82 protein-coding genes and 1 tRNA gene (1 of these 83 running past the window's edge) are annotated in these 82937 nt (G+C 61.5%); 34 read left to right on the forward strand and 49 right to left on the reverse strand.

The genetic code is table 11. The features are described 5' to 3' along the window. Nucleotides 1-1420, forward strand: the 3' portion of a protein-coding gene (gene glpD, locus ACQY6C_RS00520) for a glycerol-3-phosphate dehydrogenase (RefSeq protein WP_427963532.1). The gene continues 56 nt to the left of window position 1, outside the view; 1420 of the gene's 1476 nt are visible here — the last part of the coding sequence; the start codon falls outside the window, past its left edge; the stop codon is at nt 1418-1420. Here glpD and ACQY6C_RS00525 read toward each other — a convergent pair. After that, complete coding sequence (locus tag ACQY6C_RS00525; RefSeq protein ID WP_427963534.1) at nt 1410-2090, reverse strand: site-2 protease family protein; 681 nt, start codon at nt 2088-2090, stop codon at nt 1410-1412. The two genes, glpD and ACQY6C_RS00525, sit on opposite strands and share 11 nt — an antisense overlap. Before the next feature lie 24 nt (nt 2091-2114). Then, nucleotides 2115-2693 (reverse strand): thymidine kinase, encoded by a 579-nt coding sequence (locus ACQY6C_RS00530; RefSeq protein WP_427963536.1) that lies wholly within the window; start codon nt 2691-2693, stop codon nt 2115-2117. Nucleotides 2694-2791: 98 nt separating this feature from the next. Here ACQY6C_RS00530 and ACQY6C_RS00535 point away from each other — a divergent pair, with 98 nt between their 5' ends. Beyond that, on the forward strand, nt 2792-3373 hold the full coding sequence (locus ACQY6C_RS00535; RefSeq protein ID WP_427963538.1) for a YceI family protein: 582 nt from the start codon (nt 2792-2794) through the stop codon (nt 3371-3373). A 3-nt stretch (nt 3374-3376) separates the two neighbouring features. On the opposite strand, the gene ACQY6C_RS00540 is transcribed toward ACQY6C_RS00535, so the two are convergent. The 10 genes from ACQY6C_RS00540 to pspF form a co-directional block, all read right to left on the reverse strand. Then, on the reverse strand, nt 3377-3871 hold the full coding sequence (locus ACQY6C_RS00540; RefSeq protein ID WP_427963540.1) for a GNAT family N-acetyltransferase: 495 nt from the start codon (nt 3869-3871) through the stop codon (nt 3377-3379). Continuing rightward, nucleotides 3864-4259 carry a 30S ribosome-binding factor RbfA gene (gene rbfA / locus ACQY6C_RS00545; RefSeq protein WP_427963542.1) on the reverse strand — a complete coding sequence of 132 codons (396 nt, stop codon included), beginning with the start codon at nt 4257-4259 and terminating at the stop codon, nt 3864-3866. The genes ACQY6C_RS00540 and rbfA overlap by 8 nt, the downstream gene beginning before the upstream one ends. Beyond that, the gene (locus ACQY6C_RS00550) at nt 4259-4804 is read right to left on the reverse strand and encodes a DUF1697 domain-containing protein (protein ID WP_427963544.1); all 546 of its coding nucleotides are present in this window, start codon (nt 4802-4804) and stop codon (nt 4259-4261) included. The genes rbfA and ACQY6C_RS00550 overlap by 1 nt, the downstream gene beginning before the upstream one ends. 26 nt (nt 4805-4830) lie before the next feature. After that, nucleotides 4831-7371, reverse strand: a complete 2541-nt coding sequence (gene infB / locus ACQY6C_RS00555; protein ID WP_427963545.1) for a translation initiation factor IF-2 — start codon at nt 7369-7371, stop codon at nt 4831-4833. A gap of 16 nt (nt 7372-7387) precedes the next feature. Continuing rightward, nucleotides 7388-8167 (reverse strand): DUF448 domain-containing protein, encoded by a 780-nt coding sequence (locus ACQY6C_RS00560; RefSeq protein ID WP_427963547.1) that lies wholly within the window; start codon nt 8165-8167, stop codon nt 7388-7390. After that, complete coding sequence (gene nusA, locus ACQY6C_RS00565; RefSeq protein ID WP_427963548.1) at nt 8148-9812, reverse strand: transcription termination factor NusA; 1665 nt, start codon at nt 9810-9812, stop codon at nt 8148-8150. The genes ACQY6C_RS00560 and nusA overlap by 20 nt, the downstream gene beginning before the upstream one ends. Next, a complete protein-coding gene (gene rimP / locus ACQY6C_RS00570; protein WP_427963550.1) occupies nt 9812-10372 on the reverse strand; it encodes a ribosome maturation protein RimP in 561 nt (186 codons plus the stop codon). Before rimP ends, nusA begins: the two co-directional genes overlap by 1 nt. Before the next feature lie 212 nt (nt 10373-10584). Next, the gene (locus ACQY6C_RS00575; protein WP_427963552.1) at nt 10585-11439 is read right to left on the reverse strand and encodes a hypothetical protein; all 855 of its coding nucleotides are present in this window, start codon (nt 11437-11439) and stop codon (nt 10585-10587) included. A 191-nt stretch (nt 11440-11630) separates the two neighbouring features. After that, nucleotides 11631-11936: a hypothetical protein gene (locus ACQY6C_RS00580; RefSeq protein ID WP_427963554.1), complete on the reverse strand. Its 306-nt coding sequence runs from the start codon at nt 11934-11936 to the stop codon at nt 11631-11633. Then, nucleotides 11933-12958, reverse strand: coding sequence for a phage shock protein operon transcriptional activator (gene pspF / locus ACQY6C_RS00585; RefSeq protein ID WP_427963556.1), 1026 nt, complete (start codon nt 12956-12958; stop codon nt 11933-11935). Before pspF ends, ACQY6C_RS00580 begins: the two co-directional genes overlap by 4 nt. Nucleotides 12959-13110: 152 nt before the next feature. Here pspF and ACQY6C_RS00590 point away from each other — a divergent pair, with 152 nt between their 5' ends. The 12 genes from ACQY6C_RS00590 to ACQY6C_RS00645 all read left to right on the forward strand — a co-directional run bounded on the left by ACQY6C_RS00590 (nt 13111) and on the right by ACQY6C_RS00645 (nt 17565). Next, the gene (locus tag ACQY6C_RS00590) at nt 13111-13263 is read left to right on the forward strand and encodes a hypothetical protein (protein ID WP_427963558.1); all 153 of its coding nucleotides are present in this window, start codon (nt 13111-13113) and stop codon (nt 13261-13263) included. Nucleotides 13264-13424: 161 nt separating this feature from the next. Next, complete coding sequence (pspA, locus tag ACQY6C_RS00595; protein ID WP_427963560.1) at nt 13425-14246, forward strand: phage shock protein PspA; 822 nt, start codon at nt 13425-13427, stop codon at nt 14244-14246. Between the two features lie 3 nt (nt 14247-14249). Next, the gene (gene pspB, locus ACQY6C_RS00600; protein WP_427963562.1) at nt 14250-14546 is read left to right on the forward strand and encodes an envelope stress response membrane protein PspB; all 297 of its coding nucleotides are present in this window, start codon (nt 14250-14252) and stop codon (nt 14544-14546) included. After that, nucleotides 14543-14923 (forward strand): envelope stress response membrane protein PspC, encoded by a 381-nt coding sequence (gene pspC / locus ACQY6C_RS00605; protein WP_427963564.1) that lies wholly within the window; start codon nt 14543-14545, stop codon nt 14921-14923. The genes pspB and pspC overlap by 4 nt, the downstream gene beginning before the upstream one ends. A gap of 22 nt (nt 14924-14945) precedes the next feature. Then, nucleotides 14946-15254, forward strand: a complete 309-nt coding sequence (locus tag ACQY6C_RS00610) for a hypothetical protein (RefSeq protein WP_427963566.1) — start codon at nt 14946-14948, stop codon at nt 15252-15254. Then, nucleotides 15254-15589: a hypothetical protein gene (locus tag ACQY6C_RS00615; RefSeq protein WP_427963567.1), complete on the forward strand. Its 336-nt coding sequence runs from the start codon at nt 15254-15256 to the stop codon at nt 15587-15589. The genes ACQY6C_RS00610 and ACQY6C_RS00615 overlap by 1 nt, the downstream gene beginning before the upstream one ends. Then, the gene (locus tag ACQY6C_RS00620; RefSeq protein WP_427963569.1) at nt 15589-15900 is read left to right on the forward strand and encodes a hypothetical protein; all 312 of its coding nucleotides are present in this window, start codon (nt 15589-15591) and stop codon (nt 15898-15900) included. Before ACQY6C_RS00615 ends, ACQY6C_RS00620 begins: the two co-directional genes overlap by 1 nt. Then, nucleotides 15897-16172 carry a hypothetical protein gene (locus ACQY6C_RS00625; RefSeq protein ID WP_427963571.1) on the forward strand — a complete coding sequence of 92 codons (276 nt, stop codon included), beginning with the start codon at nt 15897-15899 and terminating at the stop codon, nt 16170-16172. The genes ACQY6C_RS00620 and ACQY6C_RS00625 overlap by 4 nt, the downstream gene beginning before the upstream one ends. A gap of 66 nt (nt 16173-16238) precedes the next feature. Further along, nucleotides 16239-16472, forward strand: coding sequence for a hypothetical protein (locus tag ACQY6C_RS00630; RefSeq protein WP_427963573.1), 234 nt, complete (start codon nt 16239-16241; stop codon nt 16470-16472). After that, complete coding sequence (locus ACQY6C_RS00635; protein WP_427963574.1) at nt 16469-16645, forward strand: hypothetical protein; 177 nt, start codon at nt 16469-16471, stop codon at nt 16643-16645. The genes ACQY6C_RS00630 and ACQY6C_RS00635 overlap by 4 nt, the downstream gene beginning before the upstream one ends. Before the next feature lie 160 nt (nt 16646-16805). Further along, nucleotides 16806-17213: a SufE family protein gene (locus ACQY6C_RS00640; protein ID WP_427963576.1), complete on the forward strand. Its 408-nt coding sequence runs from the start codon at nt 16806-16808 to the stop codon at nt 17211-17213. Nucleotide 17214: 1 nt separating this feature from the next. Beyond that, nucleotides 17215-17565: a YbaN family protein gene (locus tag ACQY6C_RS00645; RefSeq protein ID WP_427963578.1), complete on the forward strand. Its 351-nt coding sequence runs from the start codon at nt 17215-17217 to the stop codon at nt 17563-17565. A gap of 1 nt (nt 17566) precedes the next feature. Here ACQY6C_RS00645 and ACQY6C_RS00650 read toward each other — a convergent pair whose 3' ends face one another. Both ACQY6C_RS00650 and ACQY6C_RS00655 read right to left on the reverse strand, forming a co-directional pair. Next, nucleotides 17567-18103 carry a sterol desaturase family protein gene (locus ACQY6C_RS00650; RefSeq protein ID WP_427963580.1) on the reverse strand — a complete coding sequence of 179 codons (537 nt, stop codon included), beginning with the start codon at nt 18101-18103 and terminating at the stop codon, nt 17567-17569. A 14-nt stretch (nt 18104-18117) separates the two neighbouring features. Next, nucleotides 18118-18519, reverse strand: a complete 402-nt coding sequence (locus tag ACQY6C_RS00655) for an acyl-CoA thioesterase (protein WP_427963582.1) — start codon at nt 18517-18519, stop codon at nt 18118-18120. Nucleotides 18520-18736: 217 nt separating this feature from the next. Here ACQY6C_RS00655 and leuC point away from each other — a divergent pair, with 217 nt between their 5' ends. From leuC to ACQY6C_RS00700, 9 genes are all read left to right on the forward strand, one after another. Beyond that, nucleotides 18737-20170 (forward strand): 3-isopropylmalate dehydratase large subunit, encoded by a 1434-nt coding sequence (gene leuC, locus ACQY6C_RS00660; protein ID WP_427963583.1) that lies wholly within the window; start codon nt 18737-18739, stop codon nt 20168-20170. Continuing rightward, a complete protein-coding gene (locus tag ACQY6C_RS00665; protein WP_427963585.1) occupies nt 20167-20568 on the forward strand; it encodes a GFA family protein in 402 nt (133 codons plus the stop codon). The genes leuC and ACQY6C_RS00665 overlap by 4 nt, the downstream gene beginning before the upstream one ends. A gap of 70 nt (nt 20569-20638) precedes the next feature. After that, the gene (locus ACQY6C_RS00670; RefSeq protein ID WP_427963587.1) at nt 20639-20791 is read left to right on the forward strand and encodes an isopropylmalate isomerase; all 153 of its coding nucleotides are present in this window, start codon (nt 20639-20641) and stop codon (nt 20789-20791) included. Then, entirely contained in the window at nt 20791-21393 is a 603-nt protein-coding gene (gene leuD, locus ACQY6C_RS00675) for a 3-isopropylmalate dehydratase small subunit (RefSeq protein WP_427963589.1), read from the forward strand. Before ACQY6C_RS00670 ends, leuD begins: the two co-directional genes overlap by 1 nt. Further along, complete coding sequence (locus tag ACQY6C_RS00680; protein ID WP_427963591.1) at nt 21390-22388, forward strand: NADPH:quinone oxidoreductase family protein; 999 nt, start codon at nt 21390-21392, stop codon at nt 22386-22388. Before leuD ends, ACQY6C_RS00680 begins: the two co-directional genes overlap by 4 nt. Before the next feature lie 92 nt (nt 22389-22480). Beyond that, the gene (locus tag ACQY6C_RS00685; protein ID WP_427963593.1) at nt 22481-22804 is read left to right on the forward strand and encodes a DUF1476 domain-containing protein; all 324 of its coding nucleotides are present in this window, start codon (nt 22481-22483) and stop codon (nt 22802-22804) included. 31 nt (nt 22805-22835) lie between these two features. After that, entirely contained in the window at nt 22836-23069 is a 234-nt protein-coding gene (locus ACQY6C_RS00690; protein ID WP_427963595.1) for a BolA/IbaG family iron-sulfur metabolism protein, read from the forward strand. A gap of 35 nt (nt 23070-23104) precedes the next feature. Beyond that, nucleotides 23105-23431, forward strand: a complete 327-nt coding sequence (grxD, locus tag ACQY6C_RS00695) for a Grx4 family monothiol glutaredoxin (RefSeq protein WP_427963597.1) — start codon at nt 23105-23107, stop codon at nt 23429-23431. Nucleotides 23432-23781: 350 nt separating this feature from the next. Then, nucleotides 23782-24564, forward strand: a complete 783-nt coding sequence (locus ACQY6C_RS00700; RefSeq protein ID WP_427963599.1) for an NUDIX hydrolase — start codon at nt 23782-23784, stop codon at nt 24562-24564. A gap of 316 nt (nt 24565-24880) precedes the next feature. On the opposite strand, the gene ACQY6C_RS00705 is transcribed toward ACQY6C_RS00700, so the two are convergent. Further along, nucleotides 24881-24957, reverse strand: a tRNA-Arg gene (locus ACQY6C_RS00705). Nucleotides 24958-25016: 59 nt separating this feature from the next. On the opposite strand from ACQY6C_RS00705, the gene ACQY6C_RS00710 reads away from it, so the two are divergent. Next, nucleotides 25017-25766, forward strand: coding sequence for a queuosine precursor transporter (locus ACQY6C_RS00710; protein WP_427963687.1), 750 nt, complete (start codon nt 25017-25019; stop codon nt 25764-25766). On the opposite strand, the gene ACQY6C_RS00715 is transcribed toward ACQY6C_RS00710, so the two are convergent. The 10 genes from ACQY6C_RS00715 to ACQY6C_RS00760 all read right to left on the reverse strand — a co-directional run bounded on the left by ACQY6C_RS00715 (nt 25763) and on the right by ACQY6C_RS00760 (nt 37304). After that, the gene (locus tag ACQY6C_RS00715; RefSeq protein ID WP_427963600.1) at nt 25763-27292 is read right to left on the reverse strand and encodes a Ppx/GppA family phosphatase; all 1530 of its coding nucleotides are present in this window, start codon (nt 27290-27292) and stop codon (nt 25763-25765) included. The genes ACQY6C_RS00710 and ACQY6C_RS00715 overlap by 4 nt on opposite strands. After that, nucleotides 27289-29448 carry an RNA degradosome polyphosphate kinase gene (locus tag ACQY6C_RS00720; protein ID WP_427963602.1) on the reverse strand — a complete coding sequence of 720 codons (2160 nt, stop codon included), beginning with the start codon at nt 29446-29448 and terminating at the stop codon, nt 27289-27291. The genes ACQY6C_RS00715 and ACQY6C_RS00720 overlap by 4 nt, the downstream gene beginning before the upstream one ends. A gap of 121 nt (nt 29449-29569) precedes the next feature. Further along, nucleotides 29570-30568, reverse strand: coding sequence for a P-type DNA transfer ATPase VirB11 (virB11, locus tag ACQY6C_RS00725; RefSeq protein ID WP_427963604.1), 999 nt, complete (start codon nt 30566-30568; stop codon nt 29570-29572). Nucleotides 30569-30581: 13 nt separating this feature from the next. Next, nucleotides 30582-31688, reverse strand: a complete 1107-nt coding sequence (locus ACQY6C_RS00730; protein ID WP_427963606.1) for a TrbI/VirB10 family protein — start codon at nt 31686-31688, stop codon at nt 30582-30584. Beyond that, nucleotides 31688-32503 carry a TrbG/VirB9 family P-type conjugative transfer protein gene (locus tag ACQY6C_RS00735; RefSeq protein WP_427963607.1) on the reverse strand — a complete coding sequence of 272 codons (816 nt, stop codon included), beginning with the start codon at nt 32501-32503 and terminating at the stop codon, nt 31688-31690. Before ACQY6C_RS00735 ends, ACQY6C_RS00730 begins: the two co-directional genes overlap by 1 nt. After that, entirely contained in the window at nt 32500-33660 is a 1161-nt protein-coding gene (locus ACQY6C_RS00740) for a type IV secretion system protein (RefSeq protein WP_427963609.1), read from the reverse strand. The genes ACQY6C_RS00735 and ACQY6C_RS00740 overlap by 4 nt, the downstream gene beginning before the upstream one ends. Beyond that, on the reverse strand, nt 33657-36080 hold the full coding sequence (locus ACQY6C_RS00745) for a VirB4 family type IV secretion/conjugal transfer ATPase (protein ID WP_427963611.1): 2424 nt from the start codon (nt 36078-36080) through the stop codon (nt 33657-33659). Before ACQY6C_RS00745 ends, ACQY6C_RS00740 begins: the two co-directional genes overlap by 4 nt. A gap of 18 nt (nt 36081-36098) precedes the next feature. After that, nucleotides 36099-36383 carry a type IV secretion system protein VirB3 gene (locus tag ACQY6C_RS00750; RefSeq protein ID WP_427963613.1) on the reverse strand — a complete coding sequence of 95 codons (285 nt, stop codon included), beginning with the start codon at nt 36381-36383 and terminating at the stop codon, nt 36099-36101. A 9-nt stretch (nt 36384-36392) separates the two neighbouring features. Next, complete coding sequence (locus tag ACQY6C_RS00755) at nt 36393-36692, reverse strand: TrbC/VirB2 family protein (RefSeq protein ID WP_427963615.1); 300 nt, start codon at nt 36690-36692, stop codon at nt 36393-36395. 3 nt (nt 36693-36695) lie between these two features. Then, a complete protein-coding gene (locus tag ACQY6C_RS00760; RefSeq protein ID WP_427963617.1) occupies nt 36696-37304 on the reverse strand; it encodes a lytic transglycosylase domain-containing protein in 609 nt (202 codons plus the stop codon). A gap of 291 nt (nt 37305-37595) precedes the next feature. On the opposite strand from ACQY6C_RS00760, the gene ACQY6C_RS00765 reads away from it, so the two are divergent. Next, entirely contained in the window at nt 37596-37832 is a 237-nt protein-coding gene (locus tag ACQY6C_RS00765) for a hypothetical protein (protein WP_427963619.1), read from the forward strand. 24 nt (nt 37833-37856) lie between these two features. On the opposite strand, the gene ACQY6C_RS00770 is transcribed toward ACQY6C_RS00765, so the two are convergent. Continuing rightward, nucleotides 37857-38645 (reverse strand): FadR/GntR family transcriptional regulator, encoded by a 789-nt coding sequence (locus tag ACQY6C_RS00770; protein WP_427963621.1) that lies wholly within the window; start codon nt 38643-38645, stop codon nt 37857-37859. Nucleotides 38646-38808: 163 nt separating this feature from the next. Here ACQY6C_RS00770 and ACQY6C_RS00775 point away from each other — a divergent pair, with 163 nt between their 5' ends. Together ACQY6C_RS00775 and ACQY6C_RS00780 are read left to right on the forward strand one after the other, a co-directional pair. Next, the gene (locus ACQY6C_RS00775) at nt 38809-42384 is read left to right on the forward strand and encodes a hydantoinase B/oxoprolinase family protein (protein WP_427963623.1); all 3576 of its coding nucleotides are present in this window, start codon (nt 38809-38811) and stop codon (nt 42382-42384) included. Nucleotides 42385-42444: 60 nt separating this feature from the next. Then, nucleotides 42445-44403, forward strand: a complete 1959-nt coding sequence (locus tag ACQY6C_RS00780; RefSeq protein ID WP_427963625.1) for a TIR domain-containing protein — start codon at nt 42445-42447, stop codon at nt 44401-44403. Between the two features lie 2 nt (nt 44404-44405). On the opposite strand, the gene ACQY6C_RS00785 is transcribed toward ACQY6C_RS00780, so the two are convergent. Genes ACQY6C_RS00785 through ACQY6C_RS00810 form a run of 6 tightly spaced genes read right to left on the reverse strand, consistent with a single transcriptional unit; the run spans nt 44406 to nt 51912 of the window. Then, complete coding sequence (locus ACQY6C_RS00785) at nt 44406-45554, reverse strand: hypothetical protein (protein WP_427963626.1); 1149 nt, start codon at nt 45552-45554, stop codon at nt 44406-44408. Continuing rightward, nucleotides 45551-46705, reverse strand: a complete 1155-nt coding sequence (locus ACQY6C_RS00790; RefSeq protein WP_427963628.1) for a hypothetical protein — start codon at nt 46703-46705, stop codon at nt 45551-45553. The genes ACQY6C_RS00785 and ACQY6C_RS00790 overlap by 4 nt, the downstream gene beginning before the upstream one ends. Further along, the gene (locus tag ACQY6C_RS00795; protein ID WP_427963630.1) at nt 46702-47769 is read right to left on the reverse strand and encodes a saccharopine dehydrogenase family protein; all 1068 of its coding nucleotides are present in this window, start codon (nt 47767-47769) and stop codon (nt 46702-46704) included. Before ACQY6C_RS00795 ends, ACQY6C_RS00790 begins: the two co-directional genes overlap by 4 nt. After that, entirely contained in the window at nt 47766-48803 is a 1038-nt protein-coding gene (locus tag ACQY6C_RS00800; RefSeq protein ID WP_427963632.1) for a polyprenyl synthetase family protein, read from the reverse strand. The genes ACQY6C_RS00795 and ACQY6C_RS00800 overlap by 4 nt, the downstream gene beginning before the upstream one ends. Before the next feature lie 21 nt (nt 48804-48824). After that, complete coding sequence (locus tag ACQY6C_RS00805; protein WP_427963634.1) at nt 48825-49799, reverse strand: hypothetical protein; 975 nt, start codon at nt 49797-49799, stop codon at nt 48825-48827. Continuing rightward, nucleotides 49786-51912 (reverse strand): FAD-dependent oxidoreductase, encoded by a 2127-nt coding sequence (locus tag ACQY6C_RS00810; protein WP_427963635.1) that lies wholly within the window; start codon nt 51910-51912, stop codon nt 49786-49788. The genes ACQY6C_RS00805 and ACQY6C_RS00810 overlap by 14 nt, the downstream gene beginning before the upstream one ends. 297 nt (nt 51913-52209) lie before the next feature. Between ACQY6C_RS00810 and ACQY6C_RS00815 the strand changes: the two genes are divergently transcribed. Continuing rightward, nucleotides 52210-54012: a hypothetical protein gene (locus tag ACQY6C_RS00815; protein WP_427963637.1), complete on the forward strand. Its 1803-nt coding sequence runs from the start codon at nt 52210-52212 to the stop codon at nt 54010-54012. 27 nt (nt 54013-54039) lie between these two features. Here ACQY6C_RS00815 and ACQY6C_RS00820 read toward each other — a convergent pair whose 3' ends face one another. The 11 genes from ACQY6C_RS00820 to ACQY6C_RS00870 form a co-directional block, all read right to left on the reverse strand. Further along, nucleotides 54040-55449, reverse strand: a complete 1410-nt coding sequence (locus tag ACQY6C_RS00820; protein WP_427963639.1) for a pyridoxal phosphate-dependent decarboxylase family protein — start codon at nt 55447-55449, stop codon at nt 54040-54042. Next, nucleotides 55446-56990 (reverse strand): pyridoxal-phosphate dependent enzyme, encoded by a 1545-nt coding sequence (locus ACQY6C_RS00825; protein ID WP_427963640.1) that lies wholly within the window; start codon nt 56988-56990, stop codon nt 55446-55448. The genes ACQY6C_RS00820 and ACQY6C_RS00825 overlap by 4 nt, the downstream gene beginning before the upstream one ends. A 110-nt stretch (nt 56991-57100) precedes the next feature. Further along, nucleotides 57101-57811, reverse strand: coding sequence for a response regulator (locus ACQY6C_RS00830; RefSeq protein ID WP_427963642.1), 711 nt, complete (start codon nt 57809-57811; stop codon nt 57101-57103). Continuing rightward, a complete protein-coding gene (locus tag ACQY6C_RS00835) occupies nt 57804-59693 on the reverse strand; it encodes an ATP-binding protein (RefSeq protein ID WP_427963644.1) in 1890 nt (629 codons plus the stop codon). The genes ACQY6C_RS00830 and ACQY6C_RS00835 overlap by 8 nt, the downstream gene beginning before the upstream one ends. Nucleotides 59694-59706: 13 nt before the next feature. Further along, the gene (locus tag ACQY6C_RS00840) at nt 59707-60753 is read right to left on the reverse strand and encodes an adenylate/guanylate cyclase domain-containing protein (protein ID WP_427963646.1); all 1047 of its coding nucleotides are present in this window, start codon (nt 60751-60753) and stop codon (nt 59707-59709) included. A gap of 6 nt (nt 60754-60759) precedes the next feature. Further along, nucleotides 60760-61122 (reverse strand): group I truncated hemoglobin, encoded by a 363-nt coding sequence (locus ACQY6C_RS00845; protein WP_427963647.1) that lies wholly within the window; start codon nt 61120-61122, stop codon nt 60760-60762. 81 nt (nt 61123-61203) lie between these two features. Beyond that, nucleotides 61204-62373 (reverse strand): NAD(P)/FAD-dependent oxidoreductase, encoded by a 1170-nt coding sequence (locus ACQY6C_RS00850; RefSeq protein WP_427963649.1) that lies wholly within the window; start codon nt 62371-62373, stop codon nt 61204-61206. A gap of 10 nt (nt 62374-62383) precedes the next feature. Further along, nucleotides 62384-63631, reverse strand: a complete 1248-nt coding sequence (locus ACQY6C_RS00855; protein ID WP_427963651.1) for a flavin-containing monooxygenase — start codon at nt 63629-63631, stop codon at nt 62384-62386. A 174-nt stretch (nt 63632-63805) separates the two neighbouring features. Further along, nucleotides 63806-64384, reverse strand: coding sequence for an OsmC family protein (locus ACQY6C_RS00860; RefSeq protein WP_427963653.1), 579 nt, complete (start codon nt 64382-64384; stop codon nt 63806-63808). Between the two features lie 171 nt (nt 64385-64555). Continuing rightward, nucleotides 64556-65899 carry an MFS transporter gene (locus tag ACQY6C_RS00865; protein ID WP_427963654.1) on the reverse strand — a complete coding sequence of 448 codons (1344 nt, stop codon included), beginning with the start codon at nt 65897-65899 and terminating at the stop codon, nt 64556-64558. A 124-nt stretch (nt 65900-66023) separates the two neighbouring features. After that, complete coding sequence (locus tag ACQY6C_RS00870; protein ID WP_427963656.1) at nt 66024-66911, reverse strand: ROK family protein; 888 nt, start codon at nt 66909-66911, stop codon at nt 66024-66026. A 232-nt stretch (nt 66912-67143) separates the two neighbouring features. Between ACQY6C_RS00870 and ACQY6C_RS00875 the strand changes: the two genes are divergently transcribed. Together ACQY6C_RS00875 and ACQY6C_RS00880 are read left to right on the forward strand one after the other, a co-directional pair. Then, nucleotides 67144-68547 (forward strand): M20/M25/M40 family metallo-hydrolase, encoded by a 1404-nt coding sequence (locus ACQY6C_RS00875; RefSeq protein ID WP_427963658.1) that lies wholly within the window; start codon nt 67144-67146, stop codon nt 68545-68547. Continuing rightward, nucleotides 68544-69821: an amidohydrolase family protein gene (locus ACQY6C_RS00880; RefSeq protein WP_427963660.1), complete on the forward strand. Its 1278-nt coding sequence runs from the start codon at nt 68544-68546 to the stop codon at nt 69819-69821. The genes ACQY6C_RS00875 and ACQY6C_RS00880 overlap by 4 nt, the downstream gene beginning before the upstream one ends. A 455-nt stretch (nt 69822-70276) precedes the next feature. Here the strand turns inward: ACQY6C_RS00880 and ACQY6C_RS00885 are convergent, their stop codons facing one another. Together ACQY6C_RS00885 and ACQY6C_RS00890 are read right to left on the reverse strand one after the other, a co-directional pair. Beyond that, nucleotides 70277-71884 carry a phytoene desaturase family protein gene (locus tag ACQY6C_RS00885; protein ID WP_427963662.1) on the reverse strand — a complete coding sequence of 536 codons (1608 nt, stop codon included), beginning with the start codon at nt 71882-71884 and terminating at the stop codon, nt 70277-70279. Then, the gene (locus ACQY6C_RS00890; protein WP_427963664.1) at nt 71881-73050 is read right to left on the reverse strand and encodes an aromatic ring-hydroxylating oxygenase subunit alpha; all 1170 of its coding nucleotides are present in this window, start codon (nt 73048-73050) and stop codon (nt 71881-71883) included. The genes ACQY6C_RS00885 and ACQY6C_RS00890 overlap by 4 nt, the downstream gene beginning before the upstream one ends. A 33-nt stretch (nt 73051-73083) precedes the next feature. On the opposite strand from ACQY6C_RS00890, the gene ACQY6C_RS00895 reads away from it, so the two are divergent. Continuing rightward, complete coding sequence (locus ACQY6C_RS00895) at nt 73084-73683, forward strand: TetR family transcriptional regulator C-terminal domain-containing protein (RefSeq protein WP_427963666.1); 600 nt, start codon at nt 73084-73086, stop codon at nt 73681-73683. On the opposite strand, the gene ACQY6C_RS00900 is transcribed toward ACQY6C_RS00895, so the two are convergent. The 3 genes from ACQY6C_RS00900 to ACQY6C_RS00910 all read right to left on the reverse strand — a co-directional run bounded on the left by ACQY6C_RS00900 (nt 73663) and on the right by ACQY6C_RS00910 (nt 79338). Further along, complete coding sequence (locus ACQY6C_RS00900) at nt 73663-74952, reverse strand: amino acid permease (protein WP_427963668.1); 1290 nt, start codon at nt 74950-74952, stop codon at nt 73663-73665. The genes ACQY6C_RS00895 and ACQY6C_RS00900 overlap by 21 nt on opposite strands. A 13-nt stretch (nt 74953-74965) precedes the next feature. Next, a complete protein-coding gene (locus tag ACQY6C_RS00905; protein ID WP_427963670.1) occupies nt 74966-77341 on the reverse strand; it encodes a TonB-dependent receptor in 2376 nt (791 codons plus the stop codon). Nucleotides 77342-77547: 206 nt separating this feature from the next. After that, complete coding sequence (locus ACQY6C_RS00910) at nt 77548-79338, reverse strand: sulfotransferase (RefSeq protein ID WP_427963672.1); 1791 nt, start codon at nt 79336-79338, stop codon at nt 77548-77550. 281 nt (nt 79339-79619) lie between these two features. Between ACQY6C_RS00910 and ACQY6C_RS00915 the strand changes: the two genes are divergently transcribed. Together ACQY6C_RS00915 and ACQY6C_RS00920 are read left to right on the forward strand one after the other, a co-directional pair. Next, complete coding sequence (locus tag ACQY6C_RS00915) at nt 79620-80252, forward strand: DUF1326 domain-containing protein (RefSeq protein ID WP_427963674.1); 633 nt, start codon at nt 79620-79622, stop codon at nt 80250-80252. Further along, complete coding sequence (locus tag ACQY6C_RS00920) at nt 80252-81070, forward strand: DUF2182 domain-containing protein (RefSeq protein WP_427963675.1); 819 nt, start codon at nt 80252-80254, stop codon at nt 81068-81070. Before ACQY6C_RS00915 ends, ACQY6C_RS00920 begins: the two co-directional genes overlap by 1 nt. 36 nt (nt 81071-81106) lie before the next feature. On the opposite strand, the gene ACQY6C_RS00925 is transcribed toward ACQY6C_RS00920, so the two are convergent. After that, nucleotides 81107-81748 carry a TetR family transcriptional regulator gene (locus ACQY6C_RS00925; RefSeq protein WP_427963677.1) on the reverse strand — a complete coding sequence of 214 codons (642 nt, stop codon included), beginning with the start codon at nt 81746-81748 and terminating at the stop codon, nt 81107-81109. Nucleotides 81749-82170: 422 nt separating this feature from the next. Between ACQY6C_RS00925 and ACQY6C_RS00930 the strand changes: the two genes are divergently transcribed. After that, nucleotides 82171-82937, forward strand: a 767-nt coding sequence (locus tag ACQY6C_RS00930; RefSeq protein ID WP_427963679.1) for a hypothetical protein, incomplete at its 3' end; no start/stop codon positions are given.

Here is an 82937-nt window from a genome sequence, read left to right on the forward strand (position 1 = left end):
TGCCCGCGACGCCGCCGGGCGCGGCGCCAGGGTGCTGCTGGTCGAGAAAGACGATCTCGCGAGCCACACTTCCAGCGCATCGACCAAGCTGATCCATGGCGGATTGCGCTATCTCGAACATTTCGAATTCCGGCTTGTGCGCGAAAGCCTGATCGAACGCGAGCGGCTGCTACGCATCGCCCCGCACATCATCTGGCCGCTGCGCTTCGTGCTGCCGCATGACGCAGGCCTGCGGCCCAAATGGATGCTGCGGCTGGGGCTGTTCCTCTATGACAATCTGGGCGGACGAAAGCTCCTGCCCGGTACGCGCACGGTGGATTTGCACGCACCGCCGCATGGGCAGATCCTCGACGACAGGCTGGTCAAAGGCTTCGAATATTCGGACTGCTGGGTGCAGGACGCGCGGCTGGTGGTGCTGAGCGCCATGGATGCGAGGGAGCGCGGTGCCGATATCCGCACGCACACCGAATGCACGGGTCTGAAACGCAGCTCCGACGGCTGGACTGCCACGCTGCGCAGCGAGACCGGCGAAGAAAACGTCAAGGCGCGTATCGTCGTCAACGCCGCCGGTCCCTGGGTCGATGGCGTTCTCGACACGGCGATCCCCGGCAAGAGCCACCGGAACCTGCGGCTGGTCAAGGGAAGCCATCTGATCTTCCCGAAACTGTACGACGGCCGCCACGCCTATATCTTCCAGAACCGCGACAACCGGATCGTCTTCGCCATCCCCTACGAACACAAGTTCACGCTGGTCGGCACCACCGACATGCTGTTCGAAGACGATCCCAATTCGGTCGAAATCTCCGATAGTGAAGCAAGCTATCTCTGCGACGCGGTGAACGAATATCTGCGCCGCGACGTGTCGCCGCAGGATGCCGTGTGGAGCTATGCCGGCGTTCGCCCGCTCTATGACGATCACTCGAAAAGCAACTCCACCGTCACGCGCGACTATGTGTTCGAACTGGACGAAGGCGGCGGCGCGCCGATCCTTTCGATCTTCGGCGGCAAGCTGACTACCTACCGCAAGCTGGCGGAACACGCGTTGGAAAAGCTGGGCGGGCTAGGCGGCGAGGCATGGACCGCCGACACCCCGCTCCCTGGCGGAGACATCGATCCGGCCCGCTTCGACAGCTTCTTTGCCGAATGCATGGCCAGCTATCCCTGGTTCGGCCCTGAAGGCGTTTTGCGGCTGGCGCGCGCATACGGAACGCGCATCGACCGGGTTCTAGGCAATGCCAGGGGACTGGAAGACCTTGGCGCGCATTTCGGCGGCGACCTCTATGAGGCGGAGTTGGAATATCTCCTGCGCGAGGAGTTCGCGCGCTCTGCCGAGGATGTCCTGTGGCGGCGAAGCAAGCTGGGCCTGCATCTCGATAAAGCGGCCCAGCGCAAGGTGACGGAGTGGTTCGCTAGCCGCTGACCGCCTCGGCCAGCGAGAGATACTGCCGCAACGCCCAATCGACTGGCGGCCCGATCGTGCTCTCGAGTACGCCCAGCCCCGGTGCGAACCACGTCAGCAACACAAGCCCCATGAACAACAGCATCCCGAAGGGGCGCAGCCTCTCGTAGAGATGGACATAGCGACGCGGCAACAGCCCCTCAACGATATGTGAACCGTCGAAAGGCGGGATTGGCAGCAGGTTGAACATGCCAAGGAAGATGTTGATCAGGATAAAGTAGAACAGCCCCTGCGTCACCAATCCCGGCCCATCGGCGCCATCCGGTGCCAAGGCTGGAGCAAGCAGCCCAAGCGCAATCGCTCCCAGGGCAGCCAGTACAAAGTTCGTTGCCGGCCCCGCCGCCGCGACCGCCATCATGCCATAGCGTGGGTTGCGCAGTCGCCGCTTTACCACCGGCACAGGCTTGGCCCAGCCGAAGATCGGTCCGCTGGCCAGCGCCAACATGCCCGGCACCAGCAGAGTGCCGACCGGATCGACATGGCGCAGCGGATTGAGGCTGAGGCGCTTCTGCTCGCGCGCAGTGGGATCGCCAAGCCAGCTGGCGACCAGGCCATGAGCAACCTCGTGAAACACGATCGCCACGATCAGCGCTGGGGCAAGTACGATTATAAGCGAAACTGTATCTGACATTGCAGATAGATAGGCCCGCCGCAGCTATCCCGCCAGAGCTTCCGAAAAATGCTTGCGGCACAGCGCGACATAGCGGTCGTTTCCGCCGATCTCGGTCTGGGCACCTTCCGAAACCGCGGCACCGCTTTCGTCCACCCGCAGATTCATCGTCGCCTTGCGCCCGCAATGGCACACCGCCTTGAGCTCGACCAGCGCATCGGCAATGCCCAGCAATGCCGATGATCCGGGAAAGAGCTCGCCCTGGAAATCGGTCCGCAGTCCATAGCAAAGCACCGGAATCCCGGCTTCATCGGCCAGTCGCGCCAATTGCCAGACCTGCTGCGTGGTGAGAAACTGGGCCTCGTCCACCAACACGCAATCCAATGGCTCGACCTTGTGAGCCGCCGTCACATCTTCCCACAAATCGGTCCCGGAGTGATAGCGGTGGGCATCCGCGCCCAGCCCGATACGGCTTTCAATCGCCTTTTCGTCGCCACGGTCATCGAGCGCTGCGGTCCACAGCATGGTATGCATCCCGCGCTCGCGATAGTTGAAATCGGCCTGCAGCAGGGTGGTCGATTTACCCGCATTCATGCTGGCGTAGTAGAAATAGAGCTTGGCCATGCAGCATCCTTGCCCAATGAGCGGATTTAGGCCAGCACGCTCGTCGATATTCCACAAATGAGTTATAGTTGGCTTTCGGGGGCACGATGGAGAGTCGCATGTTGTCTGGACGCAAGCTCCTGCTGCCGGTCCTGGCGCTGGCCTTCATGGCAGCGGCCCCGCTCAGCTATACGCTCGACGCCGATTCCAGCGACGTCACAGCCAAAGTCGCATTCTTCGGCCTTGCCAGCAAAACTGCCGGCTTCCCCAAAATGAGCGGTCGTGTCACGATAGTGCCCGACAAGCCGTCCGAAGCGCTGGTCGATGTCACCATCGACGCTACCCGCCTCACCGCACCTGATGGCGTAACGCTGAAGCGGTTGCGCGGCGAGAAGTTCTTCTGGGTCGAGAAATATCCCACTGTCCATTTTGTCGGTCACAAGCTGACCATGCGCGATGCAACCCACGGCAGCGTAGAAGGAAAGCTAACCGCGCGCGGCGTGACGCGTAAGGAAGAACTTTTTGTCGACTTTGATCGTCCGCCGACCAAAGCGCCGCAAGGCCAGGCAATTACGCTCAGCGGCGAGATGGAGATCGATCGCCGCGACTACGGCATGACCGCCTATCGGTTCATTGTGGGCAAAAAGGTGACGATCAGGCTCAAGGCGCGAATGGTACCGCAGCTCGGCGCCAGCAAATAGGGGTTACAGTTCGAGCAGCCAGTGCTCGCTCACTTCGGGCTTGCCGAACTCTTCCTGCGTTTCGGTTGATGTCACACGGAAACCCTCTGCGGCATAGATTTTGCGCGCGCTGTCGAGCACGGCGTGGGTCCACAGCACAATACGTTTGTATCCGGCTTCACGTGCAAATTCAGTGCATTGCTGTACCAATGCACCACCGATGCCCATGCCGCGTCCAGCCGGTTCAACATAGAGCAATCGCAGCCGCGCGGTATCGGGCTCGCCCTCTTCCGCAACCAGCATAACTCCGCCCAGCATCTGCCCATCATGTTCTGCGACCCAGCATTGTTCGCGGCCAGGCTTGAATTCGCGCAGAAAGCGCGCGCAGATTTCATAGATCAGCGTTTCCAGCTCTGCACCCCAGCCATTTTCTTGCGCATAGAGCAGTGCCTGGCGCGCGCCGATCATGCCGACATCGCCGGGACGGAATGTGCGCAATCGCCAACTGCGATCAGTCATCGCCCAGATCGCGCGCCACCTTGGGATCGCGCAGCAGTCGCTCGATCCGGTCCGCTTCGTCAAAGCTTTCGTCGCCGCGAAACTTGAGCTTGGGGGCGAATTTCAAGCCTAGCCGCTTGGCCACTTCGCGCTGGAGATAGGCGGTGTTCTGCCGCAGCGCCTTGACGATATCATCCTCGCCCGCGCCGAGCAGCGGCTTCACATAGGCGGTGGCATTGCGCAGATCAGGCGTCATGCGCACTTCTGTAACGGCGATATTGGCCGCGCTCACGGTCTCGTCATGCACTTCCTGCCGCGCAAGCAATTCGCTCAGGATATGGCGAACCCGCTCGCTGACCTTGAGGACGCGAACCGAATGCTGCTCGGGTGTGAATTGCTGGCGCGCCATCAGACTTCCTCATCCATTTTGGCCAGAATGCGTTTCATACTGCGCATATTGCGCGCCGTGCCCTTCATGCCAAGCCGCCGTTCAATGAAATCGCCGGTCAGCTTGCTGTTTCCTGCTCCGTCGACATAGTCGACATGCAGTGCATTTGTGCCTGCGGCGATCCGCTCATTGCCCTTGCCAGTATAGTCTAGAATCAGATTCTCTACCGCGTCTGCCTCCGGTTGACCCATAAAGAATATGGTGTGGACGAACTTCTCCTCACCATCTTCGGAAAACGGGTTCTCAGCGATAGCGGCGGCAAGTTCCGCGCGCGTCATCACAATGGCGAATGTCTCGATGTCAAAGCGATCGCGGACCACCCAGGCGAGCTTCTCGGCAAGCCCGGCGGATGGCCGCTCCTCATGGTCGAACAGCACGTTGCCGCTGGCGACGACCGTTTCGATTGCCTCGAATTCCTCGCGTTCCAACGCGTCGCGCAAATCGGCCATTGTCAGCCGATTACCACCGACGTTTATCCCGGCGAGGAGAGCGACGTAGCGGGTCATCTCACCACAACGCTCCCATCACCAGATCACAACGTCCGCTCACGCTCCTCGACTTCGAAGACTTCGAGGTTGTCGCCTGCCTTGATATCGTTGGTGTCTTCCAGCACCACACCGCATTCGAGGCCGGCGCGGACTTCGTCCACATCGTCCTTGAAGCGCCGCAGCGAAGCGATGGTGGTCGCCGAAACGATGACATCCTCGCGCGTGAGACGGGCATGGAGGCCTTTGCGGATAACCCCATCGAGCACCAAGAGGCCGGCGGCCTTGTCCTTCTTGCCCGCAGGGAAGACCTGCTTGACTTCGGCCCGGCCGACAACGTGCTCGATCCGCTCCGGACCCAGCTCGCCCGCCATTTCCTTCGCGATCTCCTCGGTCAGGTGATAGATGACGTCGTAATACATCATCCGGACCTTTTCCTTGTCGACCAGTTGGCGCGCCTTGGCATTGGGGCGCACGTTGAAGCCGATGATCGGTGCCTTCGACGCCGCGGCGAGAGTCACGTCAGTTTCAGTGATTGCACCTACACCGGCATGCAGCACGCGAACCTTGATCTCGTCATTCGAGAGATTGTGCAACGCATTGACGATCGCTTCGACCGAACCCTGCACGTCCGCCTTCACAACTACAGGCCATTCGATGACATTCGACTGGAGGTTGGTGAACATGGTGTCGAAGCTGGTCGGGGCGAGCGCGGTGCGCTGCTCGGTCGCCTTTTCCTGGCGGTACTGGGCAACTTCGCGGGCGCGCTGTTCGTTCTCGACCACGGTAAGCTGGTCGCCTGCACCCGGCACACCGCCAAGGCCAAGGACCTCGACCGGCGTGGAGGGGCCGGCTTCCTTCACCTGCTTGCCCTTGTCATCGATCAGAGCGCGCACGCGCCCGCTCTCGGTACCGACAACGAAGGTATCGCCACGCTTGAGCGTGCCGCGCGTGATCAGCACGGTCGCGACCGGACCGCGACCCTTGTCGAGTTGTGCCTCGACCACGGTGGCTTCCGCATCGCGATCAGGCCGTGCCTTGAGTTCGAGCAATTCGGCCTGAAGCAGGATCTTCTCGATCAGATCATCGAGCCCGGTGCCCTTGGTCGCGGAAACTTCCACATCCTGCACGTCGCCCGACATCTTCTCCACGATCACCTCGTGTTCAAGCAGCCGGTTGCGGATATTGTCCGGGGCGGCCTCAGGCTTGTCGCACTTGTTGATCGCGACGATCATCGGGACGCCCGCAGCCTTGGTGTGATTGATGGCTTCGATCGTCTGCGGCATGATTCCATCGTCCGCCGCAACCACCAGCACCACGATATCGGTCACATTCGCACCGCGCGCGCGCATTTCTGTGAATGCCTCGTGCCCCGGCGTATCGAGGAAGGTGATCTTGTGTCCCTTGTCCTTGCCCGATCCCTTGGTGGTAATCTGGTAGGCGCCGATATGCTGGGTGATGCCACCGGCTTCGCCCTTGGTCACATCGGTTCCGCGCAACGCGTCGAGCAGACTGGTCTTGCCGTGATCGACATGGCCCATGATCGTGACGACAGGCGGGCGCGATTCCAGCGTTTCTTCCGGATCGACATCCTCTTCGGTCGAGATGTCGACATCGCTTTCGGATACACGCTTGATATTATGACCGAATTCTTCAACCAGCAGCTCGGCCGTATCGGCGTCGATCGTCTGGTTAACGGTCACCATCATGCCCATATTGAACAGCGCCTTCACCAGGTCGGCGCCCTTTTCCGCCATGCGGTTGGCAAGCTCCTGAACCGTGATTGCTTCGGGAACGACCACGTCGCGCACCTGCTTCTCGCGCGGCTTGGACGGTCCACCCTGTGAACGGCGCTCCTTCTCACGCGCACGCTTGAGCGCGGCGAGCGAGCGTGCGCGACGGCCCTCATCCTCGTTGAGCGCACGCGAAACGGTGAGCTTGCCGGAACGCCGCTTGTCGGGGCGTTCGCCAGCTGGTGCGCCGCCGCGTCCGGGCTTTTCTTCCTTCTTCTTCTTTTCCGGCTTCTTCGGCTCAGGTCGGGCAACCGGCGTGAACTTGCGCGGAGAAGGAGTTGGGGTACCCGCTTCTTTCGCTTCCTTGGAAGCAGCGGGTTCTGGTTCCGCTTCCGCCTTGGATGCCGCCTGCGCTTCTTCCACCTTGCGCTGCTCGGCCTCTACTTCGGCCCGCTTTTCCTGAGCGCGATTTTCTTCGGCGCGCTTCTTCTCGTCCTCGGCAGCCTTTTTCGCAGCCTGATCGTCGCGCTTGCGCGCTTCTTCCGCCAGACGCAGGCGCTCTTCTTCGGCCTCGCGCTGAAGGCGTGCGACGCGTTCCTGCGGGGTCTCTGCAGGCGCAGCAGGCTTCTTCTTGGGTGCCGGCGCAGGCTTCTCCTCGACCACCGGGGGTGGAGGCGGAGGCGGAGGAGGAGCCGCAGGCTCCTCGCCCGGCTTCACGAGCTTGCGGCGGCGCTTGACCTCGACCGCAACCTTGTTGGTGCGGCCATGGCTGAAGGTCTGCTTGACCTCTCCAGCATCGACCGCACGCTTGAGGCCAAGCGGTTTACGGGCAGGTTTGTTTTCTTCGTCGCTCATTTAGCTCGCTATTCCTTCACGCATTCAATTCATCGTCCACAGGGCCCGCCAAAGGCGGAACCCCATCGCAATCACCGGGTTTGGCAACCCCCAGATAGTGCAGCAGGCGCGCCAGCGCCTTCCCGACCCGTTCGGGTGCCGCATCATCGGCTCCATGGCCCATCACGCCCAGATGGACGACATTGTCGCGGCCCAATGCCACAGACAAAGCCGCCCGGTCCAGAGGCAAGACCAAACCGCGTTCACCGCTGCCTTCCAGATCCTGGCCAACGCGCCAGGCCTGATCGAGCTTCTTGCGCCCGTCTTCGCCGCTGTCGGCAGCGTGCAGCAACAGGGCCACACGGCCCATCCTGGCCTGTTCGGCGATCCGGTCAGACCCGAGGGCAAGCTTGCCCGCGCGCATTTCCAACCCGAGCCGGTCCTTGAAGCTGCGCATCAATGCCGTTTCGATCATCTGAGGAAGATCCTCGGGGATCGAAAGTGGGGCACCCTTGAAGGCGCGCGCCAACGCGCCCCTCAAATGGCCTTTCGCAAGCGCGGTTTCAAGCTCGGCACGGGTCACGCCGATCCAGGCACCGCGGCCGGGAGCCTTGGCAGCGGGATCGGGAAGCACATCCCCTGCAGGAGAAATCGCGAGGCGCAGCAATGAATCGCGCGACCCATTCTTCCCCGTGAGGATGCAGCGACGCTCCGGCGATTTGCCGTTCGAACAGGACCTGTCGGGCTCGGAAGATGTCCGTGCCTTGGGTGCTTCAGCGATGTCTGGCGTCAGGCGCTCATTGTTCGGAGTCCGCATCGGCGGCCTCCTGGGTTTCGGGCTCGCCGGCCGGAGCTTCGGCTGCTGCCGGCTCCTCGTCCTCGAACCAATGAGCACGGGCAGCCATGATGATCTCGTTGCCCTGCTCTTCGCTAAGACCATATTCGCCCAGCACACCGCCCTTGTCTTCCTGGCGCTGCGGACGACGCATCGGCGGGCCATCCGCATTGTTGCGGCGGCGCGGTGCTTCACGCTTCTTGGCAATCAGCTCGTCGGTGGCGAGATCGGCCAGATCGTCGAGAGTCTTGATGCCCGCCTTGCCCAACGTCACCAGCATGGCTTCGCTCAGATGCGGCATTTCAGCGAGATCGTCTTCAACGCCCAGTGCACGACGCTCTTCGCGATAGGTCCCTTCCTGACGCTCAAGCGCCTCGATCGCACGCGACTGGAGCTCTTCGGCCAGTTCTTCGTCGAAGCCTTCGATGCTGGCCAGCTCGGCCAGTTCGACATAGGCGACTTCTTCCAGTTCGGCGAAGCCTTCGGCCACCAGCAACTGGCTGAGCGTCTCATCGACGTCGAGCTCTTCCTCGAACATCTTGGAGCGTTCAGCGAACTCCTTGCTGCGCTTCTCGCTCGCTTCTTCTTCGGTCATGATATCGATCTGGTGACCGGTGAGCTGGCTGGCGAGGCGCACGTTCTGCCCGCGGCGACCGATCGCCAGCGAAAGCTGGTCATCGGGCACAACAACTTCGATGCGCGTTTCGTCTTCGTCGAGAACCACGCGGCTGACGGTGGCGGGCTGCAGCGCGTTGACGACGAAGGTCGCCGTATCTTCCGACCAGGGAATGATGTCGATCTTTTCGCCCTGCAGTTCCTGCACGACGGCTTGCACACGGCTGCCCTTCATGCCGACGCAGGCGCCGACCGGATCGATCGAGCTATCGTGGCTGATGACGCCGATCTTGGCGCGGCTGCCGGGATCGCGAGCCGCGGCCTTGATCTCGATGATACCATCGTAAATCTCGGGCACTTCCTGCGCGAACAGCTTGCGCATGAAATCGGGATGCGCGCGGCTGAGGAAAATCTGCGGACCGCGATTGTTGCGCTCTACCTTGGTGATGAGCGCACGCACACGCTCGCCCACACGGGCGGCTTCGCGCGGAATTTGCTGGTCACGACGGATGACGCCTTCGGCCCGGCCGAGATTGACGATCACATGGCCGAACTCGACCGATTTGATAACGCCGGTGATGACTTCGCCCGCGCGATCCTTGAACTCTTCGAACTGGCGTTCACGTTCCGCATCGCGGACCTTCTGGAAGATCACCTGCTTGGCGCTCTGCGCGTCGATGCGGCCCAGATCGACCGGCGGCAGCGGATCAACGATGAAGTCGCCCAGCTTGGCATCGGCATCGAGTTTCTGTGCGGCCTTGAGATCGACCTGCTTGAAGTAGTCCTCGACCTCTTCAACAACCTCGACGACACGCCACAGGCGCAGATCGCCCGTGTCGGGATCGAGCTTGGCCCGAATGTCGTTTTCCGCACCATAGCGGTTGCGGGCGCTTTTCTGAATCGCCTCTTCCATCGCTTCGATGACGATCGCCTTGTCGATCATCTTTTCCGAAGCGACCGCATTGGCAATCGCTAGCAGTTCAGCCTTGTTGGCGGAAATGGCACTGGCCATCAGTCGTCTGCCTTCTCTTCTTCTACGAGTTCGTCTGCACCGCTCGCGTCGAGCGGCTGGGTGGCGGCGATAAGCTCATCGGTCAAGACAAGTTTCGCCGAATGGAACTGATTGCGGTCAAGCGCAACTTCGCCTGCCTTATTGTCTTCAATGGTCACCATGTCGCCATCGATGCCCTTGAGCAGGCCCTTGTAAGTGCGCCGCCCATCGAAGCCCTTCACCATCACGATCCGCGCTTCGTGCCCCGCCCAATTGGCGAAATCCTTCTCGCGAGTAAGCGGACGGTCAATGCCCGGCGAACTCACTTCGAGGTGATAGGCACCTTCGACCAGAACTTCGCCCTGCTCTTCGAGTTCGTCGATCTTTTCCGATACGCGGCGGCTGAGCGCGGCGCATTGATCGATGATGAGCTGACCGGTCGCAGGGTCCTCCGCCATGATCTGCAGAGCCTGGCCGCCATCACCGGCCTCGGATGGCATCATCTTCACGCGCACGAGTTCGAAACCCAGGGCATTTGCCTCGGGCTCGATCACTTCATTCAGGCGCGCGATATCCGCCATTTGCTCTCCGTTGCGTGCGGCATTGCAGAAAAGGCCTTTCGGGCCGGCCCCTCGCGGCGCCAGCATCCAAACCTTGTATCGACAATGTCGGGATGGCGGCTATGTAGGCGCACCCTCCGGCAAAAACAAGCGGCAATCGACTCTACGGATCGGTACAAAGAAAAGGGGCCCCGCTATCGGAGCCCCCGATCTTTCATCTGATCAAAAACCTGTCAGTCGAAGTGATGATCGCCGCTGTGCCGGCGCGGGGTGCCCTGCTCGCCAGCTTCTTCGATCGTCCAGGTCACATGCGTAACTACGCGATAGCTGCCCATGTCCCGCTCGAATACGAATGGCTTGCCATTGGGCAGGCTCTTGACCGGCTTGCCCCAGTCGCTCGGCGTGTTTCCAACGGACGGGAGCATGACCGGCTTGCCCTTGGGACCGCCACCACCGCCGCCGCCATTGCCACCGCCCTTGCCGCCGCCACCACCGCCGCCGCCGGTCGTGTAGATGGATTCTAGTTCGTCATAGTCGTGCTGGTCGGGATGCTCGTTCCCTTCAGGCCAGCTCGTATATTCCATGCAAGAGGTCGTACGGTCCGTCATGAAGTTCTCGTTCTGGTGAGCGAGACCATAATCGTGGCCGATTTCCTGGCAGGTCACGAGCTGCTTCCAGCTTTCCGTATTGTACTGCGGTTGGGCGAAATAGTAGTCATTCAGCTTCGTCGTGCCCGCAACGATCTCGTTCCCGTTGATCGAAATGCTCGCAATGCCGAGCCAGCCCGATGCGCCGTAATCGTCGTTGCAGACGTGAATCTGGTTTGTAATGAAATCGCAATTGCCATTGTTGCCACCCGTCAGGGGAGATTGGATCCTGCTCGACTCATTCCAGTCGGCATTGGCGATGGCGACACGAGGCCCCCAATCACCATCCGTGTTGTCGACCACAGTCTTGGCAATTTCCGTGCCATCATAGGCCCATTCATATTTGCCCCATTGATGGCGTGCGTCGGCCACTGTCGCCACCAGGGCGAATGCCGGCACAGCAACAAGCAATGCGGTGCGATAATTTGGCTTGATTTTCATAGGATTGTCCCTTCCCCGGTCGGAGTACCCAAATCCTCGAACAACAAGACTAAATGCTCATGAACATTCATTCCTGCTGAAAATGGATAATATGTGCATCTTGCGGGATAGACAGTACCGAGGTCAAGCGATCTGCCAAATGCGTCCTCCGCTGCGACAATTTCAGTCCCAAACGGCTCTAATTGCACATTTCAGGCCGAACCGCAGTTCTCGACGACATCGGTCAACGCAACCTCCAGCTTTTCCTCATAAGATTGGTCATCAGGGTTATCGATGCTTTCATCCCAGTACTTCTGATATTCCTGCTGCGCCTGCGCACAGGCTTCGGCATCGATTTCTTCCTCGGGGGGGGCTTCAGCGACAGGTTGCGTATCCGGCGCCTGGGCAACGATCCTATCCGCTTCGTCGGATGCATAGAGGTTGATCCACACGGCCAAGCCGGCGAGGAGCAACGTCACGAACAGGAACGCCGCTATGCGAAGCTGACCACCCCTCATTCGCTCAGCCCGTGTTTCTTGATGCAATGGCGCAACTGGTCATAGGTCAGCCCCAGCGCCTTGGCGGTCTGGCGCTGGTTCCAGCGATGCTTGCCCAGCGCATGTTCCACAATGTTGCGCTCATGCTCGTCCACGGCGGCGCGCAGATCATCGATCTGGTCGTAATCTGGCACCAATGTCGACGCAGCCGGAGCGGTCGAGGCCTGCTGGCCGATTTCCGGCTTGCGAAAGCTGGGAATGAATGGCTTCCACGGACTGTCGAAAGGATCAAACTGGACATGACCGATTGGCTCATTCCAATTGTCCCAACGATAGACCGCGCGCTCGACGACATTGCGGAGTTCGCGGACATTGCCCGGCCAGGCATAATCATCAAGCTGGCGCCGCACATGGTCGGCAAAACCAGGCCAGGCCTCCCAGTGCAATTCGGCGGCCATACGTCGCCCGAAATAGTCAGCCAGCACATCCACATCGCCTTCGCGCACGCGCAGCGGCGGAAGGGTGATAACCTCGAAGCACAGCCGGTCGAGCAGGTCGGCACGAAACTCGCCCCGTTCGGCCAATGCCGGAAGATCGTCATTGGTGGCTGCGACAATGCGGACGTTGACCCGGATCGGTCGCGAAGATCCGATCCGCGTCACTTCGCCATATTCGACCGCGCGCAGCAGCCTTTCCTGCGCCCCCATCGACAGCGTAGCCAGTTCGTCGAGAAATAACGTGCCTCTGTCGGCTTCCTCAAACCTTCCGGCGCGCGCTTTGGTAGCACCTGTGAAGGCTCCCGCTTCGTGGCCGAACAATTCGGCCTCGATCAGCGTCTCTGGCAGCGCCGCGCAGTTCATGATGACGAGCGGCTCATCCCAGCGGCTCGAGAGGCGATGGAGGCGCTCGGCGATCAGTTCCTTACCTGTCCCGCGCTCTCCGATCACCAGCACCGGGCGGCTCATCGGCGCGGCGCGCGATGCCCGCTCGACCGCATCGAGAAAGGCACCAGATTGGCCAATGAATTGGTTATCCCGCTCCATGCACCAATCTATAGTGAAAATTCCCAATTCTTGGCAAGGGAAACCAATCGTTCAATTGCGGAAAACTCATAATTACCTGTATTTACGTTCTTTTTCAGGTTTGGCACGCAGATTGCTAGACAATGAACGAAACGCAATGGAGGTAATAAACCATGTACAACCGCCGCTTTTTCCAGAGCAAGCTGGGACAGGCTGCAATGGCCAGCATCGCGGCGATGGCTGCATTCGTGGCGCTGTCCACGCAAATGCAAGCCACACCGGCGTTTGCCGCTGCCTCCCAGCATCACGTGGTCCAGGTCGCATGACCAAGCCGACAAAGAATACCCCCTTTGGGCCGGAGCGCTCAGTCCCCCCCCTGAAGAACTCAGGTGTGAGTAACCCCGGCGGCGCTCATTCCAGTCGCAGCGCCGATGCTCCGGCCCAAACCCCTTCAGGGTCGAAGTCGGGCGACGCAAAGCCGCGGCGCATGTCGCGCCTCGATGCCGAGATCGAGCGGCTGCGCCAGTCCCCGACGCCGACCGAAACCCGCTCCCGCGACCAGGGCCGCGATCGTGACTCTGACAATTTCTTCAATGGAGTAGCCTTCATGGGCATTTTCAGCCGTACCCGCGATATCATTGCCGCCAATTTCAACGACATGCTCGACAAGGCCGATGATCCGGCCAAGATGATCCGCATGATCATCCTCGAGATGGAGGAGACGCTGGTGGAAGTGCGGGCAAGTGCGGCGCGCACGATCGCGGACCAGAAGGAAATGCACCGCCACACAGTCAAGCTGGACAAGCTCCAGGCCGATTGGGCGGACAAGGCGCAGCTCGCGCTCAGCAAGGATCGCGAAGATCTCGCCCGTGCGGCGCTGGTCGAAAAGAAGAAGGCGGCCGACATGGCCGACCAGCTTAAGCAGGAGATCGCCGTGCTTGACGATGCTCTGCGAGCCTATGAGGAAGACATTCAGAAGCTGCAGCACCGCCTGCGCGAAGCCCGCAGCCGCCAGACGGCCATCGCCGCACGGCTCGAAAGCGCGGAGAACCGCGTCAAGCTGCGCACTCTGATGAGCACCGAACGCACCGACGAGGCGCTGGCGCGTTTCGACCAGCTCGAACGCCGGGTCGATTACGCCGAAGGCCGCGCCGAAGCGCTGAGCATTGCCGACCAGTCGGGCAAGCCGAGCCTGGCCGACGAGATCGCCGCACTCGAAGGCGCCGATGCGATCGATGACGAACTTGAACAGATGAAGAAGGCGCTGGGCAAAGATAGCGCCCCAGGCAAGAAATCACAGGAGGACTAAGCCGTGGAAGAAGGAATTATCGTTGCCATCGTGGTGATTGGGCTTCCCTGGCTGATCCTGCACTACATCACCCGTTGGAAAACCGCCGCAACCATCACCAGCGATGACGAAGTGCTGCTGGACGAACTTTACCAGCTTGCCCGCCGCCTCGACGAGCGGATGGACACAGTCGAGCGCCTGGTCGCCAGCGACAACCCCGATTTCCAGCCCAAGCGCCTGATGCACGACAGCGAAGTCGACAATCAGCAGCTCCGCGAACTCGAAAGCCTGATTGCCGAAAAGAAAGGAAGCGCACGATGAATAGCCCCCGCACCACGCTCTATCGCGACAAATACAATGCCAAGCTGATGGGTGTCTGCTCGGGCATCGCTGACTATACCGGCGTCAACGTCCTGTGGGTCCGGCTGGGGGCGATCGCGCTGACCTTGATGGGTGCAGCTCCGCTGGTCATACCCGGCTATTTCCTCGCTGGCATCCTGCTGAACAAGAAGCCCGCACATCTCTACGGCGACCCCGAAGAGACCAAATACTGGCAGCGTGTTCGCCAGAGCCCGAAGCGTACCGCGCGCGAAATCCGCGCCCGCTTCCGCGACGTCGATCGCCGGCTGGCCGATGTCGAGACCTATTACGTCTCGAGCAATCCGCGCCTGACCGCCGAAATCGAACGGCTTCGCTGAAACCAGATTGGGGGATTATCAAATGGGTGAACTGATACCTATCGTCGCAATTATCTTTGGATGCACCATTCCAATGGTTGCGATCTGGGCAAAGCACAAAGAAAAAGTCGCGCAGATGCAGGTCAGTGTGACTGCTGCAACTACTGCGGAGAAAGCCGCGCAATACGCCAGCCATATCCAACGGCTCGAAGATCGCGTCCAGGTGCTCGAGCGCATCGTCACCGATCGCGGTTACGACATTGCCACCCAGATCGAGGCTCTGCGTGACACGCGCCGTGTCGACGAAGGTAGCGGCGTCCCGCTCGACATCAAAACTCAGGAGCGCGCGTGATGGCAGAGATATTCACGACGTTCGCATCGATCGCCCCTATCCTGGCGGTACCGATAACTGCCATTTCCCTCGCCTGGGTTGTCAACACCTGGATCAGGGTGAAGCATGGATACCCGCTTGAAAACAGCTGGGGAAAGGCGGTCTACCCCAAGAGCACCGAGGCAGAGGAGCGCGTAAAACTGCTGACGCAGGAAAATGCCCAGCTACGCGCCGAACTCGGTTCGATGAAGGATCGCCTGGCCAATGTCGAACGGATCGTGACCGACAGCGGATACCAACTGACTCACGAAATTGACCGCCTGCGTGAAGCCCGCAGGGAAGGGGAGGTAAACTGATGGACCTCGAACTGCTTGTAATATTCGGATTCATTCTGGTCCTTTCCTCGATGGCATTTTCGATGGCGCAGAAGATCCATCGCCGTGTGGTCGACCACGAGGAGCGCAAACTGGAACTGCTGGCCCGAACAGAGGAAGCCAAGCAAGGGAGTGGCGCGACCAGCGAAGCCTACCGCAAGCTGGAGGAACGCGTCCGCGTGCTCGAACGCATTGCTACCGATGGCAGGGACGATTTGGCCCGCCAGATCGAGGAACTGCGCGATTTGCAGGAGCTTGATGCGATCGGGAGCACCCGGGAGGCGGCGCGATGAGCTGGGCCACTGCAGTCGTATTGATCGTTCTCATTTCGGCCATCGCTGGCGTGATGCGTGCACGGAGCCACGGCGGCGGAAGACTGAGACATCGCCACGGCGAAGCCCCGCCCAGCCCGCGCGAGAAAGAGCTGGAGAACGAAGTCGAAAGCCTGCGCGAACGGATCCAGGTGCTCGAGCGCATAGCTACAGACGGCAACTCGCTCGATGCCAGTGAAACACGGCGGATCGCCGCCGAAATCGAAGCCCTGCGCGACAAGTCGAGCAGCTAGAGAGCCGGAAAAGCGCCCCGGAGAGGACCCCAAAGAGGACAAAGGTCAAAGGAGGACATTAAGGACATGTTCGAACCGACGATCATCATTGCCGCCGCATCGCTGGTCGGCCTGTGCGTGACCGCATATGTGCTACTGAGAGGGTGGCAGGGCTGGCTGGCGCTCAAGCAGCGCGAGCTCGACGCGACCCCGCGCGAGATCGAAGGTGGCGTGGGCGCAAGCGCAGCCCGGATAGAGCTGGCCGACCTCAAGGAGCGGATCAAGAAGCTTGAAGCCATCGCCAGCGGAGTGGACTTGTGAGCGGCACCGGCGGCCACGCCACAACCGCCGGAATCGGTCTTGGCAGCGCCATTGCCGTCGCCATTTCGTGGAGCCTGCACAAATCGATCGTCTGGGCGGCGATCCACGGCATATTCAGCTGGTTCTATGTCATCTACTATGCCTTCACGCGTGAAGGCGGCCTGGGCGGCTAAGAGAGCCGCTGAGGCACACGCGATTTTTAAAGGTGGAATTGCAAAAATATCTGCCCATCTTCCGTTCATGCTGAGCTAGTCGAAGCATCGCACTTTCTACTAGTGAAGCGTCAGAGGCGAAGAACGGCCCTTCGACAGGCTCAGGGCGAACGGAGTTTTTGTGAGAGCACTTCCCGACATCCTTGAAGAATATGAGTTCCTTGAAGGCGACGAACGCTATCGCCTGCTGATTGAGCTGGGCCGCGAGCTCGACCCCATGCCCGATGCGCTCAAGACCGACGCCACACTGGTGCGCGGCTGTTCGGCCAGCGTATGGGTCTATCCGACCGGAGAGGGTGGGACGCTTCATTTCCTGGCAGACAGCAATGCGGCGATCACCAAGGGGATCGTCGCGCTGGTCATTTCCGCCGTGCAGGACCGGCCAGCCGCCGAGGTTGCAGAAATGGATATCACCACCGCGCTCGAGCCCTTCGATCTGAGGAACCAGCTCTCGTCTAACCGTACGCAAGGCGTACCCAACATGATCGCGCTGGTGAAGGAACATGCGGCGCGGATCGCCGCCGGCTAAGATGAAGCGGTCGGTCTATCGTGCGCTCGGCCTCGCCAGCGTAGGACTCGGCGCAATCGGCGCCGCGCTTCCGATCATGCCGACCGTGCCTTTCCTGCTGCTGGCGGTGTTCTTTTTTGCCCGCAGCAATCCGGCGTGGGAACAGAAGATCCTCGACCACCCAAACTGGGGCCCGCAGATCGCCGATTGGCGCGAGCGGCGCGTGATCCGCCGCCCGGCCAAGCTGGCCGCTATCACCGCCATGTCCGCTGGCGTGTTGTTCACATGGCTGACACTGGGCGCGCCCTGGGTGTATATTTCGCTAGCAGTGCTGGTGACCTGCGGAGGCTGGATCGCAACGCGGAATGAGTGACTCAGCGCTCCCGCGGCAGGCTTTCCGGCGTGTCCGGGAGCGATTCGAGCAGTCCCGCATCGCGCTGGGCCTTTAGTTCGGCCTTGAGCCGGACCGGATCGCGCGCAAAGACAAAGCCGAAGCTGACCCCGCCCTCCTTGCCCACTGTCGCATGGTGGAGCTTGTGGGCCTGCACCAGCCGCTTTGCATAGCCGCTCCGCGGTACCCAGCGAAAATAGCGCTGGTGGACCAGACCGTCATGCACCAGCGTGTAAATGATCCCGTAAATCAGGACGCCCAGGCCGAGCCATGTTCCCGGCCACCACGCCCCCTCCCCCAACACCATGGGCGATCCCAGCGCGAACAGGGAAATGCTCATCGCCGCGCCGACCAACGCGAAGCGATCATTCTTTTCGAAAGTATTTTGATGCGGTTCGTGATGATCGCGATGCCAGGCCCAGCCGAAGCCGTGCATGATGTATTTGTGGCTCGCCCATGCGACCCATTCCATGGTGATAACGGCGGCAATGACGATCAGGGCGGGCAGGATCCAGTCCATGCCCCGATTATAGGCTATTCGGCCTCGGGGAAAAAGAACTCGCGCAGATGCTCTCCGATCCGCGCCGGACGCAGCGTCTCGGCATCGATGCAGCACCAGCTCGATTGCACTTCGGCCAGCACTTCCTCGCCGCGCGAAATCACCGTGCGATAGAATGCGCGCGCGCCCTTGAAATGTTCGAGCACGGTCCGCGCAATCACATCGTCCTCAAGGAACGCGGGCCTGCGATAGGTAATCTCGTGCTTCAGCGCGACCCATGCCTTGCTCGCCACTTCATCCGCAGGGGCAAGTTTCCGCCAGTGGGCCAGCACAGCATCCTGAACCCAATTGAGGTAACGGGCATTGTTCACATGGCCCATGAAGTCGATATCGTCGGGGTGAACCTTGATCGGGAAAGAGAATGCAGTTGCTGACATTCTTGTCAGTTAGGCGCGAAAGGCTTGCAATTCAATGACCGTGCAATTCACGGATTTCGTATGGCTTGCGGGTGGTGCGCGATAGCCTCACGGTCTGGATCCACCGCCTGGGCGATCTCAAGATATGAAACGTCCAGGCGCCAGCCAGCCTGGAGCTATAAGCTGACCAAGATTTCCCATCTTGTCCCTCGGGTGCGGGCGGCCTAGGCGAAGTGTCATGGCAAGCAAACCCCGCACGCTTTACGAGAAAATCTGGGACTCCCACGTCGTCGAGACGCGCGACGATGGCACCAGCCTGATCTATATTGATCGTCACCTGGTTCACGAAGTGACCAGCCCGCAGGCTTTCGAGGCGCTGCGCCTCACGGGCCGCAAGGTCCGGCGGCCGGAGCTGACACTGGCCGTACCCGATCACAATCTGCCTACCACCTCGCGGCTCGACGCAGCGGGCAACCGTCTGCCCATCGCCGATCCACAAAGCGCCGCCCAGCTCGAAGCGCTGGAAACGAACGCGCCCGAGTTCGGCATCCGTTACATCGACGCAACGGCCGAGGCGCAGGGCATCGTCCATGTCGTGGGGCCCGAGCAGGGCTTTTCGCTCCCCGGTGCGACCATCGTCTGCGGGGATTCGCACACCGCCTGCCACGGCGGGCTTGGCGCATTGGCATTCGGGATCGGAACGAGCGAGGTCGAACATGTGCTTGCGACGCAGACCCTGCTGCTCAAGCAGTCGAAGAGCATGGAAGTGCGGGTCGAAGGCGAGCTTGGCCCCGGCGTCACTGCGAAGGACCTGATCCTGCACATCATCGGCGTGATCGGCGCGGCAGGCGGCACCGGACATGTGATCGAATATCGCGGCCCCGTGTTCGAAGCGATGAGCGTCGAGGAACGGCTGACCGTGTGCAATATGAGTATCGAGGGCGGCGCGCGCGCAGGTCTGATCGCGCCCGACGAAATCACATTCAACTATCTCAAGGGCCGACCCTACGCCCCCACCGGCGAGGAGTGGGACAAGGCACTCGCCTGGTGGCGCAGCCTCAGGACCGACGAAGGCGCTCGTTTCGACAAGTCGGTGGTGATCGACGCCCGCACCGTCGAGCCGACGGTTACCTGGGGCACAAGCCCTGAAGACGTGGTCCCGATCGGCGGCAACGTGCCCTCGCCCGATAGCTTCGCCGATCCGTCAAAACAGCAGGCCGCGCAGAAGAGCCTCGACTATATGGGCCTCACGCCCGGCACGGCGATGAAGGACATTCCGGTCGAAAACATCTTCATCGGTAGCTGCACCAACAGCCGGATCGAGGATTTGCGCGCTGCCGCAGCGGTCCTGAAAGGGCGCACAAAGGCACCCAATGTGCATTGGGCCATCGTCGTCCCCGGATCGGGGCTGGTAAAAGCTCAGGCCGAGAAAGAAGGGCTGGACAAGATCTTCACTGATGCCGGATTCGAATGGCGCGAGCCCGGCTGCTCCGCCTGCCTGGGCATGAACCCGGACAAGGTTCCGAGCGGCGAACGCTGCGCTTCCACCTCGAACCGCAACTTCGTCGGCCGCCAGGGCCCCGGTGCACGCACCCACCTCGTTTCGCCAGCCATGGCTGCGGCAGCGGCGGTGGCCGGAAAGCTGGCCGATGTGCGCGAGCTGGAGCAATGAAGGCGAGCTGCGTCTGCGGGCAAGTGACGGTGGAAGTGCCGCGACCGGAATATGTCAATTTCTGCGACTGCTCGCTTTGCGCGCGCGTTGGCGCGACCTGGTCCTACTACCCGGTCGCGGACGTCAGGGTGTCTGGCGAGACCAGGGCCTACACCCGCGAAGACAGGCCCGATCCGGCGATTGCGGTGCAATTCTGCCCAAGTTGCGGCAGCACCATCCGGTGGACATTGCTACCTGGCGACAAGCGCGACCTTACCGGGGTCAATATGCGCCTGTTCGATCCCGACGAATTGGCCGGGATCGAGGCACGGTTCATGGACGGTCGAAGCTGGGACGGCAAAAGCAAGGCCGGAGCGCGGCGCCCGCCTGGCGCTCTCGGCGTTGACGCGTTCTTCTGACCGCCGCGAAAATGCCATCGATACCTGCAAAGGCTTGTCATCACTCAACGCCCTCCCCAATGAGGTAATCATGACCAAGAATATCAAAGGAAAAGCTGCACTGGGCGCCGCCGCAATCGGTTCAGCCGCCATCGCCGCCGCGCTGCTCTATGCCAGCAAGCGCAAGGAAAAGAAGGCCGAAACGCCCGTGCCGCCAAGCGGCGAGAACCCGGAAACCGATTGATGGATAAAGTGTCCGAGATCGAAGGCCGCGCCTATCCCTTCGGCGCGAAGAACGTCGATACCGACGTGATCATTCCGGCGGGCTGGCTCAAGACTATCAGCCGCGAAGGCCTGGGACAGGGCGCTTTCGAAACCATCCGCGCACAGGAAGGCAATGTCTTCGATGATGAGCGCTATGCCGGATCGCCCATCCTGATCGCGGGCGACAATTTCGGCTGCGGTTCCAGCCGCGAACATGCCGCATGGGCACTGCTTGATCTGGGCATCAAGGCGGTCATTGCACCCAGCTATTCGGACATTTTTTCCGGCAATGCCTTCAAGAACGGCATCCTAACAGTGGTCCTTCCGCAAGAGCAGATTGACCGCTTGCTGGAAGTCGCCGAGGAAGAAGAAATCACGATCGATCTGGAGAACCAGACGGTTACGACGCCGTTCCAGGATCGATTCACTTTCGAGATCGACCCCTTCCGCAAGCATTGCCTGATGAACGGCCTCGATGAGATCGGCCTGACGCTCGAGCGCGGCGACGCCATCTCGAATCATGAAAAAAGCCGGGAAGAGAAACTTCCATGGCTGACCAAGGGAACGGAGAAAGCAGCATGAAGGCACTTCGCACGCACGCAATTGGCGGGCCGGATACACTTACGCTTGACGAGGTGGATGTCCCATCCCCCGGCAAGGGCGAGGTGCTGGTCGATGTGAAGGCCTGCGCGATCAATTTTCCGGATACGCTGATGATCCGCGACCTCTATCAGTTCAAGCCCGAGCGTCCCTATTCGCCGGGCGGAGAGATCGCAGGCGTAGTCGAAGCGGTTGGCGAAGGCGTCGAAGGCTTCAAGCCAGGCGACAAGGTCATGGCCGGAATTGGCAATGGCGGGCTGGCCGAAAAGGTCGTCGTTTCCGCCGGGCGCATGTTCCCCGTCCCCGATGGAGTGCCATTGGAAAAGGCCGCTTCGCTGCTCATGACCTATGGCACCACGATCCACGGGCTGAAGGACCGCGGGCACATCAAGGCTGGCGACACCGTGCTGGTGCTCGGCGCGGCTGGCGGTGTAGGTCTTTCTGCCGTTGAGCTATCCAAGGCATTCGGTGCGCGCGTGGTCGCCGCCGTTTCATCCGAGGAGAAAGGCGAAATCGCGCGCAAGGCCGGGGCCGACGAAGTCGTGATCTATCCCAAGGGCGAGATGGACAAGGATGCGTCCAAGGCGCTTGCCAACGCCTTCAAGGCGGCTTGCGGACCCGACGGCGCCAACATCGTCTATGACATTGTCGGCGGGCAATATTCGGAGCCTGCGCTGCGTTCGATCGCATGGGAAGGAAAGTTCCTCGTGGTCGGCTTCCCCGCAGGCATAGCGAAGATGCCCCTCAACCTGACCCTGCTCAAGAGCTGCGACATTTGCGGCGTCTTCTGGGGTGCCTTCACCGCGCGCGAACCTGTCAAATTCCGCCAGCAGGTGGATGAGCTGTTCCAGATGATGAAAGACGGCAAGATCGACCCGCTCGTGTCGGAAACTTTCCCGCTCGAACGCGGCGGCGATGCCATTGCAAAGCTGGAAAGCCGCCAGGCGGTGGGCAAGCTCGTCGTCACGATGGAATAACGCCGGAACTCTTCGACCATGGTCCAACAGTGCTTGTCGCGCCGCCCGACCCGGACTATCTCTGGCAAAATATCTTTTCCCAAGAGGACATAATGACCGATTTTAGAGATCGCGAGCGCGCCGAAGAGGCCAAGTTCGCCTTTGACGAGGAAAACGCTTTCAAGATCGCCGCGCGGCGCAATCGCCTGCTTGGCGAATGGGCGGCCGGTCTGATGGACCTCACCGATGAGGAAACCGATGCCTATCGCAAGGCTGTGGTGCAGGCCGATTTCGAGGAAGCGGGTGACGAGGACGTGATTCGCAAGCTTTTGGGCGATCTCACGGCCGCTGGCTGCGATGTCAGCGAAGCGGACATCCGATCCAAGCTGGACGAAAAGTCCGTCGAGGCTCGCCGCCAGTTGATGAGCGAAAGCTGAGACGACAAGGCCAGATCGGAGATTTGCCGAAATGCCCATGAGTGCCAGCGAGATCGAACGCCTCGTTACAGAGGCGCTTCCGGGCGCCCGGATCGAACTCACCGATCTTGCAGGGGATGACGATCATTGGGCCGCCAAAGTCACTGCACCGCAGTTCACCGGCAAGTCCCGCGTTCAGCAGCACAAGCTCGTCTATGACGCGCTGGGCGGCCGGATGGGCGGCGCACTCCACGCCTTGCAACTGACCACGGCGGTTCCCACCTAGGCCCCAGCAAGTCATTCAATCAGGTTCACAAGCCCATGTCCGATATCAACTCCCGTCTTTCCTCCATCGTCGGTGACAACGACGTCGTGCTGTTCATGAAGGGCACTCCGCTCTTCCCGCAATGCGGCTTCTCCAGCCGCGCGGTGGCGATCCTCGACCATTGCGGCATCGCTTATGAAAGCGTGGACGTGCTGCAGGACATGGAAGTCCGCCAGGGGATCAAGGAGTTCTCTGACTGGCCAACGATTCCGCAGCTCTACGTGAAGGGCGAGTTCGTCGGCGGCAGCGACATCATGATGGAGATGTTCGAAGCTGGCGAGCTCCAGCAGATGCTTGACGAAAAGCAGGTCGCCAAAGCGTGATTTTCTCGCCCTACCGCTTCGCTGCCTGAGGGCGGTTTTGATTTAGTCCCTCAAGCGCCGGGCGAGCGCGATCTTGCCATCCAACAAAAAACCGCCCCGGGGTACCGATGGGGCGGTTTTTCGTATTCGGGGAGGTGGAACCGGGAGACCAGGAAGGCCCCACCTCATTTTCGAAGACTGCTAGGTCTGCCCAATTCTCTGCATGCACCGTGCCAAAACCGGCCGTATCAGCAATTCTGCGGGACTTGATGGTTAACGCAATTTCACGCCCCGCCGATTTGTAAGCTTTCCCGACACCTTCCGTCCATTCGCAGTTGGCATTCATCTCCGCTACCGGCACAAGACCAGCGATGAACGATACTCAGCCAGTTTCCCGCGAAGGCATCCCCGCCGCCACCGTTGTGATTTTCCGCAATGGCGAGGATGGCCAGCCTCCCGAACTCCTCATGACGATCCGTTCGAAAACCATGGTTTTTGCAGGCGGAATGGCGGTGTTTCCCGGCGGCAAGGTCGATCCCCAGGACTATACGCTGGGTGAGCAGTTTGGTGGAGAACTCGATGTTGACGAGGCTGCGCACCAAATCGCGGTAATCCGCGAAACGCTGGAAGAAACCGGGCTCGCAATCGGCCTCTCAGGCGAGATCGACGCCGAAAGGGCGCATGCGGCCCGCGCACGCCTGCTCGAACTGGGGACTTTCGCTCCCGTGCTGGAGGAGTTTGGCTGGACGCCGGATCTTTCGCAGCTCACCCCTTTCGCACGCTGGTTCCCAAGGAACGAGCGCATTCCGCGAGTGTACGATACGCGCTTCTACCTCGCCAACCTTGGCACCGGTGCAGTCGATGTCGAGGCTGACCTGTCGGAAAACACCCACCTGTTCTGGACTACTGCGCAAGGTGCGCTCAATGCGGCAGCCAAGGGTGACATCAAGGTGATCTTTCCGACGCGCCGCAATCTCGAGCGGCTGGCGCAATTCACCAGTTATGACGAAGCGCGCGCCCATGCGGTGGCTCTCCCGGTGCGGATCGTCTCACCGCATATCGAGGAGCGCGAGGGCAGGCCCTGGCTCTGCATCGGCGAGGACCACGGTTATCCGGTCACCGGCGAGCCGCTGGATAATGTAACGCGGGGGTAGGCTGAAAGCCTCGGACCCAATGGGTCCGCAAGGGCGACCGCCCGCCCGCAGCGAAGCGACCGCAAGGTCGCGTGAGCGAGGAAAGCCAAGCGAACGGATGTGAGCGCCGGCGCTTGAGGACAAGGAATAGAATATCTGGCGCGCCCGGCAGGACTGCCCTCGCCCGCTCGTAATCAAGCATCGCAAGGGTAGCGTAAATAGGGTCGCGGGCTCGTTCATCTCCGCACCCTGCGGGTGCTCCGATTCCGAACCTATGGCGGTTCGAGTGCGTCGAACCATCAGCCACCACAACACCCCTTCGGGATATTGTGGTGCGTGGCGCGCCCGGCAGGACTCGAACCTGCTGCCTCAAGATTAGAAGTCTCGCGCTCTATCCAGATGAGCTACGGGCGCGCGCAGGTGCGCATTAGCGCGCTTTCCCGCGCGTTCAAATGGAGATAGTCAGCTTCGCGATGGAAAACTCGCACAGCACACCGCCCGTCCATACCAGCACGGCACCGGTCAGCTTCCGCTATTACGATCTGGTCATGGCGGCCTTTGTCGCAATCCTGTTGCTGTCAAACATCATCGGTGCTTCGAAACCCAGCTATATCCCGCTGCCCGGCGGCGAGAGCTGGATCTTCGGAGCGGGCGTGCTGTTCTTTCCGATCAGTTACATCATCGGCGACGTGCTGACGGAGGTTTATGGCTATGCCCGCGCGCGGCGCGTGATCTGGACCGGCTTTGCCGCCCTCGCCTTCATGGCTTTCATGGCCTGGGTCGTGGTCAAACTTCCGCCTGCCGATGGATGGCCGCATCAGGGTGCATATGAGGCGGTATTCGGAAACAGTTGGCGCATCGTCATCGCCAGCATGACCGCCTTCTGGGTCGGCGAATTCGCCAATTCCTATGTCCTGGCGCGGATGAAGGTCTGGACCGACGGTCGCTTCCTGTGGATGCGCACGATCAGCTCCACAATCGTCGGGCAAGGCCTCGACAGCATGATCTTCTATCCGCTGGCCTTTTACGGGTTGGCCGGCTGGCCGCCCGAAACGCTGCTGCAAGTCGTCATCTCGCAATGGATCATCAAGACCATCTGGGAAGCCGTGCTGACGCCGGTGACTTATCTGGTCGTCAACACACTCAAGCGACGCGAGGGAGTGGACCTCTACGATACCGAGACCGATTTCTCGCCCTTCGCCACCCAGGCCCTGAAGGATTAGTCCCCCACGCCGTGCCATTCGTCATCGGGCACGATGCGGACGGCATGTTTCAGCCCCAGCCAGTCTGACAGCAGCGCCATATCCTTCTCGGTCGGCAGTCCGAACAGATCGGCATGGCTGGCTTGCAGGCTCAGCACCAGCTTGCCCGCCTCCTTGTCAATCCGGCTGACATGAAGCGAACGGCGCGAGCGTGCCCCGATCCGCCTTGCCAGCCGCGTCGCCAGCCCCCAGCCCATCGCTTCCTTGAGCGATTCCTCATCCGCCAGCTCACGCAATTCCTTTGGTAGATCGAGATGGTTGCCATTCGCCGCCAACGTTGCTGCGAGCATTGCTCTGCCCCGTGCGTCGAGCGCCATCCAGCGCTTGTGCAGTGCCCAATCGGTTCCCTGATTGAGGCGCAGGTTCGGCTCGATCTGCATCGACGCGAGCGACAGCAGGATCGCGGCGAGCCGCAGGCGTTCCTCACCATTTCCGCCCGGCGGGATCGCATCGACCGTCCACCCGGCGATCCGGGTTGCCAATTGCGGCGGCACGCCTCGCTGCGCGGCAAAGACCGTTATGCCTGCCAGCAGCGGATCCTGCATCTTCTGATGTGGCGGCAACCGGTCGTAGAGCAGCCCTTCGCGCAGTCCCCACGACGAAAAGACGATCTGCGCCGGATCCAACCGCTTGAGCAGTGCCTGAAGCAGCACCGCAGCGTCGGGCATGGTTTCGGAACGCATGGAGGAGATGCGCTCGATTGCGCGCAGATCCGCCGGGCGGCTTGAAGCCAGCCGCCGCGCCAGCTTCATCGCCTCTTTCGGAGAGAGGGTGAAACCATGCGGGTCGGTCAGCGGGTAATCGCGTGCTTCCATCGCATAGACCGCCATCGCGCGCCAAGTGCCGCCGACGAGGTAAAGCGGAGCATCGATCGGCTTGCCCCAGCCGCCCTTCTTCAGCACCTTCTCCAGCCGTTTGCGCGTATCGGCCTGCTTGTCCTGGCGGTACTCGACCAAGCGCAAGGTGCCGAGTGGCAGCGAGACCGGATGGCCGGTTTCGTCATCAGAGACTTCCACAAGTTCCAGGCTGCCGCCGCCAAGGTCGGCCACCACGCCTGCCGCGCCCGGAAAGGCGCCGATCACACCATGCGCCGAGAGACAGGCTTCCTCCTCGCCCGTGATCACGCGCGGCGAAAGGCCCAGTGCATCCACTTCCTCGACGAATGCCGGCCCGTTCTTCGCTTCACGCACTGCAGCCGTTGCAACGGTCTCGACATCTTCGACCTCGAGGTCTTCGAGCAGCAAGCGAAAACGCCTCAGGCCGCGCAGCGCCAGCTCGACAGAGTCTTCGGGCATCAGCCCGGTTTGCGAGATCTCCCGTCCCAGCCGGGCCGCTACCTTCTCGTTATAGAGGACCGTCGGTGCGCGTAGCGATCCGCCATAAACGACCATGCGGACAGTGTTCGAACCGATATCGATAATCGCGCGCTCGGCCTTGCTGCCTGAGAAGGATCCCGCCCTGTCGGCCCTGCTCGCGCGTATCGTCATGCAGTGTCTGACCCCGTTCCACCCTTGCGTAGGGCCAGCCGCGGCGCGGCATCCGCTTCAAGCGCGGCCCCACGTCCCGACAGTGACGGATTGGTCATGAAATAGCGATGGCAGTTGAACGGCTTGTCCCCCGGCTCTGTACGCGAATATGTGCCATCGGGTGCCAGGTCCCAGCTCTGCTCGGTATCGATGACATTGGCCAGCAGCACTTCCTGCAGCACCTGGTCATGCACGGTGCGGTTCTTGATCGGTATCAGCGCCTCAACCCGGCGGTCGAGATTCCTCTCCATCAGGTCGGCGGAGGAAATATAGACCGCCGCATCCGCGCTCGGCATCTCCTTGCCATTGGCGAAGGCATAGATCCGGCCATGCTCCAGAAAGCGCCCGATTATCGATTTCACCCGGATGTTGTCGCTGAGACCGGGTAAACCCGGTTTGAGGCAGCAGATTCCGCGCACGACAAGCTCGATCTCGACCCCGGCCTGGCTCGCTTCATAGAGCCGATCGATCATTCCCTTTTCTGTGATCTGGTTGCACTTGATCCAGATCGCCGCGGGCAGCCCCGCCTGCGCATTGGCGATTTCGCGGTCGATATTGCGATAGAGTGCTTCGCGCAGGCCGATTGGCGCGACGGCAAGCAGCTCCAACTGCGGTTCAACATAGCCGGTAACGAAATTGAACAGCTTTGCGGCATCGCGCCCGAACTTGGGTTTGGCGGTGAAGAAGCTGAGATCGGTGTAGGTGCGCGCCGTCACCGGGTGGTAATTGCCGGTACCAAAGTGGCAATAGGTGCGGAATCCATCCTCCTCGCGCCGCACCACCATTGCAACCTTGGCATGCGTCTTCCAGTCCAGGAATCCATAGATCACCTGTACGCCTGCCCGCTCAAGCTGGCTCGCCCACATCAGGTTCTGCTCTTCATCGAAACGCGCCTTGAGCTCGACCACGGCGGTAACGGATTTGCCCTCTTCCGCCGCTGCGATCAGCGCGTTGATTACCGCCGACTGGCTGCCCGCGCGGTAGAGCGTCTGCTTGATCGCCACCACATCGGGATCGGCCGCGGCCTGACGGATAAAATCGACCACCACCTCGAAGCTCTCATAGGGGTGGTGGATCACGATATCCTTCTCGCGAATGGCGGAGAAGCAATCGCCATCATGTTGAAGGATGCGTTCGGGATAGCGCGGCGTGTAATCCTCGAACTTGAGGTCGGGGCGGTCTTCCTCCGCGACTTCCGTCAGCCCGTCTATACCGATGATACCATCGGTCTTGATGACCACCGCTTCATTCACACCAAGATGTTCGAGCAGCATCTGCTCTGCGTCAGGTTCAAAGTCCTCCTCCAGCTCGAGCTGGATCACGCGGCCCCGGCGGCGGCGCTGGATCGCACTGCGGAAGGTGCGCACCAGATCCTCAGCCTCTTCCTCGATCTCGATGTCGCTGTCGCGCAAGACGCGGAAAAGCCCGTCGCCCTTGATGGAGAAGCCCGGGAACAGGTGATCGGCGAAGCGGGTGATGAGGCTTGCGATGCTGACATAAATCGCCTCTGAGCCCGGCACCCGGACGAAGCGTGGCAGTGCCGAGGGGATCAGCACCATCTCCATGATCTTCTCCCGGTCGGAATCGCGCACAAGCGAGAACAGCAGTCCCATTCCCTCGTTGGCGACGAAGGGGAACGGGTGCGCCGGGTCGAGCGCTTGCGGCGTGATGACCGGGAGAATTTCCTCCAGGAAGAACTCGCGCAACCAGGCATATGCCTCTTCGGACACGCGGCGCTCATCGGCGATGTGGATGCCCGCATCGGCCAGCTGGACGCGCAGGTCCCGCCAGATGTCCTGCTGCCGCGCGGTGATCGCCACAAGCCGTTCGCGGATAGCAGCAAGTTGCTGTGTCGGAGTCCGCTGGTCGATCGATTGCGGGCCGATCCCCCGCTGCACCTGGCCAACCAGCCCGGCGACGCGGATCATGATGAACTCGTCGAGATTGCTGCCCGAGATGGACAGGAAGCGCAGCCGCTCAAGCAGTGGATAGTTTGCGTTGCAGCCTTCGGCCAGCACGCGCTCGTTAAACGCCAGCCAGCTCAGCTCGCGATTGAAATAGGGTGCCACCTCTTCGAGAGGCTGCTCATTGTCATTAGTGATCGGATGGCTGCTCATCGTGCTGCTGACACCTGAAAATTGGGACTGATCCGCGCCATATTCCGCCAAATTGGCTTTTTACATCGCACCGCGTGGCCTGTCACATGCTTGTCGCGCAGAAGGGCAAGCCTCTCGCCGATCAAACCAGCGAACTGCTGTCCGCAATTTCGGTAATGCCACGCTTGCCCACGCCATCGCGGCCCAGCTGAACGATCACGTCGATCACCGATGCGGCATAGGCGATAGTGTCGCTCCGCGTCAGGCCGATGCCGGTCTGCATAACCATCAGCGACAATTGCTCCAGCGCACCGCGCAACGAATTGGCGTGAATGGTCGAGAAACTGCCCGGATGGCCGGTGTTGATCGCGCGCAGGAACGATACGCTCTCCGCCCCGCGCAATTCGCCCAGCACGATCCGGTCGGGCCGCAAACGCAGCGCAGCCTGCAACAGTTCGTTGGCGGTCACCTTGGCTTCCCCCAACTCGCCCTTCACCGCCACCAGGCCGACACCGTTTTCACCGGGCAATTTGAGCTCGGGCGTATCCTCCACCAGCACCACTCGCTCCTGACGCGGGATTTCCTGCAACATGGCGTTGAGGAAAGTCGTCTTACCGGTGCTGGTGCCACCTGAAATCAGGATCGTCTTGCGCTGGCGGATCGCCTCGCGAAGGTAGGCAATCGGCTGCACCTGCGGGTCGGGCATGGACGGGGCATCGGGTTTGCCAAGCGGTCCGGCATCATAGGCGTCGAGCGGCAGATCGAGCCGCCGGTGGCGCCTGATCGCCATGGTCCAGTGCTTGCGTGAAGCGGGCGGGCCGCAAAACTGCACACGCGCGCCGTCAGGCAAGGTCGCGCCCAGCAACGGATGCTCGCGGTTGATGCCCTGGTGGCTCACACGGGCGACCTGCTCTGCCAGGCGCTGAACCAGCCGATCGTCTATCTCCGGCGTCTTGATCCGCTTCATCCCCGGATCGCTAGCATCTTCGATCCAGACCTCACCGGGGCGGTTGACCATGATTTCAGTCACCGTATCGCGATCGAGCCATTGCCGGAACGGCGCGAGATAGGCGTCGAGATAGACGCTGCGCTCGCCCGCAGGCACGCCGTCATGGGGCAAGGGATGGATATCCGCGCTCATCGCCCTGCCGCGCTCAATTGACCGTGCTGAAATCGAGATCGCGCGCGGTGAATACGCGGATCGGTTCGCCTTGCCTGACGCGGACAGTCGGGCTGATCTTGCCGTCCTGCTCCAGCGCAGTAGAAGCGGCGCTCTGTCCTCCGCCCAGGATTACCGACGCGCCACCGCTGGCGATAGTCGTGAGCCCGCCGATGACTGAAAGCAACATGGCCGAACCGAAGCGCTTGAAGAAGTGGGTGTTGACCTCGCCTTCAAGCCCGGTCGTCCCGTCAAACCCGATCGCAGGCGACGCCAGATTGACCGAAGCTCCATCGGGACGGATCAGGCGCGTCCAGATGACATAGGCGCGCTTTTGCCCGCCCTGCAGGCCCGACTGGTACTGCCCGATCAGGCGCGAACTGCGCGGCACCAGCACATTGGTGCCATCGAAGCTGCGCACATCCTGGCTCACCACGGCGCGGACATAGCCGGGCACATCGGTGTCGATTGCGGTTTCCAGGATCGCCGGGATCAACGTGCCCTGCGTCACCGTTGTGGCCGGGTTGGTCATGGCACTGGCCTGGGCCGGTGCGCCGCCCACGCCGCCAATACGGCTGGCGAAAGCGCTGGCGGAACTGACGGGCCCCTCGGCACCTGCAGTGCCTGCCGGTGATGCGAGCGCCGCATCGCCCACAACTTGGGTCGCCGGGCCTGCGCTGGCATCGAATACCATGGTCGGGCTGGCATAGGGATTGAGGACCGGCGCAGGCGCCGGGGCCTTGGCCATGACGGGCGGCGGGGCAGGCGCAGGCTGAGGCGCCGCAGGAGCGGGCTTGGGCTGGGGCTGAGGCACGACGGCCGCCTGAACCGGCGGCTGGACCGCTGGATTGCCGACCCCTTCGGGCGGCGCGACGCGAGCCGAGTTCATACCCCAAAAGGCCACGGCACCGAGGCCGGCGACGATCGCCACTCCAGCAGCGAGGCCGAGCGCATCGGACTTGTTGTTCTGCTGCGCAACCGCAGGGTAAGCGGTGCGGCTGGCAAGATCGATGATCTCGGCCGATTCCTGCTCGCGCGGATCGGCGCCGCTGCTGGCGGCTGCCTCGTTGTTTCTCGACGGGAGTCTCATGGCCAGGCGCATCACTTCACCTCTTTCGGCTTAAGGTCACTTTGGCTGGTTACCTGCGCCAGCGCAGGGTCGCTGCCGCCGGGCACAGGTCGTTCAGGACCGGTATTGGTCAGCGTGGCGCTATTCTTGCCCGAACGCAGAATGATCTGGCGCGGAACGCCGTCAACCACCACGGTATCGCCACGAACAGTGAAATTGACCGGCCCTTCGGTACCCTCATGATCGGTCACCAGGATCGCCGGAACAGACGTGCCGACGGGCCAGGTCAGGAAGGTCGCTTCACCATCGTCATAGGTGCGGATCGGCAGCAATTTGCTGTCACCCTCGCCATTCCATTCGAAATTGAGCATGGCCGGATCGGTCACCGCATATGGGTCACGCGCTGCAGCCATCTCAAGCGCATTGGCCTCTTCCCGGGCCGCCATCTGCGCCTCGTCGTCGGGTTCTTCCGGATAGCTGAACTGCAAGACATACAGCGGGTTGTTTCGCGGACTTGCCACCAGATCGAACAGATAGGTCCGCTTGCTGGTCACGACCGTCATATTGGTCTTGGCGGTGGGTGAGAGCGGCTTGACGAATAGCAGATTGGCGCGCTTGTTGGGCGTCACCTGCCAGCTCTGCGAATCCCCGATCGCGACATTTTCGATCGCTTCGTCCTCGCCGAATTTGATGGTCGCCTGGACCCTGGCCTTGCCATCGATACGAACCACTTCGGCGGGGTCATAGAGTCGCTCTACAAGGCGCGGATCATCAGCCAGCGCCGGCGTAGCGGCGGCGACAAGAGCAAGCGCAGCGCCCATGGCATGGAGGCGTTTGGCGCGGATCATTTCATTTTCTCCGAAAGACGGGCGTTGGCGGAACGGAAACGGTTTCCAATCCCGCGTGTACGCGATGTCGCAGGGTTGAGCGGCTGAATGCGCCCATCGCCATGCGAAGTGGCATAGACCTTGGTTTCACGTATGGTTCCTCCGCCGCCGCCTGAATCATTGGCGGGCGAGCCGGTCTGCACCGCGGAAACATCGATGCGCCGTGCGGTCGTGCTTGCCCCGGCTCCGGCTTGAGCCTGAGCCTGAGAGCGCATCTCCACCGTGCGAGGTTGGGGCACGCTGTCAGCGCTCCCTGCACGGTCCCTGTCCGGAACCAGACCGAAAACGCGCCATCCCGAAACCATCGTCGCCGCGACCTTGATGACCATCACCATCAGCGCGCAATGAACCGCGCCGATCAGGAAAAAGGCCATCGCCGCCTGCGCGTCAATCTGGCCGGGAACCGCGCTGAGCGAGGCCAGCACAGGCACCGCAAGCTCGAGCATCACACTGCCGCCCAGTACCGCCAGAAGCGGCGTCAGCGCCAGCATCGCCACGCCCTTGAGCCAACCTGTGAAGAGGCCGCGCGTGCCGTTGAACAATGCCATGACGACGAAGATCGGCCCCAGCGCCACCAACAGCGCCAGTCCGATGCGGGCAGTCACCAGCACCCCGACCGTACCGAGCATCAGCAGAAGGGCACCGAGCCACATCATACCCGGCGGAGAGAATGCCGAAATGTCCTCTTGCCCCTTGCTCGCTTCCTGAACTGCGAGGAACACCACGTCGAGCTTGTCCGCGAAGGCGAGCGTCGCCGAGCCGTCGCTGCCCGTCAGCAAAGTTGCAAGGTAATCGGGACCCTCGATAAATAGCGGCCAGACGAAACTACGATAGGCTACGAAGCTGGTTGCAAAGCCAAGTACCAAACCCACCGTCAACATTCGCGGAACGAGCGCCCGAACGCCGAGATTGGATCGCCCAAGCATCAGGCTGATGCCAAAGAACGCCACATAGAGGGTAAGAAGGATTACAAGGGCGGTTTCTAGTGCTCCACCCGGCGCAAACAGGCGCCCGAATGCCTGCGACGTAACCTGCCCGGAGACGCAATCGACGGCACCGAGCGCGGCAGCAACGCCGCCGCCGACCTGAGCCATCGCGCTGTCGCAAACGCCGCTCATTCGGCGGCCTGCCAGACGGGGAACTCACCGTCCCCCTCGCCGGACGGAGCGCCTGGCCATGCCTGGCCGGTAAGCGCAGGATACCATTCCGCCGGATCGTCGCCCACCGCTTCGCGCAGCAGGTCGAGCCGGCGCACCGCGCTCTCGCGGCCCGAGAGCACGGTCAGAACCTCGGGCGCACCCGAAAGATCGAGCCGCACAACCACGCTGGCATCGGGCTGGCGCACCAGGAAGCAGCGGCTATGCGCAGGCAGGCTGCGGATCAGCGCCAATTCGTGATCTGTCAGGCCGAAGCCATCGCAATAGTCCTCCGGCCGCGCGCGGCTGTTGGGCATGAAGACCATGGTCGCAGTCTGCTCGACCAATGCGGTCGAGATCCGGCTCTCAAGCGCGTCGCGCGCCGATTGCGTGGCAAAACCGACCAGCGCGTTGCGTTTCCGCAAGGTCTTGAGCCAGTCGCGGATACGCGCGGCGAAAACCTCATCATCGAGTGCCTTCCAGCCCTCGTCGATCAGGATCATGGTCGGCTTGCCATCGAGCCGCTCGTCAATCCGGTGGAACAGATACATCATCACCGGCGTGCGCAGGCGAGGATTTTCAAGCAGCGCGGTCATGTCGAAGCCGAGCACGCGGGCATCAAGATCGAGCCGGTCCTGCTCATTGTCGAACAGCCAGCCGTGTTCGCCTTCACCGATCCAGGCAGCAAGCCTATCGGCCAGATCGCCCGGCTGCGGCCGACGCGCGCCAGCCAGCAATTCCTTGAAATGGCGCAAGCGGCGAAGCGAGGAATCGTTCGAATAGGCAGCGTCAACCGCCTGGGAAATCGTTGAAAGTTCTTCCGGTCCATTCGCCTTGAGCAGCACGCCGAGCCAGTCGCGCAGGAAGGCACGGTTGGCAGGCGTGTCAGGCAGCGCGAGCGGGTTGAAGCCGGTTGGTTCACCCGCGGTAATCCGGTCATAGCGACCGCCTATGCCGCGAACGAACAGCTCCGCGCCGCGATCCTTGTCGAACAGGATGGTGCGGGGGCTGAACTTCTGCGCCTGCGCAGCGAGGAAGTTCATCACCACCGTCTTGCCCGAACCCGAAGGCCCGATGACGGAGAAATTGCCCAGATCGCCGTGATGGAAATTGAAGAAGAATGGCGTGGCGCTGGTCGTTTCCAGCAGCGTTACCGCATCGCCCCAATGGTTGCCGCTCGCCTGCCCCAGCGCGAAACCGTGGAACGAACCGAAGCTCGCCATGTTGGCGGAGGAGATCAGCGCCCGTCGCACGACATATTTCTCATTGCCGGGGAACTGCGCCCAGAAAGCGGGTTCGAGATTGGTATCCTCGCGCACCGCAATCGCGCCGGTATCCGCCAGTGCGGCGGCACAGGCAGCGCTCGCCTCATCGAGCCGCGCAAGGTCCTTCTCGCGCACCAGAACCGTCAAATGATGATCGCCGAAACCGACCGCACCATTGCCGAGCGCATCGCGCGCGCCAAGCATGTCGGCTCGTTCTGCCGCTGCCTCTTCATCGACCGAACGCAAGCGCCGCAGCGCCAGATCGATCCGTTCTTTCGCCGTTGTCCTTTCGGAAGGCGCATAGCTTTCGCTGACGATCATCTCGAACGGCAGACGCAGCAGACCGTCGAGCAGGCCGGGAGAAGTGGCTTCGGGATAGTCTTTCAAACCCAGGATGGCGGAGAAATCGGGTTCGCCCGAACCGCGCAGCTCCATCGCGTCGAGACCGAAGCTGGCACGACGGTAGGGCAGCATCTGCCCGATGTCGGTATCTTCCGAAGGGCGGCGCACAGGGCGCATCTCGCCATTATAGAGCGCGCTGATCAGCTCCAGCATTTCGGAATTGGTGCCGCCTTGCGGGGATTCGTAATCGCCCAGCACCTGCGCGCCATAGGCCGAAAGCGAAGCCACCAGCCCGGTCACCGCGGACCTCAACGTGCGCAGATCGCGCGGATCGGGCTCGATATCCTCGCCCCTGCGGCTGACCATGCGCTGCATCCGCTCGACCAATCCAGCCTTGCCGCGCGCCGGGCGGCGGATCAGCGTCACGAACTGGTCGTTGATGAACAGCGAACCGCCAGCAAGCCGCTCTTTCCAGCGAGCATCGATATGGCGGCTGAGCGGATCGTCGAATTCCGCATCGAGCTCCACCTCGACCCGGCGGCGGATCACATGGTGATACATCACAAAGCGTGAATCGAGCGTCGAACGCAGCATCACTTCGCGCGTTGCCGCATGGGCATTGAGCGCTTCGCTGTCTTCCGTCTCGAACAGCAGGCCGGGCACCTGGACGGATGTCATCACGCTGCCATCGCGCAGCAGCACGGTGCTTTGGTCAATCAGCCGCAGATAGGGCAGCCGGTCGCCCGCGCGGGCTTCCTTCGCGCTCCAGGCAGCAGTTCCGATCCATTTGCTCATAGTGTCAGGTTTCCCGCATCAGGGCGCATAGCTGTTGCACCCCCAGCGCTTGTAGTTCTTCACCCGCGGGCACATCGAAACCTTGGTGATCCACAGGTCGAAGATGCGCGGTTCACGCAGGCTCACGAAATAGCCGATCGCGTGTGTGATGATCGGCACCGGAATGATCCAGAAGCTCTTCAGGATCAGGAACGCGATAGTCGTCACCATCAGATTGATGATGAAGAAATTCATCGTCACACCTGCAAACATCTGCGGGCGGGTCAAGGCGCGGTGCACCGGATGGCGGACGAGATTGGCCACGCGACCCGCTCAGCCCCCTGCAGCGCTCTGGATGCCGGCGACGATCGTGCTGGCACCGAACAGGATGAACACGCCGATGATGACCGTCGCGCCGAAGCGCCAGTTCATCCGGCCTGTCAGCATCATGAAGCCGACAGCAGCCACCGCCATCACCGCGACCGCAGTGGCGACATTGCCCAGCAGCGTGCCCTGCAGCCAGCCAAGCGCGGCGACGATCGGGCCGGAGCCTTGCGGATCGGCCTGTTGCGCAAAAGCGGCGCTGGAACTGACGAACATGGCCAGGGCTGGCAGGCGAAGAATCGAACGCATCAACTAGTTTTCCTCACGAGAATGATTTGAAAGACGGCCCATTATGGCCGCGACATATTCCTGGGTTTCACGGATTTGCGGAACACCCTTCGCCCGCTCGACCCGCCCGGGGCCGGCGTTATAGGCGGCCAGCGCCTTCTCCAGGTCACCGCCAAAACGGTCGAGCTGCTCGCGCAGATAGCGCGCCCCGCCTTCGAGATTGGTATAGGGATTGTCTGAATCGACCCCTAACTGACGCGCCGTGCCGGGCATCAACTGGGCAAGACCGCGCGCACCCTTGGGCGATACGGCGTTCGCATTCCAGCGGCTCTCCTGCCACACCAGCGCTTCGATCAGCGAAGGGCTGAGGTCGTAACGCGCCGCGAGCTGCGCCACCGTGGTGGCGTATTCCGCCGGAACGGCTCGCGCATGGAGTGACGGATCGGCCACCGCCTCGCCGGGCAATAGCAAACCTTCGGGTACCGCTTCCGCCATTGTCAGAGCGCCTGCAGCGGGCACGGCAGCAAGCGGGCCGGAAACCCACTGGGCTCCACCCTCATTGATTTCGAGCACATCGGCCCTAGCCTGCATTGCGTATAGCGTAAGCACGGCCACAAGGGCGGGCCGACACATGCGCGCAAGAATCATGGCGAATCTCCGAACGGCCATGTTTACCCCAAAAAGCCCGCACGTGACAAAGTGATGACGAATAACTGTAGTTTTTTTGACATGTGCGCAGCGTGAACCGCCAGCATGCTTGCAAGAGGCTGAAAATCCAACGTTCGTTGACGGCCAATGAGTTTGCCCGCCGACCGCCAGTTTCCCGCAGCGGGACAAGCCCCCATCGCAGTTTGCGATGCATCCCCCTGGGGCGCTATATTATCGTCAGGGAAGCGAGCAAAAAACCTGGGGGAAGCAGGAGCGATGGAACACGTGGATGCCGGGGCCCTGGTGGGCTGGAAAGCGAACGATCTGGGAAGCCGGATCATCCTGACCATACAGACCATGCACCGATCCGAAGACGATGAAAACGAGCTGCATGAGCGCGCCGTAATGCTGGACCGCAATCAGGCCGCGCTTCTCGCCAACTTCCTTTACGAATTGACCGGCCAGTCCAAGCCGCGCCGCCGCAGCTTCCTGCAATCCCTCTTCGGCAATTGAACCGCGTGTGGGCGTGTTTGCGCGCTAGCCATTCAGCAGGTCGAGCAGAGTTCCCTCGTAGGGTACCTTCTTGTTGGCGTTGATCAGGTGCAGGCGCCAATGCCGCGCGGCTTCCTCCGCATCGCCGGCTTCGATCAGATCGATCAGCCTGTCGAGGCTCTTCACGGCCTTGCGCGCGTCACCTGCACTATCCTCGCGATGGCGAGTGAGCAGTCGCAAATGCACTTCCTGCATCAGGTTCTGCAGCATCTGCATCACGAAAAGCAGCGTCTCGTTTCCGCCTACTTCGACCAGCACCTGATGGAACTCTGTAAGGCCGACGATGAAGGCGCGCGTTTCGCCTGCCGCATTCAGTGCTTCAAGCCGGTTCGTTTCGCCCCGCAAACGGGCAATCCTGGCTTTGCTCGCATCGCGGGACAGTCGCCTCACGACGAACAACTCAATCGCCAACCGCGCTTCGAAGATATCGGGAACACGCACGCCCTTGGACTGGAGAACATAGCTGGCATAGCGCGACACGCTGCTCACCTGCGGCGGGCTGACGCGCGCGCCTGTGCGCGATCCACGGCTGACGGCAATCAGCCGTTCGGTCTCGAGAATGCGGAAAGCCTCGCGCAAAGTCGGCCGTGAAATGCCGAATTGCTCCATCAGCTGGCCTTCTGGCGGCAGCGAGTCCCCTTCGGCCAATTCGCCCGCTATGATGCGTTTGCGGATACGATCCGCCACGATTTCCGCCGTCTTGGGAACGCGCAGTTCCTCTGACTGACCAAGATCGATCATGCCGTTACCGCTGCTGAGGTCCTTCTTCGCCATTTCGCCGTTTCGTTCGATCGAACAGTGATCCCTGTATCACCTAGTTAACGATCTGGAGGTGGCTTGTCATGGGGGCAGCGCCCGCCCTCCCCGCATTCGCACACTTGGATAGTCCATTGCGGCGTGCGACACGAGCTTAAGCTGATTCGGCACGCATGAGCATATGAGCGAACAATCTTCCTGGCGATTTGCGGTGGATCGCGGCGGCACATTCACCGATGTCGTCGCCACGACGCCCGATGGCAGGCTGGTTACGACCAAGCTGCTGTCCGAAGATCCGGGTCGCTATGACGATGCCGCCAGCGAGGGAGTTCGTCGGCTCCTTGCCGAATATGGCACGGGCCCGATTGCCGAGCTGCGCATCGGCACCACCGTCGCGACCAACGCCCTGCTCGAGCGCAAGGGGGAACGGCTGGCGCTCGCCATCACGCGCGGCTTTGCAGACGCCTTGCGGATCGGCAATCAGGCGCGCCCGGAAATCTTCGCACGGCATATCGTCCTGCCCGAACAATTGCCCGAACGGGTGATCGAGATTGACGAGCGCATAGGCGCGGACGGGGAAGTCCTGAAACAGCTCGATGAAGAGGCGGCGCGCGCTCAGTTCCAGGAGCTGAGACGAGCGGGTTTCGATGCCTTGGCAATCGTGTTGATGCATGGCTGGAAGTTCACGGAGCATGAAGCAAGGCTGACTGAAATCGCCAGAGAGTTAGGCTTCGCGCAGGTCAGCGTGAGCCACGAGGTTTCGCCGCTAATCAAACTAGTTCCGCGCGGTGATACAACTGTCGTCGATGCCTATCTCTCGCCAGTCTTGCGCCGCTATATCGACGGATTGCGGGGGAACCTGCACACGCACGAACGACTCCAGTTCATGCAGTCGAACGGCGGGCTAGCCGATGCCAGCAGTTTTCGCGGGAAGGACGCGATCCTCTCCGGCCCCGCCGGTGGCGTGGTCGGCATGGTCGCAACCTCGAAACCGCTCGGCTACGAACGCCTGATCGGCTTCGACATGGGCGGGACCAGCACCGATGTATGCCACTATGCCGGCGAGTACGAACTTGCGGCGGAGGAAGTGATCGCGGGGGTGCGCGTCGCGGCCCCGGCGATGCAGATCCACACTGTTGCGGCGGGTGGCGGCTCGATCTGCAGTTTCGATGGAGCGCGCTTCCGCGTCGGACCAGAGAGCGCGGGCGCAGATCCCGGCCCGGCCTGCTATGGCAAGGGCGGACCGCTCACCGTGACAGACTGCAACCTCTTCCTGGGGCGGATCGATCCGGCCTTCTTCCCACAGGTATTCGGAGCGGATGGTCATGGCCCGCTCGACCGCGCAGCCTCGCAGGCGCGACTGGAAGAGATTGCGGCGGCCATGCCCGATGCGCCATCACTGGAAGAAATCGCCCTGGGCTTTCTTGCCATCGCTGTCGACAATATGGCGGGTGCGATCCGCAAGATCAGCGTTGCACGCGGACGCGATGTTACGCGCTATGCCCTCGCCTGCTTCGGCGGGGCGGGCGGGCAGCACGCATTGCAGATCGCCGACCAATTGGGGATCGACACCGTGCTGGTGCATCCTCTTGCCAGCGTGCTTTCCGCCTATGGCATCGGACTGGCGCCGGTGAAGGCGATCCGCGAGCGCAGCGTAGTTGCGCCGCTGAGCGAGGATTTCGCGCCGCTGCAAGCCGAACTGGAAGCGCAGGCCAAGCAGGCGCTGCTCGATCAGTACGTTCCCGAAAGCGCGATCGCGCTGGCTCCGCGAGCCCGGCTGCGCTTCGATGGGAGCGACAGCACACTAACTCTCGATTGCGGCGATCCTGCCGCGATGGACCGGGCCTTCCGCACCCTTCACCGCCAGCATTTCGGCTATAGCGATGAAAGTGCGACGATCATTCTTGATGCGCTCAGCGTCGAAGCCAATGGCTCGACCGGAGGGCTGGCCCATCTACAGGTGCAGCCAATTGCGACGGGAGCCAGCGCAAGCGGATCGTGGCACTCCGTCGAACGCGCCGGCATGGTTCAAGGCAAGCCGGTGCCCGGCCCTGCACTGGTGATCGATCCCGGCACGACAACGGTGGTCGAACAAGGCTGGCAGGCGGCGCTGGAGCAGGACGGCACGCTGGTCCTGACACGAACCACGCCGCGCCCCAGCAGGCGAGCGCAAGGGACAGAGGTCGATCCTGTCCGGCTCGAGATCTTCAACAATTACTTCATGGCCATTGCCGAGGAGATGGGGATCGTCCTCCAGTCCACCGCCACTTCGGTCAATATCAAGGAACGGCTCGATTTTTCCTGCGCGGTATTCGACGCACAGGGAGATCTGATCGCCAATGCACCGCATATCCCCGTGCACCTTGGCAGCATGGCGGATTCGATCCGACGTGTGATCGAAGCTCGCGGGATCGGGCCTGGTGGCCAGCCGAGAGACGGGCGCGGGATGAAGCGCGGCGATGCCTATGTCCTCAACGATCCCTATCGCGGCGGCACGCATTTGCCCGATATCACGGTGATCGTGCCGGTCTTTTATCGCAGCGAAAGCGAGACGCCCGACGCATTCGTCGCTGCGCGCGGCCACCACGCCGATATCGGCGGTATCGCGCCCGGCTCCATGCCGCCCGAAAGCCGCAGGATCGAGGAAGAGGGCGTTCTCATCGACAACCTTCTGCTCGCCGATGAAGGTCATTTCCGCGACGACGCCCTACGCGAAACGCTGGCCGATAGCCCGTGGCCCGCGCGCAATCCTGACCGCAACCTTTCGGACTTGCGCGCGCAGCTCGCCGCCTGCACCCGCGGGGCCGAACTGCTGTGCGCTGCGGCGGCAGAACATGGGGCCGATGTCCTCGAAGCCTATATGGGCCATGTCCTCGCCAATGCCGAGGAGAGCGTTCGCCGCCTGCTGGGTCGGCTGGTGGACGGCAGCTTCACCTATCCGATGGACAATGGCGCGCAGGTTTCGGTCGCGATACGGATCGACCGCGAAACCCGCTCTGCCGTGCTCGATTTCACTGGCACCAGTGACCAGCGCAGTGACAATTTCAATGCGCCGCGCTCGATCACCCGCGCAGCCGCGCTTTATGTGCTGCGCACGCTGATCGACGATCCGATTCCGATGAACGATGGCTGCCTGCGCCCGGTCGAGCTGATCGTGCCCGAAGGATCGATGCTCAATCCTGCCCCGCCCGCTGCGGTCGTCGCAGGCAATGTCGAGACCAGCCAGGTCGTGACCGATGCGCTGTTCGCCGCGACCGGGCAATTGGCTCCCTCGCAAGGGACGATGAACAATTTCACCTTCGGCAATGCGCGCTATCAATATTATGAGACAATCGCAGGAGGATCGGGTGCAGGGCCGGACCATGACGGGACGAGCGCGGTCCAAACCCATATGACGAACAGCCGGTTGACCGACCCCGAAGTGCTGGAAACGAGGCTGCCGGTGCGCGTCGACCGCTTCACCATCCGCCAGGGGTCAGGTGGACGCGGCAGGCATCATGGCGGCGAGGGTGTCGAACGGTGCGTGACCTTCCTCGAACCCATGCGCGCCAATATCCTCGCCAATCGCAGGATCGTTGCGCCACGAGGGATCGCCGGCGGCGGTGATGCCTTGCCGGGCAAGAACTGGATCGAGCGCGCCGATGGATCGGTCGAGCAATTGGGCGCAACCGGCTCTGCAAAAGTGAGTGTCGGCGATACATTCGTGATCCTGACGCCGGGCGGAGGCGGATATGGCAAGGAAAACCCGTCGTTGTAATGCGCAGGCGACACGCTTATCCATGGCGAGCAACGTCGCGCAGCAGGGGGAAGTGCTGATTTGACCGACGTCTTCGTATCCTATGCCAGGGCTGATTACGGCCAGGCGCGGCGCATTGCGGACTCGCTCGCGAGCGCGGGATTCTCCGTGTGGATCGACGACGACTTGCCAGCACACCGCGCATTCTCCACCGTTATCGAAGAACGTCTCAATGCAGCCAAAGCGGTGCTGGTCCTTTGGTCAGAGGATGCACGTGCATCGCGCTGGGTCCCGGCAGAGGCCGACCTTGCTTTTACCGCCGACAAGCTGGTGCAGCTGAGTTTGGACGGAGTGCTGCCGCCCCTGCCCTTCAACCGCGTCCATTGCGAGACTGCGACCGGCTGGAACGGCAGCACCGACGCACCATTCTGGCAGAAGATCACTGCCAGCATTGTTGAGCTGTCGGGAAGCCAGGGCCACAGCCTCGAATTGCCCGCCCCCACGCCAGGCCTTGCCAAATCTGCCGCGAATACCGAACCGCTGCTGGCGATCCTTCCCTTCGACAATCTCTCTTCCGACGAAGAACTGACCTATTTCTGCGACGGGATGTCAGAAGAAATCCAGCGCACCGTTTCGGACGGCAGCAGCCTGCGGGTCGTGGCGCGATCCTCCAGCTTCCAGTTCCGCGGCGCAGAGAAAGACACTGCGAAGGTCGCAAGCGCGCTGGGCGCAACCCATTTGCTTGACGGTTCCGTCAGGCGCGGCGGCGCGCGCGTGAGAATCAGCGCAGAACTGGTCGAATGCGGTAGCCGGCGCGCAATCTGGGGCGACCGTTTCGACGGCGATTTGGATGACGTCTTTGCCTTGCAGGAATCGATCGCAGAGAGAGTGGCAAAAGCGCTGAAAGTGGCTCTCGCGATCGAGAGCGCGCCCGGCGGAGCACAGCTTCCGCCCGGCCTCTATGAGAGCTTCCTGCGTGCGCGCGGCAGGATTGCTGAAGGCGACGCGCTCTATGACGATTCCGCCGAACGGGCGATCCCTTTGCTGGAGGAGGTGACTTCGGCCGCGCCCGATTTCGCACCGGCATGGGAACTGCTTGCCAGCGCGAGCGCCGCCAGCCTGCGTTCGGGCCATTTCGAAGGCGACTATGACGAGCGCCGCAATCTTGTCCTGAAATCCGCCGAAACCGCATTGAAGCTCGATCCGAAACGCGGCGGTGCCTATCTCGCGCTCGCTTTCCTCGAGCCCTGGGGGGCCTATCGCGCGCGGGAGAAGCTGCTGCTCAAGGCGCTGGAAGTTTCGCCCAACGATCCGGCCTCACTCACCGAAATGAGCCAGTTCTGCTGGAGCGTCGGGCGCTTTCGCGATGCTTTGGGGCTGGCGCAAAAGGCCTGCGAACTCAATCCCCTGATGCCCGCCGCACGGCTCCATGTCGCGCAAATGCACGCCTATGTCGGAGATTATGCCGGGGCGATTGCGCTGACCCGCCAGTTGATACGTCGATGGCCCGACAATCCGGGAATCCTGATCTCCCAGCTCAACACCGCCGGCACACTCGGTTTCTGGGAAGCGCATGACGAAGCGGCGCGCGAAATCGACCGGTTCGACGGCTGGATCGCCCGCGACATGCGCGCAGCCGAAGCTTACCTCGAAGCGCTTCGCACCAAGGATCCGGAACAGATCGAAAAGCGGATCAGCCGGTATGAAGGTCTTCTCGAGAAAACCGGTACACTGCCGCTCAACCTCGTCGTGTCGATTGCCGCGCTCGGTCAGGTGGACCGTGCGCTCGATCTGGCCGAGCGTGCATCCTATGACTACGTCTTCGACCCACAGGGCGATCGTCCCAGCATCTACTATCCCGGCACGATCCTTGGCCCGTGGAGCGAAGCAATGAAGCAGAAGCGCTTTGCCCCGCTTTGCGTACGGCTGGGCCTTTCAGCCTATTGGATCGAAACCGGCGCCTGGCCGGATTGCGTCGAATGGACGCCCTACAACTTCAAGGAAGAAGTGCGGGCCGCGCACGAAGCGGCGAGAAGTTAGGGTCAGGCCGCGCCCGGCGTGCCATAGGTATGCAGCGTCCCAAGAACTTCGAAACGGGCATTGGTCGTGAAGGAGAATGCATATTCGACCGGGACACGCACGCGCGGGAGATTCCAGTCGGCATTGATATCCCCCATCGGCGGTCGGCCATATCTGTGTTCCAGGCTTAATTCCTCCTCATCCGCGCCATCCGGGTCAAAGCCGCTCGGTGGTGCATCGCCTTTGTCATCGTGCCCGACGGTATGTGTGCCTTCTTCGGGCTCTTCCAATCCGAACAACTGGATCAGCTGCTCTTTCATCGTATCCGACCACATGAAATCAAGCTCGACCTGCTCGCCGTAGAAGAACTGCGGCTCACCCACCAATTCATGCTTCACATGCGAAGCAATGATCGCGCGATAGGCTGCCGCGCGCATGTCGAACACATCGCGAAACTGCTTCAGCGTGTTGATCTCGATACCCCGACGCAGGCCGGGTGTATTCTCCGGCGGTGCCCCGAACAGGTTGAAGCTCGCCATGATGGTTCCGTTGAAGGTCGCGATGTCGGAATCCTTGAGGATGATCTTGCGAAGATCGACGGGTTCGGTTCCCGGATTGAGCCGGGCGTGCATCACGGCAAGCGACTTTGCCTTGGAACGCGGATTGAACTTGGCAAAACCCTGCGTCGAAAGATCGATATGCAGTTGATCGTGTCTTTTGCCTTCTTGCAGAGTGATGTTCCCGAGCTGTTTTTCGCTGCCCCAGATCTCCCGGCTGGAAAACATCACATAGCTGCTGTCATCGAAGTAGAACGGCTGGATCCAGACCACTTCTCCCTGGCCCAGAAGATTGTTCTTGTTGAGATCATACCGCATTGCCGGAAATGCCCAGAATACCTCCTTGTGCTTGACGGTATCCCAGCCCTCTATCCCATTGGCCCCGCTGGAGAAATCGGGATGGTCGGCGACCATGAGCAACCCGTATCCCGTCTCGTCGATACAGCGATAGTGATAGGGCGCCTGATCTGGGCCGGGCGAGTTCAGATGGGTATCGAGATAATTCTGCATACAGGACGCCTCGGTCCTGATGACGAAGGCCCAGATCCGCGAACCCTTGGCGATCCACGGCGGGATCAACTGCTGGGTGGTGAAGGATTCGACGAAGTCGGTCATGGCTGGCCCCTCCGCCCAAAGAAGCCTTTCAGCGGGCGGAACCAGCGTGCAGAAAGATCGCTGCGTGCGGAGCGCGCGACGATCCCGTCCCCGCCCGTGATGGGGAACTCATGGACGACGCGCATGTCGTCATAATCCACGTCAGCCTTGAACCGGAATGCGCCCAGCACCTTGGCGTCGAACATCAGTCCGCTCGCTCTTGGCCCGACTTCCAGGAACACCTTCAGTATCTCGTGAAAACTGCCGGTATCGTGAAAGCGGATCGAGACATTGTTCTCGTCATAGAGCCTCATATCGCGCACATTGCTGTAATGCGACCGGCAGGAAACCAGCGCCTGGTAGATCGCCCGCTGCGGGTATTTCGCGTCCCGATATTGCTTGAGGCCAAGCGTCCTCATTGATGAAGGGAACAGGCCGCCAGAAGCAAAGTCGAAGAAATTGGACAGATCGCCCATGGTCGAGATCCCAAGGCTCGCGGCCGGGCTCTGAAACAGGGTTGCAAGCGACTTCTCGGGCTTCTTCTCCAGCCTGAAGGTCGGGAGCACCGGCCCGGCAGTCACATCGAGGAAACGCAAATTGTTGTCGATCGGATCGCCGATATGGGAGCTGGCCCAACCGGGGAGATTGACCGAGCCATTGAAGCCGTCGGGATAGTAGCCGTCACCGATTTCGATATTGGCCAGGAGCTTGCCGAGGCCCAGCATCTCGCGGCCGCAAATGCTGGACCACGGCTTGTCGACCACGATGAATGGCAGCACGCACTCTATGTCGCTATCGGCGATCAGCCCGCGCGGTCCATTGCCGTACCGGATCACCGGCAAGCACACGAAAACCTCGCGCTGACTGGTCATCCCACGCTCGGGATAGGGCGTTTCGCCAATATCCTCAGGCTCCCGGTTTGAGCTTATCATCTCCGGATAATCGAGGAACATCAGCAGCGCGTAGGGCCAGCTCGATGCTGGCCGGTACTCGAATCCGCGCTCTTCGCGCGTTCCCAGATTGAGAAACTTGTCGCAATAGCTCTGGACCGCCCCCATCTCCGCTTCCCAGACGAAGGCATTCACGCTCACATTGGGGAAGTGATAGGGCGGCGGCACATCCTGGCTGGCCGAAGACTGGACATAGGGTATCGCTGGCTGGTCTGTTCTCATGCTGCCGATGCTCCTGCCTTCGCCTCGAATATCCCTGCACCCGCTTCCTCGACGAAGCCGGAGCCGAACAGGCGCGCCGGGGTCTGAAACCCGCTTTCCTCACTCCCCCTGATGATACGGCGAAGTCCCTCCGCAGCGACCAGCACCGTCGTGCCATAACCGTCATGCGTTTGCAGTTTGAGCAGGCGCGGGCGGCGCCAGCGATCGAGCGCTTCCACCACCATGACATAGTTCTGGCCGCCCCGCACGTCCGCGCCCGGTTCGCTCGGCCATGCCCTGGCGATCATCCCGCCGGCGGAGCGCCAGACGCCGGCACCCGTAAGCGAGGCATAGAGGCCCGAAGCGCGATATCCCGCGCGTTGCCACCAAGGCACTTCGGAATAAACCTCGATATCGCCGACGCCAGTGGTGAACTCGCCAGTCACGACATCCGCCCAACTCAGGGCAAGCGTTTCGCGCAGCCCATCGCCGAAATCGAAAGCACGCGTCAGGCTTCCCAGAGGCACACCCGTGAGCTTGCCGCCGCGACGGATCACCGACTGCTTGTCGAACAGCCGCGCGGCGCTGGCCGCGCTCCCGCGCGAAACCGAATGCGCGCGCGAAATGCCGAGACACAGCTTGACCGTATCGGGCCAATGCTCGACCGCACGGGCGAGCAGGCAGTCGCTTGCCGCGATCGTCAGCCCCATGCCCGGAAGCAGCAGTACGCCCGCCTTGCGCGCTTGTTCATCCAGCTCCATCAATTGCGCGAAGACCGGCCATTCGCCGCCGACATCGAGATAATGCGTGCCCGTGCGGATACAGCCCAGAGCCAATGGCCCGGCGGTGTCGGCATAGGGGCCGGCAGCATTGAGCAGCACCGCGCCGTCAGCCAGTGCCGTATGAACAGCCGCCTCATTGGACAGCTCGAAGGAACGCCAGGGCAAGCCAAGCGGCTCTGCTATCTTGGCCAGACGGTCAGCATTCCTTCCCGCCAGCACCACATCCATCTCGCCCGCAAGATGCTTCGCGATCGCCTGTCCCGTATAACCGGTCGCGCCATAGAGGATCACCCGTCCGCTCATTTCCGGTCGAATATCCATCGCACCAGGCCGAGCAGGAATGCCCGGTTGTCGTCATCGGGGCAGCCGGCATAGGCCTGCTCGAACTCAGCGAGGGCACAGCCCGCCATGGCACCGGCAACCTTGCGCGCATGGTCGATCGAGCCCTTGGCCCGCATCAGTCCCGCGAGCCACAGCACCTCGTCCTCGCTGCGATCTTCGCGGCGAAGCGCCAGGAAGGATTCGATCCGCTTGCGCTCCCGTACGGAGGCAGCGGCGAGCACATTGATCAGCATGATCGTGCGCTTGCCCTCATAGAGGTCCCCGTTCATCTCCTTGCCGTAGCCGGGGTCTTCGGAAAGGTTGCGCAAATCGTCCTCGATCTGGAAGGCGACGCCCAGGAAATGGCCGAACCGGATCACCCGATCGGGATCGACCCTTCCGCGCGAACCGATGATGACGCCCAGCTGCGCCGGCCAGATCATGCCCATCCACGCCGTCTTCTTCAGCGCCATGCGGATATAGTCCGCTTCCACCAGGTCCGTGACGTTCTTGTCACGCCAACCCAGTTCCAGCGCCTGCCCCTCGGCCGTCTGGCGCGCCATCGTTACCGTGGCCTCGATGACTTGTTGCGCGACATCGGCCCCAAGCGGGCGGACAGCGTCGAATAGCGGCTGGAACGCCGTGAACAGCAGTGCGTCACCTGCGTTGATCGCCAGCGGCACACCGTGGCTGGCATGAAGCGTAGGCAGGCCGCGCCGCATGTCGCTGCCATCCTGCACATCGTCATGGATCAGCAGCGCATTGTGGAGCAGTTCGACCGCCGCTGCGCAGCGCACGGCAGCTTCGGGTGTCCCGCCGAACTGGCAGCAATTGGCAATGCAGATCGAAGGCCGCAGCATCTTCCCGCCGCGACTTGGATATTCGCCAAGCAGCGAGTCCAGGAAGGGAGCGGGTGAGCCCGAATCGAGATAGTGCCGCAACTCTGCCCGTGTCGCCTCGGCATAACGGGCAAGGAGCCCTTCAGGGAGGCCGCCGGTATCCGGCGCGGTCGCCATTTGCCCCCCCATATCCATGATCTAGCTTCCGATCTCGATGACCAGCATGCCAAGCGGAACCGGCTGAGTTTCCGCGAACACCAGCCCGCTATAGGTTCCGGGCGGCTGGCCCTTCGGAACCTTGATCGTCGCGACCAGCGTTCCTTCCGAAAGATCCGACGAAAAAGAGACATTTTCGATCGGCGTGGCATTGCCTTCGCGCGAAGCGAGAGGCGCGGCCGAGATCTGCCAGGTGCCAGTCGGGCTCACGGGGCGGGAGAGCGATGAATTCAGCGCCTTCGCCTTTTTCGTCCCGTCGAAAACGATCGAGATGGGAATTCCGCCCGCTGACTGCGGTGGAGGCGCTGCGCGCAGAGACTGCTGATCTTCGCCACCCTCGATCGGCGGACTGCCAAATTCCGATTGTGGCTCGTGACTGCGGAACGGCGGCATTTTCGATGCGACCTCACCCGGCGGTGGCGGCCCGGCCCCGACCCCGTTCCCGATTTGCATGACGAGCTGCTCGCACAGGTCGAGTGTCGTAGCGCTGAGTTGGCGCGCGAGGTCGAGCAAGCGCAGCGTCACATTCTGGACGTCCTGCGGCACGTCTCGCATATTGTATTCGCCCTGGCGGAAGCGCGTTGCGGACTCCCGACTCTGGGCGATCGTCTTGGCCAGCACGTCATAGCCTGACTTGACCGCCTGGGCGACGGCTTCGTCGATCTGGGTCGCCTTGCTCGGGGCCGCCTTGCTTGAAGGAGGCGCGGATTGCGGATCGGGAGCCGGAGCGCTCTGCGCTGCCGCCTTTGCCTTGGCTTGCTCCGCCGCGCGCGCGCCGCTGCGATCTGGGCGCATTCGTTCGGCCACGGGCCGCGTCACGCGCTTGACACTTGGCTTCGCCTTGGGTGCAGCTTTCTTCGCCTTGGGCGCGGCCTTCTTCGCCTTGGGCGCGGCCTTTTTTGCTTTGGGCGCCGGTTTTGAGCGCCCGCTCTTGGCGGTTGGCTTAGGGGTGGTCATAGGCGGTGATGTCCTCCAGCCTTGGGGAACCGCACAGGGCATGCGCTGCAAGCAGGCCTGACATGACAGCTCCTTCAACGCAGCCCGAATGGAAACCGCTATCGGTCCAGTCGCCTGCTATGGTCAAATTATCGTAAGTTCGGTCGAGTGGCGAGATGCGATGCCGCCAGCTTCCCGGTGTATGAATAACGTAACGATCCGAAGGGTTTACATTCGCCCGCCAATACTGCGTGGCAAATCGCGCTTCGCCTGCCAGTTTCTTGTCCTGCGATCCGTCATCGGGGGTTTTGAGTATCTCCCAGCGAAAATCGCCGTCATCGCCAAAAGCACCGGGCCAAGCGGTCCGGATGGGGCCCTGCAGATAGCCTTCCGCATTGGCGCGCACTTCGTCGGTGCGACGCGACAGATAACCGGTGTCGTCATCTCCAGGTGGCTCGGGCGGATCGGGCAGAACGGCACAGAAATATACAGACGTTGCGGGCGGCTGTTTCCATCCCTCTTCCGGCACGACATGCGCCATGTCGCACCATGTGTCGAAGGGCTTGGCGAAGGCGCCGGTGATATAGGTCGGCCCCGGCCAGCCGAGGCTTTCGAGATCCTCAGCCAGCCATAGCTGGAATGCCTGCGAAGCGACGGTGGCGACGTTGTCGCACATGCTGCGCCAACGCGTGTCATGCTCCACGATCTCGCTCGCCACATGCGGCACCGCTGCGACACCCACTGTCAGCGCAACAAAGTCGAAGTGCTCGCCCACGCGCAGCGTTACCTCTTCGGCACGGCGGCGATCCCAATGGGACTCGAAATTCCAGCCTTGCTGGCGAAGCTTGGTGCCCTGCAGCAATTGTTCGTAATCGGGAGCCGATGGCCAGCACGGCTTGCCCTTCACCGGAACAAGCGGATCATATTCGCGCCCGCGCTTGACCATCGCCTGCACATCGAATGTGAGCGTTTCGACATGATCCTTCGACGCGGCGAGGCCCATGTTGGTGAGGCGGTGGAAGAATTCGAACTTCACGCCGCGCGCCTTCATCGCAGTGTAGAGCGGGGCGAACACGACGTCGCCCATCCCTGCCCGCATGCGCCACATGAAAGCACCGCGATAGCCGAAGAAGGTGCGCAGCGTGCCGCGCAGCCCCTGCCCCGCAGACAGGGCCGGGCGGTTCTCGTCGCCATTCTCATAGCCCATCGACAGGTCGTAAAGCCCGCGCAGGAAAGGCGATTGCAGCGCGCGCACCGACGCGCCGTTGATGCGCATCCATTCGCGGCATTCATAGTCATCGATCGCGTCGAGACCCTTGGGATCGGCCATAATGCCATAGCGCATCAGGCCGGTGATCGTGGCGACGGTGAGGTCCGCCACTTCCCAGATGAAACGATTGGGGTCATCGGCAATCCAGCGATCTTCAACCCATTGTCGCAATTGCGCGAGTACGCCGTCGGCAGCCTTGAGCAGACCGTCCGCTCCCTGCGGAGTGACGGAGCGAAGCAACGCCGCCAGCACGCCCAGCCCTTCAGCCAGAGTGGCTGCGCTCGCAAAGGCTCCCAGCTTCGCAAGATAGGCCAGCCGCGCACCAACATCGCCTTCGGCCGGTCGCTCGAAACCGCTCAGCACTGTTTCGCCGTCGCGCGCCGTATCCATGATGAGCGCGCGGAACAGTTCGAAGGCCCTCGCCATGTAATAGGGCAGCGAGAAAACGGCGTCCGGCGGCAGTGGGTCGCCCGGCAGGCCCGCTCGCGGCGGCATGTGGACGGTCCATTTCTCGAACCCTCCGCCTTCGCGCGGCGAGCATAGCGCAATATCGTTTTCCGGCGTCCAGGCTTCGCGCCAGTCGCCATAGAGATCGCCCATGCCCGCCGCATCCAGCTCGGCATGGCATTCGCGCATCATGCGGAAAGCATTGTCGTAAAAGCCGAGCCAGATGTGCAGCCCATGCTCCTCAATGCGGCCGCTCGGCCCGCGTCCGGAAGCGCCCTTGCCGCCCAGCCGCCAGCCTTCCTGATAGATCGTGACTTCGTAGCGATCCTGAAGTTCGGGTCGCGAAAGTTCCCACGCAAGCGCCATGGCGGCACAGCCCCCGCCAATCACGGCAACGCGGGTCTTCCGTTGCCCCATTCAGGTAATCCTGGCTTGCTGCATCGCGCAGCGCCGCCAAGGTCCAACAGTATGCTTGTGAACCACGCTCAGCCCCCCTTGAACTGTGCATAACATACCATGGGGCAGGTTTTGGCAAGGTTCCTTGATGTGCAGTCTCCGAAAGGCACAACAGCAGGCAATTTGGCCGGGAAAATCCGCCACGCGATCAAGCCTCAATCCGAAAACCCCCTTCCCCTGCGCCGCGTCCTGTTACAGGATGCATCCTTGGCGCCCGGGCTAACGGGCTGCGTGATCGGTAATCAAGAGGGGTGGGGCTTGAGCGACGAGAGCAGTTTCAGACCACGGCTGGTCCTGCGGTTCGGCATTACCGGGCACCGCCCTCCCCGGCTGGTGGAAGACCGGCACGACACAATCAAGGAACAATGCGCCGAAATCTTCAGGCTGGCCCAGCAATCGCTTGAGGAACTCCAACCTCGCCACCCGGACGTCTTTTCGAGTGAGCCCGCGCAGGCCAAGCTGGTTTCTTCGCTTGCGGAAGGCGCCGATGTCTTGGCTGCAGAGGCGGCACTGGAAAGCGGCTTGCACCTTTCGGCCTGCCTGCCTTTCCCGCCCGAGGTTTACGCCAAGGATTTTGGCGAGGAGGAATGGCGCCGTACCGCTGCCTTGATCGAGAAGGCCGATTCGATCCTGGCGTTGACTGATTATTCGCGCGGCGACGAGGCGGGATATGAAATCGCAGGCCAGATCGTACTCGGACAGTCCGATATTCTGGTCGCGGTGTGGGATGGAGAAGCGGCACGCGGGCGCGGAGGCACCACGCAAATCATCGCTGAAGCCGTCGCCCGGCATCAACCCGTCATCCATGTCGACGCAACCGGCGGATCCGAACCGGAACTGTTGTGGAGCGGATTGCACGCAGCCATCCCGGACCGGCCTTCGGTGGATGGTGTGGAACGGGCCGACGCGCGCAAGGCGCTCCCCGCCCTGATAGAGGCGCTTTGTGCACCGCCAGCCTCAAATGGCCAGGCATTCGTTCGCGATATGATCGATCCGCAGGACAAGAGGCGAGAGCGCGTCGTCGCATGGCCGATGATGCTGGGCCTGACCGGCGCCAGAGCCTGGTCGAAGCTCAATTTCACGCCCGGCGACGCGGGCGAATCCGTTCGCCAGTCGCGTGATCTCGCATTGCCCTTCGCGCAAAACGGTCACTTCGGCACGATGTTGAACGGCCCATTGCTCAAGCGGTTCGGGCGAGTTGACGCTCACGCGAACTATTACGCCCTGCGCTTCCGATCCAGCTTCGTGAGCAATTTTGCGATGGCTGGGCTCGCAGTGCTGCTGGCCCTTTCCGGGCTGTTGTTTCCCGAAGCCAAGAAATTGCTGATTGCCGCCGAATTACTGGTGATCCTGCTCATCATCGCCAACACGCGCGGTGCCAATCGGATAAATTTCCACGCACGATGGTTGGAACGCAGACATCTGGCCGAGCGATTGCGACAACTCATGCTCACCGCCACACTCGGGCGGCTGTCACTGCGCGATGTCGAAGACGGGACGCGCGATCCAGGCTGGACAAGCTGGTATGCGCGGGCAAGTGCGCGAGAGCTCGGGTTAGTCAATGCGACGTTTGATCGCGAATATCTGACAAAAGCGCGCGACACCATGGTTGCGCTTATTGCCGACCAGGCAGGCTATCACCGCAACAATGCCAGGGCGATGCACCACGCCAACCACCGCCTGCACAAGCTGGGCGACTGGATGTTCTCGGGCACGATCCTGGCCTGCATCGCCTATCTCGTATTATCGCTCACGATCGGAACCAAGGTCGGCATCGGGCGCTTCGGCATGACCGAAATCGTGACCTTCCTGACCGCGCTCTTTCCGGCGCTTGCGGCAGCGCTCTATGGCATCCGCATGCAAGGCGATTTCGCTGCCACCAGCGAACGGTCGAGCGTTATCGCGCACAGGCTTGAGCGGTTGAAGGTCGCGATCGAGATGGACCCGCTACGCTATGACAGGCTGGTGGAACGTTCGCGTCGGCTGAGCGAAATCATGCTGGCCGATGTGCAGCAATGGCACTTGCACTACGAAACGCGGCCTCTGAGCCTGCCGGGCTAAGCTCTCCCTAATCGGCCTCTTGCGTGGCTAGGCGGCAGCCTGGTTGAGCCCCGCCCAGATCGCACGAAGTTCCGCAATCAGCGCTTCGATATGGTCCGGCGTGGTCGCTCCATTAGTGATAGAGAAACGCAGAAGGGTGCGGCCTTGCCAGCTTGCCGTGCGGACGAAGAAACGCCCACCGGCATTGAGCGCGTTGGCGACTGCCTCACTGGAATTTCCCGTCGGTCCATCGAAGCTCGCTGCGAGCTGGTTCAGGCAGACCTTGTTCGCCACAGTCACGCCTTGCATCTGGCGCAGGGCCGATGCGAGCATTTGCGTGGCGTGGCAGTGGCTTTCCACCATCCGCTCGATCCCGTGACGCCCCAAGCACTGCATCACCGCCCAGGCGGAGAAACCACGCGCGCGGCGCGAAAGTTCGGGAACATAGTCCGAATTGTTGCGGGTGACGGGCGCTTCAGGGAGGTAGCCCGCCTGCATCGACATGGCCCGGCGATGATAGCGCTCGTCGCGGACAATCGCGAAGCCAAGGTCGTAGGGAATCTGTAGCCATTTGTGTCCGTCGACCGACCAGGAATCGGCGAGGTCAATGTCATGCGCGATATGGCGCAGCTTGCGGCTCGCGCGGATCCACAGCCCGAATGCGCCATCGACATGGAGCCACGCGCCATGCTTGCGGCAAAGCTGCGACAGCCGCGTGAAATTGTCGAAGCCGCCGCTCATGATGTGGCCCGCCTGAGCGATCACAATGCGCGCTTCGGCTTTGTCATTGGCCAGTGCGGAATCCAGCGCATCAATGTCGTAGGTGCCATCGGCGACAGAGGGAATACGCCTCAACTGATCGCTGCCGAACCCGAGATAGCGCAGCACGGAATAATTCGTCACATGGGCGTCTTCAGCGATAAAGACGGCGACTTCAGGGCAACCGAACAGGCCCTGGCGCTCGAAATCGTGCCCGGCGCGCTCCAGCACGCACAGACGCGCCGCAGCAAGGCAGGTAAAGGCCGCCATGGTTGCGCCTGAGGCAAATCCGACTGAGGATTCGCGCGGAAGATCGAGCAGATCGAGCAACCAGCGCGCGCTCGCGGCTTCGGCTTCGGCGGCAGCAGGCGAGGAGTCGTAAAGGCAGGCGTTTTGTCCCCATGATGCCGCGAGCCAGTCGGCTGCGATACCGGCCGGGTGCGAACCGCCGATCACCCAGCTCAGGAAACCGGGATCGGTCATGCCTGACAGGCCTGGACGCGCGCCGCTGTCTAGCGCTTCGATGACTTCGACCGGGTTGCGCCCCCGCCGCGGCAGAGGAATGTCGAGTGCGGAAGGTTCGGCATCTCCGCCGCTGCGCGAATCGAGCGGGCGGCGCTCCGCCCTGCCTTCAATCGCGAGTTCGGCTGCCCGGGCCATTGCCAGGGCAGCCTCGTCGGGTGAAACCACGGGGCTCATCGCTTCTGCATCCACTTGGGCAGGAGGCTGTATGCGTCGGCAACGTCAGTCGGTTGATAGACAATGCCGGTCTTGTCGAGCAGCTTGGCGAGTTCGCCGCCATTGTACATGTCGAACAGGTCCGTCGCTCCGCCAATGTGGTCGCCCTTGATGAATATCTGCGGGATGGTAGGGGCACCGCCACTTCGCACAGCGAGAGCAGCGCGTACATCGCTGGCCCATTGGCCGTCGGCATAATCGGGACCATCGAGGTTCACTGTCTTATATTCGACGCCCATTCTTTCGAGCAGGCGCCGAGCCGACCAGCAAAACTCGCACCATTCGAGCGCGAAGAACACGATCGGATTTTCCGGGTTGGAAATGATCGCGTCGAGATGCGCAAGTGCCGCTTCGGATGCCTGCGGCGGTTCGGGAGCAGGCTGCGGCGCTGCGGGCGTCGGCGCAGGGGGTGGCGCATCAAACCGGGCCAAGGGCGTCGAGCGCGAGATTTCCATCTCGGCTTCGTCCATGTCCTCGTCGATCCCATCGAACAGCGGCGTCGTCATGTAGCGCTCCCCGGTATCGGGTATCATCGCAAGCACGCGCGAACCTTCGGGCAATTCGCTGGCAAGCTTGTGTGCACAGGCGAAGGTGGCCCCTGCAGTAATGCCGCAAAAGACGCCTTCTTCGCGCGCCAGCCGCTTCGACCAGGTGATCGCGTCGCTGCCGCCGACCAGACGGACTTCGTCGATCACGCCATCCTCGAGCGCGGCGTTGGCAACTGCGGGGATAAAGTCGGGCGCCCAGCCCTGCATCGGATGCGGGCGGAAGCGCGGGTGGCTGGAAGCAGGCGAGCCATCGGGTGCATAGTCCTGTTTCACGCCCGACTTGATGACAGGCGAATTGTCCGGCTCGCAAGCGACGACACGCGTTTGCGGGCTGCCTTTCTTGAGCGCGCGCCCAACGCCGGAAATGGTCCCGCCGGTACCCAGCCCGCTGACGAAGGCGTGGAGCGGTGCATCGGCAAAGGCCTCGACGATCTCACGCCCCGTCGTAGCTTCGTGGAAAGCGGCGTTGTTTTCATTCTCGAACTGGCGCGGCAGGAACCAGCCGTGTTCGTCAGCCAGTTCCTTGGCCTTGGCGAGCATCCCGGTCCCTTTGAGCGATGCGGGTGTGAGCACAACCTTCGCGCCGAGGAAGCGCAGAATCTTGCGGCGTTCGACGCTGAAACTCTCGGCCATGACGATGACCAGCGGATAGCCCTTGCGGGCGCAGACCAGCGCCAGGCCAATGCCGGTGTTGCCGCTGGTGGCTTCGATCACGGTCTGGCCAGGCTTGAGCGAGCCATCGCGCTCGGCAGCTTCGATCAGGCCCAGCGCAAGCCGGTCCTTGACCGAACCCATCGGATTCGCGCTTTCGATCTTCACATAGACTTCGCGGCCGGGAGGCGAGAGCTTCTCTGCCAGTACCACGGGCGTGTTGCCGATCAATTCGAGGACGGACCCGTGCCTGACACCCGCCTGGGTCGGATGAGGGAGGGGATGGGAAAGCGGAGCATTCATGGCACGGGTCCTGAGCTGTTGAACTTCAATGCCCAGGAAAATGCAGCGCCAACGTATCAGCCGTATGTCGCGATCGCCGTCCTATTGTTTCGATTGTTTCAGCGCTTCGCCTATTGCGGATCGTAAATGTACCCGATGCCACGCACCGTCCGGATCACCGCGGGCTTGGCCGGATTAATCTCGATCTTCTTGCGTATGCGCGAGATTCGTATGTCGATGCTGCGATCAAACGGATCCCACTCGCGGTCGTGCGCGCCCTCCAGTATCTGGTCGCGATTGAGCACACGGCCCCTATTTTTCGCAAATAGTTTCAGTAAGTTGAACTCCATAGCTGTCAGCGGGATCGGATCACCATCTTCGTCGAACAGCTTGGCCGCTTCGAGGTCGAGCCAGGTCTTGCCGAAAGGCAGCCGTCCTTGCCCCGCTTGCGGATCTTCCGCTTCCTTGCGGCCCGACCGGCGCAGCACGGCCCGGATTCGCGCGACCAGCTCGCGCAGATCGACCGGCTTGGGAAGGTAATCATCCGCACCCATCTCAAGCCCCACGATCCGGTCAACCGTCTCGCCCGCCGCTGTCAGCATGATGACGCGCGGACCGCCTTCATCGCCCTGCAGCGAGCGCAGCACCGACAAGCCATCCTCACCGGGCATGTTGATATCGAGCAGGATCACATCGGGCGAACAATCTGCCAACTGCGCACGCAGGCTCTCGCCATCCTGCGCTTCGATCGTCTCGAACCCGTTTTTGCCGAGATATTCAACGACCATTTCGCGCAGCGGCTGGTCATCATCGCAGACGCAGATCAGATTGCTTTCACTCACTGCCCTTACTCCGCTGCACCAGTTCGCGCGCGAGCGCCCTGACCTCGCCCGGCGCGACAGGCTTCTCGAGATAAAGCGCTTCGCAATTGTCAAGGAATCCGCGCGTATCGGGGCTCATCGTACTTCCCGTCACGAAAGCAATGCGCTCGACCAGATCGGGGCGCTGGCGGCGAACCTCTTCGACGAAGCCTTGCCCGCCGATACCAGGCATCTTGATATCGGCCAGGATCGCATCGAAAGACCGAGCGAGCACCGCTTCCAGGCCCTCTTCGCCCGAATGCACCTCCTCGGCGGTAAATCCGTCGCGCCTGAGAATCTCCGCGATCAGGCCAGCGACGTCCTCTTCATCGTCGATCACCAGCACATGCCCCTGGCTCGCACTCCTTTGGTGCGGTGCCGACCGGGCCTCGCCGCCCTGAGCCGCATCGGCCAGAGGCAGATGAATGCGAAAATGCGCGCCTTTCTCAGACGGGACCAGTTCAATCGATCCGCCGTGGGCAGTCAGCACGCGGTGGCAGAAGGCCAGGCCGATCCCGGTGCCCTGCCCCACTTCCTTGGTAGTGAAGAGAGGCTCAAACACCTTCCTGCCGATGCGCTTGGGAATACCGGGCCCATCGTCTTGTACATCGATCTGCATCAGACTCCGCAATCTGTCCGGCTGCGCTGTAATTGTAAGCCGCCCGCTACGCCCGACACCACCGAAGGCCTGTTCGGCATTGGCCATCAGGTTCATGAATACCTGTTCCAATTGCCCTGCATCGCCATAGACCTGCGGCAGGTCATCCGACAGATCGGCCTCGATCTGCAGGTTCGAGGTCCGACCGGCTTCTTCCAGACTGTGGCAAGCGCCCGCAACGATCCGGTCGAGTGCAAGCGGCTGCTTCTCGACATCCTGTTCGCGCGCCATCGCCAGGAAGGCCTTGACGATCTTGGTGCAGCGTTCAGCCGCATCGGCGATCTGCTCGACCCGGCGCAGGACGTCGGGATCGGTTGTCTCCTCGCGCATCATCAGCGAATGGCCGACCACCACCGAAAGCGGATTGTTCAGCTCATGCGCGACACCTGCCAGCAGTTCACCAAGCGCCGACAGCTTCTCGACTTCGAAGATGCGTTCGCGCTGCGCCCCCAGCATCTTGCGCATTTCCACTTCCTTGGTGATGTCCACCACCGAGGAAACCACAACGTCTTCGCCGCGGTATTCGATCACGCGGGCGGAAATCAGCGCCGGAAATATCTCGCCTTCGACCGACTGGATCGTGGCCGACATATCATCGACGCGCCCTTCAGGCAGCAGGGCGGTGACAAGGTCTGCCTGTTCGGCGCTGGAAATGAAATGCTCGCCTACTTTCTTGGCGGGGCCGAGCATCTCGCGGGCGGCGGGCGAACGGTAGATGATCTGCCCATCGTCGATCCGCGACATGACGAGGTTGGCGGGGCAGGCTTCAAGCACCTGCCTCAGCAGCGCATCGGCTTCGCGATCCTGCTCTTCGGCCAGTTCGCGACGGGTGACATCGCGTTGGACCATGATGAAGCCGGAGCTGGGAATGCCCGTCAGCGAAAACTGGTGAATGCCCCGCTCGCCCAAATCCAGCTTCACCAGAGCATCCAGCCCGGCATCCAGTTGCGCCTCCAGGCCGCGCAAGCGGTCGCGCGCGGTCGCGTCGAGAGAACCCCGAGCCACCATTTCCATTAGCATCCGATCCCACTCCAGCCCTTGCCGGAGCAAATCGCCGAGCCCGGGATTGAGTTCTCGCAAAGCGGGATTGCAGTGGATCAGGCAGGCATCCTCATCGAATACCGCAAGCCCATCGCGATAGACGTCCACCAGCTCGCGGAACAGCTTTTCGTAGGATACATCCAGTTGGGATTGCGCCTCGCGCATCGTCCCGTCCCGCTTACTGTGCCGTTGCGTCGGCGTCCGGCACCAGGCGCATCAGCTGCACGGCTTCGCCGCTGGCCAGGCTGGCGTCTCCTGCCAGCTCGAACAAATGCTCGTGGCCGACCTTGTCGGCAAACGCGTCTGCCACGACGATCTCCATTGGACCGGCAAATTGCAACAGGCGCATGGCATCCATCACCGCTGGCCCGAACACGTCGTAGATATACTTCTGCACGCCCACGACCGAACCGATGACCGAACCTGATGCGAGGCCGATCCGGCATTTCCAGTCCACCGGATGGCTGCGATTGCGTTGTTCGAGATAGCGCACGAAGCGCACCGCTGCATCGGCCACCGCCTGCATCGGCTTTTCCGAAGGATCGGGAACACCGGCAACGGTTATATAGAGATCGCCCACGGTCTTGATCCGCTCGCAACCGAACTGGTCTCCGATCCGGTCGAACGAAGTGTAGATGTCGTTGAGTTCGCTGACGATGACGCCCGCGTCCTGCTCGCTGACCGTCTGGGCGAAACCCGAGAAATCGAGGCACAGCACCGCAACGGGATCATAGATGCGCGGCATCACCACGCCGAAGGTCTTGTATTCTTCATAGACCGAACGCGGCATCAAATTGAGCAGCAGCTTTTCGACCTGCTCCTTCTCGCGCTTGATCTCGCGCGTGTTGCGCTCGACCATCATCGAATAGGAATCGATCATCGATTCCAGTTCCTTGATCCGGCTGATGTTCTGGCACACCACCACCGCGACAGGCTCGGCGCCATCTAGTGCCCGGTTGACCGCGAGCGCAATCGTCATCGTGCGGCGGCGAAGGCGGAAGCTCGCCTCGCTATTGTAGCGCCCCGTGTCCGCCAATGCCTGTTTGACCACCTGCATATCGATCGCGGGAAACAGTTCCGAAAGCGGTTGCCCCAGTTCGATTTCGGCGAACCATTCCTTGAACGTATCGTTGAAGAAGCGGATGCGCAGATCGCCCATGTCCAGCAGCGCGACACCTACACCGATGGCGCGCAGCAATTGCTCGTTGATAGCTTCAATCGACATGGCGGATCACGAATTCACGACCAGATTGCGCCGCTGCGCGAACTCGCCAACGATGGTCTGGGCATCTTCTTCGGAAATACCGTGATCGCTGAGCGTTTGCGTCAGGATCTCTGCAAGCCGTGCGAAATGATGCGCTGAAATAGGCAGATGGCGGTGCGTTTTTTCAATTTGCGTATCCGTGTAGGATACCGGGCCGCCCATCAGCGACGAAACGAACTTGGTCTGATGATCCACGATCTTCGCGAATTCCACTTCATCGAAGAACGGACCGATATCGTCATCATCCATCAGCCGCTCATAGAGATCGAGCACGATCTTGCTGACTGAAGAAAAGCCACCGTATTTTTCGAACATAGTCTGATTGCCCATCAAAATTCCTCTTCGTTAGGCTACCGGCGACCGCAATGAATGCTGCGCCTTATGGTTCAGAAAATCAACCGGAAGTGGTTGCTAGGCTGCAACTGCAGTCGTCATGAGATGTTCTGCCATCCAGTTCTGGTTTGCCTTGATCGCGAGTTGCAGCGATTCGTGCAGTTCGGCCAGGTGTCCGAGACTGTAGTCGAGCCCGGCAATCTCGTCCGTAATGCGGAAGATGTCGCGCGAAATCGTATCGCGCGTTCTCGCGTAGTCGTCCAACCGGCCTTTCGCCCAGCTATCCGCCAGCAATTGCGCGTCACGCAGGGCATCGGTGATCCCGTGTGCAGTGAGCGGGTCCTTGAAATATCCGGCATCGCCAACCAGCGCCCAGCCATAGCCGCAGGCCTGCCGCATATGCCCAGGAGCCCCGGCAAAGGCCACCAGTCGCCCGGTCAGCTGCGCACCTTCCAGCTCCTGTGCCAGTTGCGGCATCAATTGCGCGAGGGCCGCCCTGAAACCTTGCTCGCGCATAACGCCGCGAAAGCGCTGCCGGTCGCCCGGCCTGATCGAGAGGAATACATTGCTGTTGCCATCATTGGTGGGGATGATTCCGCCACCGCAATGTTCGCCCCAGTGCCAGCGGTAGCCGCGATTATGCAGCCCCTTGAAATAGCCATAGATGCAGTAGCTTGTGTTGGATGCGCGCTTGAGCGTCTCGGCCCCGGCCTCGCGCGCGACAAGCGAATCCCGCCCGTCCGCCCCGATCACCATTTCGGCTTCGACGTCGTGAATCACGCCATGTCTGTCACGCAAGGAAGCCCCGCTTACGACCCCGCCCCTGCCTCTCAATAGTCCCGTTAGCGACATGCCGAACCGGCAGTCCACTCCGGCATGGCATGCGGAAGTCGCAAGCTCGCTGTCCAGCACCATGCGGCGCGGCGCATAGAGTGCCGGAATGCCGAGTGAGGGCTTGATCGTGATGTCGATCGGTGGCCTTTCGCCATAGATGAAACTGGTCGAGCGGATCGGCGGCGTGCCAGCCGCTATGATCTGCGGCAACACGCCCCAGTTCTGGAGTTGCATGACCGCGCCGCGCATCAATGCATGGGTCGAAAGCGTGTCACTGCCATACGGCGCGCGGTCGACCATCAGTACCCGCGCGCCGTGGCGAGCGAGCAGCATCGCGGTGCTGGCCCCCGCGCAGCGGGCACCGATCACGATTGCGTCATAGGATTTGGCAAGGGGTTTGGTGTTCTCGATCATCGTAATGTCCTCAGGCGGCAATGAGACTGGATTCGCCCAGATGGGCAGCAATGGCAGGAGCGAGGGCTTCGGCATCGCGCCCAACCCCGTCGATGAAGCTGGATGCACGGTGGCGCATATGCGGCAGGCCCAGCACGAAGAGGCCCGGAACGTCGCAAATGCCGCCCTGCTGCCTGAGCTCGCCCGAGCCATCGCAGGCGTCGAGATGCAGCCAGGTGTAGTCACGGCGATAACCCGTCGCCCACAGCACCGTGTTGATGCCGAAGGACGGCAGCTTGATCGCACCACTCGCGGGCAGCAGCATCGGCGGGTTGCGCCATGCGCCTTCGTCTTCCGACAAGCCGGGAAGATTGCGTTCGATGTAATCGTCAATCCGGCCAAGCACGCGCTTGCGGCGCGCTTCGGCGCGTTCCAGTTGCGAGACGAGGTCGTTCGCAAAGGAAACGACAGGTCCATCGGCGGCAGTTGCGCGCCCCGTGACAATCACGCCCTCGCCAGCGAGGCGGTAGAGATCAATATTCTCACGATCGGGAGTACCGACGAGTTGGAGCGAAGGTTGCGCGATCATCTGCGCGGGCGAGCGCCCCTGCGGCGGTGCTTCGCCCAGATAACCGCTCGCACTGAACCAATCGAACAGGTCGCGCCCACGATAGCTGCGTGGCGTGCGCACGTGGCTTCCGGCGGAAATCATCACCTTGCGGCCCGACCGCGCTAACTCGCTGGCGAGTTGCACCCCGGTTGCGGACGCGCCGACGACCAGTACACCGCCGTCGGGCAATTCGTCAGCCGACTGGTATTCGGTCGACGCAAGCTGGTGGATGGCGGGGGAAAGATCACGCGCCCAGCCCGGCACATGCGGGCGGTCGCACGCCCCGGTGGCGACGACCACGCTGCGGGCAACCCAGGTTCCGCGCGATGTAACGGCCCTGAAGCGATCACCCAGCGGCTCGAGCGCAAGCACGTCCACGCCCTCGATAACAGGCAGTGCAAAATCCCGACGGTATGCGGCAAGGCGTTCCGGGAGTTCGCTTGCGAGCCGGAAGCTGCTGTCTTGTCCGAACAGCGATCGGCCCGGCAGGCGGGCCATCCAGCCAGGAGTCAGCAAGCGTAGCGACTTCCAGCGCTGGCTGACCCAGCGGTTGCCCACGGTCCCGCGTTCGAGCACGACATGATCGATACCTGCGCTGGCGAGGCATTGACTCATCGCCAGGCCGGCCTGTCCGGCTCCAATAATCAGGCAGTCTGTGAACTGTGCCACGGTGGGGCTCCTCTTCGGTTTGCCCATCCCTTCTGGCTGTTCAATGTATCGGCTGTGTGCCGCTGAAGCGGCTTTGGTGTTTCAATTGTAACAGCGGAGCGAATGCGTTTTGCGCGTATGCAAAGAGGCCCGCCGGGATCAACCGACGGGCCTCTGCTTGCGGGGGATTTTCGATCAGGCGACCTGCGCGTTCACCGAAACCGGCACGCCATTGGTCATCACGTCGAACACGGCCGAGCGGGCAACCGACTGGCGGACGATCTTCTCGAGCGTTTCCGCATCTGCGTCGCCGTCAATCTTCACCGTCACGCGCACGCCGTTGAAGCCGTTGCGGCTCTGCGGGTCGATGCCGAGGATGCCGGTGAGATCGATATCGCCTTCAACCTGGCATTCGACCGACTTCAGCTCGACCTGGCGCATTGAAGCGATGTTGCCAATGCCGGCAGTCAGGCAGGCAGACAGAGCGCCCAGCAGCAGTTCAGCGGGAGTCGGGGCATTGTCGGTGCCGCACAGAACTTCGGGGTGGTCGCCTTCGATCGTGTAGCGCTGGTTATGCTCGTTCTCGCAGCAGGCGCCGTAGAAATCGTTGAAAGCGATCCGGCTATGCGTGCCCGAAAGCCATTCGCCATTGGCACGGAAGGTGAAGCGGGCGATTTCGCGCTGCTTGTCGACGGCGCCAAGCGTGGCGACGAAAGTGGGAACATCAACGCCGTTGATGGCAACGCGTTCCGGCTTGGTCATTACTTCGGTCATCAATTCTCTCCTGTCTCGGTAGGGGGTAGTCATTCTCGCTCGCACCAGGTGCGGACTGAGTGACAGGAGATATCGACGCGCAACGTTTCAGTCGGATGCCGCCATAGCAGGTCTTTTGTTTCGATCGTTTCAGAAGGCCGGCCCGGCGCGGGAGCCGCCGGGCACAACCGCTCAATGGCCCGCAGGCGCTTCCTCGACTGCGCGGGTCCGGGCCACATTTCCGGCGGCAAGCGCAAAGCCGAACAGCAGGACGTAGCATGCTGCAGGGACGCAGAATGCCAGCACGTAGCCGCCCATCCCAGACACCACACCAACCAGCGGCGGCAGGAACGCACCGCCAATGATGCTGGTGCATAGCATTCCCGAGGTTGCTTCCTCGCTTGCGGTCGACCGTTCAAGCGTGAGTGTGAAGATCACCGGGAACATGATCGAGTTGAACAGTCCGATCGAAAGGGCGACGAAGCCCGCGGTTACGCCCCCAACGGCAAAGACGTAGATGCACATCGCGGCAGCCGCTGCGGTGAACACTGCGAGCAGTCGTGCAGCCGGTATGCGTGCGAGCAGAACGGTGCCGATCGCGCGACCCACCATGGCTCCGCCCCAATAGAAGGCCACCGCCCGGGCAGCTTCCTGCAGTGAGACGCCCGGAACGCCGTCATTCCCCATTACCGTGCCAAGAAGCGGTACGCCGAATGCCGCATCGGACTGGCCCCAGATGCTGTTGTCGTTGAGGAAGAATGCCATCTGCGTGCCGATCGCGACCTCCGCACCGACATACAGGAAAATCGCAGCGCCGCCGATCATGGCCCAGCGAGACGCGAACGCTTCTGCGATCATCGCAGCAATGCCCTTGGCGGGCGCAGGTTCGGGTGCAGCGGAGGAGACCGTACGACGCGACAGCCAGAAGAATACCAGCAGCAGCAGGAGAAGGCCGCAGATCCAGAAATAGGCGCGATCGATTCCGGCCAGTGCATTGGCGCGCACTTCCGGCGTGATCGTGACCCCTTCCTTGACCTCGACCCCCTGCAGGAACAGCCCGGCGCCAATGATCGGACCTATGAAAGTGCCGAAGGAATTGAATGTCTGGGACAGGGTAAGGCGGAAGTGGCTGCCCTCAGGCTTGCCGAGTGCGGCGGCGAGCGGGTTTGCGGCAACCTGCAGAATGGTGATCCCGCTGGCGAGTCCGAACAGCCCGACCAGCACCAGCGTGTAGCTGGCGATATTGGCCGCGCCCAGCATCACCAGACAGGCACCAGCCATCATCCCCAGCGCCAACAGGATTGCCGGCACCGGGCGAAGCTTTGCGATCAGCGTCGCGGCCGGAAAGGAGATAAGACCATAAGCAATGAAGAAGGCCGAGGCGGAGAGCTGAGCCTGAAAGTCGGTGAGCGTGAAGATGCCCTTCACCGCTGCAACCAGCGGATCGATCAGAGACGTGATGAATCCCCAGGCAAAGAACAGCGTGGTTACGGCAATGAAGGCAGCACGAATCGATGCAGCATTCTTCTGTTCCATGAAATCTTCCCCTCCCAATGGTGATGCGTTTTCGCACGCGAATTGCGCTTGCAGCCACCTCAGCCCGTGCGAGTGACACGCTCTTCCAGAGAATCCAAATGCTTCTTCAGTGATTCATCGGTGATTACGTATTCTTGCCCGATAGGGCTTGCAGGCCGAGCCCTACCGCGCCGGTAACTCCGGCATCGTCACCCAGGCCCGGCAAGACGATGAGGTCAGTCAGATCGCGGTCATAGGCCGCAACATATCCGTTGAGGCTCGCGCGGGCGGCTTTGCGCAGGCCTTCCAGCAAGCCCGGCGTCTTCATCACGCCGCCACCGAAAATAAGCCGTTCGGGCATGTGCAACAGCACCAATGTTGCGGCGAACTCGCCGAGATAGCCTGCTATCTGCTCGACCTGCTCTGCGGTGCCATTCGACAAATCGTGCCCCCAGCGCGCCTTGACCGAAGGACCGGCGGCAAGACCTTCAAGGCAGTCACCATGATAGGGGCACGCACCCGGCCAATCATCGCCTGGCTTGCGCGCCGGGCGCAAATGCCCGCTTTCATAGTGCGAGAAGCCGGCCAGCGGCACGCCGTCCTTGACCACACCTGTGCCGATCCCCGTTCCCACGGTCGTGTAGGCGACGGTCGAGCAGCCCTGCCCCGCGCCTGCCCGCCATTCGCCAATCGCAGCCCCGTTTACATCGGTATCGATCAGGATCGGCACGTTGAACCCGGACAGCGCATCCTGATATCGCGCGCCGCTCCAGCCGGGTTTGGGCGTAGTCGTAAACGTCCCGTAGGTGGGAGAGGCCGGATCGATATCGATCGGTCCAAAACTGCCGATCCCGAATGCTCCAATTTCACCATGCGTATCGGCCTGAGCTTCGAACCAGCTCACCATCTCTGGAAACGTCTCGCGGGGATGGCGCGTGTCGATCCGATGGCGTGCCACGATCGAGCCATCGGATTGTGCCAGGGCAAGGATGAACTTGGTTCCACCCGCTTCAACAGCACCGACCAGACTCATTAGGCAATCTCCTCCGCGCCCCAAGGCAATTCGCGCTCAATTGCATTGGTGCTAGCACCTTGGGAAATCTGCGCTACCCATCGGCACACCCTGTTGCACAGTTTGGCTATAGAGCCGCGCGGCTACGGCCCCTGGCGAAGCGCAAACGAGCAGGACAGCAGAGAAAGGTGATTTGTCCGCGCCCCATCTCTCGGCTAGATCACGCTTATGATAGCCAGGTGGGAGTAAACGCTTGAAGAAGACCCTTATCGCCGCGGCCCTTGCATTGGTGCCGCTGGCTATGCCGGTCCAGGCCAGATCGGACCTTGAAGACACCGCCGCACAGCAGGTTGTCGAGCTTTCCAGCGCCGCCATTGCGCTGCGTTCCGTGCGCGGCGAAGGCAATCAGACCAGGGAAGTGGCCGAGCTATTCCGCGATACCTTGCTGGCGGATGGCTGGTCGGCGAACGATATCGAGATCGTCCCGCTTGACGATACGGCCTATTTCGTCGCCACCTGGCAAGGCAGCGATCCCTCGCTTGGCCCGATCGTGATCAGCGCGCATTTGGATGTGGTCGAGGCCGATCCCGCGGATTGGGAACGCGATCCTTTTACGCCGGTCGTGGAAGACGGATATCTCTTCGGGCGCGGGGCGAGCGACACCAAATTCGATGCAGTCCAAGCCATGATCGCAGTGATGAAGCTGCGGCAACAGGGTTTCCGTCCGAAGCGCAGCATCGTGATCGCCTATTCGGGCGACGAAGAAACCACGATGGCCACCTCACGCGCTATCGCCGATCGGCTGAAACACGCAAAGCTGGTGCTCAATGTCGATGGCGCTTCAGGGACGCTCGACGAAACCAGCGGCAAACCTGCCTATTGGAGCTGGCAGGGTGCCGAAAAGACCTATGGCGACTTCAAGCTGGAAGTGACCAATCCCGGGGGGCACAGCTCTGCCCCGCGCGACGAGAACGCCATTGCCCAGCTTTCGGCCGCCCTCGCCCGGATCGGTGCCTATCGCTTCTTGCCGGAATTGAATGACATTACGCGGGATTATTTCGAGAAGGCGGCGGACTTCGAAAGCGATCCGTTGCTAGCCGCCGCAATGCGCGCCTTCGCCAAGGACCCGACAGACAAGGCGGCAATTGCAGTGCTGCGCAGCAATCCGGCCATGATCGGCAAGATCGGCACAACTTGCGTTCCGACCATGGTCGAGGCGGGCCACGCGCTCAACGCCTTGCCGCAGCGCGCCACGGGCTATGTCAACTGCCGCATCTTCCCCGGCCATTCAAAGCAAGAGATCATCGCGGAGCTGGCCAAAGTCGCAAACGAACCGGCGATGACGATCGAGGAAATCAACCCCGAATATGTCACCACGGCGCCAGCTTCCCCCTACGATAAGAGTTTCGTCGAAGCTGCGACCAAGGCTGTCCATTCCGCATTTGGAAACGTGCCGATCATCGCTTCGCAGGCGTCCGGCGCTTCGGATTCGATGTGGTACCGGGCATTGGGCGTGCCGAGCTATGGCGCGAGCGGCACATTCACAAAGGACAGCGAGGACTACTCGCATGGCCTCAATGAGCGCGTGCCCATCGGCAACATCGACCGCAGCCTGAAATATTACGAGGTGCTGCTGACCGAACTGGCTTCGAAATGAAAATATTCGCGACTGCACTGGCAAGCGCTGGGCTCTTTCTCTCGACGCCTGTTGCCGCCAATTCGCTCTATGTCGAGACAGGCAGGCTGCTCGACGTCGAAAACGGTGCTGTTCTCACTGGCCAGTGCGTATTGATTGAAGGCGAGCGGATAGCGCGGGTAGAACCTTGCAGCGATACGCCGGAGGGTGCCGAGAAGGTGGACTGGAGCGCCTATACGGTGCTGCCCGGCCTGATCGATTTGCATACGCATCTGTCGGATACAGGCACGAGCGCCGATCTATCCGATCCGCTGAAGACTTCGCCCGTCGATACGGTGCTTATCGGTGCACGTAATGCCCGTGTCACGCTCGAGGCCGGGTTTACCACCGTACGTGATGTCGGAACCTATCGCGGGCTGACCGACGTGGCCTTGCGCAATGCGATCAACAAGGGGCTGGTGCCGGGACCGCGCATGTTCGTGGCGGGTGCCTATCTCACCCATCCGGGCGGTGGGGGCGAGTTGAACGGCGTGGTGCCCAATGACCAACTGCCCGCCGACATGCGCTACGGTGTGCTTACCAGCCCGGCGGAGGCGAGTGAGAAGGCCGAATATCTGTTCGACCACGGCGTCGATTTCCTGAAGCTGATCGGCACCGGGGCGGTGCTCGCCATCGGCACCGAACCGGGAGAGCCCGAACTGACCGAGGAGGAGATGCGCGCGGCGGCTCAAGTGGCCAAGGCTCGCGGCTCCTACGCCACCGCCCATGCCCACGGCGCAGAAGGGATCAAGAACGCGATCCGCGCGGGCGTGCGCTCTATCGAACACGCCAGCCTGATCGATGAGGAAGGCCTGGCGATGGCCAAGGCGCACGGCGTCTGGCTCGTGATGGACGTATTCAATGGCGATTATATCGATGAAGTTGGCACCGCCGAGGGCTGGCCCGAGGAGTACCTGCGCAAAAATCGCGAGACGACGCAGATACAGCGCGACAATTTCCGCCGCGCGGTCGAGATGGGCGCGCCGCTCGCCTTTGGCAGCGATTCAGGCGTCTACCCCCACGGCATCAACGCGCGCCAGTTCGGCTATATGGTCGCCAATGGGATGACGCCGCTACAGGCGATCCGCGCTGCCACGCTCAGTGCCGCGGAGGTGATCGGCCATCAGGACGAGCTGGGCAGTATCGCAGCGGGCCAACTCGCCGACATGATCGCCGTGTCAGGCGACCCGCTGGCGGATGTGACGGTGCTTGAGCACGTCGCGCATGTGATGAAGGGCGGGGAGTTGGTGAGGTAGCCCAATTGTCCGAATGTGGGTCGGAAGGGGACGTTGAAGCGAGATGCGTAGTGTGGCACGACATCGAAGTGACTAAGCTCAAACCATCGCAGATCTTCGGTATCATCTTAATAGGCTTGGTAGCGGCAATCCTTTCAGTCGATCTACTAAAAGCAATGTCGGCCCAGCCGTGCCCATCTGGACCCAACTGTTATCCTTGGGGCGCTGAGGGTCCAGCCGCTGGAAGTTGGAGCTACGCCAGCAAGTCCAACTATCTTGTGAGAGGTATTACCCAGTTGGGGCTGCTTATTGGTGCCGGGACATATTTGATATGGACGGCAGGTCGCGAGCAAAGTCTGAACCTTGGCGAGCGGGGCATATTCATTGCGGCTTTCGGAGCGGCAGCGTTGCTACAATTCATCTGATACCTGGTGCCCGCAATTGGATCGATTGCAGTCGTCTGCGGCGTCCTCGCGCTAGACCGCGCTGAACCGCCCGAACTTCCCGCCATCGGCGATCACCTCGCGCGCGCAATTGTGCCCCGGCGCGCCGGTCACGCCGCCGCCCGGATGGGTTCCCGCGCCGCACATGTAGAGCCCCTTCACCGGCCCGCGATAGGCGCCATTGCCCAGAACAGGACGCGCAGACCAGAGCTGGTCGAGGCTCATATGGCCGTGCATGATATCTCCGCCGACCAGGCCGAACTTGCGATATAGCCCCTTGGGGCTCAACACTTGCCGCCCGAGGATCGAGGCGCGGAAGCCCGGCGCATGCCGCTCGACCGTATCGATGATCGTGTCCGCCGCGGCGTCTTCCTCGTCATCCCAATCCCGCCCATCGGGCAGCTCGGGCGCGAATTGCTGGCAGAACAGGCTGGCGACATGCTGGCCTTCGGGTGCGAGGCTGTCATCGACCGTGCTCGGAATCAGCACCTCGACAATCGGTGCCTTCGACCAGCCATGCGCCTTCGCATAGAGGAAGGCCTTGTCCATGTAATCGAGCGTCGGTGCGATGATGATGCCCGACTGGTGATGCTCGCCCGGTTCGGGCAGGCAGGTAAACTTCGGCAATTCGCTCAAGGCGACATTCATGCGGAAGGTGCCACCGCCCGCCTTGAAGCCGCGCATCCGGCGGCGGAAATCCTCGGGCTGGTGCTCCTGCCCTAGCATTTTGCCATAGAGCAGCTTTGGCCCGACATTGGCGATCACGCGGCTGGCGGCGATCTCTTCACCACTTTCGAGCTTCACGCCCGCCACCCGGTCGCCATCGACCAGCACGTCTGCCACTGGGCATTCGAGGCTGATCTCCACGCCCAGATTGCGGCAAACCTTGGCCATGATCTGCGTGATATTGCCCATCCCGCCGATCGAATGGCCCCAGGCGCCCTTCTTGCCGTTCACCTCGCCGAAGACGTGGTGCAGCAGCACATAGGCGCTGCCCGGCGTATCGGGAGACGCGTAGTTCCCCACAACGGCGTCGAAGCCAAAGGCGGCCTTGACCGGCTCGCTCTCGAACCACGATCCCAGGAAACTGGTTGCGGATTTGGTGAAAAGGTCGAGCACATCGCGCTTCGCCTCGAGGCTGAGCTTTGCCATCCCCCAGCCCTGTGTCGCCCCCGCGACCAGCGTTCGCAGCCCTTCCCCGACATTGGGCGGGCTCTTGAGCGCAAGGTCGCGCAGCACTTGGGCCACGCCCTCCAGCGCGTCGTAATAGGCTGGCAGCGCCTCGGCATCTGTATTTGAAAACTTGCGGAACTCGGCCTGCGTCCGCTCCAGCCCGCCACCGAGTTTCAAATAGCCGCCATCAGGCTGAGGCAGGAAATTGGAGATCGGGCGTTCGACCACGCGATAGCCATGGTCGTGAAGCCGCATGTCCGCGATCACCTTGGGCTGCAGCAGGCTGACAGTGTAGCTGGCGACCGAATTGCGGAAACCGGGATGAAACTCCTCAGTCACAGCGGCCCCGCCAACGACATCGCGCCTTTCGACGATCCGAACCTTGAGGCCCGCCTGGGCGAGGTAGAAGGCGCAAACGAGGCCATTGTGGCCCGCGCCGATAATCACTGCATCATATTGCTTGGTCATGCGCGGCTCCATCCGGCAGCGGGCTGGTGTTCAAGGCGCGCTTCCGGGATCACGTCGCGCATCTTCTTGCAGAAATGCTTCAGGCAGACCTCCCTGTCGCTCAGCGGCCCGATCGAGAAACTGCGGCTATCCATGCCCTGCTGAACGCGGGTGATGAGCGCGGTATCCTCGGCATTGACCTGTCGGTTGATGCGCCAGTTGAGATAGCGCGCGGCACGCATCTCCCTGCGATCATCCGGCAGTACATATGAAATTTCGCGGATCAGGCAGGTCGTGGGGCTGACCGGCAACCACTGCATGAAGTCGACCTGGTCGGGGTAGATATCGAAAGCGACATTGGGCCACAGCTTGAAATAGAGCCAGTAACGCTGGCGGTCCTCCGGCAGGTGCGGAACTGGCGGCAACAGGTTTTGGTACAGACGTTCAGACCAGTTGTCCGATGGCCGATCGACCATTGCCCCCCACATGCGGTCGACATTCTCCTGCGCTTCGACGCCATAGCCCTTGCCGAACAGGCGGGTGAGGCCCGGATGTGCGACGGGGATGTGCAGCCCGTCCGAATAATTGTCACCGACGTTCTTCCAGTTCACCTCGCGCGGACGCAGCGTGACGCGACCCAGCGCTTTCAGTTCTTCGAAGCGATAGGGGGCGACCATATCCTCATATGGCGCCATCATCCGCGCGACGGATGGTCCGCCATCGTCTTCAAGCCGCACGAAGATAAATCCGCGCCAGATTTCGAGATCGACAGGCACCAGCCCGGCTTTGCCCTTGTCCAGCGTAGGATAGCTGGCGCTGTCGGGAACCCCCGTCAGCCGTCCGTCGAGATCATACGTCCATGCGTGATAGGGGCACACAAGCTTCCTTGCGCAGCCGGTCGATCCGTCCACCAACCGCGATCCGCGATGGCGGCAGACATTGGTGAAGGCGCGCAGCACATCGTCCTTGCCGCGGACGACAATCACGCTTTCGCCGCAATAATCGAGCGAGTGCCAGTCCCCGTGCGCGGGAATGTCGCTTTCATGGCAGACCACTTGCCAGCTCGGGCGGTAAATCCGCTCCTGCTCCAGCGCGTAGAATTCCGCATCGCGATAGGTCCATGCGGGCAGGCTCCAGCCATCGAGCGGGTCGGTAGCCGGGGTGTCGTTTGCTGGTTGAGTTGCCATGTCCGAATCCTTGCTATACACTCGTATAACAAGATGCAGCAGCAAGTGAAAGCCTTTACCCGCGCCGATCCCGATGAGAGGCGGCAGAGCCTTATCCACGCTTGCGCGCGCGTGTTGGCCGACAAGGGCGCGGCGGGCGTCTCCGTGCGCGCGATCTGCGCCGAGGCGGGCGTCTCTCCCGGCCTGTTGCGGCACTATTTCGCGGGTGTGTCGGAAGCGATTGCGGAGACGTATCGTTGGGTGGGTGAGACTATTGGCGAGGCGCTGGAAGCGGCGGTGGCCGCCGCCGGCAGCGATCCGCGCGCCCGCCTGCTTGCCTATCTGGCCGCGAGTTTCCGTCCGCCGATCGCATCGCCCGATCTGCTCGCAACCTATGTTGCTTTCTGGAGCCTGACGCGCAGCGAGGCGCTGGTGGCACAGGTCCGCGGCGAGGTTTACAGCGAATACCGTCGAGGACTGGAAGCGCTTATCCGCGCCTATCGCCCGGCGGTGCAGGATGCCCGCTTGCCAGCAATCGCGCTGACAGCGCTTATTGACGGGCTGTGGCTCGAGCTTTCGCTCGGCCAGGCGCCCTTCACGCCCGAAGATGCGGAGGCTCTGGCGGAAAAGTGGCTAGACGGGCTGCTCGGTTAGCCGCGCTTCGCGCCTGGTCCACCACCACACCGGTATGCCTGCAAGCAGCAGTGCGAAACTCAACGAGCTGACATAGATGCCAGCGCCCCACAGCGCCCACAGCGCATACAGCGCTCCCGGCACCGCCCAGAAACGCGCGATATTCAATTTCCAAGCCGCCAGCGCGACACCGAGATAACACCACAGGGCAGCAGATGTCGTAAGCAACAGCAGGAATTCGAAAAGGCCCTGGGTACTGCGGCTTGTATTGAGCATCAGGACCACGCTGCCGATCAATGACGAGACAATCAGCGCCCGGCGTGGAGTACCGTTAGCATCGGTTACGGCAAACCAGCGGGGGAGTTCGCCCTTGCTGGCCATACATCGCGGCAGCTCGCCTTGAATCAGGACCCAGCCGTTGACGGCGCCGATGCAGCTCACGATCGCGAAAACAGCGATCAGCGCAGCTGGCCCCGCGCTCCAGTATCGTTCAACGAAGGTTGCAAAAGGTGCTGGCGAGCTACTAGCTATATCCTGGGGCAGCATCATCGCGATGGCGGAACAGACCACCATGTAAAGCAGCCCGGTCAGCGCCGTCCCCAAGATGGTAGCGCGCGGCACGTTGACCTCTGGGTCACGTACCTGCTTGGCAGCAACGCTGGCGGATTCGAAACCAAGCAAGGCCCAAAGAGTCAGTGCGGCGGCACCTGAAAGAGCAGGCAGGCTGATTTGCTCGGTTTCGAATGGAGCAATCTCGGCATTGCCGCTTGCCAGTTGCAAGGCGGCGATGACCACTACAAGCAGGAGTGGCACCAGTTTGATCAGCAAGGTCACGATCTGGAAATTGCCCGCAGAGCTCACACTGCGCAGGTTGATCAAGGTAATCCCCCATAACAATGCGAGTGCACCAAACGCGGGGAAGGCGCCCGCCTCAGGCACCAGCTCGGAAAGGTAACTAATTGCCGCAACGGCGATGGTCGGCGTGCCAATCCAGAGCGTCAGGAGATAGAGCCAGCCAGCAATAAAGCCCACCTGCTTCCCGAATGCTGTGCTGATGAAGCCGATCATGTCGTCGGCCCCGGATAACTGCCGCGTCAGACAAGCGAGCAGCCATGCGAGCACCAGCCCACCAGCAATGGTCACAATCCAGCCGCCCACAGCATTCCAGCCGTAGGGCGCGAGGCTGGCAGGCAGCAGGAACACGCCCGACCCGATCATGTTGCCCATGACCAGCGCGATGGCAGCAAAAAGGCCGAGCTTGCGGCCCGGCCTTTCTGTTTTCTCGATCATTCCCGGCGCTCGATCAGAAATCGAAGCCGGCCTTGATCCCGATGATGCGCGGCTTGATCACATAGTCGTAAAACACGCCGCCCGTATTGCTGAGGTTGCCCGGATCGCCGCAGGTCGTTTCGAGGCATTGCACCCCGCTGTTGATGACCCCGCGTTCGTCGAACAGATTGGTCGCGAAGAGTTCGAACCTGAGATTGTCCTTCTTCACACCCAGGCTGAAGTCGACCGTTGTGTACGCATCGAAAAAGCCCTTGAGAGCGTTTTCGAAGGTCCTCAAGTCACTCCGCCTCTTGCCGACATGCGCCAGTGCGCCCTGGACGTGCGCGTCCCACCCGCCCACAGGGAATTCGTAGCGAGCAACGGCATTGCCCTTGAACTTTGCGGTCACGGGCAAGCGCGTGCCTGAAGGCGCGAGCAAGGCGTTATCCGCCCCGTCACTTCCAGGCAGGGTGCAATCGAAACTGTCATTGGCAATCAGGCAGAAATCGCGCCGGATCGTGGCGTCATTATAGCTGCCCGAGAGCGCGAGCTTCAGTCCGCCCGCGCGATAGGACAGGTCCGCTTCGATACCCCGAATGCGCGCAATGCCCGCATTGCGGATTTCCGTCAGGCCGTTCTCGCCCAGGAAGGACAGCTGAATATCGCTCCAGTCCTCCTGGTAGATCGCACCGTTGAACGTGACATCGCCAAAGCGCGTTTTCCAACCCAGCTCGTAATTGTCGAGCTTGTCCGGCCCATAAGGGGGGATAGTGCCGCGGCGGTTGATGCCGCCGGGCCGGAAGCCCTGCGACCAGGTCGCATAGACCATGACGTCCGGATTGATCTTGTAGGTCGCGTTGACCTTGTAGATCGCATCGGTATCGGAGGTGGTCTTGTCGAGATTTGTACATGGCGTCCCGTCGACAACAGGCGGCGCGAGCGTACCGGTGGGGTTCTCGTTAAGCGGCGGGCCATCTGTTGTGAAACAACCCGACACGCCGGTGCGCGAAGAGAAGTTCTGCGCGTAGCCGAAGAAGCCGATCAGCGAGTTCTTGTATTTGTAGAGCCGCGCACCGCCCGTCAGCGTGAGCTTGTCCGTCACATCGAAGCTGAGCTCGCCAAAGGCCGCATAGTCGCGGTCGGTTCGGTCTTGCCTGGTCAACCAGATATCGCTGTTGGTGCCGGGAACGACGTTGATATCGGCGATACCGTCAACGATGTAGTTTTGCGTGATCTCGTGCTTCTGGCGCTGCGCGAACACTCCGCCGATGAAACGGAGCGGTGCATCCTGAGGGCTGCTGATACGCACTTCGCCAAAGGCGCGGCGGTATTTGTCGCCGCCCTGAATATATTGGTTGGGGCTGACGAGATCGTAATTGTTGTCGTAAAAATAGGCCCCGTAGCCATAGAGCGCATCGTAGAAATAGGCATAGTCCGAATAGTCGGCGTCCACCGTATCCTTGCGCCACAAATGGCCGCCGGTCGCGACGAGATCCCAATTGCCGATCTTGCCTTCGATCGTGAGCGCAGCCTGGAGCCATTTGTCCTTGCTGTATTCACGGTTGTACTGGACGGTCTGAAGGCTCTTGGTAACCGCGGAAGAACGCTCTTGCGCGAAGCTGCCGTCCGCCTGCTGGACCTGGCCCATAACGGTGGGGCGAATGGTCCAATTGTCGTCAAGTTCGATGCCCAGCGCCAGACGGGCACCATATGTATCGACTTCGTTATAATCGTCTTCGACATATTGCGCATTGTCCTGCGTTATGCCGGACGTGGGATAGGTGCGGCTGCCGGGAATATTGTCGATATAGCCCGCATCCTTGCGGTACCATGCAACCAACCTCAGCGCGGCACTGTCGGATAGCTGGGCATTATAGAACCCCTCTGCCGTGCCGCCGATCCCGCCATGCGCCACGCTGTTCAGCTCAAGATCCATCGCACCATAGCTGCCCGAGTAGTCGGGCTGGTTCGTGACCATCTTGATAGTACCGGCCATGGAGCTGGCGCCATAAAGAGTACCCTGCGGGCCAGCGAGCGCTTCGACGCGGGCAAGGTCATAGGCATGAATGTCCAGCGCACCCTGGATAGTCGTGATCGGCATTTCGTCGAGATAGGTGCCGACTGTCGGCAGCGAAGCCGAGTGGTTGGCATTCTCGCCCGAGGCGACACCACGGAAATAGACTTGCGCAAAGCCCGGCGCGAGCGTCTGGATGGTCACGGAAGGCAGAAATTTTACTGCGCCCTCCAGATCATTGACCTGCAGTTCGTCGAGTGTTTCCGTGCCCAGCGCGGTGATAGCGACCGGCACGTCCTGCAGGTTCTGGCTCCGCTTCTGCGCGGTCACTATGATGACATTGTTGCTTGCCCCGCTCTGCGCGTCCTGCGCCATCGCAGGTGAAACCGATGCCATTGCGCTTCCCGCAAGCAAGGCGACAGATAGGCTGCGAAGTCTTCTATTGTCCTGAGTAGTCAAGGATTCCTCCATCGGAAAACGTCCCTGGCTGCAATCCGCCACAAACTACGCGAATTGCCAAGATTCCCCGGAGGATAACCGCAAGTTTATCGCCGATCAGGGCCGGTTATGGCATTTTTGCCACATCACGCCTGTGAGCTGGCCTACCTTGCATAGGTTTGGGGGAGATCGCCCAGCGCTTCCAGCAGGGGGCCGAGCCACTGCGAATAGGGCTCCCACTGCCCCACCCCATCGCGGTTTATGGGGCGGCGCACCTGCTCCGAAGAAGCTGTGCGCACGGCGCGCGCATTGCGATGGAACTCCAGACAATCCTCTTCGAATGGAAGCCCCATATATTCGAGCAGCGCGCGCACTTCGCTTTCGGGATCGTCGAGCAGCCGCTCATGGATCACGCGATGGATGCGGCCAGGCATCACGCGATCATAGTGGTCCATCGCACGCACATAATCTGCATAGTACCGACCGATATGATCGAGCGAATAAGAGAACGCCTGCCCCTTGGCGAAATGCTGGCGAAAGTTGGAGAAACAGCAATCCAGGGGGTGTCGGCGCGCATCGATGATCTTTGCATTGGGCAAGATCAGGTGGATGAACCCGGCATAGCTCCAATTGTTGGGCAGCTTGTCGATATAGTACGGTTTGTGCGTCTTGCGTTGCACTCTGGTCCGCTCAAGGAACTCTGCACCCAGTTCAGCGAGGCGTTCCGGCGGCATCTCGGCGACAGCATCGGGCCAGTCGCGCAGATCGCCGCCCGACTGCCTGGCCTCGCGCATTGCCATGGCCGGGATGTCTGGCAGCTCCATCGTGCCTTCTACTTGCGAATGGCTGGAGAGAATCTGTTCCAGCAGCGTCGAGCCTGCCCGGGGCAAGCCCAGAATGAATACCGGATCGGGCGAGGGATCGCCCTCTCCCTCGTGAGCCGCCAGGAATTGCGGCGTCAGCACTTCTATCATGCGATCGACCTGCGCGCTGATCACTTCCGGCTCGTAACCCAGTTCCTCACTGCGCAGCGCGTTGCCTGCCTCGTAGTGATGGAAGCTCTTGTCCGCTTCGTGCCTGTCGCCCCATGCCTTGCCCAAGGCAAAGTGGAGATGCAGTGCATCCTCTTGCGAAGGCCCTCCAGCCAGTGCCGCTTCCATTGCGGCGACGTCTTCATCAGAAAAGCTCACCGTCTTGAGATTGGCCAGGCTCCACCAGACTTCGCCCAGGTCGTTCTGGCTTTCCAGCGCCTTGCGATATGCCGCAACGCCTTCGTCCAGCCGGCCCACGGTCTTGAGCATATGGCCATAGCTCATCCACAGTTTGGCATGGTCGGGGAAGGTTTCGACCAGCTCGTCATAGAGCTTGAGCGCTTCGTCATAATCGCCGATCCGCCCCAGCGTCGCGGCCATCAGGTTGCGATTGCCGGGATTGGCCGGGTCGCGCTCCAGCACTTCGTCGAGGACGCTCGCGGCCTCTTCATAACGGCTTTGCTTGTAGAGGATCGTCGCAAGGTTTGCCCGTGCCGCCAGGAAGCCCGGCGCCAATTCCAGCGCCCGGCGCAACAGTGCCTCGGAATCGCGGAATCGGCCGATCCGCGCCGCAAGTTCCGCCATCATGCGGATCGCCGCAACATCGGTGGGCTGTGTACGCAACCGGTCGCGCAGCAAGGGCTCCGCCTGCTGTAAGTCGCCTTCCAGCAAGGCCTGCGCGATCGCAAGCATTTGGGGATCATGCGTGGCGGCCCGGACTGCAGCCATCTCCGCCGCCTCAGCCTGCTCGACCTCTCCGACCGCACGCAATGCCCGGCCAAGCAATCGTTGCGCGCCAGCATTCAGTGGATCGCGCACCACTGCCTGGCGCAATTCGGCAACTGCACCCGCCGGATCACGCTCGATCAATTCGCCGATGCGCCCTGATTTCGGACTATTCGAACCTGATTGAACGCCGCTCATGGCGAGCGACTAACATTGGATAGACATGCGCGATAGGGGGATTGGCTACATCGTAGACTTGCTGCTGGCGATCACCGTTCCACCAATCGGCGCAGGAGGCCGTGGAGCTGCTCGATCTCGTCCTTGCCAGGGTTTTGCGTCAGGTCGGCGTCGATCCCCAGCGACACCCCGGTTCATCAGGGCGCGACCCTCCCGTGGATATGGATCATCATATGTGATAATATGCGCATTCAACCTTCAGCTGCTTGAGAGAACGTGCCTGGCATCATGAGGAGGCGCATATGGCTTACTGGGAGTTCAAGGGCCGCGAATTGGTGAATTGCAGTTGCGACTACGGCTGCAACTGCCAGTTCGGAGGATTGCCGGACAAGGGGCATTGCCATGCGGTGTTTGGAATGATCATCGACGAGGGCAAACATGGCGATACCGACCTTTCCGGACTGAAAGTCGGCGCGATCTTCAAATGGCCCGGGCCGATCCACGAAGGGCATGGCGAATGCGTGGCCTTTGTCGATGAAAATGCCAGCGAGGCGCAGCGTGCGTCCCTACTGACGATCATGACCGGCGGCGACACCGATCCCATGGCGACCTTTTTCGCCGTGTTCGCAACGACCGTCGAAACCATGCACGAACCGGTCTTTGCGCCAATCGAATTTGACGTCGATATTGACGGTCGAAAGGGGCGCTTACGGATTCCGGGTCACGTCGAAATGGAAGGCGAACCGATCAAGAGCCCGGTCGACGGTCGTGAAATCCGGGCCCGCATCGACCTGCCGGACGGTTTCGAATACGAACTTGCGGAGATTGGATCGGCCACCAGCACGGGTACCAGTCCGGTGCCGATCGAACTTGCAGGCAGCTATGCCCAGTTCGCCAATCTGCATCTCAATAGCCATGGAGTTGTCCACTCATAATGGCGGCGGGCATCGCGCGGGCTCTGCGCGCACCCCGGTTTATAACGATTGCCGGGCTGACATTGATGACCGCACTCGCCTGGCTCTGGATTGCAAGCGGAGCCGGGATGCCGCATGGCGCCCAGTACAGCCTGTTCCCCTTTGCTGCCGATGCGGGGAGATCTTCGCAGGCTATGGCGCAGGGCATGGCTATGACGGTTTGGTCCGCGCACAACATCCTGCTTTCGTTCGCCATGTGGTGGGTCATGATGGTGGCAATGATGATCCCCGCTGCGGCACCGGTCGTGCTGCTGTATGACCGGTCCTACCGCACCAGCTACGGGTCAGCCACTCCCCCAATCTGGCAATTCGTGAGTGGTTACATCGTTGTCTGGGGAGTATTTTCCGTTTTCGCCGCTGTGGCACAGATTGCGCTGAGCCAGGCCATGCTGCTTTCGCCCGCGATCATGGCACTCGAGATGGACCTGCTTTCGCCAATCGTTCTGATCGCTGCGGGGATTTACCAGTTGACGCCTGCCAAGCAGGCCTGCCTGCGTCACTGCCGCAATCCGGCACTCTTCATTGCCCGCCATCACTCTCCCGGCGCTGCAGGAGCATTCCGTCTTGGTCTGATCCATGGCGCATATTGCCTGGGATGCTGCTGGCTTTTGATGCTGCTGCTGTTCGTGGGAGGGGTGATGAACCTGGTCTGGATTGCCATCCTTACGCTCGCTGTCGCCGCTGAGAAGCTTCTCCCGTATGGCAGGAAGGTGAGCCTTGCCCTGGGTGCAGCATTTGTAATGCTAGGCGGATCGATGCTGTTCGGCATCCAAGTCTGATCGGAAATCAAACAGATTGATAGTCGGTACTGGCAATCAGGCGACAAGTCCTGCCATCAATGTCTCGACGGTCTGGCGCTTATAGCGTTCGTGCAGAGCTTCGTCGGCTGCGGGAATACCGCCGAACACAGCCGCGAGCGTGAAGCGGTTGGAGTAGAGGCCATCGGCCGAACCGATCGTGTTGAAATAGAAGAGCTTGGGATCGACCTGGCGAAATTCGCCCGCCGCGATTCCATCCTCGATGATCCTGTGCTGGGCCTTGGCGATCGGCTTCAAAAGCTCTTCGGCAATATGGTGAACGCGTTCGGCCGACGCTTCGCGCACCATCGCCTGGATCAGGCGGTTGAGATAGGGGATCTGGTAGTAGGTATCGAGAATCCCTTCGAGATGGATGCGCATCCGCTCCGTCGGTGTAACGTCGAGCCGGAACAGCGCCTCCAACTGGCGAATTCGGACCCCCACATCGCGGTCGAGCAAGGCGAGGAGCATCCCTTCCTTGTTGCCGAAATAATAGCGGATCATGCCGTGATTGACCCTGGCACGCGCGGCAATATCGAGGATCCCGATCTCGACCGTGTCCTGTTCGCGCATCAGCGAACTGGCGGCGTCCAGCAGTGCATCGCGGATAACTCCCTTGGGCAATTGCCGCGCAGTCTTGAGGGCCGATTCTCGTCTCATGTAGCCTCTCTTGAGCAGCTTGTTGATGCGATTGCAAATGCTCCAACTGCGCCTGTCAGAACTGAATATCTATTGATTTTGGCAAGGCTGGCGAACGCTGATCCAGACGCGCTTGGCGCCAGGTTGACGAATCAGTGCATTTACATCGCAGGTCGCTTGTCATGGCCCGGTGAATCGTGGTGCGCAGGCTCGATGGGTTAATAATTGGTGCCGCAGGCCTGCAATTGCCCTCACAGATCCCACCGAAACCCCACATAAATCAATGAAATCATGAATGATTACGTCGCATCCTGCCTTGAAGGGCATAGGAAACGGTACATTTACACTGCTCTGTTAGGACGATCCGAGCTGAGGAACGGATCTTGCGGGACCTATTGGAACGACATTTTGCCAACGAAAGGCTCCGCCACGCGGCCATTGCCATGTTTGTGGCGATGCTGCTCGCGGTCGTCACGATCTTGCGCCCGCTCGACATTGCAATCTGGTCAGTCCAGTCGAAAATGTTCAACCGCGCTCCAAGCGGCGAAATAGTCCTGGTGACCGATCAATCCCAGCAGCTCGGCAAATCACGCCTTCGAACAAATCTCAATGTCCTCAATGCGGTCAAGCAGCTTGACGATCAAGGTGCGAGGCTGATCGTTATCGATTCACCTTTGCAGCGAAGCGCTTCATTGCAGATTGACCGCGAATTGAGGTCAGTCCTTGAGCAGAACAAGGACCGTATCGTTCTCACCCGGACGGTCCGCAAGGACATCGACGAGAACGAACTGGTCGAAGCTGGCAGTCCGTTCTTCGAGCAAGGCATGCGCATCGCGAGCAGCGACATCCAACCCGATTTCCTCGGTCTAGTTTGGGGGATAGAAGCGTCCCATTCTGACGGCGGAACCACCTATCCCTCAATCTGGAACACAATAGCAAGTGATGGTCACGCTCACTCGGCGATCTATCCTGACTATTCGATCGACACTTCGCAATTGGTCCAGGTGGACCTGGCCGCTCTCGGCGGCGGAGAGTACGCGATCCTCGAAGCCGTCCGCGGCAAAAGCGTCGTCATCGGCGAGCTTGGCCATGACAGGCGTTCACTTAAGGCACCAGATGCAAATCATGGCGAAGTGTCTTCAGGCCTGATCCAGGTCATTGCAGCAGAAACCTGGCTGCGCGGCGCGGGCCAGTTTGTAGGATCGTGGCT

The organism is Altererythrobacter sp. (assembly GCF_050299635.1).
GTDB lineage: Bacteria > Pseudomonadota > Alphaproteobacteria > Sphingomonadales > Sphingomonadaceae > Erythrobacter.

What these genes read in the sequence shown, in the direction of transcription:
- ACQY6C_RS00710 (WP_427963687.1), top strand. Translation starts at nt 25,017, where the DNA reads ATGGAAAACTCGCACAGCACACCGCCCGTCCATACCAGCACGGCACCG.
- ACQY6C_RS00915 (WP_427963674.1), top strand. Translation starts at nt 79,620, where the DNA reads ATGGCTTACTGGGAGTTCAAGGGCCGCGAATTGGTGAATTGCAGTTGC.
- ACQY6C_RS00905 (WP_427963670.1), bottom strand. Translation starts at nt 77,341, where the DNA reads ATGGCATCGGTTTCACCTGCGATGGCGCAGGACGCGCAGAGCGGGGCA.
- ACQY6C_RS00540 (WP_427963540.1), bottom strand. Translation starts at nt 3,871, where the DNA reads ATGACTGATCGCAGTTGGCGATTGCGCACATTCCGTCCCGGCGATGTC.
- ACQY6C_RS00665 (WP_427963585.1), top strand. Translation starts at nt 20,167, where the DNA reads ATGAAGGCGAGCTGCGTCTGCGGGCAAGTGACGGTGGAAGTGCCGCGA.
- ACQY6C_RS00685 (WP_427963593.1), top strand. Translation starts at nt 22,481, where the DNA reads ATGACCGATTTTAGAGATCGCGAGCGCGCCGAAGAGGCCAAGTTCGCC.
- pspF (WP_427963556.1), bottom strand. Translation starts at nt 12,958, where the DNA reads ATGGAGCGGGATAACCAATTCATTGGCCAATCTGGTGCCTTTCTCGAT.
- ACQY6C_RS00630 (WP_427963573.1), top strand. Translation starts at nt 16,239, where the DNA reads ATGTTCGAACCGACGATCATCATTGCCGCCGCATCGCTGGTCGGCCTG.
- rimP (WP_427963550.1), bottom strand. Translation starts at nt 10,372, where the DNA reads ATGGCGGATATCGCGCGCCTGAATGAAGTGATCGAGCCCGAGGCAAAT.
- ACQY6C_RS00525 (WP_427963534.1), bottom strand. Translation starts at nt 2,090, where the DNA reads ATGTCAGATACAGTTTCGCTTATAATCGTACTTGCCCCAGCGCTGATC.
- ACQY6C_RS00835 (WP_427963644.1), bottom strand. Translation starts at nt 59,693, where the DNA reads ATGCGCGAGGCGCAATCCCAACTGGATGTATCCTACGAAAAGCTGTTC.
- ACQY6C_RS00535 (WP_427963538.1), top strand. Translation starts at nt 2,792, where the DNA reads ATGTTGTCTGGACGCAAGCTCCTGCTGCCGGTCCTGGCGCTGGCCTTC.
- ACQY6C_RS00880 (WP_427963660.1), top strand. Translation starts at nt 68,544, where the DNA reads ATGAAAATATTCGCGACTGCACTGGCAAGCGCTGGGCTCTTTCTCTCG.
- ACQY6C_RS00805 (WP_427963634.1), bottom strand. Translation starts at nt 49,799, where the DNA reads ATGACCACCCCTAAGCCAACCGCCAAGAGCGGGCGCTCAAAACCGGCG.
- ACQY6C_RS00580 (WP_427963554.1), bottom strand. Translation starts at nt 11,936, where the DNA reads ATGAGGGGTGGTCAGCTTCGCATAGCGGCGTTCCTGTTCGTGACGTTG.
- ACQY6C_RS00800 (WP_427963632.1), bottom strand. Translation starts at nt 48,803, where the DNA reads ATGGCGACCGCGCCGGATACCGGCGGCCTCCCTGAAGGGCTCCTTGCC.
- ACQY6C_RS00530 (WP_427963536.1), bottom strand. Translation starts at nt 2,693, where the DNA reads ATGGCCAAGCTCTATTTCTACTACGCCAGCATGAATGCGGGTAAATCG.
- ACQY6C_RS00690 (WP_427963595.1), top strand. Translation starts at nt 22,836, where the DNA reads ATGCCCATGAGTGCCAGCGAGATCGAACGCCTCGTTACAGAGGCGCTT.
- ACQY6C_RS00680 (WP_427963591.1), top strand. Translation starts at nt 21,390, where the DNA reads ATGAAGGCACTTCGCACGCACGCAATTGGCGGGCCGGATACACTTACG.
- ACQY6C_RS00770 (WP_427963621.1), bottom strand. Translation starts at nt 38,645, where the DNA reads ATGGCGAAGAAGGACCTCAGCAGCGGTAACGGCATGATCGATCTTGGT.
- ACQY6C_RS00670 (WP_427963587.1), top strand. Translation starts at nt 20,639, where the DNA reads ATGACCAAGAATATCAAAGGAAAAGCTGCACTGGGCGCCGCCGCAATC.
- ACQY6C_RS00870 (WP_427963656.1), bottom strand. Translation starts at nt 66,911, where the DNA reads ATGAGTCTGGTCGGTGCTGTTGAAGCGGGTGGAACCAAGTTCATCCTT.
- ACQY6C_RS00840 (WP_427963646.1), bottom strand. Translation starts at nt 60,753, where the DNA reads ATGTCGATTGAAGCTATCAACGAGCAATTGCTGCGCGCCATCGGTGTA.
- ACQY6C_RS00740 (WP_427963609.1), bottom strand. Translation starts at nt 33,660, where the DNA reads ATGAGCGGCGTTTGCGACAGCGCGATGGCTCAGGTCGGCGGCGGCGTT.
- ACQY6C_RS00775 (WP_427963623.1), top strand. Translation starts at nt 38,809, where the DNA reads ATGAGCGAACAATCTTCCTGGCGATTTGCGGTGGATCGCGGCGGCACA.
- ACQY6C_RS00845 (WP_427963647.1), bottom strand. Translation starts at nt 61,122, where the DNA reads ATGGGCAATCAGACTATGTTCGAAAAATACGGTGGCTTTTCTTCAGTC.
- ACQY6C_RS00550 (WP_427963544.1), bottom strand. Translation starts at nt 4,804, where the DNA reads ATGACCCGCTACGTCGCTCTCCTCGCCGGGATAAACGTCGGTGGTAAT.
- ACQY6C_RS00860 (WP_427963653.1), bottom strand. Translation starts at nt 64,384, where the DNA reads ATGACCGAAGTAATGACCAAGCCGGAACGCGTTGCCATCAACGGCGTT.
- ACQY6C_RS00755 (WP_427963615.1), bottom strand. Translation starts at nt 36,692, where the DNA reads ATGCGTTCGATTCTTCGCCTGCCAGCCCTGGCCATGTTCGTCAGTTCC.
- leuD (WP_427963589.1), top strand. Translation starts at nt 20,791, where the DNA reads ATGGATAAAGTGTCCGAGATCGAAGGCCGCGCCTATCCCTTCGGCGCG.
- ACQY6C_RS00715 (WP_427963600.1), bottom strand. Translation starts at nt 27,292, where the DNA reads ATGACGATACGCGCGAGCAGGGCCGACAGGGCGGGATCCTTCTCAGGC.
- infB (WP_427963545.1), bottom strand. Translation starts at nt 7,371, where the DNA reads ATGAGCGACGAAGAAAACAAACCTGCCCGTAAACCGCTTGGCCTCAAG.
- ACQY6C_RS00625 (WP_427963571.1), top strand. Translation starts at nt 15,897, where the DNA reads ATGAGCTGGGCCACTGCAGTCGTATTGATCGTTCTCATTTCGGCCATC.
- ACQY6C_RS00615 (WP_427963567.1), top strand. Translation starts at nt 15,254, where the DNA reads ATGGCAGAGATATTCACGACGTTCGCATCGATCGCCCCTATCCTGGCG.
- ACQY6C_RS00885 (WP_427963662.1), bottom strand. Translation starts at nt 71,884, where the DNA reads ATGACCAAGCAATATGATGCAGTGATTATCGGCGCGGGCCACAATGGC.
- ACQY6C_RS00590 (WP_427963558.1), top strand. Translation starts at nt 13,111, where the DNA reads ATGTACAACCGCCGCTTTTTCCAGAGCAAGCTGGGACAGGCTGCAATG.
- ACQY6C_RS00895 (WP_427963666.1), top strand. Translation starts at nt 73,084, where the DNA reads ATGCAGCAGCAAGTGAAAGCCTTTACCCGCGCCGATCCCGATGAGAGG.
- ACQY6C_RS00850 (WP_427963649.1), bottom strand. Translation starts at nt 62,373, where the DNA reads ATGATCGAGAACACCAAACCCCTTGCCAAATCCTATGACGCAATCGTG.
- ACQY6C_RS00820 (WP_427963639.1), bottom strand. Translation starts at nt 55,449, where the DNA reads ATGAGCCCCGTGGTTTCACCCGACGAGGCTGCCCTGGCAATGGCCCGG.
- rbfA (WP_427963542.1), bottom strand. Translation starts at nt 4,259, where the DNA reads ATGGCGCGCCAGCAATTCACACCCGAGCAGCATTCGGTTCGCGTCCTC.
- ACQY6C_RS00700 (WP_427963599.1), top strand. Translation starts at nt 23,782, where the DNA reads ATGAACGATACTCAGCCAGTTTCCCGCGAAGGCATCCCCGCCGCCACC.
- ACQY6C_RS00785 (WP_427963626.1), bottom strand. Translation starts at nt 45,554, where the DNA reads ATGACCGACTTCGTCGAATCCTTCACCACCCAGCAGTTGATCCCGCCG.
- ACQY6C_RS00810 (WP_427963635.1), bottom strand. Translation starts at nt 51,912, where the DNA reads ATGGGGCAACGGAAGACCCGCGTTGCCGTGATTGGCGGGGGCTGTGCC.
- virB11 (WP_427963604.1), bottom strand. Translation starts at nt 30,568, where the DNA reads ATGAGCGCGGATATCCATCCCTTGCCCCATGACGGCGTGCCTGCGGGC.
- ACQY6C_RS00735 (WP_427963607.1), bottom strand. Translation starts at nt 32,503, where the DNA reads ATGATCCGCGCCAAACGCCTCCATGCCATGGGCGCTGCGCTTGCTCTT.
- ACQY6C_RS00900 (WP_427963668.1), bottom strand. Translation starts at nt 74,952, where the DNA reads ATGATCGAGAAAACAGAAAGGCCGGGCCGCAAGCTCGGCCTTTTTGCT.
- ACQY6C_RS00650 (WP_427963580.1), bottom strand. Translation starts at nt 18,103, where the DNA reads ATGGACTGGATCCTGCCCGCCCTGATCGTCATTGCCGCCGTTATCACC.
- ACQY6C_RS00745 (WP_427963611.1), bottom strand. Translation starts at nt 36,080, where the DNA reads ATGAGCAAATGGATCGGAACTGCTGCCTGGAGCGCGAAGGAAGCCCGC.
- ACQY6C_RS00910 (WP_427963672.1), bottom strand. Translation starts at nt 79,338, where the DNA reads ATGAGCGGCGTTCAATCAGGTTCGAATAGTCCGAAATCAGGGCGCATC.
- ACQY6C_RS00925 (WP_427963677.1), bottom strand. Translation starts at nt 81,748, where the DNA reads ATGAGACGAGAATCGGCCCTCAAGACTGCGCGGCAATTGCCCAAGGGA.
- grxD (WP_427963597.1), top strand. Translation starts at nt 23,105, where the DNA reads ATGTCCGATATCAACTCCCGTCTTTCCTCCATCGTCGGTGACAACGAC.
- ACQY6C_RS00865 (WP_427963654.1), bottom strand. Translation starts at nt 65,899, where the DNA reads ATGGAACAGAAGAATGCTGCATCGATTCGTGCTGCCTTCATTGCCGTA.
- ACQY6C_RS00790 (WP_427963628.1), bottom strand. Translation starts at nt 46,705, where the DNA reads ATGAGAACAGACCAGCCAGCGATACCCTATGTCCAGTCTTCGGCCAGC.
- ACQY6C_RS00560 (WP_427963547.1), bottom strand. Translation starts at nt 8,167, where the DNA reads ATGCGGACTCCGAACAATGAGCGCCTGACGCCAGACATCGCTGAAGCA.
- ACQY6C_RS00720 (WP_427963602.1), bottom strand. Translation starts at nt 29,448, where the DNA reads ATGAGCAGCCATCCGATCACTAATGACAATGAGCAGCCTCTCGAAGAG.
- ACQY6C_RS00890 (WP_427963664.1), bottom strand. Translation starts at nt 73,050, where the DNA reads ATGGCAACTCAACCAGCAAACGACACCCCGGCTACCGACCCGCTCGAT.
- ACQY6C_RS00765 (WP_427963619.1), top strand. Translation starts at nt 37,596, where the DNA reads ATGGAACACGTGGATGCCGGGGCCCTGGTGGGCTGGAAAGCGAACGAT.
- pspC (WP_427963564.1), top strand. Translation starts at nt 14,543, where the DNA reads ATGAATAGCCCCCGCACCACGCTCTATCGCGACAAATACAATGCCAAG.
- ACQY6C_RS00610 (WP_427963566.1), top strand. Translation starts at nt 14,946, where the DNA reads ATGGGTGAACTGATACCTATCGTCGCAATTATCTTTGGATGCACCATT.
- ACQY6C_RS00730 (WP_427963606.1), bottom strand. Translation starts at nt 31,688, where the DNA reads ATGCGCCTGGCCATGAGACTCCCGTCGAGAAACAACGAGGCAGCCGCC.
- ACQY6C_RS00825 (WP_427963640.1), bottom strand. Translation starts at nt 56,990, where the DNA reads ATGAATGCTCCGCTTTCCCATCCCCTCCCTCATCCGACCCAGGCGGGT.
- ACQY6C_RS00655 (WP_427963582.1), bottom strand. Translation starts at nt 18,519, where the DNA reads ATGTCAGCAACTGCATTCTCTTTCCCGATCAAGGTTCACCCCGACGAT.
- ACQY6C_RS00795 (WP_427963630.1), bottom strand. Translation starts at nt 47,769, where the DNA reads ATGAGCGGACGGGTGATCCTCTATGGCGCGACCGGTTATACGGGACAG.
- ACQY6C_RS00920 (WP_427963675.1), top strand. Translation starts at nt 80,252, where the DNA reads ATGGCGGCGGGCATCGCGCGGGCTCTGCGCGCACCCCGGTTTATAACG.
- ACQY6C_RS00645 (WP_427963578.1), top strand. Translation starts at nt 17,215, where the DNA reads ATGAAGCGGTCGGTCTATCGTGCGCTCGGCCTCGCCAGCGTAGGACTC.
- pspA (WP_427963560.1), top strand. Translation starts at nt 13,425, where the DNA reads ATGTCGCGCCTCGATGCCGAGATCGAGCGGCTGCGCCAGTCCCCGACG.
- ACQY6C_RS00620 (WP_427963569.1), top strand. Translation starts at nt 15,589, where the DNA reads ATGGACCTCGAACTGCTTGTAATATTCGGATTCATTCTGGTCCTTTCC.
- nusA (WP_427963548.1), bottom strand. Translation starts at nt 9,812, where the DNA reads ATGGCCAGTGCCATTTCCGCCAACAAGGCTGAACTGCTAGCGATTGCC.
- ACQY6C_RS00575 (WP_427963552.1), bottom strand. Translation starts at nt 11,439, where the DNA reads ATGAAAATCAAGCCAAATTATCGCACCGCATTGCTTGTTGCTGTGCCG.
- leuC (WP_427963583.1), top strand. Translation starts at nt 18,737, where the DNA reads ATGGCAAGCAAACCCCGCACGCTTTACGAGAAAATCTGGGACTCCCAC.
- ACQY6C_RS00760 (WP_427963617.1), bottom strand. Translation starts at nt 37,304, where the DNA reads ATGTGTCGGCCCGCCCTTGTGGCCGTGCTTACGCTATACGCAATGCAG.